104 protein-coding genes and 3 pseudogenes are annotated in these 97,530 nt (G+C 70.0%); 49 read left to right on the forward strand and 58 right to left on the reverse strand.

Features of this window, described 5'->3' with window-relative positions; genetic code table 11:
* The 10 genes from ACF1FZ_RS03590 to ACF1FZ_RS03635 all read right to left on the reverse strand — a co-directional run.
* Positions 1-1,311: tyrosine-type recombinase/integrase (locus ACF1FZ_RS03590; RefSeq protein WP_391771688.1), on the reverse strand; the 1,311-nt coding region annotated here is incomplete at its 3' end.
* Positions 1,311-1,511 carry an AlpA family transcriptional regulator gene (locus tag ACF1FZ_RS03595; RefSeq protein WP_030636111.1) on the reverse strand — a complete coding sequence of 67 codons (201 nt, stop codon included), beginning with the start codon at positions 1,509-1,511 and terminating at the stop codon, positions 1,311-1,313. The genes ACF1FZ_RS03595 and ACF1FZ_RS03590, both read right to left, overlap by 1 nt.
* Before the next feature lie 2 nt (positions 1,512-1,513).
* Positions 1,514-2,887: a replication initiator protein RepSA gene (gene repSA, locus ACF1FZ_RS03600; protein WP_391771689.1), complete on the reverse strand. Its 1,374-nt coding sequence runs from the start codon at positions 2,885-2,887 to the stop codon at positions 1,514-1,516.
* A gap of 128 nt (positions 2,888-3,015) precedes the next feature.
* Positions 3,016-3,318, reverse strand: a complete 303-nt coding sequence (locus tag ACF1FZ_RS03605; RefSeq protein WP_391771690.1) for a SpdD-like protein — start codon at positions 3,316-3,318, stop codon at positions 3,016-3,018.
* Positions 3,319-3,341: 23 nt separating this feature from the next.
* Complete coding sequence (locus ACF1FZ_RS03610) at positions 3,342-3,497, reverse strand: hypothetical protein (protein ID WP_106972203.1); 156 nt, start codon at positions 3,495-3,497, stop codon at positions 3,342-3,344.
* 12 nt (positions 3,498-3,509) lie between these two features.
* Positions 3,510-3,701: a mobile element transfer protein gene (locus ACF1FZ_RS03615; protein ID WP_014047488.1), complete on the reverse strand. Its 192-nt coding sequence runs from the start codon at positions 3,699-3,701 to the stop codon at positions 3,510-3,512.
* 18 nt (positions 3,702-3,719) lie between these two features.
* Positions 3,720-4,385 (reverse strand): DUF2637 domain-containing protein, encoded by a 666-nt coding sequence (locus ACF1FZ_RS03620; protein WP_391771691.1) that lies wholly within the window; start codon positions 4,383-4,385, stop codon positions 3,720-3,722.
* A 75-nt stretch (positions 4,386-4,460) separates the two neighbouring features.
* Positions 4,461-5,735: an FtsK/SpoIIIE domain-containing protein gene (locus tag ACF1FZ_RS03625; RefSeq protein ID WP_391771811.1), complete on the reverse strand. Its 1,275-nt coding sequence runs from the start codon at positions 5,733-5,735 to the stop codon at positions 4,461-4,463.
* 83 nt (positions 5,736-5,818) lie between these two features.
* The gene (locus ACF1FZ_RS03630; RefSeq protein WP_030636120.1) at positions 5,819-6,175 is read right to left on the reverse strand and encodes a hypothetical protein; all 357 of its coding nucleotides are present in this window, start codon (positions 6,173-6,175) and stop codon (positions 5,819-5,821) included.
* A 139-nt stretch (positions 6,176-6,314) separates the two neighbouring features.
* Positions 6,315-7,094 carry a GntR family transcriptional regulator gene (locus ACF1FZ_RS03635; protein WP_103511814.1) on the reverse strand — a complete coding sequence of 260 codons (780 nt, stop codon included), beginning with the start codon at positions 7,092-7,094 and terminating at the stop codon, positions 6,315-6,317.
* 18 nt (positions 7,095-7,112) lie between these two features.
* Between ACF1FZ_RS03635 and ACF1FZ_RS03640 the strand changes: the two genes are divergently transcribed.
* From ACF1FZ_RS03640 to ACF1FZ_RS03655, 4 genes are all read left to right on the forward strand, one after another.
* Positions 7,113-7,580, forward strand: coding sequence for an NUDIX hydrolase (locus ACF1FZ_RS03640; RefSeq protein ID WP_391771692.1), 468 nt, complete (start codon positions 7,113-7,115; stop codon positions 7,578-7,580).
* A 404-nt stretch (positions 7,581-7,984) separates the two neighbouring features.
* On the forward strand, positions 7,985-9,343 hold the full coding sequence (locus ACF1FZ_RS03645; RefSeq protein ID WP_391771693.1) for a hypothetical protein: 1,359 nt from the start codon (positions 7,985-7,987) through the stop codon (positions 9,341-9,343).
* On the forward strand, positions 9,343-10,233 hold the full coding sequence (locus ACF1FZ_RS03650; RefSeq protein WP_391771694.1) for a DNA adenine methylase: 891 nt from the start codon (positions 9,343-9,345) through the stop codon (positions 10,231-10,233). Before ACF1FZ_RS03645 ends, ACF1FZ_RS03650 begins: the two co-directional genes overlap by 1 nt.
* A complete protein-coding gene (locus ACF1FZ_RS03655; protein WP_391771695.1) occupies positions 10,230-11,072 on the forward strand; it encodes a hypothetical protein in 843 nt (280 codons plus the stop codon). Before ACF1FZ_RS03650 ends, ACF1FZ_RS03655 begins: the two co-directional genes overlap by 4 nt.
* Before the next feature lie 410 nt (positions 11,073-11,482).
* Here the strand turns inward: ACF1FZ_RS03655 and ACF1FZ_RS03660 are convergent, their stop codons facing one another.
* From ACF1FZ_RS03660 to ACF1FZ_RS03675, 4 genes are all read right to left on the reverse strand, one after another.
* Positions 11,483-11,791: a hypothetical protein gene (locus tag ACF1FZ_RS03660; RefSeq protein WP_391771696.1), complete on the reverse strand. Its 309-nt coding sequence runs from the start codon at positions 11,789-11,791 to the stop codon at positions 11,483-11,485.
* On the reverse strand, positions 11,788-12,519 hold the full coding sequence (locus ACF1FZ_RS03665) for a GntR family transcriptional regulator (RefSeq protein ID WP_391771812.1): 732 nt from the start codon (positions 12,517-12,519) through the stop codon (positions 11,788-11,790). Before ACF1FZ_RS03665 ends, ACF1FZ_RS03660 begins: the two co-directional genes overlap by 4 nt.
* Positions 12,520-12,527: 8 nt before the next feature.
* The gene (locus tag ACF1FZ_RS03670) at positions 12,528-12,752 is read right to left on the reverse strand and encodes a hypothetical protein (protein WP_391771697.1); all 225 of its coding nucleotides are present in this window, start codon (positions 12,750-12,752) and stop codon (positions 12,528-12,530) included.
* Between the two features lie 529 nt (positions 12,753-13,281).
* The gene (locus ACF1FZ_RS03675; protein WP_391771698.1) at positions 13,282-13,560 is read right to left on the reverse strand and encodes a hypothetical protein; all 279 of its coding nucleotides are present in this window, start codon (positions 13,558-13,560) and stop codon (positions 13,282-13,284) included.
* A 78-nt stretch (positions 13,561-13,638) separates the two neighbouring features.
* Here ACF1FZ_RS03675 and ACF1FZ_RS03680 point away from each other — a divergent pair.
* Positions 13,639-14,398 (forward strand): annotated as a pseudogene (locus tag ACF1FZ_RS03680) (GntR family transcriptional regulator).
* 247 nt (positions 14,399-14,645) lie between these two features.
* Here ACF1FZ_RS03680 and ACF1FZ_RS03685 read toward each other — a convergent pair.
* On the reverse strand, positions 14,646-15,041 hold the full coding sequence (locus ACF1FZ_RS03685; protein WP_391771699.1) for a hypothetical protein: 396 nt from the start codon (positions 15,039-15,041) through the stop codon (positions 14,646-14,648).
* A gap of 137 nt (positions 15,042-15,178) precedes the next feature.
* Here ACF1FZ_RS03685 and ACF1FZ_RS03690 point away from each other — a divergent pair, with 137 nt between their 5' ends.
* The 4 genes from ACF1FZ_RS03690 (at position 15,179) to ACF1FZ_RS03705 (ending at position 17,706) form a co-directional block, all read left to right on the forward strand.
* On the forward strand, positions 15,179-15,613 hold the full coding sequence (locus tag ACF1FZ_RS03690) for a VOC family protein (protein ID WP_391771700.1): 435 nt from the start codon (positions 15,179-15,181) through the stop codon (positions 15,611-15,613).
* A gap of 298 nt (positions 15,614-15,911) precedes the next feature.
* Positions 15,912-16,160 carry a hypothetical protein gene (locus ACF1FZ_RS03695; protein WP_391771701.1) on the forward strand — a complete coding sequence of 83 codons (249 nt, stop codon included), beginning with the start codon at positions 15,912-15,914 and terminating at the stop codon, positions 16,158-16,160.
* A complete protein-coding gene (locus ACF1FZ_RS03700; protein ID WP_391771702.1) occupies positions 16,157-16,399 on the forward strand; it encodes a hypothetical protein in 243 nt (80 codons plus the stop codon). The genes ACF1FZ_RS03695 and ACF1FZ_RS03700 overlap by 4 nt, the downstream gene beginning before the upstream one ends.
* Before the next feature lie 287 nt (positions 16,400-16,686).
* Entirely contained in the window at positions 16,687-17,706 is a 1,020-nt protein-coding gene (locus ACF1FZ_RS03705) for a phosphotransferase family protein (RefSeq protein ID WP_391771703.1), read from the forward strand.
* Here the strand turns inward: ACF1FZ_RS03705 and ACF1FZ_RS03710 are convergent.
* Entirely contained in the window at positions 17,678-18,184 is a 507-nt protein-coding gene (locus ACF1FZ_RS03710; RefSeq protein WP_391771704.1) for a YbjN domain-containing protein, read from the reverse strand. The genes ACF1FZ_RS03705 and ACF1FZ_RS03710 overlap by 29 nt on opposite strands.
* A gap of 59 nt (positions 18,185-18,243) precedes the next feature.
* Positions 18,244-19,593: a D-inositol-3-phosphate glycosyltransferase gene (gene mshA / locus ACF1FZ_RS03715; protein WP_391771705.1), complete on the reverse strand. Its 1,350-nt coding sequence runs from the start codon at positions 19,591-19,593 to the stop codon at positions 18,244-18,246.
* A gap of 190 nt (positions 19,594-19,783) precedes the next feature.
* On the opposite strand from mshA, the gene ACF1FZ_RS03720 reads away from it, so the two are divergent.
* From ACF1FZ_RS03720 to ACF1FZ_RS03730, 3 genes are all read left to right on the forward strand, one after another.
* Positions 19,784-20,572 carry a class I SAM-dependent methyltransferase gene (locus ACF1FZ_RS03720; RefSeq protein WP_391771706.1) on the forward strand — a complete coding sequence of 263 codons (789 nt, stop codon included), beginning with the start codon at positions 19,784-19,786 and terminating at the stop codon, positions 20,570-20,572.
* A gap of 248 nt (positions 20,573-20,820) precedes the next feature.
* Positions 20,821-21,888: an NlpC/P60 family protein gene (locus ACF1FZ_RS03725; RefSeq protein WP_391771707.1), complete on the forward strand. Its 1,068-nt coding sequence runs from the start codon at positions 20,821-20,823 to the stop codon at positions 21,886-21,888.
* 312 nt (positions 21,889-22,200) lie between these two features.
* Positions 22,201-23,550, forward strand: coding sequence for a PP2C family protein-serine/threonine phosphatase (locus ACF1FZ_RS03730; protein WP_391771708.1), 1,350 nt, complete (start codon positions 22,201-22,203; stop codon positions 23,548-23,550).
* Here the strand turns inward: ACF1FZ_RS03730 and ACF1FZ_RS03735 are convergent.
* The 3 genes from ACF1FZ_RS03735 to ACF1FZ_RS03745 form a co-directional block, all read right to left on the reverse strand.
* A complete protein-coding gene (locus ACF1FZ_RS03735) occupies positions 23,532-23,864 on the reverse strand; it encodes a DUF2516 family protein (RefSeq protein ID WP_391771709.1) in 333 nt (110 codons plus the stop codon). The genes ACF1FZ_RS03730 and ACF1FZ_RS03735 overlap by 19 nt on opposite strands.
* 117 nt (positions 23,865-23,981) lie before the next feature.
* Positions 23,982-24,641, reverse strand: a complete 660-nt coding sequence (locus ACF1FZ_RS03740; protein ID WP_391771710.1) for a hypothetical protein — start codon at positions 24,639-24,641, stop codon at positions 23,982-23,984.
* 28 nt (positions 24,642-24,669) lie between these two features.
* The gene (locus ACF1FZ_RS03745) at positions 24,670-25,167 is read right to left on the reverse strand and encodes a helix-turn-helix domain-containing protein (protein ID WP_391771711.1); all 498 of its coding nucleotides are present in this window, start codon (positions 25,165-25,167) and stop codon (positions 24,670-24,672) included.
* 147 nt (positions 25,168-25,314) lie between these two features.
* Here ACF1FZ_RS03745 and ACF1FZ_RS03750 point away from each other — a divergent pair.
* The 3 genes and pseudogenes from ACF1FZ_RS03750 to ACF1FZ_RS03760 form a co-directional block, all read left to right on the forward strand.
* Positions 25,315-25,755, forward strand: a pseudogene (locus ACF1FZ_RS03750) (ATP-binding protein); the annotation flags it as partial.
* A 156-nt stretch (positions 25,756-25,911) separates the two neighbouring features.
* Entirely contained in the window at positions 25,912-26,505 is a 594-nt protein-coding gene (locus ACF1FZ_RS03755; protein ID WP_391771813.1) for a DinB family protein, read from the forward strand.
* A 413-nt stretch (positions 26,506-26,918) separates the two neighbouring features.
* The gene (locus ACF1FZ_RS03760; protein WP_391771712.1) at positions 26,919-27,851 is read left to right on the forward strand and encodes a GNAT family N-acetyltransferase; all 933 of its coding nucleotides are present in this window, start codon (positions 26,919-26,921) and stop codon (positions 27,849-27,851) included.
* A 348-nt stretch (positions 27,852-28,199) separates the two neighbouring features.
* On the opposite strand, the gene ACF1FZ_RS03765 is transcribed toward ACF1FZ_RS03760, so the two are convergent.
* Both ACF1FZ_RS03765 and ACF1FZ_RS03770 read right to left on the reverse strand, forming a co-directional pair.
* A complete protein-coding gene (locus ACF1FZ_RS03765; protein ID WP_391771713.1) occupies positions 28,200-28,832 on the reverse strand; it encodes a TetR/AcrR family transcriptional regulator in 633 nt (210 codons plus the stop codon).
* Positions 28,829-29,602 (reverse strand): TetR/AcrR family transcriptional regulator, encoded by a 774-nt coding sequence (locus ACF1FZ_RS03770; RefSeq protein WP_391771714.1) that lies wholly within the window; start codon positions 29,600-29,602, stop codon positions 28,829-28,831. The genes ACF1FZ_RS03765 and ACF1FZ_RS03770 overlap by 4 nt, the downstream gene beginning before the upstream one ends.
* A gap of 96 nt (positions 29,603-29,698) precedes the next feature.
* Here ACF1FZ_RS03770 and ACF1FZ_RS03775 point away from each other — a divergent pair, with 96 nt between their 5' ends.
* Both ACF1FZ_RS03775 and ACF1FZ_RS03780 read left to right on the forward strand, forming a co-directional pair.
* The gene (locus tag ACF1FZ_RS03775) at positions 29,699-30,661 is read left to right on the forward strand and encodes an ATP-binding cassette domain-containing protein (RefSeq protein ID WP_391771715.1); all 963 of its coding nucleotides are present in this window, start codon (positions 29,699-29,701) and stop codon (positions 30,659-30,661) included.
* Entirely contained in the window at positions 30,654-31,427 is a 774-nt protein-coding gene (locus ACF1FZ_RS03780) for an ABC transporter permease (protein WP_391771716.1), read from the forward strand. The genes ACF1FZ_RS03775 and ACF1FZ_RS03780 overlap by 8 nt, the downstream gene beginning before the upstream one ends.
* Positions 31,428-31,431: 4 nt before the next feature.
* Here ACF1FZ_RS03780 and ACF1FZ_RS03785 read toward each other — a convergent pair whose 3' ends face one another.
* The 3 genes from ACF1FZ_RS03785 to ACF1FZ_RS03795 all read right to left on the reverse strand — a co-directional run bounded on the left by ACF1FZ_RS03785 (position 31,432) and on the right by ACF1FZ_RS03795 (position 34,470).
* Entirely contained in the window at positions 31,432-32,688 is a 1,257-nt protein-coding gene (locus tag ACF1FZ_RS03785) for a GNAT family N-acetyltransferase (protein WP_391771717.1), read from the reverse strand.
* 82 nt (positions 32,689-32,770) lie between these two features.
* Entirely contained in the window at positions 32,771-33,742 is a 972-nt protein-coding gene (locus tag ACF1FZ_RS03790) for an asparaginase (protein ID WP_391771718.1), read from the reverse strand.
* Between the two features lie 53 nt (positions 33,743-33,795).
* Positions 33,796-34,470, reverse strand: coding sequence for an ABC transporter substrate-binding protein (locus ACF1FZ_RS03795; RefSeq protein ID WP_391771719.1), 675 nt, complete (start codon positions 34,468-34,470; stop codon positions 33,796-33,798).
* A gap of 115 nt (positions 34,471-34,585) precedes the next feature.
* On the opposite strand from ACF1FZ_RS03795, the gene dtd reads away from it, so the two are divergent.
* Positions 34,586-35,035 (forward strand): D-aminoacyl-tRNA deacylase, encoded by a 450-nt coding sequence (gene dtd, locus ACF1FZ_RS03800; RefSeq protein WP_391771720.1) that lies wholly within the window; start codon positions 34,586-34,588, stop codon positions 35,033-35,035.
* Positions 35,036-35,063: 28 nt separating this feature from the next.
* Here dtd and ACF1FZ_RS03805 read toward each other — a convergent pair whose 3' ends face one another.
* The 4 genes from ACF1FZ_RS03805 to ACF1FZ_RS03820 are packed head-to-tail and all read right to left on the reverse strand — an operon-like array spanning position 35,064 to position 37,387.
* On the reverse strand, positions 35,064-36,029 hold the full coding sequence (locus ACF1FZ_RS03805) for a YgfZ/GcvT domain-containing protein (RefSeq protein WP_391771721.1): 966 nt from the start codon (positions 36,027-36,029) through the stop codon (positions 35,064-35,066).
* 30 nt (positions 36,030-36,059) lie between these two features.
* Positions 36,060-36,530 carry a Fur family transcriptional regulator gene (locus tag ACF1FZ_RS03810; RefSeq protein WP_391771722.1) on the reverse strand — a complete coding sequence of 157 codons (471 nt, stop codon included), beginning with the start codon at positions 36,528-36,530 and terminating at the stop codon, positions 36,060-36,062.
* A gap of 27 nt (positions 36,531-36,557) precedes the next feature.
* Entirely contained in the window at positions 36,558-36,782 is a 225-nt protein-coding gene (locus tag ACF1FZ_RS03815) for a hypothetical protein (protein ID WP_391771723.1), read from the reverse strand.
* A 32-nt stretch (positions 36,783-36,814) separates the two neighbouring features.
* Positions 36,815-37,387, reverse strand: coding sequence for an FABP family protein (locus ACF1FZ_RS03820; RefSeq protein WP_391771724.1), 573 nt, complete (start codon positions 37,385-37,387; stop codon positions 36,815-36,817).
* Positions 37,388-37,721: 334 nt separating this feature from the next.
* On the opposite strand from ACF1FZ_RS03820, the gene ACF1FZ_RS03825 reads away from it, so the two are divergent.
* Positions 37,722-38,084 (forward strand): DsrE family protein, encoded by a 363-nt coding sequence (locus tag ACF1FZ_RS03825; RefSeq protein ID WP_391771725.1) that lies wholly within the window; start codon positions 37,722-37,724, stop codon positions 38,082-38,084.
* A gap of 20 nt (positions 38,085-38,104) precedes the next feature.
* On the opposite strand, the gene ACF1FZ_RS03830 is transcribed toward ACF1FZ_RS03825, so the two are convergent.
* From ACF1FZ_RS03830 to ACF1FZ_RS03865, 8 genes are all read right to left on the reverse strand, one after another.
* Positions 38,105-38,434: a DUF3099 domain-containing protein gene (locus ACF1FZ_RS03830; RefSeq protein ID WP_391771726.1), complete on the reverse strand. Its 330-nt coding sequence runs from the start codon at positions 38,432-38,434 to the stop codon at positions 38,105-38,107.
* A 144-nt stretch (positions 38,435-38,578) separates the two neighbouring features.
* The gene (locus ACF1FZ_RS03835; protein WP_014154938.1) at positions 38,579-38,866 is read right to left on the reverse strand and encodes a DUF1416 domain-containing protein; all 288 of its coding nucleotides are present in this window, start codon (positions 38,864-38,866) and stop codon (positions 38,579-38,581) included.
* Between the two features lie 48 nt (positions 38,867-38,914).
* Complete coding sequence (locus tag ACF1FZ_RS03840; protein ID WP_391771727.1) at positions 38,915-39,754, reverse strand: sulfurtransferase; 840 nt, start codon at positions 39,752-39,754, stop codon at positions 38,915-38,917.
* 150 nt (positions 39,755-39,904) lie between these two features.
* Entirely contained in the window at positions 39,905-39,985 is an 81-nt protein-coding gene (locus ACF1FZ_RS03845; protein ID WP_350751515.1) for an Ms5788A family Cys-rich leader peptide, read from the reverse strand.
* A gap of 277 nt (positions 39,986-40,262) precedes the next feature.
* Entirely contained in the window at positions 40,263-40,958 is a 696-nt protein-coding gene (locus ACF1FZ_RS03850; protein WP_391771728.1) for a DUF2993 domain-containing protein, read from the reverse strand.
* Positions 40,959-41,109: 151 nt separating this feature from the next.
* Positions 41,110-42,408 (reverse strand): hypothetical protein, encoded by a 1,299-nt coding sequence (locus ACF1FZ_RS03855; RefSeq protein ID WP_391771729.1) that lies wholly within the window; start codon positions 42,406-42,408, stop codon positions 41,110-41,112.
* 10 nt (positions 42,409-42,418) lie between these two features.
* Positions 42,419-42,673: a MoaD/ThiS family protein gene (locus tag ACF1FZ_RS03860; RefSeq protein WP_391771814.1), complete on the reverse strand. Its 255-nt coding sequence runs from the start codon at positions 42,671-42,673 to the stop codon at positions 42,419-42,421.
* Between the two features lie 41 nt (positions 42,674-42,714).
* Entirely contained in the window at positions 42,715-43,677 is a 963-nt protein-coding gene (locus ACF1FZ_RS03865; RefSeq protein ID WP_391771730.1) for an alpha/beta hydrolase, read from the reverse strand.
* Between the two features lie 297 nt (positions 43,678-43,974).
* Here ACF1FZ_RS03865 and ACF1FZ_RS03870 point away from each other — a divergent pair, with 297 nt between their 5' ends.
* From ACF1FZ_RS03870 to ACF1FZ_RS03890, 5 genes are all read left to right on the forward strand, one after another.
* Positions 43,975-44,778: a winged-helix domain-containing protein gene (locus ACF1FZ_RS03870; protein ID WP_391771731.1), complete on the forward strand. Its 804-nt coding sequence runs from the start codon at positions 43,975-43,977 to the stop codon at positions 44,776-44,778.
* Positions 44,779-44,802: 24 nt separating this feature from the next.
* A complete protein-coding gene (locus ACF1FZ_RS03875) occupies positions 44,803-45,846 on the forward strand; it encodes a LacI family DNA-binding transcriptional regulator (protein ID WP_391771732.1) in 1,044 nt (347 codons plus the stop codon).
* Between the two features lie 94 nt (positions 45,847-45,940).
* Positions 45,941-47,098 carry a S1C family serine protease gene (locus tag ACF1FZ_RS03880; RefSeq protein WP_391771733.1) on the forward strand — a complete coding sequence of 386 codons (1,158 nt, stop codon included), beginning with the start codon at positions 45,941-45,943 and terminating at the stop codon, positions 47,096-47,098.
* Between the two features lie 179 nt (positions 47,099-47,277).
* A complete protein-coding gene (locus ACF1FZ_RS03885; RefSeq protein ID WP_391771734.1) occupies positions 47,278-48,009 on the forward strand; it encodes a response regulator transcription factor in 732 nt (243 codons plus the stop codon).
* A complete protein-coding gene (locus ACF1FZ_RS03890; protein WP_391771735.1) occupies positions 48,006-49,433 on the forward strand; it encodes a sensor histidine kinase in 1,428 nt (475 codons plus the stop codon). The genes ACF1FZ_RS03885 and ACF1FZ_RS03890 overlap by 4 nt, the downstream gene beginning before the upstream one ends.
* A 31-nt stretch (positions 49,434-49,464) precedes the next feature.
* Here ACF1FZ_RS03890 and ACF1FZ_RS03895 read toward each other — a convergent pair whose 3' ends face one another.
* On the reverse strand, positions 49,465-49,836 hold the full coding sequence (locus tag ACF1FZ_RS03895; RefSeq protein WP_391771736.1) for a winged helix-turn-helix transcriptional regulator: 372 nt from the start codon (positions 49,834-49,836) through the stop codon (positions 49,465-49,467).
* Positions 49,837-49,927: 91 nt separating this feature from the next.
* On the opposite strand from ACF1FZ_RS03895, the gene ACF1FZ_RS03900 reads away from it, so the two are divergent.
* A complete protein-coding gene (locus tag ACF1FZ_RS03900) occupies positions 49,928-50,767 on the forward strand; it encodes an SDR family oxidoreductase (protein WP_391771737.1) in 840 nt (279 codons plus the stop codon).
* A 248-nt stretch (positions 50,768-51,015) separates the two neighbouring features.
* Here ACF1FZ_RS03900 and ACF1FZ_RS03905 read toward each other — a convergent pair whose 3' ends face one another.
* The 6 genes from ACF1FZ_RS03905 to ACF1FZ_RS03930 form a co-directional block, all read right to left on the reverse strand.
* The gene (locus ACF1FZ_RS03905; RefSeq protein ID WP_391771738.1) at positions 51,016-51,948 is read right to left on the reverse strand and encodes a phosphatidylinositol-specific phospholipase C; all 933 of its coding nucleotides are present in this window, start codon (positions 51,946-51,948) and stop codon (positions 51,016-51,018) included.
* A gap of 75 nt (positions 51,949-52,023) precedes the next feature.
* Positions 52,024-52,950: an ABC transporter permease gene (locus tag ACF1FZ_RS03910; RefSeq protein ID WP_391771739.1), complete on the reverse strand. Its 927-nt coding sequence runs from the start codon at positions 52,948-52,950 to the stop codon at positions 52,024-52,026.
* Between the two features lie 11 nt (positions 52,951-52,961).
* A complete protein-coding gene (locus ACF1FZ_RS03915) occupies positions 52,962-53,903 on the reverse strand; it encodes an ABC transporter ATP-binding protein (RefSeq protein ID WP_391771740.1) in 942 nt (313 codons plus the stop codon).
* On the reverse strand, positions 53,900-54,271 hold the full coding sequence (locus ACF1FZ_RS03920) for a transcriptional regulator (protein ID WP_391771741.1): 372 nt from the start codon (positions 54,269-54,271) through the stop codon (positions 53,900-53,902). The genes ACF1FZ_RS03915 and ACF1FZ_RS03920 overlap by 4 nt, the downstream gene beginning before the upstream one ends.
* A complete protein-coding gene (locus tag ACF1FZ_RS03925; RefSeq protein WP_391771742.1) occupies positions 54,268-54,756 on the reverse strand; it encodes a hypothetical protein in 489 nt (162 codons plus the stop codon). The genes ACF1FZ_RS03920 and ACF1FZ_RS03925 overlap by 4 nt, the downstream gene beginning before the upstream one ends.
* Positions 54,757-55,023: 267 nt before the next feature.
* Positions 55,024-56,835 carry a bifunctional metallophosphatase/5'-nucleotidase gene (locus ACF1FZ_RS03930; protein ID WP_391771743.1) on the reverse strand — a complete coding sequence of 604 codons (1,812 nt, stop codon included), beginning with the start codon at positions 56,833-56,835 and terminating at the stop codon, positions 55,024-55,026.
* A gap of 211 nt (positions 56,836-57,046) precedes the next feature.
* Between ACF1FZ_RS03930 and ACF1FZ_RS03935 the strand changes: the two are divergent.
* The 13 genes and pseudogenes from ACF1FZ_RS03935 to pstB form a co-directional block, all read left to right on the forward strand.
* A pseudogene (locus tag ACF1FZ_RS03935) lies at positions 57,047-57,391 on the forward strand (PDDEXK nuclease domain-containing protein); the annotation flags it as partial.
* 113 nt (positions 57,392-57,504) lie between these two features.
* Entirely contained in the window at positions 57,505-57,726 is a 222-nt protein-coding gene (locus ACF1FZ_RS03940) for a PDDEXK nuclease domain-containing protein (RefSeq protein ID WP_391771744.1), read from the forward strand.
* Between the two features lie 92 nt (positions 57,727-57,818).
* Positions 57,819-58,742 carry a mycothiol synthase gene (gene mshD, locus ACF1FZ_RS03945; protein WP_391771745.1) on the forward strand — a complete coding sequence of 308 codons (924 nt, stop codon included), beginning with the start codon at positions 57,819-57,821 and terminating at the stop codon, positions 58,740-58,742.
* Between the two features lie 92 nt (positions 58,743-58,834).
* Complete coding sequence (locus ACF1FZ_RS03950) at positions 58,835-59,242, forward strand: GntR family transcriptional regulator (protein WP_391771746.1); 408 nt, start codon at positions 58,835-58,837, stop codon at positions 59,240-59,242.
* The gene (locus ACF1FZ_RS03955) at positions 59,242-60,135 is read left to right on the forward strand and encodes an ABC transporter ATP-binding protein (protein ID WP_391771747.1); all 894 of its coding nucleotides are present in this window, start codon (positions 59,242-59,244) and stop codon (positions 60,133-60,135) included. The genes ACF1FZ_RS03950 and ACF1FZ_RS03955 overlap by 1 nt, the downstream gene beginning before the upstream one ends.
* Complete coding sequence (locus ACF1FZ_RS03960) at positions 60,132-61,115, forward strand: hypothetical protein (RefSeq protein ID WP_391771748.1); 984 nt, start codon at positions 60,132-60,134, stop codon at positions 61,113-61,115. The genes ACF1FZ_RS03955 and ACF1FZ_RS03960 overlap by 4 nt, the downstream gene beginning before the upstream one ends.
* 283 nt (positions 61,116-61,398) lie before the next feature.
* Positions 61,399-63,645 carry an RNA degradosome polyphosphate kinase gene (locus ACF1FZ_RS03965; protein WP_391771749.1) on the forward strand — a complete coding sequence of 749 codons (2,247 nt, stop codon included), beginning with the start codon at positions 61,399-61,401 and terminating at the stop codon, positions 63,643-63,645.
* A complete protein-coding gene (locus tag ACF1FZ_RS03970) occupies positions 63,632-64,624 on the forward strand; it encodes a CHAD domain-containing protein (protein WP_391771750.1) in 993 nt (330 codons plus the stop codon). The genes ACF1FZ_RS03965 and ACF1FZ_RS03970 overlap by 14 nt, the downstream gene beginning before the upstream one ends.
* On the forward strand, positions 64,621-65,064 hold the full coding sequence (locus tag ACF1FZ_RS03975) for an NUDIX hydrolase (RefSeq protein WP_391771751.1): 444 nt from the start codon (positions 64,621-64,623) through the stop codon (positions 65,062-65,064). Before ACF1FZ_RS03970 ends, ACF1FZ_RS03975 begins: the two co-directional genes overlap by 4 nt.
* 304 nt (positions 65,065-65,368) lie before the next feature.
* Positions 65,369-66,502 carry a phosphate ABC transporter substrate-binding protein PstS gene (gene pstS / locus ACF1FZ_RS03980; protein WP_391771752.1) on the forward strand — a complete coding sequence of 378 codons (1,134 nt, stop codon included), beginning with the start codon at positions 65,369-65,371 and terminating at the stop codon, positions 66,500-66,502.
* A 133-nt stretch (positions 66,503-66,635) separates the two neighbouring features.
* Positions 66,636-67,628: a phosphate ABC transporter permease subunit PstC gene (gene pstC / locus ACF1FZ_RS03985; protein ID WP_391771753.1), complete on the forward strand. Its 993-nt coding sequence runs from the start codon at positions 66,636-66,638 to the stop codon at positions 67,626-67,628.
* Positions 67,625-68,713 carry a phosphate ABC transporter permease PstA gene (gene pstA, locus ACF1FZ_RS03990; RefSeq protein ID WP_391771754.1) on the forward strand — a complete coding sequence of 363 codons (1,089 nt, stop codon included), beginning with the start codon at positions 67,625-67,627 and terminating at the stop codon, positions 68,711-68,713. Before pstC ends, pstA begins: the two co-directional genes overlap by 4 nt.
* Before the next feature lie 26 nt (positions 68,714-68,739).
* The gene (gene pstB, locus ACF1FZ_RS03995; protein WP_391771755.1) at positions 68,740-69,516 is read left to right on the forward strand and encodes a phosphate ABC transporter ATP-binding protein PstB; all 777 of its coding nucleotides are present in this window, start codon (positions 68,740-68,742) and stop codon (positions 69,514-69,516) included.
* Positions 69,517-69,636: 120 nt separating this feature from the next.
* On the opposite strand, the gene ACF1FZ_RS04000 is transcribed toward pstB, so the two are convergent.
* Together ACF1FZ_RS04000 and ACF1FZ_RS04005 are read right to left on the reverse strand one after the other, a co-directional pair.
* Positions 69,637-70,635 (reverse strand): anion permease, encoded by a 999-nt coding sequence (locus ACF1FZ_RS04000; protein ID WP_391771756.1) that lies wholly within the window; start codon positions 70,633-70,635, stop codon positions 69,637-69,639.
* 5 nt (positions 70,636-70,640) lie between these two features.
* Positions 70,641-71,261 (reverse strand): DUF47 domain-containing protein, encoded by a 621-nt coding sequence (locus ACF1FZ_RS04005; RefSeq protein WP_391771757.1) that lies wholly within the window; start codon positions 71,259-71,261, stop codon positions 70,641-70,643.
* A gap of 221 nt (positions 71,262-71,482) precedes the next feature.
* Here ACF1FZ_RS04005 and ACF1FZ_RS04010 point away from each other — a divergent pair, with 221 nt between their 5' ends.
* Positions 71,483-71,839 carry a metal-sensitive transcriptional regulator gene (locus ACF1FZ_RS04010; RefSeq protein ID WP_391771758.1) on the forward strand — a complete coding sequence of 119 codons (357 nt, stop codon included), beginning with the start codon at positions 71,483-71,485 and terminating at the stop codon, positions 71,837-71,839.
* Positions 71,840-71,860: 21 nt separating this feature from the next.
* Here the strand turns inward: ACF1FZ_RS04010 and ACF1FZ_RS04015 are convergent, their stop codons facing one another.
* Both ACF1FZ_RS04015 and ACF1FZ_RS04020 read right to left on the reverse strand, forming a co-directional pair.
* Positions 71,861-72,070: a hypothetical protein gene (locus ACF1FZ_RS04015; protein WP_391771759.1), complete on the reverse strand. Its 210-nt coding sequence runs from the start codon at positions 72,068-72,070 to the stop codon at positions 71,861-71,863.
* Between the two features lie 99 nt (positions 72,071-72,169).
* Positions 72,170-73,009, reverse strand: a complete 840-nt coding sequence (locus tag ACF1FZ_RS04020) for a hypothetical protein (RefSeq protein WP_391771760.1) — start codon at positions 73,007-73,009, stop codon at positions 72,170-72,172.
* Between the two features lie 195 nt (positions 73,010-73,204).
* Here ACF1FZ_RS04020 and ACF1FZ_RS04025 point away from each other — a divergent pair, with 195 nt between their 5' ends.
* Positions 73,205-73,435: a hypothetical protein gene (locus tag ACF1FZ_RS04025; protein ID WP_391771761.1), complete on the forward strand. Its 231-nt coding sequence runs from the start codon at positions 73,205-73,207 to the stop codon at positions 73,433-73,435.
* A 149-nt stretch (positions 73,436-73,584) separates the two neighbouring features.
* Here ACF1FZ_RS04025 and ACF1FZ_RS04030 read toward each other — a convergent pair whose 3' ends face one another.
* From ACF1FZ_RS04030 to ACF1FZ_RS04050, 5 genes are all read right to left on the reverse strand, one after another.
* Positions 73,585-74,316, reverse strand: a complete 732-nt coding sequence (locus tag ACF1FZ_RS04030; RefSeq protein ID WP_391771762.1) for a phosphatase PAP2 family protein — start codon at positions 74,314-74,316, stop codon at positions 73,585-73,587.
* A 301-nt stretch (positions 74,317-74,617) separates the two neighbouring features.
* Positions 74,618-75,607, reverse strand: coding sequence for an NlpC/P60 family protein (locus tag ACF1FZ_RS04035; RefSeq protein ID WP_391771815.1), 990 nt, complete (start codon positions 75,605-75,607; stop codon positions 74,618-74,620).
* A gap of 115 nt (positions 75,608-75,722) precedes the next feature.
* A complete protein-coding gene (locus ACF1FZ_RS04040; protein ID WP_391771763.1) occupies positions 75,723-76,178 on the reverse strand; it encodes a hypothetical protein in 456 nt (151 codons plus the stop codon).
* 101 nt (positions 76,179-76,279) lie between these two features.
* Entirely contained in the window at positions 76,280-78,064 is a 1,785-nt protein-coding gene (locus ACF1FZ_RS04045; protein WP_391771816.1) for an alpha/beta hydrolase, read from the reverse strand.
* A gap of 5 nt (positions 78,065-78,069) precedes the next feature.
* Entirely contained in the window at positions 78,070-78,471 is a 402-nt protein-coding gene (locus ACF1FZ_RS04050) for a hypothetical protein (RefSeq protein ID WP_391771764.1), read from the reverse strand.
* A gap of 186 nt (positions 78,472-78,657) precedes the next feature.
* Here ACF1FZ_RS04050 and ACF1FZ_RS04055 point away from each other — a divergent pair, with 186 nt between their 5' ends.
* On the forward strand, positions 78,658-79,290 hold the full coding sequence (locus tag ACF1FZ_RS04055; RefSeq protein ID WP_391771765.1) for a histidine phosphatase family protein: 633 nt from the start codon (positions 78,658-78,660) through the stop codon (positions 79,288-79,290).
* A gap of 656 nt (positions 79,291-79,946) precedes the next feature.
* Here ACF1FZ_RS04055 and ACF1FZ_RS04060 read toward each other — a convergent pair.
* The 3 genes from ACF1FZ_RS04060 to ACF1FZ_RS04070 all read right to left on the reverse strand — a co-directional run bounded on the left by ACF1FZ_RS04060 (position 79,947) and on the right by ACF1FZ_RS04070 (position 83,457).
* The gene (locus ACF1FZ_RS04060; RefSeq protein WP_391771766.1) at positions 79,947-80,504 is read right to left on the reverse strand and encodes an RNA polymerase sigma factor; all 558 of its coding nucleotides are present in this window, start codon (positions 80,502-80,504) and stop codon (positions 79,947-79,949) included.
* 585 nt (positions 80,505-81,089) lie between these two features.
* Positions 81,090-81,623, reverse strand: a complete 534-nt coding sequence (locus ACF1FZ_RS04065; protein ID WP_391771767.1) for a DUF1648 domain-containing protein — start codon at positions 81,621-81,623, stop codon at positions 81,090-81,092.
* 1,474 nt (positions 81,624-83,097) lie between these two features.
* The gene (locus ACF1FZ_RS04070; protein ID WP_391771768.1) at positions 83,098-83,457 is read right to left on the reverse strand and encodes a hypothetical protein; all 360 of its coding nucleotides are present in this window, start codon (positions 83,455-83,457) and stop codon (positions 83,098-83,100) included.
* Between the two features lie 288 nt (positions 83,458-83,745).
* Between ACF1FZ_RS04070 and ACF1FZ_RS04075 the strand changes: the two genes are divergently transcribed.
* The 7 genes from ACF1FZ_RS04075 to ACF1FZ_RS04105 all read left to right on the forward strand — a co-directional run bounded on the left by ACF1FZ_RS04075 (position 83,746) and on the right by ACF1FZ_RS04105 (position 94,270).
* Positions 83,746-86,322 carry a polysaccharide lyase family 8 super-sandwich domain-containing protein gene (locus ACF1FZ_RS04075; protein ID WP_391771769.1) on the forward strand — a complete coding sequence of 859 codons (2,577 nt, stop codon included), beginning with the start codon at positions 83,746-83,748 and terminating at the stop codon, positions 86,320-86,322.
* A gap of 680 nt (positions 86,323-87,002) precedes the next feature.
* The gene (locus ACF1FZ_RS04080) at positions 87,003-87,311 is read left to right on the forward strand and encodes a hypothetical protein (protein ID WP_015610155.1); all 309 of its coding nucleotides are present in this window, start codon (positions 87,003-87,005) and stop codon (positions 87,309-87,311) included.
* Between the two features lie 195 nt (positions 87,312-87,506).
* Complete coding sequence (locus tag ACF1FZ_RS04085) at positions 87,507-88,376, forward strand: hypothetical protein (protein WP_391771770.1); 870 nt, start codon at positions 87,507-87,509, stop codon at positions 88,374-88,376.
* Positions 88,366-89,688 carry a hypothetical protein gene (locus ACF1FZ_RS04090; RefSeq protein ID WP_391771771.1) on the forward strand — a complete coding sequence of 441 codons (1,323 nt, stop codon included), beginning with the start codon at positions 88,366-88,368 and terminating at the stop codon, positions 89,686-89,688. The genes ACF1FZ_RS04085 and ACF1FZ_RS04090 overlap by 11 nt, the downstream gene beginning before the upstream one ends.
* A complete protein-coding gene (locus tag ACF1FZ_RS04095) occupies positions 89,685-91,235 on the forward strand; it encodes an SCO6880 family protein (RefSeq protein WP_391771772.1) in 1,551 nt (516 codons plus the stop codon). Before ACF1FZ_RS04090 ends, ACF1FZ_RS04095 begins: the two co-directional genes overlap by 4 nt.
* 19 nt (positions 91,236-91,254) lie before the next feature.
* Positions 91,255-92,673 (forward strand): ATP-binding protein, encoded by a 1,419-nt coding sequence (locus tag ACF1FZ_RS04100; RefSeq protein WP_391771773.1) that lies wholly within the window; start codon positions 91,255-91,257, stop codon positions 92,671-92,673.
* A 1-nt stretch (position 92,674) separates the two neighbouring features.
* The gene (locus tag ACF1FZ_RS04105; protein WP_391771774.1) at positions 92,675-94,270 is read left to right on the forward strand and encodes a type VI secretion protein; all 1,596 of its coding nucleotides are present in this window, start codon (positions 92,675-92,677) and stop codon (positions 94,268-94,270) included.
* A 4-nt stretch (positions 94,271-94,274) separates the two neighbouring features.
* On the opposite strand, the gene ACF1FZ_RS04110 is transcribed toward ACF1FZ_RS04105, so the two are convergent.
* Positions 94,275-94,832, reverse strand: coding sequence for a GNAT family N-acetyltransferase (locus ACF1FZ_RS04110; RefSeq protein WP_391771775.1), 558 nt, complete (start codon positions 94,830-94,832; stop codon positions 94,275-94,277).
* Positions 94,833-95,128: 296 nt separating this feature from the next.
* Between ACF1FZ_RS04110 and ACF1FZ_RS04115 the strand changes: the two genes are divergently transcribed.
* Positions 95,129-95,971 (forward strand): IS5 family transposase, encoded by an 843-nt coding sequence (locus tag ACF1FZ_RS04115; RefSeq protein ID WP_391771776.1) that lies wholly within the window; start codon positions 95,129-95,131, stop codon positions 95,969-95,971.
* A gap of 361 nt (positions 95,972-96,332) precedes the next feature.
* Here ACF1FZ_RS04115 and ACF1FZ_RS04120 read toward each other — a convergent pair.
* The coding region (locus tag ACF1FZ_RS04120; RefSeq protein WP_391771777.1) for an endo-1,4-beta-xylanase at positions 96,333-97,530 on the reverse strand (1,198 nt) is incomplete at its 5' end.

Consider the following 97,530-nt stretch of genomic DNA (forward strand, 5'->3'; position numbering starts at 1 on the left):
TTTTCGTGTCGGATTTTCTGGTTCGGCGACACTTTCACAGTTGGCGATTCCACTCTGCAGCCCGTTCTTTCGTGTCAGGCCAGCCGCCTGAAGGGCAAAAACAGAGGTCACAGCGTTACGCGTGCGCTCCTGACTCGACGGCATCAGGTGCGCATACACCCGGAGCGTCAGGCCAGGGTCCGAGTGCCCGAGGTACTCGGCGAGCGCCTTGATGTTCTCCCCAGCGTCCAGCAGCACCGATGCGTAGAAGTGCCGCATCGCGTGCATACCGTTCTCGCGCGACTCGGCGTGCGGAGCGCCGGCCGCCGGGGTTGGGATGACTCCAGCCGAGGCCAGGGCCGGTTTCCACGCTTCCTCGTTCAACGAGGTTCGCCAGACATGACCACCGCGCGGTCCCATGAAGACGAGCCGCTTGGTCACCAGCGGTCCGCCCGCAACCTTCCACGGCAACGTGATCTCGACCGGCGGGAATTGCTTCATGTGGGCCCGAAGTGCCTCAGCGACCGGGCCGGGGAGTGGCACGTCCCGCAGCTTGCCGCCCTTGGGCGGAGCGAAGACGGGCTTGCTGCGGCTCAGCTTGAGCTGTTGGACGACGTGCAACGTGTCCGACCGGAAGTCGATCGCATCCACCGCGACACCCAGGATCTCGCCCTGCCGCAGACCGCAGCCGCCGCCCAGGTCGACCATCGCCTGATACCGCTCCGGCATGCCCGCTCGCACAGCGAAAAGCCGTTGCGCCGTCCACGGCGTGACGCGCTTCGTGTCCACGGTCGGCGGCCGTACCGAACGCGCAGCGCAAGGGTTCCGCGGAAGGTGCCCGTCATCCACGGCCGCGCTGAGAGCCGCCCGCACGTTGGAGTAGATCGTCCGGGCGTACGAGCCGCGGACACCGTTCGCCTGGAGCTGCTGCACCCAGTCGCGGATGTGCGCCGGCTGGAACGATCCGAGCGGACGCGTGCCGAGGTACGGGAACGCGTGCAGCCGGAGCTGCGACTCCATCGAGGCTTGCGTGTTGGGGTCCGCCCCTTGGGTGGACACCCAGCCCTCCGCGTACTGCTGGAAGGTGGTCCGCGCCGCGCGGGGATCGATGTACTGTCCCCGCGCCATGTCCGCTTCGGTATGGGCTAGCCACTGATCAGCGAGCCGCTTCTGTCGGTCCGGGAAGCTCTTCGACTTCTCCGTGCCGTCCGGCCCGACGTAGCGCGCGCGGTAGCGGGACCCCACTCCGTAGCGATCCGACTTCACCTTGCGTGGCTTACCGTCAGGACCGGTCACGGTCACGAACCAGCGGTCTTGAATGTGTCCGGCCATCAGGCAGCCGCCTCGCTCCGGCGGGAGTCGACCCAGGCCCGTACGTCGTCGGGGTCGAATCGGAGGTGCCGGCCGACACGGAAGCCGCGGGGTCCGGTCCGCTTCCGGCGCCACTGGTAGACCGTCTCGACGCTTGGCAGCTCGAACATCTCAACCAGGTCGTCGGGCGTCAGATAGCGACTCGGCAGAGGGAGCGCCATGGTCACCACTCCCCCTCGTCGACCAGCTCCGCCATGGCTTCACGGGCGGTTTCGCGGTTGAGCTGGAGACCACGGGCGATGGTCGCGGCGAGGACGGATTCGCCGGGCGAGTGACCGTGGCCGGCGTACTGCCAGTCGGCCAAGACGAGCACGGTGTCCGGGACGCGGTCCTCCAGGCCGAGGGACTGACGTTCCTGCGCGGCACGGAAGTCGGCGCGGGCCTGGCGGAGCTCGCCGAGGGTGGTCGAGTAGCGGCGGGACTTCGAGGAGAAGTGCCCGCGGAACCCGAGCATGTGCGCCCAGGCACGCAGCCGACGTTCGGGGTAGAGCGGATCAAGGAGGTGGCATGCAGCGATGAGACGGCGGGCATGGTCGGGAACGCCGTGGCGATCGAGCTCGGAGAGTTCACCGATGCGGCGGTCCAGAGTGCCGGTGTTCTCCGCCGCCTTGGTGGCGTACTTCGCGACGTAGGACGCCACAGCCTGTTCGGTGACATCGGAGCCGTCGCCGAAGGCAACGACCGGGCGGACGTCGAGTTGTGTGCCCCAGCGGAAGGTACGAGCCGGCTGATCATCGGCGGCGGGAGCGGACACCGAGGTGTAGTTGTGCCGAGCGGCTGCGTGTATTGCATCGGTGAGCAGGTCGACGGTGGCCCAGGACGGAGGTGGCGTGCCGGGCCCGTCCGGTCCGTCGATCCGCATCACGGCGTGGAAGTGAATCGCGCCGCGCTTCTGGAACTCCGCGACTTTGCCGTACGAGAGCCGAGCCGATTCCTTCAGCTCCACCTGCGTGAGTCCGGCGCGGGCCGCGATCTCCCGTCGGAGGCGAGTGGTGAACCGCATCCAGAGGTCGCCGGCGTGGTTGTTGAACAGGACCGATCCGGCGTAGTCATACGTCTCAGGGTCCAGGGCGGTACCGAGCTCGGGTGCGTCTGCCGAGTGCCGACTACCGCAACGGCAAGTACCACGTTCGGGACGGTTGTGGACCGGGCCAAAGGAAGGGGCGGTAAGCGTGGCGAAGACCCGGGGGTGATCCCGCACGCTGGCGGGGACGTCGCGGCGGTCGTCGCCAGCCAGGCCCGCGCGGATCAGGTGGTAGGTGTCTCCGGCGTACGTCCAGGCGCAGGAGGGGCAGCGGGAAGCGCGGCGATTTCCGCAGGCGAGGCGGAGACGTCCGCCGGGCTCGGTCTCGGTCGAGTAGTGGTGAAGGGTCTCGCCGGTGGTCTTGTCCTTGGTGAGGGTCCAACCGGTCAGGTGGATCGGGTCGGAGCAGCCACCGGTGCGGCGGATCTGGTCCTCCCAGCGGTGGAACTCGGAGGCCGAGGCCACCCTCAGCAGGTCGCCGAGGGTGAGCCGGTCGAGCTGCGATTCAGGCATGTGCACTCCCCCGGCGGCGGGCGGTGCGGTCGGTCATGATGGTGCTTCCTTCCGGATCTGTGGTTCGGGCAGGAGCACGGCTTCCGGGTGGCGGATGCTTGGCGGTATCGAGGCCGCCCGGAAGCCGGTCAGCGATGGTTCTGCGACGCCACGAGCGACCGAATGACCAGGGCGCTGATGGCGAGCGACGCGGCGGTGACGGCGACCGCGAGAAGCATGGAGACCAGGACCGCGCCGACGACCAGCACCACGGCCGTGCCGCCACCGATGACGGCGACGATGGCACCGGGCGTGAGCTGAACCGTGGGACGTGCGGGAGCCGTAGGGGCCGGGGCCGGGGTCTGGTGGGGCACGGCGGGGACGTCGCTCCGGGCGGTTCCGGTGACGATTACGGTCGGCAACGGGTTGGTGGGGATCTTCGGGCGGAGCATGGCGGTTCTCCCTTCGGTGGGGGTTACTTGACGGCGGTGTCGATCACGGGGGTCAGGAGGCTGTCGGCGAGGAGATAGCCGCCGAGCAGCAGCACGAGCACGAGCCACCAGGGCGGGCGGATCAGCTTCACGCCGAGCCAGCCGACGACGATCAGGGCGAGCCAGAGCGGTACGTCCATGGCGGGTCTCCTTCAGCGGACCTTGCAGCGGTGGGTGCGGGCGGCGAGCTGGGCGGCGGACCGGCTGCTGAAGTCGGACGACCAACCGCAGCGATCGGCGGTGCACACGGCGGCGTGCTGGGTGCGGCCGTGCCGGTCGCGGTGGGTACCGATCTGCACCGGTCCGATCCGCATCACGGAGTGGAAGTGGTCGCGGGCGGGCATGGTGGGTCTCCTCTCGGGTCAGGCGAGCTGAGCGGCGATCGCGGCGGCGAGTCGGGGCGGAACTCCGAGGCGGGCCCGGAGCGTGTCGGTGTCGATCGGTGAACCGGTACGGGCGCGGTGGTCGTCGGCGACCTTCCGGGCGTGGTCGACGAGCGCGGCCGGCACGGGCGGAGACGCGTCGGCGGGAGGCAGGACCGGAGACTTCTCAGCGGCAGGAATCGGCGCTGGTTCCAGCTCCGGGGCCTGTTCCTCGGTGACGAGCTCCGGCGCCGAGGGATCAGCCGTAGGCACCGCCGGAACGGGCGTGCGGTCCTCGACCGGAGTCTCGGTGTGGGCGAGGAGCGTCCCGCCGAGAAAAGCAAGCGCGGGCCATCCAGCAATGCCGAAGCGCAACCAGGCCGGAGGGTGCGCAAGATCGAGGAATCCGGCGGTGGCGACGTTGGCACCGAGCGAGGCGACGAGCGCGATCAGGAACCAGCACCAGGCAAGCCGGGACGGGCCGTCCTTTCGTAGCCGCCGCCATGCAGCGACCAGGAGCAGATCAACGCTGATCGGGTAGGCCCATGCCTTCCAGCCGTCCTGACCCGCGGCGGCGGCGAGGTCGTGGAGGTGGGCGAAGGAGAGCGCGCCAGCGATCACGGCTTGGATCAGTACGGCGTCCACGCGCACAGAGGGACGGGCCATCGGACTTCTCCTTTTCGGCATGGGACGGGTAGGGACTTGGCGCGGGAATGGTCACGCCGACCGGTGAGCGGAAGGTCAGGCGGTGGTGGGCGCGGCTTTGGTGAGCGGCGCGGTGGCCGAGGCCAGGGGTGCGACGGCGGGCCGGAAGGCCGCGAGGGCGGGCACATCCGGAGTGCGGTCGGCGTGCCGGTTGCAGATGTTCACGGCTTGGCGCAGTGAGGTGTGTGGTGCCCGGATGCGGGTCCATCCACCGGTCGAGTCACCCGAGACCGCGATGCCGGGGACGTCGGTGGGAATCTGGATCGCGGCAAGGACGGCGTCCGGAGCAATGTCTCCGAAGGCCATGTTGGCGCTGGACTCGTCATTGACGCGGTGGGCGGTCCGACCCGTGAGTTGGGCACGGAGCATCGTGATGCCCTTGCCGAGTTCGGAGCCGAAGCGCTGGCCACAGATCTCCAGGTAGATCCCAGCGGCACGGCCGAGCTGGGCGAGGCGGACCAGAGCAGTGACGATCCTGTCGCGGCGCTTCTCCTCGTCCTTGGTGGCGAACAGCGCCAGCTCGGCAACCTCGTCGACCAGGACCACGACCGGAGTCGGGCGTATGTCGGCCGGCAGGTCCCAGATATCGGCAGCTATGTCGGCGTCCGGAACATCGACGCTGATGCGCTGAGCGGAGCGGATGAGCTGATAGACGTCCTCCATGTGCTGCACGAGTGCTTCGAGGAGTTCGAGGGCGGTGTCCGGGTTGTCGGCGAGAGCGGAGAAGCGCCGGGCGAGCGGGAAGAGCTCGACGCCCTGCTTGCAGTCGATCCCGACGAGTGCGACGTCATGCGCCGCGAGGCCGGCGACCAGGTTGCGCTGGTAGACGGACTTCCCCGACTCGGTCGCGCCGAGCGTCAGCCCGTGGGGCACGGCCCGGTAGTCGCGGTAGTGGACGGATCCGTCCTCGCGCAGTGCGACGGGGATACGCATCGGCGCGGGGCCGGTTTCGGCGGGCATCTGCACCCGCCGGAGGACGTCGTATCCCGTCATCCGTAACTCGACGATTCCCGAGCGAAGTTCGCGGGAGGTGACTCCGTACATCCCGAAGGAGTGCCGGAGGCGGTCGGTGGCCGAAGCGACGTCGAAGGCATCCTGACCGGGACGGAGCTTGATCCGCAGGACCAGCCCGGTACGAGTAGGCCGAAGCCGGAGAATGCGCGGGGCCCTCGACTCAGGAACGGGGCGGTTCGTCATCCGGGCGAGGGAGAGACGCCAACGCGTGGGCGGAACGGTGAGCCCGCAGGCGTCCATGACCGATGCGTATCGGACCGTGACCCGCAGCGCGGCGAGGGTGACCCCGAAGGTCATCCAGTACCAGGCGGGACGCCGCCACCGCAGGATCAGTGCGGTGACGACGACCAGCAGCAGCGTGACCAGGCACCCGGTCACGATCAGGCCGCCTTGGGCTTCTCGGCGGCGGCGACGAGCGAGGTGACAGCCACAGCACGGAAGGCAATGCCGTGTCGCTTCTGCCCGTTGAACTCATTCTCCCACGGCCGAGCGATCAGTCCGGTGACGGCGACGGGCGTGCCCATCATCAGCTCACCGGAGATGCCCGGCTCGGGGACGGTGACCGAGAGGATCTCCACCTCCTCGTTCGCCGCGAACATCACGTCCACGGTCATGAGCTTCGCGCCGCTCTCGACGTCCACGGCGATCTCACCGGTCCGGCGGTCCTTGACCTTGATCTGCGGGGGCTTGGCGACCATCACGGACGCGGCGGAGGTGTCGACGGGGATCGTACGCACAGTAGATCACTCCTATAGATGTGCTCGACTCAGCCACTCATGTACATGAGTACCATAAAGAAGAGTGCATCACTCCTATACATGAGTCAACCCGCCGAGACGAAGAAGTCGCGGCGGGCTGCGTTGAGTTGAACGTGCGTCAGTCGGAGGCGGGGATCCGGTAGCTGAAGACGAACTGGTCAGCGGCCATGAGCGTGTCGCACACCTCTACGACGCGATCCTCCGTCGTTCGTGCCTCACGGATCAGGTGAACCACTGAAGCGCCGGGGCTCAGGGCCAGTTCGGAGGCCTCAGCCTTGGTCGCCAGCCGGGCTTGCAGCGTCTCGACGAACTCCGCGAACTCGTGCCCGTGGTCTTCGAGGCGGGCATAGATGCCACCGCCGCCGGGGTTCTTGGCGAACAGCTCGGGGATGTCCTTCGCAACATCCCACGGGAGGTACGACGTGGCCGTCTCCACGGGGGTCTCGTTGCGGAAGTAGAGGCGACGCCGGGCGAGCACCTGAGTGCCGGCGGGGACGCCGAGTCGCTCCGCGATGTCGTTCGGTGCATCCGTCGGGCCGATGTAGAGAACGCTGACGCCCGCCTTCGCTCCGGACTGCTCGGACTCGGCGAGATACGCGGCCTTGCCGCCCTGCCGATGGGAGCGCTTGAAGCGGTCCGAGGATCGGTGCCGCACCGGGGGCCGGGCCTTCACCATGGACCCCTTGCCCTGGCGGGTCTCCACGAGGTCACTCGCGCGGACCTCCACCATGGCCTTGCGGATGGTGCCGCCGGAGACGCCGTAACGCTCCACGAGCTCCGATTCGCTGGGCACCATGTCACCGGGCTTGAGGATTCCTGCGCGGATCTGCTGAACAATCTCCTCGGCGATCTGCACGTACCGAGGTACGGACTTCCCACCTCCTACCGCTGTTTCCATAGTCCTTCTCTTCCTCTTATGCTCCTGTACATGAGTAACAGTGCACAGGAGAGGACGTCAACGCCGCTCCACTCCGTGTCCGTAGCCGGAGTGGTCGTGCGCGAGGACGGGCGGCTCCTGGCGATCCGCCGCGCCGACAACGGCACTTGGGAGCTCCCTGGCGGCGTACTCGAACTCGACGAGGCCCCGGAAGCGGGCGTTCGACGCGAGGTCCTGGAGGAGACGGGCATCCACGTCGAGGTGGACGAGCTCACAGGGGTCTACAAGAACACCACGCGAGGCATCGTTGCCCTGGTCTTCCGATGCAAGCCCGCCGGCGGAAGCGAGCGGACGTCCAGCGAATCGACCGCGGTCGGCTGGCTCACGCCGGACGAGGTCACCAAGTGGATGTCTGAGGTCTACGCGGTCCGTCTTCTGGATGCACTCGATGGGAACGGGCCCCACGTGCGGAGCCATGACGGCAAGCGCCTGACGCCAGCGCGATAGAACTTTCTCTACTTCATCAAGGCCCGCGCACGGCGCGGCGCGCGCCGCCTCAGCGGCGCGGCCTGCCTCTGTCTTCGCCCCGGCTGGCCGCGCCAGGCGGCGCGCTGCGGGCTGCGGGCGGAAGGTGGAAACATCGTCTGTGGCTAGGGCGGTCGGCTCCACGGCTTTAGCCACCTCCCCGGTTCGGGTCCCGCGTCGAGCAAGACCAGGGGGCCACTCGTTCAAAGTCCGGGCAGGATCACAGCCTGCCCGAGTTGCCGGCCAGCGTACGGCCCCCTGATCATGCTCGACCCCAAACCGGGCAGGACACCGGCCAAACCCGCTCCACCTCAGTCGGGCCACTGGTCAGTCAACTTTGCTAGATCGCTACCGGAGTTGGCGAACCAAATGAGAACATCATCACCATGGAGCAGATTGACTTCGCGGTCACGGACCTGAGCCTCGACAGGCAGAACCCTCGGCACGACGTACCTACACCAACGACGCGCGAGGCCATCACAGCCCTCGTGTCCGCGGACTCTGAAAAGTGGGTGAACCTGGCTCAAGACATCGCTGCAGAAGGGCTGAACCCGACCGAGCTGACCATCGTCGTAGAGGAAGAAGGCGACATGGTGGTCATCGAGGGGAATCGAAGAGTTTCAGCTCTCAAGGCGTTACTAGATCCGGGCCTCGTCGAAGATCCCGGGATTCGGCAGCAGATAGGAATTGTCGCGCGCCGACACCGAAATAAGATCCCGCGCACAGTACGCTGCGTAGTTTCACCCAGTAGAGAAGCAGCGCGTCATTGGATCGTTTTGCGCCACACAGGTGAAAACCAAGGCGTAGGCGTTGTCCGGTGGAATCATGAACAAGTAACTCGCTACGCCAAGAAGAAGAATCCATCTGAGCGAGCACTCCGCTTCATACACCAAGTAACTGCCTGGTATGGGGACGATCAAGAATTCCTTGCGAACGTCGAGAAGGTACGCTCAAGTCGCCTCACCACGTTAGCCCGAGTACTCAGTGACCCAAAAATTCGCCACTCCCTCGGGATCGAATTCACCGAGGATGGCATCCTTGCAGACTATACGCCAGAGGTAATGCGGAGCTCAATTCGTAAGATTTTTTCCGATCTTGCGTCTCACCTTTCAGTGTCCCTAATTAAGAGCAAAGAACAGCGGCGCGAGTACATTGGCGCCATAAAAGAGCATCTGCCTCAGAACTCCGATCGCCTCGCACAGCCCCACTTGGCAGCAGCGGCCGAGGAAAACAAAACTACTCCGCAGCGTCCTACCAAGACAATCACATCGGCGGAACCTACGCCGCCGAAACAGCCTGCTGCTGAACGGCCGAGCGAGGACAAGCGGGTATTTCAGAACGTCGTGCTGCGAAATGTCAGCTCACGAACCGCAAAGGTTCTCAACGAGGCCAAAAGGGTTACCATAGCGGAATCCCCAAACGTAGCGGCAATCATGATTCGTGCGGTGATTGACATTACCGTGACGGAAGCGGCCGAGAGGCAAGGGTGGCGACGAAGGCAAGACAAATTGCGCGACCGAATCCGTGTGGCGCTATCACACATTGACCCCGAGAGTAGTGATCGGGAACTGGATGAGGCTCGTCGTATGTCCCAGAATGATGGAGCACTCTCGGTTAAAAACCTTCACGCTTTCATGCATCAGTGGGCCGTAGAGCCCATGATTATCGACGTGACTAGATTGAGCGCCGTCTATACGCCAATGTTGGTGAAAATTGACGCTTTCCTGGGAGAGAACCAGAAGTGATGAGATACATCAGCCCACTTCGCTACCCCGGCGGAAAAGCTCGATTGGCTGGATACATTGACCGTCTCATCGGCGCCCAGAATCCGCGACCAAGGCACTATGCGGAGCCATTCTGCGGCGGGGCTGGTGCTGCGTTAAAACTCCTTGTGGATGGCGCAGTAGATCGAATTCATTTGAATGACGCAGATCCTGGAATCGCCGCCTTCTGGCGCTGCGTATTTGAGATGAGCAACGAGTTCGCCTCTATGATTCGCAACGCCGATGTCACCATCGAAGCTTGGCGACGGGAATCCGCCATATATTCAACCCCACTAGGGAAAAATGACCTGGAGCTCGGATTCGCAACCTTCTTCCTCAACAGATGTAACCGGTCTGGCATCCTGCGCGCTCGGCCAATTGGGGGATTTGAGCAGGCAGGGAAATGGAAGATCGATGCCCGTTTCAATCGTGAGGCCCTTGCGCAGCGCATAGAGTTTCTGGGAAAGTACAGAGACAAGGTTTCTTTGACACAACAGGATGGGCGAGATCACATTCGCGGTCTCGCCGAACTTGGGCATGACGTAATTGCCTACGTAGATCCTCCCTACCTCGTACAAGGGGATCGTTTGTATATGGATTCCCTGAGCTCTTCAGATCATCAAGAACTTTCCTCAGTATTGGGCGAGACTCCGATCAAGTGGTTTCTTACCTACGATGCCGAAGCCCGCATTACAGAGGACCTTTACTCTAAGCATCGCTGCATGCAATTTGAAATTGCTCACAGCGCCCAGGTGCGCCACTTGGGCGTGGAGTATGCAGTCTTTAGTGACTCCCTCAGCGTCCCGAAGTTCGACGGAGTTATCGGAACAGGGGACTACCTGTGGCTGAATGAATCCCGGGAGGCGATGTGAGCGTCGTTCATTTTCCTGAATACCGCGCATATGAAAACGACAGAATTCATGCCAGTGACGCGATAATGGCACTATTGGCGGGATCTCGCCTAGCTGAAAATATGTTGCGCCTAACCGCGGGGAGCACGCGCCTCTTGCCAGAGATTTTTCCAGCAGTGCCCCACATCAAGCGCATGAACCTTTCCACGGCCAGCGCTCAGTCTCTGCTGGCCGAGGCTGAGAAGCACCTCAGTGCAATGGCGGTTCCGTATGCTTTGGCGATTCACGAAGACTTCGTGCAGACCTGTTTCGGTCTCCTCATTCGCTCAGGGCAGATGACTCAGAGCGAGGCCGACGGAGCAAAGGCATATTCGATGCACGGCGTTTTCGAGAAGAAGGTGGGGCAGAAACTTCCCCAGGACTCTATGGAGCAATTTCATCTGATCCGAAAAATGAGAAACGCAGTCATCCACGCTGGCGGAATGCCTCAGCCAAGCCTAATTAAGTCTGCCACGAAGCTCGGGCCGAGCGCTCTTGGTCAATGGATCAAACTCACCGGGGAGCACCCACAGCTTCGCATTAGCGCCGGCGTTCCAGTGAGCTTCTCACACGGCGAGTTGATTCTTGCCCTGGCCGTCACCAAGCGCATTTCGCAGGAAATGAACTATCTACTCAGAGATAAGGTTGCTCGCACAACATGGGCAGACATAGCATTGGAAGATTTTGATGTCGAGCATGCGGCGCTCAAACATATTTCCCAGAAGAAGAGAAAACTTCCCGGGTTTCTGAACACGAACTACCGCCCGCTCAATCTGTCCCAAGCCGAGTTGAACTCGGCAATGCAGAGAGCAGGCTGGTGAAGTGGAAAAGAGGACGCTCTACCGGTTAAGCTACCAGCCGGGACTCGAACCCGGACCTTCCTCTTCTGTGGATGCCTACGGTCATGAGCCGAAACGGGCCTCTTCGGCCTCGCATCCCTACCTAACATTGACGGTATCAGGCTCCTGAAGGTAGTCGCGCGACGATCTGGTGGATGTGACGTACGCCACTTATAACGAGTCACGTCAAAGGGCGATTCCGAGGCTGACTGGGAGATCGGTGGGCTGGCTCCAATCAGGTGGCGACAGCAGCCAAGGGTGGTCCGGCAACACGACTGCACCGTGTCCTTAGGCAGCCCATCGAAGTCGACAGCCGACGCCAGGAGTCCACGGCTCGGATCTGGTCAGAGCCGCGGACTTCTTGGTGCTGTACAGATCAGCAGGGGCGTCGATCAGTAGGCGGGCTCACGCTGTTCGCTCACCGCCAAGAGATGTCCGCGGCTGGTTGCAACGCGGAGAACATTCCGCAGAGCCTCCGTCAGCTCCTTGGCCAGGCGCTGCTTATCCTCGAGGGTCGCATCCTGCTCGTCGAGGATTCCGTGAGCCTGCTCCAGCAGCTCGGCCGCCGAGCAGAGTTGAACCGCTTCGATGTTGTCCGCTAGACGGGACATGTAGCCGCCCCGGCCGTCGGTACTCAGGTAGCAGGACTTGCCGTCCGGGCCCGACCACGGGAGAAGCCGCAGTTCGTTCGGCGCTGTCATCCTTGGGTCTGCCTCTCGTCGAGCTCATGGTGGGTGTTGAAGACGGCATCTACGCGATCTCCGGGGAACGCTAGGAGCGTGGCTTCGACAACTCGGCCGGTGGAGTCGGTCGCAATGCGAGTGATAGAGAGGACGACCGACGCGTAGCCGATCCGAAGGGCCGATGCCTCATCCGGCGTCGGGGGGCGAGCGCACACCGTCTCTCGAAGAGCGGCCGACGGCGGGCCGAGGACTGCGAATCTTGTGACTGCACCTCGGCACGCGGAGTCGTCATCGAGCATTCCGGCCGGCACCAGGTCGCGCGGCATGTAGATGCGAGCCAGGCCGTACGGCGACTCATCCCCATGGCTGAGGCAGGTGGTCTCCACGATGGGGCTGCCCGTGGGCACCTGAAGTAGTACCGCAGGGTGCGCTTGGGCCTGAACGGTGGTGCTGCGGACAGTGACGCGCAATGCCGGCTCGGCGGCGGTCCATGGGTCCAGCGTGCCCCAGCCGCCGATATACAAGATCTTACGGTGAGGGAAACGGACGAAGTTGCCTTTGCCATGGATCTTCTCCAGGAGGCCTTCGCCCTGGAGTACGGCGAGGGCTTTCCGCAGGGTCACCGTGCTGACCTTGTATCGGTCGGCAAGGCCAGCTTCGGACAGAAGGCGTTCGCCGGGTTGCATACTGCCTGCGGTGATCTGCTGCCGGAGATCGTCGGCGATGTCGTGGTGACGTGAGCGCATCGAGCCGGTCACCGCCTTCTCAGCATGCGCACGGCGACGAACCGGGTACGCGCGTGCATGGTCAGCAGCTCGCCCGACTCGAAGACCAATCGCTTCGCTCCCCGAGGAAGCTGGAAGAGGTCTCCTACTTGGCAGGCATGGCCGCCGAGTTGGATGACGTCGCCGCGTTGGACGGTGGCCGCGGTGATCTCGATGCTGGATGCCAGCGCGCCGCCGGGGACCCAAGCGCTCACTGCGTCACCTCCGTGTGCAGGGGCGAGCCGGCGGACGAGTGGCACGGGCAGACACACGCTTCACAGATCACCGGAAGGTCGGCTGGTATAAGGACCGGGGAGGATTCCGTGCAGGAGGAATGTGTCCCGATCCTGCAAGCGGTCGAGCGGTAGGGGGCGGCCGAGGTATCCGAGACGTGCAGTTGTCGACGAGTCGGCATCAGTGGCCCCCAGCCAAAATCGACCAGGCAACCGATGGCAGGTGAGGCGCAATGACCATCGAACGTGCGCGGGCACGTCTTTCTGACGCCAGCACGTACGGGCGGACTAGTGCGACGTCCTCCCCCGAGAGCGGGTTTCGGTGGGTCGCTGCACCGGAGGCTGCTCGGCCAAGGAAGAGAGTCGGCACGCCTACGGAGCCTTGGGAGACGGGAGGGGACCCCGGAGGGCAGGAGGGCCTTAACGCACGACGGTGCCTACCTCTTGAGGAGTACCGCGCCCTGGTGAGAGGGAAGGCACGGCGGATACGGTTGAGCACGCTGTTCAGCTCCTATCGCTGATAGCTCGGTCCCCCGGCTTCGCCCGCCGTGGGGACCGCTTTGCGTACGACCACCCATAAGGTGCGGCCGGTCAAGCTGGTGGCGAGGAGCCCGAATCGATCGGCCTCAGCCACCACGTCCAGGACCTCCCGCCACGACTCAGTGGAGAGCGCATCGGGCACCTCCGCTTCCACCGTCGTGAATCGGGGGTGTTCCTCCGTTCGCGTAGGCAGCCCGAGGGCCGACAGCCGGGCGGCGATGGCCGCCGCGCTAACTCCCGAAGCGGGCACAGAGCAGCCTCCGTCACCAGTATTCACTTTCAGTGAAGCTAGTTAACTAGATTAGAGCTAGTGGACTAGATTTTCCATATGTCTGAGCAGCCGCCTTATCTCCGCGTCGCCGATGTCCTCCGGCAGCGGATCGTGGAGCACGTCTGGGAGCCGGGAGACCGCCTGCCCTCCCGCGCCCAGATCGGCGAGGAATGCGGCGTGGGCGAGAATGTGGTCCGCCGGGCGCAGGAGTTGCTGATCTCCCAAGGTGTGCTGGAGGGCCGTGCCGGGTCGGGCACCTACGTCGCCGAGCCCCGACCGCGCGTGCGAGTGGTGCGATCGTCGGCACGCGAGCAACCGACCGGGTCACCCTTCCGGGCTGACATGAAGGCCGTGGGCAGGCAAAGCGATTGGGAGAGTCGGACCGATGCCAAGGTGCCGGCCCCCCGCAGACATCGCGTCGCGCCTTGGTGTCGCCGAAGGCGACCTCTGCGTCCGCACCGTGTACGAGTTCCTCGCCGACGGCAGGCCCGTGCAGCTGTCGACAAGCTGGGAGCCGTACGACCTCACCGCCGGAACCCTTGTCGTCCTCCCGGAAGGCGGGCCGCATGCCGGGCAAGGTGTGGTCAACCGTATGGCCGAGATCGGCATCACGGTCAGCCACGCCGTCGAGCAGCCGGAGCCGCGGTTGGCGACCGCCGAGGAAGCTTCGCTCCTGGGGATCCAGAAATCCGCTCTCGTGACGCACATCAAGCGGACCTACTACAGCGATCAGGGGCGGCCGGTGGAGACGGCCGACATCGTCCTTCCCGCAGCGCTGTGCGAGATCGTTTACGAGGTTCCCATCGGTCGTCAGTGACCATCGCGGCGAGCGGTGACCGGGCCGTTCCTGGGCCGTCTCTGGGCCGTCCGAGGTTGCTCAAGGGCACCCGATGACGACCAATGACGACCACTCACCCGGAGTCGATCAGCGTCCCCACCTGCGAAAACCCTGGTCGGCGAGATCTACCACAAGACCCAGGGCAAGAAGAAGTAACAGCTCACCGGCGATCCCCCTGCCGGCGGTGGCACCGCCGGCAGGGGGATCGCCGCTGTCGGCCCCGTCCTCAGGGCGCCGGACCGTCGGGCATGACGACGACCTGGTACGCGTCCTCGTAGATCACCCGTCCGGGGTTCGTCGACTCCAGGCGGCGGCAGTCGATGCCGTGCGCGGCGAGGATCTCCAGGTATCCGTACACCCGCCCGATGAGGTCCCGGGAGGAGGACTTGAACCAGGCCGTGGCACCCGGGTGGATCCCGCGGTCGTAGACCTGGGGGTCGACGTCGGTGGGATTCGGGTAGTTGGCGTCGTACCAGTCGTTGTTCGCGCGCCAGAAACGGTGTTGCTCCTCGGTCAGCCTGCCCTGACGTGCCAGCTCGTTGGTCAGCACGAAGACCCCGGGGTAATGGCCACGCGGGTGTCGCTCCGTTCCCTGGAAACGGACGTACGGCGCAGCGGGCATGTGCACACCTCCGTGTCTGCTCTCTCCCACCACCGCACATGTTCCTACCGGACCACCTGTCGCCGCCGCCGCGGACCGCCGGAAAACGCCTGCGTCTCCTCCCCGCCTCCGGCCACGGCCCACGGCACAGTGGGGACATGGACACGGACACGGACGACAGAAGCCTTCTGGCCGGGGCGCGCAGCGCCGCTACCCGGCTGCCCGCCCAGGACCTGGAGCGGGCTCGGCGCTTCTACGCCGAGAAGCTCGGCCTGGAACCCGTCGACGAACGGCCGGGCGGACTGCTGTACCGGTGCGGGCACTCGGAGTTCGCCGTGTTCCGGTCGGCGGGGGTCTCGCCCGGCACCTTCACCCAGATGGGGTGGCAGGTCGACGACATCGAGGCGGTCGTGGCGGAACTCCAGGGGCGTGGCGTGGTGTTCGAGAGCATCGACCTGCCGGGGTTCCGCACGCGCGGCGGTATCGCCGAGATCGAGGGCAACTACCCGAGCAAGGGAGCCAGTGGTGAGCGCGGGGCCTGGTTCCGTGACAGCGAGGGGAACATGCTGGGCATCGGGCAGCCGGTGACGTGAGCCGGCCCGTGCGGCAGGCCGCGCCCGCCGAGCTCGTACGGCCCGCCGCCGGGGTGCCGGGCCCGGTGAGCGCTGCGGTGCAGCGGTGCGCGGGTCCGTCCGGGAGAGCGGGCAGGGCCCGGAGGACCGCCGAGGGGCGTCCGTCGTGCGGGGTTCGTGCCTGCGCCGGAGCAACGGCTTCTCACCCGCCCCGGCGGCACCCGCTAACGTGACCCCCACACCTGCCTGTCACCCAGGTACACGCCCCGGCGATACGGCACGCAGGGCGCGGACAGCGAGGAGATCGGGGAGAGCGGTCATGGGCGAGTCTCTGAAGACCTTCGTCGGCGGCACCGAGGTCGAGGTGCCCAACAGCATTCCGGCGATCCGTGCCGCGCTGCCCGAGGAGAGACGCGAGGAGTTCGACCTCGCGATCAACGAGGCAGGGGTCCACGAGATCCAGGCCGTCATGCGCCACTGGATGCTCGAATCCGTGCCCGATCCCGAGGCCGAACAGATCCTGGACCGGCTGGCGCAGGACGAGGCCGAGAGGCGGAACGTCGCTTGAGTTTCCGCATCTCCTACGCACCGCCCGCCGACGACACCCTGGCCAAGATGCGCGACGGCCACCTGTTCCGGGAAGAGATGGCGCGCACCCTGGGCCTGGATCCGTACGGACACGCCTCCACCGCCGTGAAGCGGGAACGCGACCGGCGCGAGGCGACGGTGTACGGGGCCATCGTCCTCTACTACGTCTCCGGGTCCGTGCTGACGGTCACCGTGGTCAGACTCGTACCGCTGCCGTGATCCGGAAAGGCGGTGGCAGGACGCCGCCGTCCGCCTCGGGGGCCGGGCCGCCGCAGGAGGCGGCGCGCATGGCTCGCTCCTCTCGTCCGAAGGGCCGACGGCCCCGCACCGGAACAAGGGCCGGGCTCACACGGGAGGGCTGCGGCAGTGCGGCACCCTCTACGATCGGGCATCTGTCCGATGATCGCCTCGAACGGTCACGGGACGTGATCACGATCCCCTCGCGGTCGCCCCGTGATGCTCCTGTGCGGCGGTCGGCCCGCAGCTGAACCGTGGAGGGACCGTCCATGCCGATCGGCACGACAGCGGCCGTGCTGGAAGCCGTCGGGGCCGGTGAGCCCGCTACCGTCGAGCCGCTCGCCGGGGGCACGTACAACACCGTGACCCGCGTGACCTTCAGGGACGGCAGGGACTGGGTGGTGAAGATCCCTCCGGCGCACACCGACGGCCTGAGCCACGAACAGCGCCTGCTCGTCAACGAGGTCACCTTCTACCGCGCCGCCGCCGCGGCGGGTGCCGCGGTGCCCCAGGTCGTGCACAGCGAGCTCCGCCCCGGGGGGCCGGCCGGTGCGTACGTCGTCATGACCACGTGCCCGGGGCAGCCCTGGAGCACCCTCGCCGGCGACCTGACGGCCGGTGAGACACGTTCCCTGCGTGCCGAGTTCGGCAGTGCCGTCGGCCGGCTGCACGGCGTCACCGGCCCCGCCGGTTTCGGTTACCCGGCCGAGTCCCTGGGCCCGCTCTCCCCCACCTGGCGCCAGGCGTTCACCGCGATGACCGACGCCGTCCTCGCCGACGCCGAGAGGTACGGGGCAAGGCTGCCGCTCCCGGCCGACCGGATCCGTGAGGTGCTCGCCGGGGCGTCGGGCGTGCTGGACGAGGTGACCCGGCCCGCCCTGGTCCACTTCGACCTGTGGCAGGGAAACCTCCTGGTGGCCGGGGAGCCCGGCGCCCGGCGCATCGGCGGGATCATCGACGGCGAACGGATGTTCTGGGGCGACCCGGTCGCCGATCTCGTCTCCACGAGCCTGTTCGGCGACCCGGAGACGGACCTGGACTTCCTCGCCGGTTACACGGCCGCGACGGGCGCACCGGTCGTGTTCACTCCGTCCGTACGACGCCGGATCGACCTCTGCCGCAGCTACCTCTACCTGATCATGCTCACCGAGACGGTGCCCAGGGACGCGGGGCCCGAGGCGCTGGCCTGGACCTGGAAGGAGGTGGCCCCGCGGCTCCTGGCGGCGCTGGAGGGTGCGGCCCCGCCCGCTGCCCGCGGCCTCAGGAGGGGCGCTGCGTCAGATGTGTGAAGGCGTCCAGGTTGCGGGTCGATTCGCCGCGCTCCACCCGCCAGGCGTACTCCTTGCGGATCGCGCTCGCGAAGCCCAGCTCGAGCAGTGGGTTGAACGCACCGTCCGCCGCCTCAAGGACCGCGCCCAGCAGCCGGTCGATCTCCTCGGGCGTGACGACCGAGAGCGGGAGCCTGCCGACGAGATAGATGTCACCGAGCTGGTCGATGGCGTAACTCACCCCGAAGAGGCGGAGGTTGTGCTCCAGGAGCCATCGGTGCACGGCGGCGTCGTTCTCGTCGGGGTGACGGATGACGAACGCGTTGAGGGAGAGGGAGTGCTGTCCGACGAGCAGGGAGCAGGTCGTGGACAGCTTGCGTGTGCCGGGCAGTTTCACGACGTAGTTGCCGGGTTCGGGGCTCTCCCATTCGAGCTCCGCGTCGTTCAGCGCCGTCTCGATGACCTGCGCCGCTGCTGCTTCGTCGGATACGTCAGCCATGCTGCGAGCGTACGACAACGCGCCCGGGCGCTCAGCCCGGGCGGGGCCGGGTGCGCCCCTCAGCCGTGGTGGGAGCGGGCGCGGCGCCGGTGGTCGTGCATCGCCGCCGTGTACACATCGGCGGTGGCCGACGCCGCCGTGTCCCAGCCGAACGACTGGGCGTGCGCGGCCGCGGCCTCGCCCATCCGGGCGGCCAGCTCCGGGTTGTCCGCGAACCGGCCCAGCGCCTCCGCGTACGCCTCCGGTGCGTGGCCCGGGATCAGGAAGCCGCTGACGCCGTCCCGTACCGCGACCGGAAGACCGCCCACCGCCGCCGCGACCACCGGTGTGCCGGCCGCCTGGGCCTCTATGGCGACGAGCCCGAACGACTCGCTGTACGACGGCATGACCAGCACGGACGCCGCCCGGAACCAGTCGGCGAGCTGATCCTGGCCGACCGGCGGGTGGAACTGGACGGCGTCGGTTATGCCCAGGCGCGCGGCGAGCTTCTGCAGGCCCTCCGGCTTGGCGAGTCCGCTGCCGCTGGGGCCGCCGACGACGGGTACGACGATGCGTGAGCGCAGCGAGGGGTCGCGCTCCAGGAGCACCGCGACGGCGCGCAACAGCACGTCCGGGGCCTTCAGCGGCTGGATACGGCCCGCGAAGAGCGGGATCAGGGCGTCCTGCGGCAGGCCGAGGCGGGCGCGCGCGGCGGCGCGGCCGTCACCGGGCCGGAAACGCTGCAGGTTGACTCCGGGGTGCACGACGGCGACTGCCGCCGGGTCCGCGTCGTAGAAGCGGACGAGTTCGTCGGCCTCCCCGGCGGTGTTGGCGATGAGCCGGTCGGAGGCGTGCACGATCTGGGTCTCGCCGATGACGCGGGCGGCGGGCTCGGGGGTGTCGCCCTCGGCGAGCGCGGCGTTCTTGACCTTCGCCATGGTGTGCATGGCGTGGACGAGGGGGACGCCCCAGCGCTGGGCGGCGAGCCAGCCGACCTGCCCGGAGAGCCAGTAGTGGGAGTGGACCAGGTCGTAGTAGCCGGGGCGCTGGCCTGCCCAGGCCTGCATCACGCCGTGGGTGAAGGCACAGAGCTGAGCGGGAAGCTCCTCCTTGGCGAGGCCCTCGTACGGCCCCGCGTCGACGTGCCGGACCAGGACTCCGGGCGTCAGCTCGACCACCGGGGGCAGCCCGCCCGTGGTGGCCCGGGTGAAGATCTCGACCTCGATGCCGATCGCGGCGAGGCGCTTGGCCAGCTCCACGATGTAGACGTTCATGCCGCCCGCGTCACCGGTGCCGGGCTGGTGCAGGGGAGAGGTGTGCACGGAGAGCATCGCGACACGGCGTGGCCTGCGGTGCCCGGCGAAGCCGCCCGGGAAGCGGATACGGGGTGCCGCACGGCTGCTGCCGAGCCGGGAGACGTACTGGCTCACGGGTCCGCTCCTCCTCGCTCAGGGCATGACACGTACGGGGCAGACGCACCCCTCGGAGTGCGGGAACAGCGGAATCTCGCCTTTCATTTCCGTTTTGCCAAATTATTACGATCCCTCCGGCGCGCCGGGGCCGCCCCGCCGCTCCCGCCGCCCGGGTGGGCCCACCGTCGGTTCGCATACGCTCCCTTTCATGCACCAGCGCCCCATCGGCACCGCCACCCGCGGGACCACCCACCCCAACCGCCTGCGCCGCATGGACCGCTGGATCGCCGCCACCCACGGCCCCGCCCTGCGCCGCAGCGACTCACCCGTGGCGGTGGACCTCGGTTACGGCGCGGCGCCCTGGACCGCCGTCGAACTGCTGGGGCGGCTGCGCACCGCCGAGCCCCGCACGGCCGTCGTCGGGGTCGAGATCGACCCCGCGCGGGTCGCGGCGGCCCAGCCGTACGAGCGCGAGGGCCTCACCTTCGTGCACGGCGGTTTCGAGATCCCCACGGCCGGACGGCCGGTCCTCATCCGGGCCGCGAACGTGCTGCGCCAGTACGACGAGGGCGAGGTCGCCGCGGTCTGGCAGCGGCTGTGCGCCCGGCTCGCGCCCGGTGGCCTGCTGGTCGAGGGCACCTGCGACGAGATCGGCCGTCGGCACGTGTGGGTCGCGCTCGGTCCGGAGGGCCCGAGCACCGTCACCTTCGCGACCCGGCTCGCCTCGCTGGAGCGCCCCTCGGACCTCGCCGAGCGCCTGCCGAAGGCCCTGATCCACCGCAATGTCCCGGGCGAACCGGTGCACGCCTTCCTGCGGGACCTCGACCGGGCCTGGGCGGTGGCCTCCCCGTACGCGTCACTGGGCGCGCGGCAGCGCTGGATCGCGGCGGTCCGGGCGGTCTCGGCCGACTGGCCCGTGACGGACGGCGTACGGCGGTGGCGGCAGGGCGAGATCACGGTGCGCTGGTCCGCCCTGAGAGGGCGGTTCGCGAGCTGACGTCCGGGGCCGGGCCGGGAACCGGCCGGCGGTGAGCGGAGCCGGGCACATCGACCGGGGGAACGTCGCCGGTTCCGGGAACACCGCCCGATCACCGTTCGTCCCCCTGTGTGGCGGGGTGGGTGGCGCGGACCTCTGTTGCTTTACCGGACACCGTGGCACGATCGCGTCGTCACCTGAACGTTACTGACGGTAAGTCAGATGTGAGCGATACGGCTTTCGTTGCCTTTCGCCCGGAGGGGGAGCTCGTGAACCGACGCCACTGCGCCACTGCCGCGATCACTCTGGTCTGCGCGCTGTCCCTGCTGACCGCGCCGGTCCAGGCCATGGCTGCCCCGGTACCCGAGCCCGGGCCGGCAGCCACCGCTTCCGCGGCCGCGAAGAAAAGCCTCGAGGAAGTGCGCGAGGAGATCGACACCCTTTACCGCAAGGCCGGGGCGGCCACTGACGCGTACAACCTCGCCGAGGAGCAGGCCGAGAAGCAGTCCGGCGAGATCGCCCGGCTGACCAAGGCGATCGCCGACGGACGGGCGAAGATCGCCGAGCTGAAGGACAGGGCGGGTGCCCAGGCCCGCGAGCAGTACCGCAACGGCGGGCTCCCCCGGGGCGCGCATCTGGTACTGAGCGGCGATCCGGACCTCTTCCTGGCCGGCGTCAACCAGGCCAGGACGAGCCAGCAGGCCACCAAGGGCATGCTGACCGAACTCAAGCAGTCCCAGGAGGACCTGGAGACGTACACCAAGGACGCGAGTCTCAACTGGAAGAAGATCGAGACCAACCGCGTCAAGCAGGCCAAGGCCAGGAAGAGCATCAACGCGCAGATCGCGGCGGCCGAGAAGCTGGAATCGCAGCTCGCGAAGGAGGAGCAGGCCGGACTCCTCGAGCTGGAACGGAACGCCGCGTCCACGGCGCAGGCCGCCTGGCTCTCCTCCGGCGCGCTCAAGGACATCAACCGCGAGGCGAGCCCCGCCGGCAAGCAGGCCCTGGCCTTCGCGACCGCCCAGATGGGCAAGCCGTACGTATGGGGGGCCGAGGGTCCCGGCTCGTACGACTGCTCGGGGCTGACCTCACAGGCCTGGGCGGCGGCGAAGCAGCCGATCCCCCGGACCTCGCAGGAGCAGTGGCGGCAGCTGCCCCGCGTCCCCCTCCAGGACATGCGTCCCGGCGATCTGATCATTTACCACGGTGACGCCAGCCATGTGGGGATGTACGTCGGGGGCGGCTCGATCGTGCACGCCCCCCGGCCCGGCCGGGACGTCACGCTGGCGGGCGCGGGCACCATGCAGATCCTGGGTGTGGTCCGGCCCGACAAGTAGGCACCGGGGGCACGGCGGCCGGCAGGGGGCGGGCGGCACGTGACGCACGCCGCTCCCCGCGCCCGCGGACGCCTCGGCCCATGTGCGCGGTGCGTGTCCGGCGCGTGATGTTCGTCATGGCCTCATGTCCGTTTCGTGCGTGCTCATGGCGCCGGATCCATGGCGGGAAGCGGCTTATGGCCGTGCCCGTGACGGAAGATGACCGCCGGGCACCGTTCCGTTCCCCTGCCGCGGCCCGCTATCGTCCCCGTCGGCGGATCGTCGATCGTCGGTCCGCCGCGCCCTCGGGGGGAGGGAAGGAAACCCGAACCGATGCCCGTACCCGTACCGCAGCAACGTGCCGTTCCCGCTGCGGAGACCACTCATGGCGCCGACCTCACACTCCTGGTGATCGAGGACGATCCTGCGGGCACCTTCGCCGTCCCCGAGCTGTCGTCCACCCCGGGGGCACGGGTCCGCGTCCGTACCGCCCGCAACCTCACCGAGGCCGGCCGGCTGCTCACCGACGGCGTCGACTGCATCCTGCTCGACCTCGACCTGGAGGCGGCCGCACTGCCCACCGCGGCGCGCACCGACGGCCGCGAGGACGGGACCGGCCGGCCGGACGAGCTCGCCGCCCTCAAGTACATCCTGCGCATCGCGCCGCGCCACGCCGTCCTCGCGCTCACCGCGGGGGACGACGCCGAGCGGGCCGCCGAGGCCGTACGGGTGGGGGCCCAGGACTATCTCTTCCGCGACGAGCTCGACGGACGCCTCCTCAGCCGCGCCATCCGGTACGCCGTGGAGCGCAAGCGTGCGGACATCGCCCAGCACCAGCTGACCGAGTCCCGGCTGCGCGCCCAGGAGAACGCCCGGCTGGAGCGCGGGCTGCTGCCCACGCCGCTCCTCGACGGTTCCGACCTCGCCTTCGCCGCCCACTACCGGCCGGGGCGCAGCCGCGCCCTGCTCGGCGGGGACTTCTACGACACGGTCCGCACGCCCGACGGCACGGTCCACGCGATGATCGGCGACGTCTGCGGGCACGGCCCGGACGAGGCGGCGCTCGGCGTCGAGCTGCGTATCGCCTGGCGGGCGCTCACGCTCGCCGGGCTCTGCGGCGACGCTCTGCTCTCCACGCTGCAGCAGGTCCTGGAGCACGAACGGCAGAGCGAGGAGATCTTCGCGACGCTCTGCACCGTCGACATCGCCCCCGACGGCCGCCGCGCGGGCCTGTGCATCGCGGGTCACCCCGCGCCGCTGATCGCCCGCCAGGGGCGGGCGGCACACCTGCTCCCGTACGAGGACGGCGGCCCGGCCCTCGGCCTGCTGCCGCACGCCCGCTGGCCGCGGCGACAGGTCGAGCTGGGTGGCTCCTGGAGCCTGATGATGTACACCGACGGGCTGATCGAGGGACGCGTCGGGCAGACGGGGAACCAGCGGCTGGGGCAGGACGGCATGGTCGCGATGGTCAACGGCCGGCTGGACCAGGGGCTCGGCGGCGAGGCCCTGCTGGAGGCCGCGGTCACCCAGGTGCAGGAGCTGAACGGCGGCGAACTGACCGACGACGTGGCGGTCCTGCTGCTGGAGCGCGACGAGGCCCGGACACGCCGGAGGGGCGGGAGCGCCTCGCGCTCCCGCCCCGGGGCCGTCCCGTCGGCGGGCGCTCAGCGCCCGCCGTTGTAGGGGCCGTACGGTCCGTCGCTGCTGGAGCCTCCGCGACGGCCGCCGCCCGATACGGCCTTGATCGCCGGCCGGACGTCCACCATGAAGACGATGGACGCGATGACGCCCGCGATCTGCAGGAACAGGATCGGGATGACGAGGTTCACGAAGACGGTGGCGCCGAGGATGATCAGCCAGAAGGACTTCTTCTGCTTGTCCGCGGCCCGGTAGGCGTCCTCGCGCGCCGTCACGGCGAACACCAGCGCGACCACGGCCAGGACGAGCATGGCCAGGTACAGCAGCTGGAGGAACGAGCCGAATGCTTCGAGCAACACGGTGAGCACCGCCTAGTCAGTGGATGAGCGCCTCGCGGCCAAGGTACCGGGACAACGACCCGGGCACCCTCAAAGGTGCCCGGCCCGTTCTTCCGGTACTCCTGGAACCGCTTCCGCCTACTTCGCGGAGGGCGGGGGGGTCTTCTTCGCCGCGGGCTTGCGCACGGGCGCCGTCTTCTTCGGCGCCGCGGCGGGTGCGGCCTTGGACTCGGCGGCCTTCGGCGCGGGCTTCTTCGCGGCGGGGGACACCGGCTTCGCGGAGGTCGCCGGCTCGGCGGGGGCCGCCGATGCCGCCTCGGACTTCTGCTTCGGCACGGACTTCGGCTCCGCCTCGATGACGGCGGCGATCTCGACGATCTCGTCGGCCGTCTCCCCACGCCACGTCCGCACGGTCTGCTCTCCGCGCTCGGCGACCTTCTCATAGGTCTCCCGGGCCCGGACGGCGTACTCGGCGGCCACACCCACGCTCCGCAGGGCCAGGTCCTGGGCGGTCTCGCCCCACTTCTTCAGGTCGGTGTCCAGCGCCCCGAAGACCTCGGTCACCTTCGCCTGCACGGTGGCCTGGGCCTCCCTGGCCTGCGTGGCGACCCGCTCCTGCACGGCCTTCGGGTCGGTGTTGCGCACCGCCTCGAGCCGCTCGGGCGTCTCGGCCCGCAGCTGCTCGATCAGAGCCGGGACCTTGCGTGCCTGCTCCACGGCGAGGTCGGCCGTGCCGGCGGCGAAGTAGAGGGGGGTGGGGTCGGTGAGGGTCTTGCGCAGGTCATCGGTGATGGCCATGACTGTGGTCCTCCCGGATCATCAGAAGTCAGTTCGCTGGTGGGTCTGCATCACTGCCGCCGGCGGTGCGGGGGCCGCGGGCACCGCTCGCGTCATCGGTGCCGCTTTCCGTCCCGGCATCGATTCCGCTCTCCGCACCGGCGGCACCGTGGGCCTCGGCGCCGGTGTCGGGCGCGACATCGGATCCGTTCTCCCGGCGGAAGGAGTCGTAGATCTGCAGCAGCACGCTCTTCTGCCGCTCGTTGATCGACGGGTCGGCCAGTATGACCGCCCGCGTCTCCAGCTCCTCCCGCTCCCGCTCGTCGAGGATCCCGGCCCGCACGTAGAGCGTCTCGGCCGAGATCCGCAGGGCCTTGGCGACCTGCTGCAGCACCTCGGCACTCGGCTTGCGCAGGCCGCGCTCGATCTGGCTGAGATACGGATTGGACACCCCCGCGGCGTCGGCGAGCTGCCGCAGGGAGAGCTGCGCGGTACGCCGCTGCTCGCGCAGGTACTCGCCGAGATTGCCGACGTTGAGTGATGCCATGCCTTGATACTGCACCCGCCTCGCTAACTATTGCAAGCGCATGCTTGCAAAAGTGTTCCGTGTCATGTCACCACGCCGTACCGGGCCCCCGCTGCGCCCGCCGCCCACGGCCCGCGTGGCGCCGGCAGGACGACGACCGGCGCGCTCGTGCGGCGGCTGATCCCGGATACGCGGGTGTTCGACGCCGAAAAGGCCGGCGAGACGCTCATGGACATCACGCCGGCGCCGCCCTGGGCGGGCGGCTTCCAGGACCGGCCGCCGTGGCGGCCCCTCGTGGTCGAGACCCCCCCACGTGCCCGACCACACCGGCGGCACCCTGGTGATGCCCATGACCGTCCTGGTCGGGCGGTACTGGCACGAGATCGGCGCGGGCCTCGCCCGGCACGGGATCCCGGTGCGGCACTTCGTCCTCCACGCCGACCAGGACACCCTCCGCGGCCGCATCGAAGGGGACCTCGTCCTCGGCCCTCCGCGTTCCGCCTCCAGTACCTCGAGCCCTACGCCGAGGCGGCGCGCACCTGGCTGCACGACGCGGCCGAGGTGATCGACACGACGAACCTCACCCCGGCCCGAGCCGCAGAGGGCATCGTGATCTCCACCGCGGGCCGACCCCCGGCCGGCGGGACGCCGAGGACACCCGAACCGGGCAAAGGCCACGACCGGCGTCCGTGGCCTCCCCGCGGCCCCGGGCAGGTCCCGCGACGGACTTCCGTGGGGCGGCACCGGCGGGGCAGGGTGGGCGGCATGACCGCACCTGACGCCAAGGCCGACCTCCACTTCTCCCTGCAGTCGGCCCGCGACGCACTGCTCTGGAAGCTCGAAGGACTCTCCGAGTACGACGCACGACGCCCCCTGACACCGACCGGCACCAACCTCCTGGGCCTGGTCAAGCACGTAGCGAGTGTGGAACTGGGCTACCTCGGCGACACGTTCGGGCGGCCGTCCGGCGAACCGCTGCCGTGGATCGAGGACGGGGCCGAGCCCAACGCGGACATGTGGGCCACCGCCGACGAGTCCCGCGAGCAGGTCGTGGCGCTCTACCACCGGGCCTGGGCCCACGCGGACGCGACGCTCGACGCGCTGCCGCTGGACACGGTCGGCACGGTGCCGTGGTGGCCGAGCCACCGGGCGGAGGTGACCCTGCACCATGCCGTGGTGCGCGTGATCGGCGACACGCACCGGCACGCCGGGCACGCCGACATCGTCCGGGAACTCATCGACGGTGCCGCGGGGATGAGCAAGGGCAACGACAGCGTCCCGCCGGGTGACGCCGCGTGGTGGGCGGACCACCGGAACCGGCTGGAGCGTGTCGCCCGCGAGGCGGACCGGGACGCGTGATGCCGGCACGCCTGCGGCCGCCCCGGAGAACGGTCCCGCGGACGCCGCGGGCCTGCCGGAGTACACGAACACCGTGTGCGGCGTGCTGCGCGGGCCTCCGCGCGCGCCGGCCCCGGCCGAGCACTTCCCGGCAGGCAGGCCGGTCGTCCCGTTCGTCCTCCTGGTACGGATACGAGGCCGGGACCGGCCGGCGCCAGGCCGGACCCGAACCGGCCGAGCGGGCCGGCCCCCCGCTCGACGGCCCGGCCGGTCCGGCCGGGCCCGGTGCCCTCGCCCTGCTGCCCGCACGGCCCGTCGTCGTACCTCTCCATGGAGAGGTACGACGACGGGCCGCCGCTCCGGGAATTCCGGCCGAAGTGAGCACACGGCCGGTCCCGGTCCACGAAGGTCCGTCCTCTGACTAAGGTCAGAGGATGGACGACATCCGCCGGGTGCGGCAGTTCAACCGCATCGTCACCGAACGCGTGGGCGTGCTCCACGACCAGTACCTGGGCAGCGGGCGGCCCGTGGGCGAGGCACGGCTGCTCTGGGAGACCGGGGAGCAGGGCCAGGACGTACGCGTACTGCGTGAGCGCCTCGGTCTCGACTCCGGCTACGTCAGCCGTCTGCTGCGCGTCCTGGAGGCCGACGGCCTCGTCACCGTCGAACCGCATCCCGCGGACGGAAGGGTGCGCACCGTGCGCCTCACCGACGCCGGTCGCACGGAGCGCCGTGCCCTCGACAGCCGCAGCGACGCACTGGCCCGTTCCCTGCTGGAGCCGCTCGACGCGGACCGGCGGGCCCGGCTGCTCGCCTCCATGACCGAGGTCTCCCGCCTGCTGACGGCCTCGGCTGTCACGCTGGAAGCCGTCGACCCGGATCACCCCGACGCCCAGCACTGCCTGCACGGCTACTTCACCGAACTGCAGGACCGCTTCGACACGGGTTTCGACCCCGCCCGCAGTCTCCTCCCCGACGCGGGCGGACTCCGCCCCCCACGGGGTGTGTTCCTGGTGGCCCGGCTGCACGGGGAGCCGGCCGGCTGCGCGGGGCTGAAGCTGCCGGCCGATGCCCCGGCCGAGATCAAACGCATGTGGGTCGCCCCCCACGCCAGAGGCCTCGGCCTCGCCCGCCGTTTCCTGTCCGAACTGGAGACCCGGGCGGCCGCACTCGGCCGGGACGTACTGCGTCTGGACACCAACAGGGCGCTCGACGCCGCGATCGGGTTGTACCGTTCCACCGGCTTCCAGGAGGTGCCCGCCTTCAACGACGAGCCGTACGCGCACCACTGGTTCGAGAAGCGGATCGGCAAAGAGCCCCCGCCCCTCCCGCACGAGGCCACCGGCCCCGGGGCGCCGGCCCCGTGAGTGGCCCCCTGCCGCTTCTCGTGCCCGCGGGCGCCCTCGCCGACCGGGGCGCGAGGAGAGGGGCCGGGAGCCGGGCGGAGCGCTCGCGACGGCGCCGTTCCGCGCGGACGAGGCCGTGGCCGTCCTGGGGCTCACGGATCTCGCCGGCCACGTGGCCGGCGGCGCCGTCGGAGGAGTCGCCGAGCCGGATCCCGCCCCCCTACCGGATCGCAGCCGCACGGGCCGGGGTGCCGACGGACCGGTGCCTCTTCGTGGACGGCAGCCTGGAGAACGCCGAGGCGGCCGTCGCCCTCGGCATGACCGGCGTGCATGTCCGCCAACCGGCCGGACTGCACGGGCCGTTCGGCCTCATCCGGGCAGAGGCATGGGCAGCCCGTTCTCCAGCTGCACGAAGGCGAGGCCGGCCGCGGCCACCGCGTCCCCGTACACCTGGCCGGCGCTCTCCCCCGCGTCGATCCGCCGCCAGTTCTCCTCGGCCAGGACGCGCAGTACGGCGATGATCTGGCCCGCAGCGAGCCGCACCGCCACCGGGGCACCGGGGTCGAGGGCGCGCGCGAGGGCGGCTTCCGAACGGCCCTGGTAGGCGTACAGGCGGGCGACGAGCGACGGGGTGCCGTAGAGCAGCCGGTGGAAGGCCAGCACCTGCGGGTTGTCGCAGAGCCCGGTCACCGGGTCGCGGCGGTCCAGCCCGTCCAGGAAGTGGTGGCGCAGCGCGTCCAGGGGCGAGGTGCCGTCCGGCCGGCCGGAGACGACACGGGCCGCCTCGTCCTCGTGGTCGGCGAACCGGTGCAGGACCAGGTCCTCCTTGGCCGGGAAGTACCGGAACAGTGTCGGCTTCGAGATGCCGGCGGCCGCCGCCACCTCGGCCACCGAGACCTTGTCGAAGCCCCGTTCGAGGAACATCGAGATCGCGGCCTCGGAGACCGCCTCGTAGGTCAGCTGCTTCTTGCGCTCACGCAGGCTGATCCTCCCGGCACTCATGACGGCGTGCCCTTCCTGATGAGCGCCTCGACCCCGTCGAGCACCCGCTCGAGACCGAACACGAACTCGTAGTCGGCCTCGTCCGGCTCGTTCATGACGCCGGAGGCCAGCAGCCTGGACAGCGCCGGGTGGCGGACGGGATCGACGAGCCGCGTCACCGTCCGCTCCCACTGCGCCATCACCTCCTGGGGCGAGAGGCCCTTCGCCTCGACGGCGGCGGCGAGATCGCTCATGAGCAGGGCCTCGTTCCGTACGAACCCCCCGACGAAGAGGATGACGGAGATCTTGTCGCCCTCGCCCAGACCGCTGTCCTCCAGCGCCTGGAGGCCCTGCTCCCACCAGGCGACCGAATGAGGACTGGCCGGCGGACCCGAGATCGGGATGCGCAGGGACCACAGGTTGCGGTGGAACACCCGTCGCTGGGCCCACGCCCACTGACTCAGCGCCTCCCGCCAGCCGGCCCCCTCCTCCAGCGCCGGCAGGGGCTCAGGGGCACCCATGGCCGCCTCCTGCATGAGGACGTACAGCTCCTCCTTGGCCGAGACATAGCGGTAGAGCGACATCGTGGAGACGCCGAGTTCCTTGGCGACCCGCCCCATCGAGACGGCCGAGAGCCCTTCCGACGCGGCCACCGACACGGCCGCGGCCACGATGCGGTCCAGCGTCAGACCGGGCTTCGGTCCCTTGACCGGGCGGTCGCGAAGCCCCCACGCGGCCTCGATGCTGGCCGGCAGGCCCGTCCCACCCGACGCGCTGCTGTTCTCCGTCACCCGAAGCCGCCTTCCCCAGTACTGGCTTGCCACCATCCTAGGTTTGCGTAATGCTTACGCAGTAACGCGTATGACATACGCAGAAGGGGGACCGCCATGACCACGTCCGTGAACGACGTCATGATCGAGGCGCACGGCCTCACCAAGTCCTACGGAAAACCGGCGGTCCGGGTCCTGGACGGCGTCGGCCTCCAGGTCGCCCGCGCCGGGATCCACGCCCTGCTCGGCCCCAACGGCGCGGGCAAGACCACGACCGTGCGGATCCTCGCCACTCTGACCACCGCCGACTCCGGCACGGCACGCGTCGCCGGGCACGACGTCGTCACCGCCCGGCGCCAGGTCCGCCGCGCCATCAGCCTGACCGGGCAGTTCGCCGCTGTCGACGAGACCCTGACCGGCGAGGAGAACCTGCGGATGATGGCGCGGCTGTCCGGCCTGACCCGCGACCGGGCCCGGCACCGCGCCGGGGAACTCCTCGACCGCTTCGGCCTCACCGACGCGGCCCGCCGCCAGGTCCGTACGTACTCCGGGGGGATGCGGCGCCGCCTGGACCTGGCGGCGGGCCTGGTCGGCTCGCCCGAGCCCGGCGTCCTCTTCCTCGACGAGCCCACCACGGGCCTCGACCCGCGCAGCCGCCGCGAGCTCTGGCAGGTGGTCCGCGACCTCGCCGGCCGGGGCGCCGCGGTGCTGCTCACCACGCAGTACCTGGAGGAGGCCGATCAGCTCGCCGACCGTGTCAGCGTCCTCGCCAAGGGCCGCATCGTCGCCGAGGGGACCCCTCAGGCCCTGAAATCACGCGTCTCCGGACACCGCCTGGACCTCGTCCTCAGCAGCCGCGAGGCATACCTCCGGCTCGCCACCCGCGCCGTCCACCACTCCCCCGAGACCCTCACCCTGGGCATCCCCACGGACGGCACCGCCGTCCACGCCCGCGCACTGCTCGACGAGATCGACCCGCACCGCACCGACGTCGAACGCCTCTCCGTGCACAGCGCGACCCTCGACGACGTGTTCCTCGCCCTCACCGCCGAGAAGACGGAGACACCGGCCCATGTCTGACACATCCCGAGCCCTGACCCACGCCACGGTCATGACCGGCCGCAGCCTGCTCATCAGCCGCCGCAACATCGACGCCGTCATCACGGCGATGATGCTGCCGATCATGCTGATGCTGATCTTCGTCTACTTCTTCGGCGGCGCGATCGACACGGGAACCGCCTACGACTCCTACGTCATGTACGTGGTCCCCGGCGTCCTGTTCCTGTGCGCCGGCTTCGGATCGGCCACCACAGCGGTGGCGGTGAGCGAGGACATGAAGGGCGGCATCATCGACCGCTTCCGCTCCCTGGACATCGGCGCGATGCCGATCCTGGCCGGCCATGTCGCGGCGAGCACGGTGCGCAATCTGGTCTCCACCACGCTGGTGTTCGCCGTCGCCCTGCTCATCGGATTCCGCCCCGCCGCCACCCCCGCCGGCTGGCTCACCCTCGCCGCCGTACTGCTCGCCTACATCGTGGCCCTGTCCTGGATCTCGGCGGCGATGGGCCTGCTCGCCCGGACGCCGGAGGCAGCCGGGGGATTCACCTTCTTCATGTCGTTCCTGCCCTACCCGAGCAGCGCGTTCGTCCCGGTCGACAGCATGCCCGGCTGGCTCCAGGGTTTCGCCGACCACCAGCCGGTCACCCCGGCCATCGAGTCCCTGCGCGGTCTCCTCCTGGACCAGCCGGTGGGCAACGCCCCGTGGACCGCGCTCGCCTGGGCGGCCGGGATCCTGCTGGTGGCCGCGGCCCTGTCGGGTGTGCTCTTCAGGACCCGGACGCGGTGACGCCTCAGAACACGTCCGGGCACCACGCCCGCCGTGGCGTCCGGAACATCAGGTCCGCCCGCGCAACCGCGCCCGCCCGGTGCTCGTCGAGCCGGCCCAGCGCGGCCAGCCGCACCGGCGACTCGTCACCGAGATGGAGCGTGCTCAGTTCCGCCACGCCCAGTGTGAGGTCGGCGTCCCGGGTCGTGGGGACGCAGGAGGCACCGGACGGTGAGACCTCCAGCAGGAAACGGCCGCCCGCCAGGCCCGCGGTGTCCCGGACGTCCAGGACCAGCGCGCCCTCGGTCGCGTACGTCCGTGCCTCCAGGGCCCGGGGGACGTCCAGGAGGCGGAGCCACAGCCAGTCCGCCTGGGTCACGACGCGGGCGGCACGCGGGTCCGGGAGGAGGAGCGGGAGCACGTCGTCGGGCGCGCGGTAGCCCGAGCGGACCGTGGTGATCCAGTCGACGGAGCAGACGAACCGCCACAGCGCGCGTTCCGCCGCCGGGGTCACGGCGGTCATGCCGGCCACCGTCGCCTTGTTGAGCGGCTGCTTCCCGTCACCCCAGTGGTCGTCGGCGCGGTAGGTGATCAGCCCGTCCGTCTCCCCGGCCGACGACCGGTACACCGCGTGGAACGGCTCCGTCCACGTCTCGGACGCCGGGACGTCCACCCCGGTGCTGCGCTGCCACCAGCGCTCGCTCCGGGAGACCACGCCGTGCTGCCGGGCCGCGAGACGGCTGTGGAGCTCCGGACCCAGCTTGCGCACATCCGCTCCGTCCACCAGTTCGATCCGGCCGCCGTCCGCCTCGGAGGGCACCGGGGCGCGCGGGTCCAGGCCGGCCCGGGGGACGTCGATCTCCCACTCCACGGTCCAGGTCGCCGGTCCGAAGCCGTACCGCCCGTAGATCGGGTACTCCGCGGCGATCAGCGAGGCGACCACGTCGCCCCGCTCCTTCGCCGCCGCCAGATCCCTGGCCATCATCCTGCTGAGGAGCCCGCGACGGCGGTGCGTGGGTGACACCGTCACGGCGGTGACCGCGTCGGCCGGCACCGTGGCTCCCCCGACGACGGTCAGGTCCTGCGCGAACGACCGGAAGGTGGCCACACAGCGCCCGGCGTCGAACACCCCCTGGACACGGGTGGGATCGATATGAGCCAGGCGCACCGCGATCTCTTCCTCCGGCGGTGGTGAGGCCGACGCCCGGAGGAACCCGGTCTCCGCGGCGCGCAGCCAGTCGGGGTATTCGGCCGAGCAGACGGTACGCGGATCCAGACTCATACCCCCACGCTAGGCACGGGGCTCAGGAACTGTCGCGCGGTTTTCCAGCCGCACCGGCACGGGCCCGGCGGCCCGCCGTCGCTCAGAACGCCGCCCGGACCTCACCCACCACCGCGTCGCCGCCCGTCAGCGGCGCGCGCCCGATGCGGGACACCACCGGAGCGTCGACGCCCAGCAGTTCGAGGGAGCGGGCCAGCACCGGGCCCAGGGCGCGGGTGGCACCGTCGTCGATCTTGAAGGCCAGGGCCCTGCCGTCCGGGAGGGCCACCGCCTGGACCGCCTCCGCGCCCATCTTGGAGAGCACCCCCGGCACCTCCCGCATCAGCCAGGTGTCCGGCCGGCGCGTGCCCGCGACGTACTCCGGGTGCGCCCGCATCGCGTCCGCGACCCGGCGTTCCGCCGTGCCCGGCTCCGCGAGCACGAACGCCCGGAACGCGCGGGCCAGGCCCACCAGCCCGACAGCCATCAACGGGGCCCCGCAGCCGTCCGTGCCGAGCGCCGCGACGGGCTCGCCCGCCGCCTCCGCGACGACCTCGCCCACCAGCCGCTGGAGGGGGTGGGCCGGGTCGAGGTAGGACGCCGTGTCCCATCCGTTGCGTACGCAGACGGCGAGCATCGCCGCGTGCTTGCCGGAGCAGTTCATGGTGAGCGGCTCCCGCACGCCTCCGGCCGCGAGGTACGCCTCCGCCTCGACCGGGTCCAGCGGAAGGTCGGGCGGCGTCTGCAGATCGGCGGGCTTCAGCCCGTGCTCGGCGAGCATCGTGCGGACCAGGGCGAGGTGGAAGTCCTCACCCGAGTGGCTCGCCGCGGCCAGTGCCAGCCGCTCCCCCGAGAGGTCCAGCCCGGCCCGCAGGATCGCGGCGGCCTGCATGGGCTTGTTGGACGAGCGCGGGAAGACCGGGGCCGCCGGGTCTCCGAGCGCGCGCTCGACGCTCCCGTCCGCGGCCAGGACGACCAGCGACCCCCTGTGGTGGCCCTCGGTGAAGCCGGAGCGTACGACCTCGGCCAGGACCGGGGGAACGGACGGTGAGGACGGGGCTATGGAGGACGTCATGCTGGCGGATGGCCTTCCGGGGGCGGGGGTGACCCGCCCCCGGAAGGGTCGCTTCAGGCGAGCAGGTCCTCTACTTGTGCTTCCCCGTCACGGTACCTGCGGGCGATCTCCGCGCTGCAATCGTCCACGGTCCGCTGGAGCCGGTGACGGCGCCTGGACACCTGCTGCTCGTAGCGGACGAGCCGCCCCATCGCGGTGAGGAGCTCCTGGTCCGTCCGGGCGTCGAGGTCCGAGAGCTCGACCTCCGCGAACGTGTCGGCCGCGAGCTGCCGGTACTCGTCGCTGCGCGGCGTGGTGAGGGTGACGTGCCGCGCCGAGGAACGGTGGACGGACGGGGTGTCGGCGAGGATCTCCGAGAGCCGGTCCACCACGGGCGACTCGGGGCCCGCCCGGCGGGCGAGCTCGGCCCGCAGGATGTCGATCCGGCCCTGGACGAGACGGCGTACGTAACTGAGGTCCGCCTCGTCGCGCTGGGCGTCACGGCGCAGGGTGCGGAGCTCCGGCAGCCGCAGCCCGCCGAATTCGGGCAGGGGGCGTACGGACGCCAGGCCTTCGACCGCACCGCCCCCGGCCTGTCCGGGCACGGACACCGCTCCGGGCAGATGTACGGGCGGGGTGGGCGGCTGACCGGGCGCAGCGACGGCCCGCTGCAGCGGAGGCCGCAGGTCGGCGGTCGTGCGCGTCCCTGGTACGGCCCTGGGTGATGGCCCGGTTCCGTGCGTCGTCATGATGTTCCGTCCCCTCGACCGGTGCGTCGGCACACCGACATCGTGCATGGTGCCACTACGCACGGTGCCGATGCAGGTGCTCTGTACCCGTTCGGCCCAAGATAGGTTGGTCTGTATGCGTGCAGTGATACAGAGAGTGGACGGCGCGAGCGTCACCGTGGCGGGCGCCACGGACGACGCGCCGGGGACCGGTACGGTCGGCGAGATCGTCGGCGAGGGGCTGTGTGTGCTGGTGGGGGTCACTCACGGCGACACCGCGGAGAAGGCGGCGCAGCTCGCCCGCAAGCTGTGGACCCTGCGCGTCCTCGAGGGCGAGAAGTCCTGCTCGGACGTGAACGCCCCGCTGCTGGTCATCTCGCAATTTACTCTTTACGGGGACGCCAGGAAGGGCCGCAGGCCCACGTGGAACGCCGCCGCGCCGGGCGAGGTCGCCGAGCCGCTGGTCGACGAGGTGGTGGCACAGCTGCGCGCGCTCGGCGCCCAGGTGGAGACGGGCCGGTTCGGAGCGGACATGCGGGTCTCGCTCACGAACCACGGCCCGTTCACCGTACTGGTCGAGGTGTAGCGACGCCGCCTCCCGTGCACCGGTCGTCCTACGGCTCGACGATCGTCTCCTGGGCCGCCGCGGTGTCACCCGCGAGCAGTTCCGCGTCCACGGCGACGTTCCGCTTCACCAGCGCCAGGGCGATGGGGCCCAGCTCGTGGTGGCGGGCCGAGGTGGTGACGAAACCGAGCTGCCGGCCCTCCGCCCCGTCGGCGGCGAGCCGGACCGGCGTCCCGTGGCCGGGCAGATGGACCTCGCTGCCGTCCAGGTGCAGGAAGACGAGCCGGCGCGGCGGCTTCCCCAGGTTGTGGACACGGGCGACCGTCTCCTGTCCCCGGTAGCAGCCCTTCTGGAGGTGCACGGCGCTGCCGATCCAGCCCAGCTCGTGCGGGATGGTGCGGTGGTCGGTCTCGAAGCCCAGGCGCGGGCGGTGCGCCTCGACGCGCAGCGCCTCGTACGCCAGGATCCCGGCCACCGGGCCGTGCGCGGCGGCGTACGCCTCCAGGCCGGCCCGGGGCAGGAAGAGGTCACGGCCGTGCGCCGTCTCCCGGACGGCGACACCGTCCGGGACCGGGGCGATGGAACCTGCCGGCAGGTGCACGACGGCGAAGTCCTCGGTGCGGTCGGCGACCTCGACCCGGTAGAAGAACTTCATCGACTCCAGATACGCGACCAGCTCGGCCCGGGTCTCCGGCTCGGCGTGCATCCACACCGTCGCGCCGTCGTCGACCAGGTAGAGGGCGTGTTCGATGTGCCCGTTGGCGGAGAGGATCAGCGCCTCGGTCGCCCGGTTCGGTGCGAGGTCGCTGACGTGCTGGGTGAGCAGCAGGTGCAGCCAGGTCAGCCGGTCGTCGCCGGAGACCGTGACGACCCCGCGGTGCGAGAGGTCGACGAGGCCGCTGCCGTCGGCGAGGGCGCGTTGCTCACGGAACAGGTCGCCGTAGTGCGCGGCGACGCCTTCGTCGCGCCCCTCGGCGGGGACGGCGCCGGGCAGGGACAGCAGGGGGCTCTTCATGCGACCAGCGTACGGCCCGCGGGGCCCGGCCTACCGGGCGCCGCCCGGCCCCTCCGGCGGTCCTGCCTCCGCCGCCTCCGCCTTCTTCGCCGTGCAGTCGGCGCAGCGTCCGAAGATCGCGAAGTGCTTCATGTCGGTCTCGAAGCCGAACGTGCCCCGCAGTTTCGCCGTGAAGTCCGCGACGACGTCGACATCGGCCTCGATGACCTCCGTGCAGTCCCGGCAGACGAGGTGGATGTGGTGGTGGCGGTCCGCCAGGTGGTACGTCGGGGCGCCGTGCCCGAGGTGGGCATGACTGACCAGCCCGAGCTCCTCCAGGAGCTCCAGGGTCCGGTAGACGGTGGAGATGTTCACACCCGACGCCGTCTTCCGCACCTCACAGAGGATGTCGTCGGGCGTCGCGTGCTCCAGCGTGTCGACGGCCTCCAGGACGAGCTGACGCTGAGGCGTCAGCCGGTAGCCACGCTGCCGAAGATCGGTCTTCCAGTCGGTGCTCACCACAGCCCCCAGTGTAGGGCGGAGCCGGGCTCACTCCGGGGACACCGGCAGCTGCCCGCTCATCAACAGGCCGGCGACGGACTCGCGGAGCAGCCCGGTCGTGCGCGCGATCTCCTCGTGCACCCGGATCTTCTCGTCCAACGCGCCGACGGTGACCGACCGGATGGCGCTTCCGGCGGAGTGGCCCTTCATCCAGGCCACGGCGCCGGGGCCGGCGAGGAAGGCGGTCAGGTAGGGGTGCGAAAGCCCCGGCACCGGGACGGGTGCCGGGGCTGGGGCCGGGCGGGCTACTTGAAGAACGCGATGCCGTCGTCGGGCATGTCCCCGAGGCTCTTCGCCATCGCGGCGACCTCTTCCGGGGTGACGACCTTCTTCAGGTGCGCCGACATGTACGGCCGCAGCTCCACGTCGGGGGTGGCCTTCTCGCCGACCCACATCAGGTCGCTGTTCACGTAGCCGTAGAGGCGCTTGCCACCGCTGTACGGGCCGGAGGCGGCGGTGCGGGCCACCGCGTCGGTGACGATGTCGATCTGCGGCTTCTGCTTGGCCAGTTCGCCGTACCAGACCTCGACGATGCCCTGGTCTCGGACCATGACGATCTCGACCTTGCGGTCCTTGTCGATGCGCCAGTAGCCGGACTCGGACTCCAGCGGCTTGACCTGCTTGCCGTCGGCGTCCAGCACCCAGGAGTGCGAGACGTACTCGAGGAAGTCGCGGCCGTCGTGGCTGAAGGTCACTTCCTGGCCGAAGTTGCACTTCTCGGCGCCGGGGAAGTCGGAGACGCCCGCACCCGCCCAGTTGCCGAGGAGGAAGGCCAGCGGCACGAGGTCCGGGTGGAGGTCGGACGGAATCTCGATCATGAGCGGCTCAGACGATCTGTGAGGGTGTACGGGAGGTGTTCGGCGAGGGTCAGCGCTGGCCCTGGTACAGCTTCTTCACGGTCACGGCGGCGAAGGCGAGCACGCCGACGCAGACCAGGACCAGCAGGGCGGAGAAGAAAGCCTCAAGCACGGGAGCTCCTCGGGACGAACGAATGACGGCAGCAGACGGCCGGGCCCCCAGCCTAATGGGTGGGGGCCCGGCGCGGCGGCCCGGGGCTTCCCCGGGTGCGGCCGGTCCGGCCCGGAGGACGGTCCGCAGGATGACGGTCCGGTGATCCGGAGGGTCGTCCGGCCGGGGATTACAGTTCGGTCCATGCCGAAGAAGCTCGTGATCAAGGTGACCGCCGGAGCCGATGCCCCCGAGCGCTGCTCGCAGGCGTTCACCGTGGCGGCCGTGGCCGTCGCCAGCGGGGTCGAGGTCTCGCTGTGGCTGACCGGCGAGTCCGCCTGGTTCGCCCTGCCGGGACGCGCCGCCGAATTCGACCTGCCGCACGCGGCGCCGCTGCCCGATCTGATCGACTCGATCCTGGCGGGTGGCGGGATCACGCTCTGCACCCAGTGCGCGGCGCGTCGCGACATCACGGAGAAGGACGTCCTGGCGGGCGTGCGGATCGCCGGCGCCCAGGTGTTCGTGCAGGAGGCCATGGCGGACGGCGCCCAGGCCCTCGTCTACTGATCCGGAGACCCGGGCGAGAGCTACCGACGGCGGTTCCTGCCGTCGAGCTCGTCCCACCACGCGTCCGACGTCGGGTCGCCCGTGGGCTTCTCCCAGGGTGAGCCGGACCGGGGGGCCCGGGGCCGGGGACCGCCGCGCCGGTCGCCCGGGGGGCCCTCGTCCCACCAGCGGTCCTCAGGCCCCCGGCGGTTGGCGACGACCGCCGCGACGGGCGGTATGACCATGGCGGCCACGCACATCGCCACGGCCGCCGGGACGGACCACAGACGCACGAAGGCCCAGGCCGAGACGAAGAGGAAGAGGCATCCGCCCATCATCAGGAAATAGGCGCGCCTGCGCCGGGCGTACATGAGTCCAGCGTAGGACCCGCCGGGGCGGAAGCGCATGCGGACGGCACGAGGAGCCGCGCGGAACGGCACGGAGGGCCGCACCCCTGTCCAGGTGGCGGTCCAACCCCCTGGGGTGCGGCCCTCCGGCCGGTCCGTGTGCGTGACCTACACGGCGATGGCGACCTCGGCGAGACCGCCGGTCTGCGCCACGACCGTACGGTCGGCGGTGCCGCCCGGAACCAGGGCGCGGAGCGTCCAGGTGCCCTCGGCCGCGTAGAAGCGGAACTGTCCGGTCGCCGAGGTCGGTACCTCGGCGGTGAACTCACCGGTCGAGTCCAGCAGCCGGACGTAGCCGGTGACGGGCTCGCCGTCGCGGGTCACGCTGCCCTGGATGGTCGTCTCGCCCGGCTTGATCGTCGAAGCGTCGGGGCCGCCGGCCTGTGCTCCACACATGGTGTTCTGTCCTTCGGGTCGGGGTCCTGCTGATCGGGTCCTGCGGAATTACTTGTTGGCGCCGAGCTCGATCGGCACGCCCACGAGGGAGCCGTACTCGGTCCACGAACCGTCGTAGTTCTTGACGTTCTCCTGGCCGAGCAGCTCGTGCAGCACGAACCAGGTGAGCGCGGAGCGCTCACCGATGCGGCAGTACGCAATGGTGTCCTTGGACAGGTCCACCTGCTCGGCCTCGTAGAGCGCCTTGAGCTCGTCGTCCGACTTGAACGTGCCGTCGTCGTTGGCGTTCTTCGACCACGGGATGTTGCGGGCGCTCGGCACGTGGCCGGGGCGCTGCGACTGCTCCTGCGGGAGGTGCGCCGGGGCGAGCAGCTTGCCGCTGAACTCGTCGGGCGAACGCACGTCGACGAGGTTCTGGGAACCGATGGCGGCCACGACGTCGTCGCGGTAGGCGCGGATCGACTCGTCCTGGGCCTTGGCCTTGTACTGGGTGGCCGGGCGCGTCGGGACGGCGTCGGTCAGGTCGCGGGAGTCGAGCTCCCACTTCTTGCGGCCGCCGTCGAGCAGCTTCACGTTCTCGTGGCCGTACAGCTTGAAGTACCAGTAGGCGTACGAGGCGAACCAGTTGTTGTTGCCGCCGTAGAGGACGACCAGCGTGTCGTTGCCGATGCCCTTCTCGGACAGGAGCTTCTCGAAGCCGGCCTGGTCGACGAAGTCACGGCGGACCGGGTCCTGGAGGTCCTTGGTCCAGTCGATCCGGATCGCGTTCCTGATGTGGTTCTTCTCGTACGCCGAGGTGTCCTCGTCGACCTCGACGATGGCGACCTGCGGGTCGTCGATGTGGGCCTCGACCCAGTCGGCGTCGACCAGAACGTCTGCGCGGCTCATGTGTTTCTCCTCCGGGGCAGTCTGCGGCGGGGTGGTGCGATGTGCTGGGTGCGGGACGTACGCGCAGGTGCTCGGCGCGGAACGCGTACGGAAGGCACGGGTTCGGCCCTGATCTCGTCGAAGGGCCGGGGAAACGGGAGGGGGTCCCGCTCAGAAGGGGCGACAGAGCATGGCGGCGACGCGGCACAGGTCTACTGCCCGCCGCTTCGTGAGGTCCGCCTGTCGCTTCATGCAACCGATCGTAGGGAAGTGCGGGCGGAGATGTCACCGTCGTGTCGAATGATGAGACAGGATCGTCTGCCATGCGAGACGGACGAACGGTCACGGCCCCCGTCACGCGGGAGGCGGAAGCCTTCGCCACGCGGTCATCTGCGGAGCGGACGCGCCCGTCTCATTATGTGGATCGACCGCCGGTCGGCCTCCGGGAGCGCCTGCCCGGCCTTCCGGGGGTCATCCGTGGCCACCCGGCCGGCCTTCCGGGGTCATCCGTGGCCACCCGGCCGTGCCGTCATCCCGCCAGCCGGATGTCGGCGCCCCTCATCGATATCTCCAGGCCGCCCGGCGCCACCTCGATCTTCTCGAGCTCCAGGCCCTCGGGCAGCCCGCCGATCGCACGCTCGAAGTCGGTCTTCTTCCTGACCAGGTCCTCCAGGCCGGGAATGCCCTCGCCCGGGACCTCGTCGGCGCGCACCCTGACGGTGTCCCCGTCCACCAGGGTGACGGTGGAGAGCACGCTGCGCGTGACGGTCTGTTCCAGCAACGGGATCCGGACGGATCCGGTGACCTTGACCTTGCCGTCGCCGCCGTAGGCGACCGTGACGCCCTCGTCGGCGGCCTCGGTGAGAGCCGCGTACGAGATGACGGCCGTCCCGGTGGCCCGGGAGGCCGTCGCACTGGTGTAGCCGGCGCCCAGCGTCACCTGCCGCAGCTGGGCCTGGATCTCGCTGATCCGGATGGCCCGCCCGGCCGCGCTGGCGCGGATGTCCTTGACCGTGACGTCGACCCGGTCGAACTCCGACCCGGCGACCTGTGTCAGGAAGGGGAAACCCTTGATCGAGACCTCGGTCGACGCGGATTCGGCGCCGCCGAAAGTGACCCGCTCCTCGGCCTCCGACTCCGCGAAATACACGGCGGCGCGGTCCACGGCGACGAAGACGCCGCCCAGCACCACGGCGATGATCAGCAGAATTCGCAGTGCTCGCATGCCTGTTGTTCCCCCACTCGGACCGGCCGGACCCTGACGCGTGAGCCTACTGCCGCTGCGCGGTACGCCCGGAGTGATCGACGAGCGGAAGGCCCGGCAGGTTCCCCGGAGCCGGGGGACGGGTGGGGGAAGGTCAGGGACGCCCGTGATCTCAGGCGATCACACGGCCGATCAGGTAGACGGCCGGAGCCGCGGCCGTGAGGGGCAGTGCCACCCCCGCCGTCATGTGCACGAAGCGGGACGGGTAGTCGTAGCTCGCGACCCGCAGTCCGATCAGCGCGCAGCCGCCGGCCGCGAATCCGAGGAACGGGGCCTGCATGTCGAGGCTGCCGAAGCCGACGAACCCTCCGGCGGCCAGACCCGCGCCCGTCGACGCCAGCAGCGCCACGACCGCCGAGACCGGCCCGGGCAGCGGCAGGGCCCTCACGAGCGTGGCCACGGCGACCGCGATGCCGCCCACCGTCACCGCGTCCGGGACGGCCGCCAGGTGCCCGGCGGCCAGCACCGCGAGCGCGGCCGATGCGACGGTGGCCGTCAGGCCGTACATCCGTTCGTCGGCTCCGGCACGGCTGCGCAGTTGGAGGACGAGGGTGAGCAGCACCCAGACGCCGAGCGTGCCGAGGATGGCAGCCGGGGCGTTGCCCCGGCCCACCGCGAGCAGCACGGCGTCGGCCGCGACACCGCCGGCGAACGCGAGCGCGATGCCCTGCCTGGCCGGCCACATGCCGTTGAGCCGGAACCACCCGGCGGCCGTCACGGCCTGGAGCAGCACCAGAGGCACGAGCAAGGCGTAGGGCCCGGCCGCCGCACCGAGGGCGAGGAGCAGTCCGAGTCCCGCGGTGATCGCGGCGGGCTGCATCCCCGGCGCGATGATCGGCGAACGCCCCTCGGCGCGGGCTCGCTGGGCGTCGGTGATCCGGCTGTTGCCCAGGGTGGTGGGCGCGCTGTATTCGGGACCGGCGGAGGCAGCCGGCGGCCCCGCCGGGGCCACGACCGGATCCGGGCCCACGGCCGGGACCTCGGGCGGCAGCGGGCGGGCACCCGGGGCACCGCCCTGCCCGGAGGCGGGCACGGCACGGTGCTGCGGCTGGATCGTGGGCTGGTACCGGGTGTCCCAGGTCTGCCCCTGCCACGTCTGGGCCTCCCCCTGGCCACCGGGGACCTGGGACCCGCCCTGCTCCGGGTACACGGCGGGCTCCGGGTACACGGCGGGCGGCTGCTGCTGCCCGTACGACGGCGGCTGCCCGTACGACGGCGGCTGGACCTGCTGGTCCTGCTGACCGAACGCCGGGCCGTACGGCTGCTGCTGCCCGTACGCCGACGGCTGCTGATCCCGTTGCTGCCCGTGCCCGTACGCCGACTGCTCGTCCTGCTGCGGCCCGTACGCCGGGTCGTAGGCCCGCTGCCCGTGTCCCGGGTCGTACGGATACTGCTGATCACTGTTGCTCATGGTCTGCGGTTCATCCTCCTGCGAACGGCGGGAGCACCTCGACCGTGCCGCCCTCGGCAAGCCGTACGGTCTCATGACCACGGGTCCCCACAGGATTCCCGTCGATCAGGAACGAGCATCGGAGCAGTACGCGCGCCAGCTCACCGGGGTGCCGTTCACGCACCCCGTCGAGCGCCTCGGCGAGTGTCTCCGCCGAGTACGGCTCCTCCGCGGTCCCCGCTGCGGCCTTGGCCGCGGCCCAGTAGCGGATCGTCCCCGCTGCCATGGCGGCACCCCTTTCGTCGTACGTCAGCTGTCCATCATGGATCACGCCGTCTCCGCCCAGTCGGCGATACGGGCCAGCAGCCCCTCGTCCGCCGCGTTCTCCGCGTGGCCCATGCCCTGTTCCAGCCAGAGCTCAGCTCCGTCCGGCGCGGCTCCTGCCAGCATCCGCGGGTGGTCGACGGGGAAGTACGGGTCACGGTCGCCGTGCACGATCAGCAGGGGCACGGTGATCAGCGGCACGGCCTCCACCGGCGAGAGCGGCACGGGGTCCCAGTCCTCACGGTGGATCCGGGTGCGGAAGCCGTAGCGGCCGACGAGCCGGCCCGCGGGGCGGGTGACGACCCAGTGGAGGCGGCGCATCGGGGCCGTGCCCCGGTAGTACCAGCGGGCCGGCGCGCTCACGGAGACGACCGCGTCCGCCCAGGCCTCCACCCGCGCTTCCACCTGCCCTCCTGAACGCGCCCCCGCACATTCCGTGCGCCCCTCGTGCGCCTCAATGCGCCGCACAACCCGTTCGGCCCCCGCCGCCCCGGATTTCCCGGCCGGGGGCCTCCCGGCTTCCGGCGCCGCATACAGAGCGGCGTGCCGGAGCACCACGGAACCGCCCATCGAGAAGCCGGCCGTGACGACCCGCCGGTGTCCCAGCGACCGCGCCCAGGCGACCGCGGCCGCCAGGTCCAGCACCTCGCGGTCGCCCACGGTGGAGCGTCCACCGGACCTTCCGTGCCCCCGGAAGGAGAACGTGATCACGGCCGCACGCCGGGCGAACACCCCAGCGGCCCGCAGCAGCGCCGGCCGGTCGGCCGCGCCGGTGAACCCGTGCGCGAGGACCACGGCGGTCTCCCCGGGCGCACCGGCTCCGGCGGTCCCGGCACCCGCCGTACACGGGGTGTACACCGCCTCGATACGGACCCCGTCACCGGTCAGCAACGTGGTGCGACGGGGCACGGGCGTGATCGAGGGAACAGAAGAACTCGGGAAACAGCCCTCGGACACAGAACTCATGTGGGCTATTCTGCTGCGAAGAGGATCCGGGCAAAGCAGCCCCCGGGTCCTTTTGTGCTTTCCGAGCGTTGTTACGGCGACGTTTCCACAAGCTCAGCGGTCCCCGGGCGCGGGGCCGCACAGTGAGAACCGTATGACGGCCGTCGCGGTTGACGGTCGTACGGGAGTACGAAGCAGTGCCGCATACTCCCCCGGGCCCGACCCGGGAGTGCCCCTCTCGCAGGGAACGAGGAGGACCGACGTAATGGGCGAGCTGACCGTGCACGATCGACCGACGACCCGGACAGGTGGGCGGCGATGAGTTCACTGCTGCTTCTGACGAATGCCCTTCAACCGTCGACGGAGGTGCTCCCCGCCCTCGGCCTCCTGCTGCACAGCGTGCGGGTCGCTCCCGCCGAGGGTCCCGCGCTCGTCGACACCCCTGGGGCCGACGTCATTCTCGTCGACGGCCGTCGCGACCTCCCCCAGGTGCGCTCGCTCTGCCAGCTGCTGCGGTCCACCGGCCCCGGCTGTCCGCTGGTCCTCGTCGTCACGGAGGGCGGTCTCGCGGCCGTCACCGCCGACTGGGGCATCGACGACGTCCTGCTGGACACCGCCGGCCCCGCCGAGGTCGAGGCCCGGCTGCGGCTGGCCACCGGCCGCCAGCAGATCAGCGCCGACGACTCCCCCATGGAGATCCGCAACGGCGACCTGTCGGTCGACGAGGCGACGTACAGCGCCAAGCTCAAGGGCCGGGTCCTCGACCTGACCTTCAAGGAATTCGAACTGCTCAAGTACCTCGCGCAGCACCCGGGCCGGGTCTTCACCCGCGCCCAGCTGCTCCAGGAGGTCTGGGGCTACGACTACTTCGGCGGCACCCGCACGGTCGACGTCCACGTACGGCGGCTGCGGGCCAAGCTCGGCCCCGAGCACGAGTCGCTGATCGGCACCGTGCGCAACGTCGGTTACCGCTTCGTCACCCCCGAGAAGACGGACCGGGCGTCGGAGGAGGCCAAGGCCAAGGCGGTGTCGAAGCCCGCGGGTGACGCGCTCACCCGTTCGGAGCAGTCCACGGATTCCGGGACCACGGAAGAAGCCCCGGTCCGGCCTGCCGAACGGTAGGTCGATCCGCGTAGACTGCCGCGCGTGGCCAAGGTGACGCGGGACGATGTGGCGAGACTGGCGGGGACCTCGACAGCGGTCGTCAGCTACGTCATCAACAACGGACCCAGGCCGGTCGCCCCGGCCACGCGCGAACGGGTGCTCGCCGCCATCAAGGAGCTGGGCTACCGGCCCGACCGGGTCGCCCAGGCCATGGCCTCGCGGCGCACCGACCTCATAGGAATGATCGTTCCGGACGCCCGGCAGCCGTTCTTCGCCGAGATGGCGCACGCGGTCGAACAGGCCGCGGCCGAGCGCGGAAAAATGGTGCTCGTCGGCAACTCCGACTACCGCGACGAGCGCGAGGTCCACTACCTGCGGGCCTTCCTCGGCATGCGGGTCTCCGGGCTGATCCTGGTCAGCCAGGGCCCGAGTGAACGCGCGGCGGCGGAGATAGAGGCGTGGGACGCCCGCGTCGTCCTGCTGCACGAACGCCCCGAGGCCATCGACGACGTCGCCGTCGTCACCGACGACGTCGGTGGCGCCCAGCTCGCCACCCGCCACCTCCTGGAGCACGGCAACGCCTACGTGGCGTGTCTCGGCGGCACGGAGTCGACCCCGGTGGTCGGTGACCCGGTCGCGGACCACATCGAGGGCTGGCGCCGGGCGATGCAGGAGGCCGGGCTGCCGACGGAGGACCGCCTCTTCCACGCCCCGTACAACCGCTACGACGCCTACCAGGTGGCCCTGAAGCTGCTCTCCGGCCCCGACAGGCCCCCGGCGATCTTCTGCTCGACCGACGACCAGGCCATCGGGGTGCTCCGGGCCGCGCGCGAGCTGCGGATCGACGTACCGGGTGAGCTGGCGGTCGCGGGTTTCGACGACGTCAAGGAGGCGGGACTGACCGATCCTCCCCTCACGACGGTCTTCTCGGACCGCCCCGCGATGGCCCGGGCAGCCGTGGACCTGGTGCTCGACGACTCACTGCGGGTCTCGGGCTCGCGGCGCGAACGGCTGAAGCAGTTCCCGTCCGCGCTGGTGGTACGGCGGTCGTGCGGCTGCGGCGAACCGACGGTGACCGCGCCCTAGCGGGGCGCTCCCTTGTTTCGGGCATACGAGGTTCTGCCGGGCTTCTCAGGACGCACTCAGGCTGCTCTCATGTTCACCGGCCACTCTCGTGGACATGACCGACAGCCACCGCCCGAGCGGCGAGTCCCCGATGACCCCCTCGCACGACAACGGTTCGTACGACGACGGCGCCTACGGCACGGGGCCGTACGACAGCGCTTCGCACGGCACCGGTCCGTACAGCGGTGGCGAGCGGGCCTACCCGCCGCCGCCGGCCTACGGGCCCGAGCGGGGGACCGCCGGGACGCCCGCCGCCGCATACGCCTGGCCGGCCCCGGCGCCCCAGCCTCTTCCGGCCGCCGACGCCCCGAGGTCCGAGCGCCGGGTCAAGCGGCCGCTCGCCCTGCTCGCCGCCGTGGCGATCGCCGCCGCGGCGGTCGGCGGCGGCACCGCCACCCTCATCGGCGAACTCGCGGGCGGCGGCCCCAGCGACTCCGTCACCAGCGGTGTCGTCAGCGGCACCACCGTCTCGCAGAGCAGCGCCGGCACGGTGTCCGGTGTGGCGGCGGCCGTGTCGCCGGCCATCGTCGAGATCAGCGCGACGTCCTCGTCGGGCGAGGCCACCGGTTCCGGTGTCGTCATCACGGCGGACGGGGAGATCGTCACCAACAACCACGTCATCTCCGGCGCCTCCAAGATCGAGGTGGCCCTCAGCACGGGCAAGACGTACACGGCCGACGTCGTCGGCACGGACCCCGGCAAGGACCTGGCGCTCATCGAGCTCCAGGGCGCGAGCGGACTGAAGACGGCCTCGCTCGGCGACTCCTCCTCGGTGGAGGTCGGCGACCAGGTCGTGGCGATCGGCTCCCCCGAGGGCCTGACCGGCACGGTGACCAGCGGCATCGTCTCGGCACTGGACCGCGACGTGACGGTCGCCAAGGACGAGGACCAGGGCCAGGGCCAGGGCCAGCAACAGGGCGGTCAGAACTGGCCGTTCGAGTTCGGCGGACAGCAGTTCAACGGTGACACCGGCTCGTCCAGGACGACGTACAAGGCCATCCAGACCGACGCCTCACTCAACCCCGGCAACTCCGGCGGCGCGCTGATCAACATGAACGGTGAGATCATCGGCATCAACTCCGCGATGTACTCCCCCAGTTCGTCCAGCACCTCGGGCAGCTCGGCGGCGGGCAGCGTGGGCCTCGGCTTCGCCATCCCGGTCAACACCCTCAAGGCCGACCTGGACGCCCTGCGCGCCGGCGACGGTTCCTGACGGGGACGTCCCCCTGCACCCCGGCACCCGTCCCGTGGCCGCCGGCCCCGCTCCCGCCGGCCCGGTATCCGCAGCGGTGCCGGTCCGTGGGCGACGTGCCGCACGACGCCGTGCGGTGGCCGTGCGAGGCTGAGAGCCCGGCAGACAGCACCGGCACGAAGGAAGAGGACGAAGAAGCGATGAGCCCCGCCGAAGACGATCCGCAGCGCGTCCTGATCGTCGACGACGAGCCCGCCGTGCGCGAGGCACTGCAGCGCAGCCTCGCGTTCGAGGGCTACGGCACGGAGGTGGCCGTGGACGGCTACGACGCCCTGGCCAAGGCCGAGTCGTACGCCCCCGACCTGATCGTCCTGGACATCCAGATGCCCCGCATGGACGGCCTCACCGCCGCCCGGCGCATCCGGTCCACCGGGTCGACCACACCCATCCTGATGCTCACCGCCCGCGACACCGTCGGTGACCGGGTCACCGGCCTGGACGCCGGGGCCGACGACTACCTCGTCAAGCCCTTCGAACTGGACGAGCTCTTCGCCCGCATCCGCGCCCTGTTGCGCCGCAGCTCGTACGCCGTCGCCGCGGGCGGCCCCCTCCCCGACGACGACGTGCTGTCCTTCGCGGACCTCCGCATGGACCTGAACACCCGCGAGGTGACCCGGGGCACCCGCCGGGTCGAGCTCACCCGCACCGAGTTCACCCTCCTGGAGATGTTCCTGGCCCATCCCCGGCAGGTGCTGACCCGGGAACAGATCCTCAAGGCGGTCTGGGGCTTCGACTTCGAGCCGAGCTCCAACTCCCTGGACGTGTACGTGATGTACCTGCGCCGCAAGACGGAGGCGGGCGGCGAGCCACGCCTCGTCCACACGGTGCGGGGGGTCGGGTACGCCCTGCGCTCCGGCGACGGTGACGGATGAGCGGCCTGCCCCGCCGGCTCCGCGCCCTGCCCCTCCGCTCACGGCTGGCCCTGCTGGTCGCGGCGGCGGTGGCGGTCGCGGTCGCCGCGGTGGCCACCGCCTGCTGGTTCGTGACGCGGGAGCAGCTGGAGCACCAGCTGGACCAGTCGCTCCGCAACTCGACCGCGATCGACGAGACGTACGTCCAGGACCTGCTCAACGCCTGCGCGGGCGCCGCGGCCCGCCAGCGCCCCGCACCCGGCTCGTACAGCGTGCAGATCGTCGCCACCACCGGTGAGCCCTGTGCCGCACCGCCGCGACGCGCACCGTTCCCGACGACGGACGAGGACCTCTCCGTCGCGGGTGGGGGCCGGGACAACGTGCTGCACACCGTCACGGACACCGATGGCGCCGGACTGCGCGTCTACACCTACCAGATCAGGCTGGACCGTCCCGGTCCCGGCGCGGTCACCACCCTCGCCGTGTCCGTCGCGCGCCCGATGAGCGATGTCACCGACCCGCTCTCCACGCTCGCCTGGGTCCTGTTCATGGTGGCCGGCATCGGTGTCGTCGGCGCGGGCGCCGCCGGTCTGTGGGTCGCCCGCACCGGTCTGCGACCCGTCGACGACCTCGCCCACGCCGTGGAGCACGTCGCCGAGACCGAGGATCTGACCATCCGGATCCCCGCGGAGGGTGAGGACGAGATCGCCCGGCTCTCCCGCTCCTTCAACTCCATGACCAGCTCCCTGGCCACCTCCCGCGACCGCCAGTCGCAACTCATCGCGGACGCCGGACACGAGCTGCGCACCCCGCTCACCTCGCTCCGTACGAACATCGAACTGCTCGCCCGCAGCGACGACACGGGCCGTGCCATCCCGCCCGACGACCGCAAGGCCCTCATGTCGTCGGTCAAGGCCCAGATGACCGAGCTGGCCGCCCTCATCGGAGACCTCCAGGAGCTCTCCCGCCCCGACGCCGCCCAGCCCGGCCCCCTCCAGGTGGTCGCGCTGCACGAGATCACCCGTAACGCCCTGCGGCGCGCCCGGCTGCGCGGCCCGGATCTGACCATCACCGCCGAACTGGCCCCCTGGTACGTACGCGCCGAACCGGCGGCCCTGGAACGGGCGGTCGTCAACGTCCTGGACAACGCGGTGAAGTTCAGCCCGGCGCGCGGGACGGTCGAGGTCGTCCTGCACCGCGGCGAGCTGACCGTACGCGACCACGGCCCCGGCATTCCCGCCGAGGAGCTCCCGCACGTCTTCGACCGCTTCTGGCGTTCCCCCTCGGCCCGCCAGCTCCCCGGCTCCGGGCTCGGCCTGTCCATCGTGGCCCGCACGGTGCAGCACGCCGGCGGCGAGGTCGCCCTGAGCCCGGCGGAGGGCGGAGCCGGCACGGTGGCGTCGATCCGGCTCCCGGGGGCACCGACACCGCCGCCGGAGAGGTGAGCCGGGGGCCCGCAGCCGTCGGAGGGGCCCGCTATCCCGCACCACGCGGTGACAGCCTCCGCGTGATCCGGTCGAACAGCTCCGTCAGCGGCTCGCCGACGTCCCGGCCGAACTCGGTCAGCCCGTAGGTGACCTGCGGCGGCGTCGTCGGCTCGACCTTCCGCCAGATCAGGCCGTCCTCGACCAGCGCGCGCAAGGTCTGGGAGAGCATCTTCTCGCTGATGCCCTGGATGCTCTCGCGCAGCTCGTAGAACCGGAGGTTGTTGCTCCGCAAGGAGATCAGTACCCAGACACCCCACCTGCTGGTCACGTGGTCGACCATCTCGCGCGCGGGACAGTCGGTGTGAAACACGTCATACCGCTCCCCCGCCTCGACCTGCTTGCGCTGCACGCCTTCCCTCATGTCATGAACTTACCTTGAGGTACGTCCTTACCAAAAGTAAGCCCCTCTCCTAGCGTGCAGGCCACTGAGGACTTCCGACCAGGAGCTGAAGATGATCGTGGTAACCGGGGCCACCGGCAATATCGGCCGGCCGCTGACGCAGACCCTCGCCGAGGCGGGCCGGCCGGTGATCGCCGTGTCACGGCACGCGGCAGCGGTGCCTGACGGCGTCCGCCACGTGGCGGCCGACCTGTCCGAACCGGGCAGCCTCAAGCCCGCGCTGGCCGGTGCGAAGGCGCTTTTCCTGCTGCTGTCCGGCGACCTGCACGCCACGGGCGCGAGCCCTGTCGACATCATCGGCGAAGCCGTGGCCGGCGGGGTCCGCCGGATCGTCCTGCTCTCCACGCTGGGCGTGGCGACCAGGCCTTTCGGCCCCACGCGGATCGCGATGCGCGCACTGGAGGACACGCTGCGGGATTCCGGCCTGGAGTGGACCGTCCTGCGGCCGGGTGGCTTCGGCTCCAACGCCCTGTGGTGGGCCGAGTCCGTCCGCACACGACGGGTCGTCGCCGCGCCCTTCGGCGACACCGGGGTGCCCATCATTGACCCGGCGGACATCGCCGCGGTGGCAGCGGCCTGCCTGCTGGACGACCGGCACACCGGCGGCGTGTACGAACTGACCGGCCCAAAGGTGATCACTCCGCGCCAGCAGACGGAGGCCATCGCCGCCGCGCTGGGCTCGCCGGTGAGGTTTCACGAGCTCACCCGCGACGAGGCCAAGGCCGCCATGACCCGGAGCATGCCGGCGGAGCTCGCCGACGACACCCTGGACATACTCGGCTCCCCGCACCCGTCCGAGCTCCGCGTCAGCCCGGACGTCCAGCAGGTCCTCGGCCGCGCCCCGCGCCCCTTCGCCGACTGGGCCGCCCGCAATGCCGCCGCGTTCCGCTGAGACCGTCCGGCACTTCCGGAACCGCCCCTCGTGCTCGGCGCTCCCCTGCTGAGGCCCGAGGAACTCACCGTGCGGCCGGCCCCGGTCGGCCGCACGGGCCCGGACACCCTCCGCACGAGTCCTGGCCACCGCACGGTTCAGGCCAGGTCGTCGAACTCGCCTTCCTCGGCCCCACCGGGGAAGGCCCGGAGCCTGACGCGAGACGTACGCACGATCACGTCGGGCCGCCCACGCGGCGTGGTGACCTCTCAGCCGGCCGGGTTGTGCCGGATCAGCGACTCCACCAGCCCCGAACGGGTCGCGGGGTAGTCCAACGGAACGATCCCGAGCCCGGTCCAGCCCGCCGCCTCCGCCCCGTCGAGGAACGCGTGCACCTGCGGATTGAGCCGGTCGGAGTTCCAGCGCGGCGGCAGCAGGGCGGCGGTGCTCACGTAGTTCATGAACAGCTTGCCGGGCTGCTGTGCCGCCTTACGGAACTGGGCTTCGATCTTGGGGTACTTGGCGAACGGCTCCGCCATGTAGTCGTCCTGGATGTCGAAGAGCGCGGAGTCGGCGTACCGCACGCCGGGGAGACCGCCGTTGTCGGCGAGCAGCACGACCTTGCCGCGTGCCCCGCCCAGGTCCGGAAGTGTGGAGTCGAGGCGGAGGAGCGACCGCCAGCCCTTTCCGTCGAGGTAGAGGTCGAAGATCCGCCGGAACGCGGCGTCGCTCTCCTCGGAGTACTCCTGCTTGACGCGCATCAGCACCGTCTCGGACGGACGGGCGGCCAGGAAGTCCCGGCAGGCGGTCAGGACGTCGTCGAAGTTCAGGTGCTGGTACGACGCTCCGTGGTGGATCGCGAAGGCGTCGCCGCTGACCCGGCAGCGGACGTCGAGGAAGCGGATGCCGCTGTCGAGCTGCTGGGCGAGCGTCGTGTTCTGGCACGCCGTCCAGAGGCCGCCGTGACGCGCACCCGAGTTGTGCGTCCCCGGGATCGTGAGGCGTCGCAGCGGGGTGGAGTCGGCCAGGGCACCCATCCAGTCCTGGGTGCCGCGTACCGCGCGCGACGCGGCGCGCGCCGTGCCCGGTACGGCGCTCAGCAGAGCACCCGCGGTGAGACCCGCCGCTCCTGTCAGGAAGCGCCGACGGTCGATGCCGCGGCTGCCGTGTTCACTTCTCTCCGTCGCGCCCAGGGTCACCATGAACGGGATTATGGCGCGTACAGAACAAGCAGGGGAATGGGGCGTCGTGCGGGCACGCCCTTCACGGGAGACGGCCTACGCGGCCTTCGCCCCGCCTTGTTCCGCCTTGCGCAGGCGTGCGGTCATCCGGGAGCCGGACTCGCGGCGGGCGGCCCGGCGCAGGAGGGGGACCGCGAGGAGGAAGCCGAGCACCGCCCAGGCGGTCAGCACCAGGGCGACCACGGGAAGCTCCCAGGAGCCGGCCGGCTCAGCGGCCCGCGCGGAGTCCGGGAGCAGCGAGGAGCGCAGTCCCTGTGCCATCCACTTCAGCGGGAAGACGGAGGCCACCTGCTGCACCGGGGCGGGCAGCACGGTGATGGGGAACACCGCTCCGGAGGTGACGAGCAGCCCCATCGTGGGCAGCATGATCAACGCCAGCGCCTCGCGCGGGTTGGGCAGCACGGCACCGATGGCCGCCCCCAGCGGCACGACGGCGAGCAGCCCGAGGGCGGTGACCCACGCCAGCGTCAGCCAGTCACCCGGCCCGCGCGGCAGCGGTCCGTCCGCCACCAGCGCGGTCGCCGCCAGGAGCAGGGCCAGCGAGCCGACCGCCGTGACGACCACCAGCAGGCACTTGGCGATGAGGTAGGCAGGGATCCCGCCGGGCGTGGCGCGCAGTCGCAGCAGGGCCCCCTCCTCCCGCTCGGTCACGAGTATCTGCGGAAGAGTGATCAGCCCGACCTGGAACAGCAGGTAGGCGGCGAAACCCGCGATCACCAGATGGGACATCGGCGTCCGGGTGCCGGGCACGTCGTCGTTGATGTAGACGGCGACCAGCAACGCGACGACGACGTTGGTCAGATGCCCCGACAGCTCCTTGGGGTTGCGGAGCAGGTGCCGCAGCTCGATGCCGCCGCGGAGGAACCCGGCCCGCCAGTAGGCACGGGCGGGGCGGGACCTCTTCGTCCCGCCCGGTGCGCCGCTCACGTCCGCCACGGCCGCCTCGTCCGTCTTCCCGGTCACGCTCGTCCCCTTCATACGGTCTGCGCCTCCCCTTCCACGGCCTCGACCGCGTCGACGTCCTCCCGGTGCACCATGTGCAGATAGGTGTCCTCCAGCGTCGGCCGGCGGACCTCCAGGCCGGCGATCGGGCCGTCCGCTTCCTGGTGGAGTTCCCAGACCAGCCGTGAAGGGTCCTCGGTGCGTTCCCGGTGAGCCGTCCCGTCGTCGGCCGTCCAGCGGACCTCGGCCTGCGCGGCGGCCCGCCGGGCCAGGTCCGACGGGGTACCGCAGGCCCGGATGCGGCCACCGACCAGCATGGCGATCCGGTCGGCGAGCCGCTCGGCCTCCACCAGGTCGTGCGTGGTGAGCAGGACGGTGACGCCTTCGTCGCGGGCCAGCCGTTCGACCAGGAGATGGAACTCGTGCCGCGCCTCCGGGTCGAAACCGGTCGTCGGCTCGTCCAGGAAGAGGAGTTCGGGGCGGCCGACGATGCCGAGCGCGACGTCCAGCCGCCGGCGCTGGCCGCCTGACAGCCGGTCCACCTGCTGGCCGGCCTGGCCGGTGAGGCCGACCAGGCCGAGCAGTCCGGCCGGGTCACGCGGGTGGGGGTAGTACGTCGCGAAGTGCGTCAGCAGTTCGGCCACCCGCCACCGGCGGTGGTCCCGCCAGGACTGCAGGACCAGTCCGATCCGGGCACGCCAGGCGTCGTCGCCCCGCTCCGGGTCCGCGCCGAGGACGCTGACCTCGCCGTCGGAACGCCGCCGGAAGCCCTCCAGGATCTCGACGGTGGTGGTCTTCCCCGCACCGTTGGGACCGAGCAGCGCGAAGACCTCACCGCGGTGGATGTCCAGGTCGATGCCGTGGAGCACGTCGACGCCGCCGTACGACATGCGCACATCGCGTGCCCGGATGACGGACCGGGTGGCCGTGGTGGGCGGTGCGGGTCGTACGGGTGTGCTCTTGGCCGTCGTCATCGTCCCGCCTCCGCGTGCTGCTGCCGTGGTTCCGCCCCTGGACCGCCGCCCTCCGCCTGGCCGGCCTGCGCCGCCGTGGCGCCGTCGACGATGGCCCGGAGCGCCGCCACATGCCCGTCGAAGGCGGCGCGCCCGCGGTCCGTCAGCCGTACCTTCGTGCGCCGCCTGCGGCCGCCGCCCTCCTTGTGGATCTCCAGGTACCCCGCCTCCTCCAGCGTGTGCAGCTGCTTGGAGAGCGCGGAGTCACTGAGCGAGAGGCTGTCGCGGACGAACGCGAACTCCGCCCATTCGGTGGCGGCGAGCAGCGCGACCACCGACAGCCGGGTAGCGGGATGGATCAGCTCGTCGAAGCCGGCGGGGATGCTCATCGGCCCGCCCGTCCGCCGACACGCACCGAGTCGGCCACCCAGCGGCGTGCCGGACCGACGAACAGCAGGAACGCGGCTGTCGAAGCCGTGGCCTGGACCAGCCCGGCGGCCATCGGCTCCAGTCCGCCGGCCAGGTGCCCGGACAGCAGACTCGTCCCGCCGGTCACCACCGCCCCCGCGGCGAACGTGGCCGACATCCGCCGGTTGCAGCGGGAGTGGTGCAGCCGCATCCGGCTCCTGCGGCCGTAGATCACGGCCACCGCGCCCAGCAGCGCCACGTACACGGCGAGGGACAGCAGGACACCCCACAAAGGCGGGTCCAGACCCTGGCCGGCCAGGAAGACCCACATGATCGCGGCCGTGGCGTACGCCGCACCGGCACCGCCGGACGCGCTCCGCTCGATCTCGTCGCACACCCGCTCCTGCGGCACCCGGATGCGCTGGAGGTCGTTCCATGCCTGTTCGGCATCCACCGGTGTGCTCACGGCCGTCGCCTCCCCTGACGTTCCGAGACGGTCGGGGCACGTCACCCCGCTCGGCTTTCCTACTGGGAAAGTTACCTTTGACTTTCCTGAGAGGCAAGCTTTCCCGACAGGCAAGTCGAAGACCTGCCCGTCGGCTGCCGCAGCGGTGCGCCCCCGCCCCGGACGCACGACGGCCCCGAACCCTTGGGGGCCCGGGGCCGTGGAGAGACGCGTGCCGATGCCGTCGGACGGCGGGCGGTGACGGCTGCGCCGTGCGCCCCCGGCCGGCTACTGCACGATCGTGATCCGGTCCGTGGCCGGCGGGGCCAGCGGGGCGGAAGCCGTGGAGTGCGCCGCCAGGTAGGCGTTGAACAGATCCAGGTCGGACGGGCCGACCAGCTTGTTCGTGCCCTGGCCGAGGGCCGCGAAGCCGTCGCCGCCACCCGCGAGGAATTCGTTCATCGCGACGCGGTACGTCTTCGCCGGGTCGATCGCCTCACCGTTCAGCAGGATCGAGGAGGCGACCACCCGGTCGGCGCCCGCCTTCGTCATGTCCAGCGTGTAGGTGAGGCCCTTCGAGACCTGAAGGATCTTCGGAGACGCCGCGTTGGAGCCGCTGACCTGCTGCTGGAGCGCGGTGACCAGCTGAGCGCCGGTCAGGTCGACGACGTTCGTCATGTTGGTGAACGGCTGGACGGTGAACGCCTCGCCGTACGTCACGACCCCGTCGCCCTCACTGCCGGACGCCTTGAACACCAGGTCGGAACGGATACCGCCCGGGTTCATGAACGCGACGACCGCACCGCCCTTGTCCGCGGGGGCCAGGCCCTCCAGCTGGGCGTCGGCGATCAGGTTGCCGAGCGGCTTCTCGGGGGCCGTGGAGCCACGGCCGTCGATGTCGGCCGAGATGAAGCCCTGCGGGCGGCCCGCGATCGGGGCGGCGAGCGCGTTCCAGCGGGTGATCAGCGCGGTCATGTCGGCGGCCTTGGCCTGGTCGCGGCTGACGACGTGGTTGGCCGACTCCACCGACGTACGCACGATGTCCTTGGTGCGGCGGTCGTAGGTGAGGGTCGTGTCCGTGTAGACCTTCCCGAACGACGAGGCCGAGGTCACCATGCGCGGCTTGCCCGCAGGGTCCGGGACCGTGCACACGTACGCCTGGTGGGTGTGGCCCGTGACCAGCGCGTCGACCTTCGGCGTGATGCCCTTGGCGATGTCGACGATCGGCCCGGAGATGCCGTCACCGGCACCCGGACTGTCGCAGTCGTAGTTGTACGACGAGGAGGCCGGGGCCCCGCCCTCGTGGATCAGGGCCACGACGGACTTGACGCCCTGCCGGTCGAGTTCCTCGGCGTACTTGTTGACCGTCTCGATCTCGTCGTGGAACTTCAGCCCCTTGACGCCGTTGGCCGTGACGATGTCCGGCGTGCCCTCCAGGGTCACCCCGATGAAGCCGATCCTGACGCCGTTCTTCTTCCAGACCGTGTACGGCTCGAGGACCGGCTTGCCGGTCTTCTCGTTCGTCACGTTGGCCGCGAGGTAGGGGAAGTCCGCGCCCTTGAACTTCTTGCCCTTCTCGTAGCAGCCCTCGACCGGGTGGCAGCCGCCGTTCTGGAGACGGGCGAGCTCGGTGGCTCCCTCGTCGAACTCGTGGTTGCCCACGGCCGTCACGTCGAGATCGAGCCCGTTGAGCGCCTCGATGGTGGGCTCGTCGTGGAAGAGCCCCGACAGCAGCGGGCTCGCGCCCACCATGTCGCCGCCGGCCGCGGTGACGGAGTACGGGTTCCCCTTGCGCGCGGTGCGCAGCGACGTGGCGAGGTACTCGACTCCCCCGGCCGGGACGGACTTCACCGTGCCGTCGGCCTGCGTCTCACCGACCGTCCCGGCGGAACCGGCGGGCGGCTCCAGGTTGCCGTGCAGGTCGTTGAAGGAGAGCAGCTGCACGTCGACGGTGCGGGACGGGTGACCGTGACCATGACCGTTCCCCCGGTCGTGGGCACCGGCCGGCATCGCGGCGACGAGCGCGCCGGCGGTGACCAGACCTGCCGCGGCGGCGAGCATCCGCCGGGGCGCACGGTTCTTGTGTGGAGTCGCTGACATCGGTCCCCTTCGAGTCTCTGGATCCTGCGTGCCGCAGCCTAGGGTCAACGCGCGTAGCGCGACAGATATCCGGGGTTACGAAGTGGTTGCCTCGCACTCGGAAAGGCGTCGATCACCCGTAAGGCGCACATATGCGCACAGAAACGTCACCACAGGCATACGTACCGGAAGCCTGTGCCCCCTGGACCACGGACTCACGACCGAGGCGGCGGTGCCGGCTCAGGACCGGGTCGAACTGCCCTCAGGCTTCTACGCTCAGCACGCCGTCCACCACGGCTGGTCCCGTGACCGCCTCACCACGCACATCCGCAGCGGACTCCGTCTGGCCCAAGGCGCGGCCGCCGACAACTTCGACGTCACCATCCCGGAGCAGTCCGAAGCCGCGACGCAGATCTTCAAGGATCCGTACCGCCTGGAGTTCACCCAGCTGTCGGACACCGCCGCCGGGCGTGAACTCGAGGACGCGCTCACGGGCAGGATCATCCGGTTCCTCACCGAGCCCGGCTTCGGGTCCGCCTTCGCCGGCCGGCAGTACCCGATCACCGTGGGAGACACGGAGTTCCGTATCGACCTGCCCTTCCGCCACTTCAGGCTGCACCGCTTCGTGGGGGTCGAGCCACCGAGGCCCAGCCCTCCCACCTCGGGCAGCCCGGCTTCTACGTCACCGCCGTGGACCGCCTCCTCCGCGACCCGGATCGGGACGACCGGACACTCGGCATCCTCATCGCGGAGAGCCAGGACGAGACGACCGTCGAATTCGCCCTGCAGTCGCAGAACCAGCCTCTCGCGGTCAGCGCGTACGCGGCCCTTCCCTCACGCGTACGGGAGCTGATGCCCACCTCCGAGGACCTCTCCCGTATCGCCCGTGAAGTCCTGCACCGCGAGGGCTGACAGGACGGACGTGCGTCCGAAAGCACTGCGCACCGGCTCGTTGCGCACTCGCCGCCCACGCCGCCCCACCCCCGCCCCGTACGCTCGTACCCATGACGACTGACGCACCCCTCCCCTCCCCCGGGCGCGAGATCGAGACCCTCGACGCGCTCACCCCCGAGCAGGCCGACGCCGTCCTCGCCCTCCTCGTGGAGGCCACCGGGACCGATGGCCGAGAGGCCGTCTCCGAGCAGGGGCGGCTGCAGCTGAGGGGCGGGCACCGTGAGGGCGTCCGGCATTTCCTGCTCACCGTCAACGGCGAACTGGCCGGATACGCACAGCTGGAGGACACCGACCCCGTCGAGGCCCCGGCCGCCGAGCTGGTCGTGGCGCCCGCCCACCGGGGCCGCGGGCACGGCCGGGCCCTCGGTGCCGCACTCCTCGCGGCGACCGGGAAGCGGCTGCGGGTCTGGGCGCACGGCGGCAAGGCGGCCGCCCGGCACCTCGCGCAGGTGCTCGGCCTCTCCCTCTTCCGGGAACTGCGTCAGCTCCGCCGCCCCCTGACCGACCTCGACATCGCCGAGCCGGCCCTCCCCCCGGGTGTCACCGTCCGCACCTTCGTACCGGGCCAGGACGACACGGCCTGGCTCACCGTCAACAGCGCCGCGTTCGCCCACCACCCCGAGCAGGGCTCCCTCACCCAACGGGACCTGGACGACCGCAAGGCCGAACCCTGGTTCGACCCGAAGGGCTTCTTCCTGGCCGAGCGGGACGGCGAGATCATCGGCTTCCACTGGACGAAGGTGCACGCCGAGGACGGACTCGGCGAGGTCTACGTCGTCGGCATCCGGCCCGATGCCCAAGGTGGCGGCCTCGGCAAGGCGCTCACCGCGATCGGACTGCGGCACCTGGCCTCCCAGGGCCTGCCCACGGCGATGCTCTACGTGGACGCCGACAACCCGGCGGCCCTGTCGGTGTACGAGCGGATGGGCTTCGCGACGCACGAGCTCGACCTGATGTACCGCACGGAGTCCTGAGCACTCCCCACCCGACCCGGGGCGGTGTCACTTGACGCCGCCCCTTCCTTTCGACACCCTTTCACTACTCAATTAGTGAAAGGGTGGTGCACATGGCAGAGTCCGCAGCGGTCGAGTTCCGCATCGACCGGCGCAGCGGCGTCGCCACCTACCTCCAGATCGTGCAGCAGACCAAGCAGGCGCTCCGCCTGGGTGTGCTGGAGCCGGGCGACCGGCTGCCCACGGCCCGTGAGGTCGTCGAGGCCACGGCGATCAATCCGAACACCGTGCTCAAGGCCTACCGCGAGCTGGAACGCGAAGGCCTCGTCGAGGCCCGTCGCGGCCTCGGCACCTTCGTCCGCCGGACCCTCGGCAGCGCGGCGGTGACGACCGACCCGCCCCTGCGCGCCGAACTGTCCGAGTGGACCCGCAGGGCACGCGCCGCCGGACTCGACAGGGACGACGTGCACGCGCTCTTCACCGACGTACTGGACAGCACATACAAGGGGGACCAGCACTGATGACAGGCGCCGCGATCGAGGCGAACGGCCTCGGCATGACCTACGGACGTAAGCGCGGGTGGGCGCTGCGCGACTGCTCGTTCCGGCTGCCCGCCGGACGGATCTGCGCACTCGTCGGACCCAACGGAGCCGGGAAGTCGACGCTCCTCTCCCTGGCGGCCGGCTTGCTGCGGCCCGCCGAGGGCTCGGTACGGGTGCTCGGCTCCACGCCCGCCGAGGCCCGGCCCCGTATCGCGTACGTCTCCCAGGACAAGCCGCTGTACCCCCAGCTCACCGTGGCGGACACCCTGTGGGCGGGGGCCGAGCTCAATCCCGCCACCTGGGACCGTGAGGCCGCCGCCCGGGTCGCCGGAGCACTCCCGCAGGACGCGAGGGCCCGGGCGCTCTCCGGCGGACAGCGCACCCGCCTCGCCCTCGCGCTCGCGCTGGGCAAACGGCCCGAACTGATGCTGCTGGACGAGCCGATGGCCGACCTCGACCCGCTCGCCCGCCACGAGCTGATGGGCCTCCTGATGGTCGAGGCCGCGGAGCACGGCACCACCATCGTGATGTCCTCGCACATCCTCACCGAGCTGGAAGGCTCCTGCGACTACCTCCTGTTCGTCGACGGCGGCCGGGTGCGGCTCGGCGGTGAGAGCGACGACATCGTCGCGGCGCACTCCCTGGTCACCGGTCAGGCCCGTGACCTCGCCCCGCACACCGTCGTCGAGTCCCGCACGACGGGGCGTCAGCTCACCGCGCTCGTACGGAGGGAAGGCCCGTTGGACGACACCGCCTGGGACGTCACGGAACCCTCCCTGGAGGAGCTGCTGCTGGCCCACCTCCGCTCCCCCGAGGCCCCGCCGCTGCTCACCCCGAGCGCGCACGCCCACCAGGAGGTGGCCGCGATATGAGCACCCTCACCACGCTGCGCGGGCCCGCCCGCGTCGTCGTGCGCCAGCACCGCAGCACCCTGCGCGTCGCGGGGCTCCTCGCCCTGGCGGGAGCCGTCGCCGTCATCGGCTTCACGCTGTGGGCGTCCCACGTCATCGACAGCTTCGAGGCCGGTTCCTGCGAGGCCTCGGGCCTCTCGGGCCCCGCGTGCGACCAGCGGATCGTGGACTTCAGCGGGTCGATGTCCTTGTTCCAGCGCGAGCTCACGTGGGCCGGGCTGGTGCTGACGGTTCTGCCTGGGCTCGTGAGCGCGTTCGTCGCCGGTCCCCTGATCGCCCGGGAGCTGGAGAGCGGCACCTACAGAGTGGCCTGGACCCAGTCCGTCACGCCCACCCGCTGGCTGGTGGCCAAGCTCTCCGTGCCCACCGTGTTCCTCGTCGCCGGCGTGACCGTGCTGTCCACCGTCCTCGCCTGGGCACAGACACGGACGGCCACCGACTACACGGTCGACTGGTTCGACGCCCCGGTCTTCGGCGCGACCGCCCCCGTGGTCATCGGCTACACCCTGCTCGGCATCGCCGTCGGCGCGCTCACGGGCCTGCTGGTGCACCGCACCGTGGCCGCGACGGCGGTGGCCGTCGTCGTCACCGGTGCGGTGATGGCCGCGCTCGTGTCCCTGCGAAGCAGCCTCTGGCCCCTGCGGACCACGAGCGGCACGACCGACGGACGCCTGGACGTCCCCATCGAATCCTGGGTGCTCGACGTCGGCCGCGTCACCGCGAGCGGCGACCGGCTGCCCACGGACGTGTGCTGGCGGGGCGCGAACGAGGCGCAGGAAGCCCGCTGCATGGCCGACCGCGACATCACCGGCTGGTTCGTCGACCACCACCCGCCCTCCCATCTCTGGCCCCTCCAGCTCGTCGAGACCGGCATCCTGCTCGTCCTCGCCACCCTGGCCCTCGCCCTCGCCTTCCGCGTCCTGCGCCGCCGCACCGCCTGAGAGCCGCCCCCCCTGTCCGGGCCCCGGGGGAGTCCGGACAGGGGGGGTCACCTACGGTGAGGACGAGGAGCAGGGGGACACCCCCCGCACCCACACCGCTTCCTGTACGTCATGTCGCCGTTACCGGCCATTCAGACAGGCTTGCGACCCTCACGGGATGCAGCCAGCTGTGCCCGCCCCCCGCAACGGGAACGGCCCCGGACCAGGGACCGTTTCCGCTTCTTCCGCGATCTTTATGGGCTCCGACGCGCCTGAGGAGCCGAACGCGCGGAAGAATAGGTCCATGAGCCAGCAGCCCAGCTCCGACGTCCCGCTCCAGCCCGCGCAGCCGTCGGTCGGCTCCCTCGCCGCCCACCGGCCGCACGCCGTCGCGGGCTCGGTGCCCGCAGCTCTGTCCACAGCCGCCGATCTGGACCCCGACCTGGACAACGACCCGGATGCGTACGAGCCCGAGGCGGACGGCGACGAGCTGCCGCAGGGCCGTTTCCTCGACCGGGAGCGCAGTTGGCTCGCGTTCAACGAACGCGTCCTGGAACTCGCCGAGGACCCCGCCACACCGCTACTCGAACGGGCTAACTTCCTCGCGATCTTCGCTTCGAACCTGGACGAGTTCTTCATGGTCCGGGTGGCCGGCCTCAAGCGCCGTATCGCAACCGGTGTCGCCACCCGGTCCGCGTCCGGACTGCAGCCCCGCGAGGTCCTCGACCTCATCTGGACCCGTTCCCGCGAGCTCATGGCCCGCCATGCCGCCTGTTACCAGCAGGACATCGCGCCCGCCCTGTCCGACGAGGGCATCCAGCTCGTCCGCTGGCCCGAGCTGACCGAGAAGGAACAGGCCCGCCTGTTCACCTTCTTCCGGCAGCGGGTCTTCCCCGTGCTGACCCCGCTGGCCGTCGACCCCGCACACCCGTTCCCGTACATCTCCGGGCTCTCGCTGAACCTCGCCGTCGTGGTGCGCAACCCCGTCAGCGGCCACCGGCACTTCGCCCGCGTCAAGGTGCCGCCGCTGCTCACCCGCTTCCTGGAGGCGTCCCCGCAGCGCTATGTCCCGATAGAGGACATCATCGCGGCCCACCTGGAAGAGCTCTTCCCTGGCATGGAGGTCCTCGCCCACCACATGTTCCGGGTCACCAGGAACGAGGACCTGGAGGTCGAGGAGGACGACACCGAGAACCTTCTCCAGGCCCTGGAGAAGGAGCTCATGCGGCGCCGCTTCGGCCCGCCGGTCCGCCTGGAGGTCGAGGAGTCCATCGACCCGTACGTCCTGGACCTGCTCGTGCGCGAGCTGAAGATCTCCGAGACCGAGCTCTACCCGCTGCCGGGCCCGCTCGACCTCACCGGGCTGTTCGGCATCGCGTCGCTGGACCGGCCCGAGCTGAAGTACCCCAAGTTCATCGCCGGCACCCACCGCGACCTCGCCGAGGTCGAGTCCGCCTCCGCGCCCGACATATTCGCCGCCCTGCGCGAACGCGACGTGCTGCTGCACCACCCGTACGACTCCTTCTCCACCTCCGTCCAGGCCTTCCTGGAACAGGCGGCGGGTGATCCGGACGTACTCGCGATCAAGCAGACCCTGTACCGGACCTCGGGCGACTCACCGATAGTGGACGCCCTGATCGACGCCGCCGAAGCCGGCAAGCAGGTCCTCGTCCTCGTCGAGATCAAGGCCCGCTTCGACGAGCAGGCCAACATCAAGTGGGCCCGGAAGCTGGAGGAGTCGGGCTGCCACGTCGTCTACGGCCTCGTCGGCCTGAAGACCCACTGCAAGCTGTCCCTCGTCGTCCGCCAGGAGGGCGACACACTGCGCCGCTACTCCCACGTCGGCACCGGCAACTACCACCCCAAGACGGCGAGGCTCTACGAGGACCTCGGCCTGCTGACCGCCGACCCGCAGGTCGGGGCGGACCTCTCCGACCTCTTCAACCGGCTCTCCGGCTACTCCCGCCGCGAGACCTACCGCCGGCTGCTGGTCGCCCCGAAGTCCCTGCGCGACGGGCTGATCGCCCGCATCAACAAGGAGATCACCCACCAGCGCGCGGGCCGCTCCGCCTACGTACGCATCAAGGTCAACTCGATGGTCGACGAAGCGGTCATCGACGCCTGCTACCGGGCGGGACAGGCCGGTGTGCCGGTCGACATCTGGGTGCGCGGCATCTGCGCGATCCGCCCCGGAGTCAGCGGCCTCTCCGAGAACGTCCGGGTCCGCTCGATACTGGGCCGCTTCCTCGAACACTCCCGGCTCTTCGCCTTCGGCAACGGCGGCGAACCCGAGGTGTGGTTCGGCAGCGCCGACATGATGCACCGCAACCTCGACCGCCGGATCGAAGCACTGGTCCGCGTCACCGACCCCGCGCATCGCGCCGCCCTCAGCAGGCTCCTGGAAACAGGCATGTCCGACACCACGTCCTCCTGGCACCTGGGCCCCGACGGAAACTGGACCCGGCACTCCACGGACGCGGACGGACAGCCGCTGAGGCACGTACAAGAGATGCTCATTGACGCCCGGAGGCGCCGGCGTGCGACGCCCTGACCACCAGACGACGACCGCTTCCGCGGAAGCGGTCCTCGCGCCCTACCTGCGCGAACAGGCCGCCTGCTTCCTGCGGGGCCTGCGGCTGCACCACGAGCACGGCTCCCCGGCGGACGCCGGCACGCGGCGCGCCGACGAGGCCGCCCGCGCGCTGCGCCACGCGGCACGCCGGATCAGCGGCACGCTCCACACCTTCCGGGACGCGCTCGAACCGGCCTGGGCCGATCAGCTCCGCGCGGAACTGGCCTGGCTCTCCGGCACCCTGGCCCGCGAACACGCGTACGCCACCCGGCTCGGCCGGCTGCTGGAGGCCCTGCACCAGCTCTCCGGCACCTCGCTCCCCGCGGCCCGGCCCTCCACCGGGGACGGCCCGGGCGGGAACGCCGAGGAGCGGGCGGCGCTCGGCGTCGGCGCGGCACGGGCGGGCGCGCTCCTGGAACGCCGGCTGACACTCGCCCGGACCCGCGCCCACTCGGCGGCGCTCCAGGCACTTGGCTCCTCCCGCTTCCACGCCGTCGCCGACGCGGTCGCGCTGCTCGCCTCGGAGGTCCCCCTGTCGCCCTCGGCCTCGGAACCGGCTACCGCGGTCCTGCACACCCCGGCCGAGCTCGCCGAGCAGCGGATGCTGGACGCGGTGGCCGCGCTCCCGCCCGACGAGGCGGTGGAGCCGTACAACGAGGCGCACGACGCCCTGTGGCAGCAGGCCCGCCTCCTGCTGCGGCTGCACCGGTACGCCCACGAGGTGCTGCGGGGCGCCCCCGATCCGGCCCTGGCCGGGCCGGGGCACGCCCTGGACCTGCACCGGGACGCGGCGGAGGCCGCGGCGGCCGCCGCGGCCGCGGCGCGCACCCCGCGCATCGCCCCGGCGACGGCGTACGCCCTGGGGGTGCTGCACGCCGACCAGCGGCACGACGTGGAGGCGGCGCGCGCCGTGTTCCGGGAGACCTGGCCGTACGCGACGGCCGTGACCGTGCCATGAGCGGTCCCGTCCTGGCGGCGGGCTGCGTGCTCTGGCGCCGCGCCCCGGACGGCGGCCCGGAGATCTGCCTGGTCCACCGACCGCGTTATGACGACTGGTCCTTCCCCAAGGGCAAGCTGAAGCGGGGCGAGACGGCGCTGGAGGCCGCCCTGCGCGAGGTCCTGGAGGAGACGGGCCACCACTGCGTGCCGGGTCCCGCACTGCCGACGGCCCGTTACACGGCGAACGGACGCCCCAAGGAGGTCAGCTACTGGGCGGCGGAGGCGACGGACGGCGCGTTCACACCCAACGACGAGGTCGACCGGCTGGCATGGCTCGCTCCCGGCACCGCCCGAGCCCGCCTGAGCCGTCCCGGCGACCGCATCCAGCTGGACGCCTTCCTGCGCGCCGGACCGGCGGAATCACGCCCTTCCGCGCAGCCGGGCCCGCCCGGCGTCTGAGAGCTGTCCCACGCCCCCGCCCGTCGGCCCGCACCGGCCGGCCGGGCCGGGCTCCCCGGCCACGTCACGCCCGCCCGGCCGCACAGGACGGGCCCCGGTGTGCCCCTCGCCGCGCCCCCGCCCCGCAGAACCAGCCCGCCCAGCACGGTTCACCTGCCGTTCACTCTGCCCCGTAGGGCGCTTCACCTGTTCTGCCTAATTTCGGACGTACCCGGTGCACGGCGCCAAGCCGACGCACCATTCCTCATCGCACGCCGCCTCGACCCCACCAGCCGCGGCGGCTCCTGGAAGGAACACCCCGAAAGTGAAGCTTCAGCGCAAGAACCGGCTTCGTGCCACCGCGCTCGGTGCCCTCGCCGTCTCCGGCGCCCTGGTCCTCACGGCGTGCGGTTCGGACGACAACACCGGTACCGACGCGGAGGGCGGCAAGACGAGTGCCGCCGCGTCGAACATCAAGTGCGACGGTGCCGAGGGCCAGCTGCGCGCCTCCGGGTCCAGCGCCCAGAAGAACGCCATGGACCTCTGGGTCAAGAACTACATGGCCGCCTGCTCCGGTGTGGAGATCAACTACAGCTCCTCCTCCTCCGGCGAGGGCATCGTCGCGTTCAACCAGGGCACCGTCGGCTTCGCCGGATCGGACTCGGCCCTGAAGCCCGAAGAGGTCGCCGAGTCGAAGAAGATCTGCAAGACCGGCCAGGGGATCAACCTCCCGATGGTCGGCGGCCCGATCGCGGTCGGCTTCCACCTGGAGGGTGTCGACAGCCTCACGCTGGACGCCCCCACCCTCGCCAAGATCTTCGACTCCAAGATCAAGAAGTGGAACGACCCGGCGATCGCCAAGCTCAACGAGGGCGTCAAGCTTCCGGACAAGGCCATCCAGGCCTTCCACCGCTCCGAGGACTCCGGCACCACGCAGAACCTCGGCAAGTACCTGAACGCCGCGGCCCCGAGCGACTGGAAGTACGAGGCCGAGAAGAAGTGGCCCGCCCCCGGTGGCCAGGCGGCGTCCGGCTCCTCCGGTGTCGCCAGCCAGGTGAAGGCCGTCGACGGATCCATCGGTTACTTCGAGCTGTCCTACGCCAAGTCGCAGGACATCCCGACCGTCGACATCAACACCGGTGGCGCCGCCCCGGTCGAGGCCACCTCGGAGAACGCCTCCAAGGCCATCGCCGCCGCCAAGGTCAAGGGCACCGGCAAGGACCTGGCGCTCGACCTGGACTACACCACCAAGGCCGAGGGCGCCTACCCGCTGGTCCTGGTGACGTACGAGGTCGTCTGCGACAGCGGCAACAAGCCCGAGACCCTCGACACGGTCAAGTCCTTCCTGACCTACACCGCCTCCGCGGACGGCCAGAAGGTCCTGACCGACGCCGGTTACGCCCCGATCCCCGAGACGATCAACGCCAAGGTCCGCGAGACGGTCGCCGGCCTCAAGTAGCCGTACCCCGCACGACACGCGCGCACAGGCGGCCGGTCCGGCACACCCCTCCGGACCGGCCCCTGCCGCCCGACCCATCCGGTGCACCGCCGCCAGGGGAGCCAGCCGCTCCCCCACACAGACCGGAAAGACCATGGCTTCCACAACACCGCTCGACATCCCACCGGCGCCGCCGGAAACAAGCAGCCGCCCCAGGTCCACCGGGCGTGCGGGCGACAAGATCTTCTCGGGCCTCTCACGCGGCTCGGGCATTCTGCTGCTCGTGGTCATGGCGTCGATCGCCGTGTTCCTCAGCTACCGCGCCTACATCGCCGTCTCGAAGGACGAGGGCAACTTCCTCACCACCTTCGACTGGAACCCGGCCGGTGACCCGCCGGTCTTCGGCATCGCGGTCCTGCTCTTCGGCACGGTCGTCAGCTCGATCATCGCGATGGTCATCGCGGTTCCGATCGCTGTCGGCATCGCCCTGTTCATCTCGCACTACGCGCCGCGCAAGCTGGCCGCCCCCCTCGCCTACGTGATCGACCTGCTCGCCGCGGTGCCCAGCATCGTCTACGGCATCTGGGGCGCTCTCGTCCTCGTCCCGTACCTGGAGGGCCTGAACCTCTGGCTCGACCAGTTCTTCGGCTGGACGTACATCTTCGACAAGACCGAGATCGGCGTCCCCCGCTCGCTCTTCACCGTCGGCATCCTGCTCGCGATCATGATCCTGCCGATCGTGACCAGCGTCAGCCGCGAGGTGTTCCTCCAGGTCCCGAAGATGAACGAGGAAGCGGCCCTCGCCCTCGGGGCCACCCGCTGGGAGGTCATCCGCCTCTCGGTGCTGCCGTTCGGCCGCTCCGGCATCATCTCGGCCTCGATGCTCGGCCTCGGCCGTGCGCTCGGCGAGACGATGGCCGTCGCCACGGTCCTGTCGCCGAGCTTCCTCATCTCGCTGCACGTGCTCAACCACGGCGGCGGAACCTTCGCCCAGAACATCGCGGCCAAGTTCGGTGAGGCCGACGAATTCGGACGCGACGCCCTGATCGCCTCGGGCCTCGTCCTCTTCGTCCTCACCCTGCTGGTCAACGGCGCGGCCCGGCTCATCATCGCCCGCCGCAAGGAGTACTCGGGGGCCAACGCATGACCCACGCCACCACCACCGACGTCCAGGACGACCGTCCGCGGACCTCACCGGAACCCCGTAAGGCCGGCCTCAGCAGCCGCAGCCTCCCCCGCTGGTCCCCGCTCGGCTTCGCCGTCGTGGCGATCGCGCTCGGCGTGGGCGTCTCCCTGGCGGCCGGCTGGCACAGCCGCGTCCAGTGGGGCCTGATCTCCGCCCTGCTCTTCATGGCCGTCTCGTACGTCGCGACGACCGTGGTCGAGAACCAGCGCCAGGCCAAGGACCGCCTCGCCACCAGCATCGTCTGGGTCTGCTTCCTCGTCGCCGTCGTCCCGCTCGCCTCCCTGCTCTGGACCACGGTCAGCCGCGGCGCCGAGCGCCTCGACGGCTACTTCCTCACCCACTCGATGGCCGGGGTCCTCGGCCCCGAGGCCAGCGGCGGCGTCTACCACGCGCTGATCGGCACCCTGGAGCAGGTCGGTATCGCCACGGTGATCTCCGCCCCGCTGGGCCTGCTGACCGCGGTCTACCTCGTGGAGTACGGCAAGGGCTCCCTCGCCCGCGCCGTCACCTTCTTCGTCGACGTGATGACGGGCATCCCGTCCATCGTCGCCGGTCTGTTCATCCTGTCGATCATGCTGATCGCGGATCTGGAGCCCTCCGGCCTCATGGGCGCGCTCGCCCTGACCATCCTGATGGTCCCCGTCGTGGTCCGCTCCACCGAGGAGATGCTCAAGCTCGTCCCCAACGAGCTCCGCGAGGCGTCCCTCGCGCTGGGTATCCCGAAGTGGCGCACCATCCTGAAGGTGGTCCTGCCCACCGCGATCGGCGGCATCACGACGGGCGTCATGCTCGCCATCGCCCGTATCGCCGGCGAGACCGCGCCGATCATGCTGCTGGTCTTCGGCAGCCAGCTGATCAACAGCAACCCCTTCGAAGGCGCCCAGTCCTCGCTGCCGTTCTACATCTACGAGCAGTACAGGGTCGGCGAGGCCGCGTCCTACGACCGCGCCTGGGCCGCGGCACTGGTGCTGATCGCCTTCGTCATGATCCTCAATCTGGTGGCCCGCGGCATCGCCCGCTGGAAGGCCCCGAAGACCGGCCGCTGAGGCCACGCAGAAAGCAGTTGATTCCCATGGCCAAGCGCATCGACATCGGCGGCCTCACCGCCTACTACGGCTCCCACAAGGCCATCGAGGACATCTCGATGACTGTCGAGCCCCGCTCCGTGACCGCCTTCATCGGCCCGTCCGGCTGCGGCAAGTCCACCTTCCTGCGCACCCTGAACCGCATGCACGAGGTCACCCCCGGCGGCCGCGTCGAGGGCAAGGTGCTGCTGGACGACGAGAACCTGTACGGCCCCGGCGTCGACCCCGTCACCGTGCGCCGCACGGTCGGCATGGTCTTCCAGCGCCCGAACCCCTTCCCGACCATGTCGATCTTCGACAACGTCGCGGCGGGCCTGCGGCTGAACGGCTCGTACCGCAAGAACGAGCTGTCGGACATCGTCGAGAAGTCCCTCAGGGGCGCCAACCTCTGGAACGAGGTCAAGGACCGCCTGAACAAGCCGGGCTCCGGCCTCTCCGGCGGTCAGCAGCAGCGCCTGTGCATCGCCCGCGCGATCGCGGTCGAGCCGGACGTACTGCTGATGGACGAGCCGTGCTCGGCGCTCGACCCGATCTCGACCCTCGCCATCGAGGACCTGATCGGCGAGCTGAAGGAACGCTTCACGATCGTCATCGTGACGCACAACATGCAGCAGGCGGCACGCGTCTCGGACCGTACGGCCTTCTTCAACCTCTCGGCGGTGGGCAAGCCCGGCCGGCTGATCGAGATCGACGAGACGGAACGGATCTTCTCCAACCCGTCCGTGCAGGCGACCGAGGACTACATCTCGGGCCGCTTCGGATAACCACAGACGGCCTTGAGGTGCTGCATGGCGGTGCCACCACAAGGCGCAAGGGTCCGCCCCCGCTCTTCACGAGAGAGCGGGGGCGGACCCGTTTCCGGTGCCGGGCGGGCCCGGACGAGGTCACCCGAAGAGCAGCAGGACGATCCCGTAGCTGAGCGCGGCCACCAGCGCCGCGGCCGGCATCGTGATGAACCAGCCCAGAATGATGTTCTTGGCGACACCCCAGCGGACCGCGTTCACCCGCTTCGTGGCGCCGACACCCATGATCGCCGAGGTGATCACGTGAGTCGTGGAGATCGGTGCGTGGAAGAGGAACGCCGAGCCGAACATGATCGACGCGCCGGTCGTCTCGGCGGCGAAACCCTGCGGCGGGTCCAGCTCGATGATCTTGCGGCCCAGCGTCCGCATGATGCGCCAGCCGCCCGCGTACGTCCCGAGGGACAGCATCGTCGCGCAGGCGATCTTCACCCAGACCGGAATCTCGTCGTTCGGGCCCTCGACGTCAGCGATGACCAGGGCCATCACCACGATGCCCATCGTCTTCTGGGCGTCCTGCAGACCGTGGCCGAGCGCCATACCCGCCGCGGAGACCGTCTGCGCGATACGGAAACCACGCTTGGCCTTGTGCGGGTTGGCCTTCCTGAATATCCACATGATGACGACCATCACCAGGTAACCCGCCACCAGGCCTATGACCGGCGACAGGAACATCGGGATGATGATCTTGGACAGCACGCCGTCCCAGTGCACCATCGTCCCGCCGGCCAGCGCCGCGCCGACCATGCCGCCGAACAGGGCGTGCGAGGACGACGACGGAAGGCCGTAGTACCAGGTGATGAGGTTCCAGATGATCGCGCCGACCAGCGCCGCGAAGAGGATGCCCATCCCCTTCTGGCCCTCGGGCGTGGCGATCAGCCCTTCGCTGACGGTCTTGGCGACCCCCTGGCCCAGGAAGGCGCCTGCGAGGTTCATCACGGCGGCCATCGCCAGAGCCGCACGCGGGGTCAGCGCCCGGGTGGAGACCGAGGTGGCGATGGCGTTCGCCGAGTCGTGGAAGCCGTTCGTATACGTGAAGCCGAGCGCGACACCGATGGTCACGATCAGCGCAAAGGTGTCCACGAGGTTCAGGACTCCTTGACCGCGATGGTCTCCACGGTGTTGGCGACGTGCTCGAACGCGTCAGCCGCCTCTTCCAGTACGTCCACGATCTGCTTGAGCTTCAGCACGTCCATGGCGTCGTACTTGCCGTTGAACAGGTGGGCCAGCAGCTTGCGGTGGATCTGGTCGGCCTGGTTCTCCAGGCGGTTGACCTCGATCCAGTACTCGGTGAGGTTCTCCATGGTCCGCAGACTCGGCATGGCCTCGGCGGTCAGCTCCGCCGCCCTGGCCAGGACCTCGATCTGCTGCTCGACACCCTTCGGGAGTTCCTCGATCTGGTACAGCACGACCAGGTCGACGGCCTCCTCCATGAAGTCCATGATGTCGTCGAGCTGCGAGGCCAGGTTGTAGATGTCCTCGCGGTCGAACGGCGTGATGAAGGAGGAGTTCAGCTGGTGGAAGATCGCGTGGGTGGCATCGTCCCCCGCGTGCTCCGCTGCCCGCATACGCTCCGCGATCTCGACTCGGGAGGCAGCATCCGCCCCGAGCAGTTCCATCAGGAGTTTCGAGCCCGTGACGATGTTGTCCGCGGAGGCGGAAAACATGTCGTAGAAGCTCGTCTCCCTGGGGGTCAGACGAAAGCGCACGTGGGGTCCTCGGGGTGCTTTGGATTCGGTCAGGCTGATGCTAGGCGCATCATCCGGCCACGGCTAACCGGCGTTCTTCAGTGTCGCGCATCAGGCACAGTGATCAGCACGGCCCCCCGGTCACGTTTCGGCTGGATTCGTTACGATATACCCGGCAGGGGTATACAGACGGTGCGGAACGGCATGATCAGCGCAGGCCACGAGGACAACGGGAGGACCCCATGACCAGCACCGAGACCACCGCGAGCACCGGTACGGCCGGCACGGAAGCGGTCGTCACCGACCACGACCGGGGCATCCACGGTTACCACCACCAGAAGGAGGAGCACCTCAAGCGGCTGCGCCGCATCGAGGGTCAGATCCGCGGCCTCCAGCGGATGGTGGACGAGGACGTCTACTGCATCGACATACTCACCCAGGTCTCCGCCTCCACGAAGGCCCTGCAGTCCTTCGCACTCCAGCTGCTGGAGGAGCATCTGCGCCACTGCGTCGCGGACGCCGCGCTCAAGGGCGGTGAGGAGATCGACGCGAAGGTCGAGGAGGCCACCAAGGCCATCGCCCGTCTCCTGCGCACCTGACAAGCCCGGGGAAACGCCAGGTCACCCCCGGCGGCGGCACTGCCGGGGAATCATCGGCGCCTGCTCGGCCGCGTACACCCCGACGCTGAGCACCTCGTCGATACGGTCGGGACTGAGCCGGTCCTCACGTGCGTCCGCCGCCGCGATCATGAGCTCGCCGCACAGTTCGATCTCGGCGAGGGCCACACAGTCCTGAGCGGTCGGAGCGCTGAGCGTCACCACCTGCGTCACCTTTCTCTGCTGTCGCCGACTCCTGGCGCACCGGCTCCCCAGCCTAGGGAGCGCGGCACGCACCGCGCATGGCACGGACGGACCATTTCGGCCCCCTCCCTACGGCGCTTCCGGGCCACTCGGCCCCTGCTGGACCCGCCCCGTGTAGATGTCCTCCTCCGGAGGAAGCCCCACCGGGACCGGCGCCCCGAAGCCGTACAGCAGCATCGTCGACATCACCGCCACCGTCCGCCCCCCGGCCGCGAAGGAGAAGCGGTGGCGCACCTTGCGCAGCAGGCCCTCGTCGTCCAGGTAGACGTCGAAGGGCACCGCATCCGTGCTGAACCCTCTCGCTGCGGCGGCCAGCGCCCCACGCGAGGACGGCGAGGCCGTCCGCGCCGCCCGCCCGATGTCCGCGGTCCCCCGGTAGTGCCGGACCGCCACTCCGGCCAGCTCCGTCCGTCCGACGTACGTCACCTTGCCCGCGCCGCGCAGCAGCTCGGCGGAGGCTGTCGGATCCGTCACACCGCCGGTGACCAGATTCCCGTCCTCCAGCGCCGTCGTGTCGATACGCACCCATTTGCCCTCGGGCACCCCGGCACCACGGTCCTTCATGTACAGCGTCCCCGGCGCCAGCAGTTCCGTGATCGGCCGGCGCCCCTCCGCCCCGGCGGCGTCCTTCGGCAGCACGACCTTGAACCGGCCGAACTGCCTGCGGAAGTCGTACGCCCCCTCGCCCCTGATCGTCACCCGGGTCCCGCCGGCCGCGGTCTCCATCGACGTACGCGTCTCGGCGCTCCCCGCACCGGCCAGTTCCTCGGCCGCCCGCCGCACCACGGCCGCCGGATCGCCGGCCGGGCCGCCCCGGGCGACGGCGGGCCCACCGGAACCGCCCTCGGCGCCCGCACCGGAACATCCGCTGCCCGTCGTCATCACACCGGCGAGGGCCAGGGCGCACACAGCCAGTGCCCCGCCTCCGCATCTGTGCCGTTGCACCACCATCGCCCGCCAACCCCCAACGACGTACACCGGACCGGGTTCCCGCCCGCCCCGCCTAACGACGGCCGGGGCGCCTCGTCACGCCACGGAGCCCCGCGCGGCAGCCGACCGGGCCCACCGGTTCACGGCAGCGGACCACCGCAGTACCGTGGATCCGTGTACGAGGACCCCCCAGCCCACGCTCCGGCCCAGGCGCTCGCTCCGGCCTCCACATCCCCCGCCGCCCTTGCCCCTCCGCACAGCACCACCACGCTCGAACGAGGCTCGTTCTGCCTGGCACGCTGCACCTGCGGCTGGTCCGGACCGGCCCGGCGTTCGCGCGACCGGGCCCGCACGGACGCGGAAGAACACCGCTCGTTCCCGGACGGGGCCCGCCAGGGCGCCTAGAGGCGGAGAACCCCGCCGGGGAACGGCACGACCGCACGAGCTGCCGCATGCACCGCCGGCATGCAGGAGACGTGCAACCGCGTGCAATCCGCATGCGAGAGGGGGCGTCCCGCACGGGACGCCCCCTCTCGAACCGTCGTGCCTCCCGCCTACGCGGCGAGGTCCCTGTCACCGGGTCCGCCGGCACGCCCGGCGCCCGGGCTCGGCTCGGGGATCGCACGCGACTCGTCCCGTCCGTCCGGCGCACCGGCCGGTCCGCCCGAGCGGACGAGCCGGCCGACCGTACCGGTACGGGCCACGGCCCCCACGAGGGGCGTCAGCAGCATCATCGCGAGCGGAGCGAGCAGCAGGGCCACCGCGGTACCGAGCGCGAAGCCGCCGATCACGTCGGTCGGGTAGTGCACGCCCATGTAGACGCGGCAGAGGCCCTCCAGGAGCGCCAGCGCGATCGCCACCAGGCCGAATTTCCTGTTGGCCACGAAGAGCCCCACCGCGATCGCCATCGCCATCGTCGCGTGGTCGCTCACGAAGGAGAAGTCCGTCTTGCCCTTCACCAGGACTTCGAGCCCCTTGTGGTCGAAGAACGGGCGGGGCCTCTCCACGAATCCCCGGATCGGGATGTTGATGAGCAACGCGATCCCGGCGGCCAGTGGCGCCCACACGAGTCCGGCGACCGCCGTCACCGAGTCCTCGGTCGTCCCGCGTCGGCGCACACTCCACCAGCACCACAGGACCACCAGGACCATGGCGAGCATGATCCCGAATTCACCGACGAACTCCATGACCCGGTCGAACCAGGTCGGAGCGGCCTTCGCCAGCCCATTGATGTCGTAGAGCAGGCTGACATCGGGGTTCGACCCATCGAGTGCGAGTCCAGCCATCTGCCGCGGCCCCTTGCCTTGTCTGCTGCTGCGACGCACAACGGCGTGCGTCGCCTTGGTCTGACCCCCGTGGTCGGTGCGGATTCAGTGCCGCGCCACGCCATGATGCCGTCACGCCCGACTGGTCCGGGCAGCCGCGCACGGTCATGTGCGCATGCCGTCCCAGTCCAGGGAACGGCCTGTCAGCCGCGTACGTTCCGCTCTCCACCGAATGATCACCAGGACGTTATCGAAGAGTGACTCATCGTCGCAGCTCAGGGCCCTGGCTTGACGGAGAGTTCCAGCCACGTCCGACTGGAAGTCAGCCCTCCGGGAGCGCGGTGGGAAGCGCGGCGGCACCGTCCTTCGTGACCCTGGTGGCACCGAAGTAATCGGGGGTGTCGATCTTGTCGAACCGGATGACCGCGCCGGTGTACGGAGCGTTGATCATGTAACCGCCACCAACGTAGAGGCCTACGTGCCGGATGGCGCGCGAGTTGTTCAGATCGTCCGAAAAGAACACCAGGTCACCGGGAAGGAGTTCGTCCCGGGAGGGGTGCGGCCCGGCGTTGTACTGGTCGTTGGCCACCCGGGGAAGCTCGATGCCGACCGTCCGGTACGCGGCCTGGGTCAGCCCGGAACAGTCGAACCGGCCTCCCTGGTCGGCGGTGCCGTTGCCACCCCAGAGGTAGGGGGTACCGAGCTTCTCCTGCGCGAAGTAGATCGCCCCGGCAGCCTGCTGCGAGGGCCGCACCCGGCCGACCGGCTTGGCGAAGCTCTTCTCCAGGGAACGAATGATCTTGACGTAATTCTGCGTCTCACTGATCGAGGGCACTCCACCGGACCGGATCACCCGGTAGGCACCCGCGTTGTACGCGGCGAGCATGTTGTCGGTCGGGTCGCCCGGCACCTTCTCGACGTAACCCGCGAGCTCGCAGTCGTAGGACGCGGCGGACGGAATCGCGTCGGCCGGATCCCAGACGTCCCGGTCCCCGTCCTTGTCCCCGTCGATACCGTGCGAGGCCCAGGTGCCGGGGATGAACTGCGCGATGCCTTGCGCGGCGGCGTGGCTCTGGGCACGCGGATTCCAGCCACTCTCCTGGTACAACTGCGCGGCCAGGAGGGCCGGGTTGATGGCAGGGCAGAGATTGCCCCACTTCTCCACGAGCGGCTGATAACGCGCCGGCACCGCCCCTTTGACCAGCCCGACGGCCCCGCTCGCCCCGGCGATCCCGGCTGCGGCGGAGTACGTACCGACGACGAGCAGGGCGATGAAGCACAGGCCCAGCCCGATCCCACCACCGACGAACACCCAATATTTCCGCACACCCCAACCATCCCCCATTCGGGCGCGGTTCACGACGCGATTCGCTGGTGTGTACGGGTGAGCGGGTGCATGAGGGGGCGTCAGGGGCGGCTACGGGGGGTCAGGGGGAGCCGGCGGACCAGAAGGGTGAGCGGATGTGGGGGCGGGGGATGTGCTCCATGCCCTCGTAGGTGGGCGCGGTCGCCGGGGTGGTGGACTCGGCAACCTCCGACTCCTCCACGCAGGGGGTGTCGACTTCGAAGAACACCTGCCCCTCGCCTCCGACGATCAGACTGACGCCGAATCCGTCGTCCGTCCGGGCGAAGATCGCCGGGACATCCGGGTCATTGTTGATCGACTTCATCCGGTACCCGCTGTTGCGCCAGGCGCGATCCACAACGCCCAGGAAGTTACCTCTGCGCTCCGCGGACACGATGGTCATGACTGCGCGCCTTCTGGTTACGTCGCAACTTCCGAGGCTGGTTGTGTCATGGGTCCACTTCACTTCCGGCTTGATCTCCCTGAAAAGAGCATCAAGGATGTCATCCGCCCGCCGTGCAGCCTGCTGCATATTCATATCAGGCCTTTCACTCCCACCTAAAGATTCAATGCCACTTGCGCAACCTGCAAGTGACGCCACGACAACCAGAGCGACGACCGATACAGAAATTCCACACTTCACCGGTACTCCTGGCTATTAATTTTTTCCGAACGCCCCGTAGAAATCAGCGAGATATTGTGGGCCGATGCCGCATCCCTCTTCGGATCAAAATACTGGGAGTGGGCATCAATAGAAAACCCACTGGCGCTGACAAGGCCAGGCCCGTCGTCGACACGAAACCGATTAGCGCCGAATTCCTCACTCGCCGGATCCTTGCCAAACCAGAGATCGTCGTCACCCTGGTCTGCAGCATCGCCCACGACATAGATGAACGGGCCGGAAAGAGCCGCCATGGCACCAGCGGCTACTTGCTGCTTCGAAGGCATTTTTGTCACGACGTCGTTCTCTGCGGCTCCGACGAACACATGCTCCTTACCCACCCCGAGGTCCTCAGCGCGATCGACACCTACCCCCGGGCTACCCACAAAGACGATGTCGTCAATTCCTGGCAACCCGTCACCTTCCTGAGTTGCCGCACCCACGGTTCGGGACCCATACGAGTGCCCAATAGCCGTCAAGTGCGGATCTCCATTCTCGTTCGTCGCGACCAATCCTGCCGTGAAGTCGTTCAAGCGCCTACCGCCCTCCTCCGCCCTCCCCTCGCCGGCTACAGCCAAACTGTTAAATCCGTCAATAGCCTGTGGCGCGTCGTATCCTAGCCAGGCGATTGCTGCACTCGAAGGATCGTGATAGCGGGCACCTTTAACTGTATCCAAAGCACGCTTAAGGTCATTCTTCGCAAAATCTTCATCCAGCGACGTATTCAGCCCCGGCACATATGTCGATACATGGCGTGCCGTATCAGGGTTGCCGTACGAGACGATCGCCCGTCCGTTCCCCTCGTCGCTGATGCCCAACAGGAACATCGGCGGCTCCCCCGGCCTGGCTCCCGCCCCCAACTGCCGGTCGATCTCCCGCAGACCCGCCAGCTGCGTGACCGACTTCTCGTCGTCCCGCCCCTCCAGCTTTCCGATCAGCAGTGACAGGTTGTCCCGGTTGGCCGCGTCGCGTACCAGTGCCGGGATTCCGTCCAGGTTCCCGATCTGGTCCGGGTACACCGCGAGGTACTCCTCGCGCTGTTCCTGGGTCAGCCCCGCCCACCAGTCCCGCCGCTCCGCCGGAGACGCATCCCGCGGGATGGCGTCCTTGAGGTACGCCCCCGCCGCGTCACGGACCTCCGCCGCGTCGCCCGCCGCGTCCTTCCACGTGGAGTCCGGGACCTTCAGGCCCTCCTCCGCCTTCAGCCGGCGCAGGATCCCCGCGTACCGCCAGTCGATCTCGGCCGCCGCCCGCGCCGCCCCGGCCACCCGGTCCGCGATGTCCTGGGCCTTGGCCGCATTGGGATTCGGCGCCACCAGGCCCGAGGGCGGCACCAGCCCCGGGGACCCGGCCGACGCCGCCGTGCCACCCCGCAGGGGCGCACCGTCGATGAGCCCCTCGCCCGCCGCCGGATACGTCACCGACCCGTCCGCGTGCACCGTGAATTCCAGCGCGGCCGCATCGTCCAGTGCCTCCCTCAGCGCCCGCTGCTGGGTCTTCATCTCGTGGGAGAGGGAGTTCAGCGTCGTACGGAGGAGCCCGCACTCGGTGTACACGTACTGGAAGTTCCGCCCCAGCTGCCGCAGCCGTGCGACCGCCGCCTGCGCCGCCTCGCCCTCCTGCGTGTCGCGGAGCCCGGTGAGCAGCTGCTGCTCGATGCGGTCCCGCGCCGTGTCGGCCCGGTTGCTCGACCTGCCCCAACCGTCGGCCGCGCCCTCCAGCTCGGCGCAGTTCAGGTCCCGTAACTGCGCCCAGGTCAGCATCGACGTCACCGCTCGTCTCCCCCACACGGCGTCATTTCAGCGAAGGAGGACCTGACGGTCTCGTCCGTGGCCCCCTGTGTCCGTGCGACGGCCCGCAGCTTGGCCGCCAGGCTTCCGCACTCCCCCTGCGCGGCCTGGATCCGCCTCTCCCAGGACTCCCGCACGGCCGCCAGCTCCGCGAGGGCGGTCAACCGTCCCGCCCCTGCCAGCAGGCCCTCATGAGCCGTGGCCAGTTCATGGCGCACGGGCCCCAGATGTGCCACCAGCCCTTCCGCGCCCCCGGCGGCCCGCAGCCACGGCCCGACACTGTGTTTCAGCCTCTGCCCGCAGGCACCCCCGCCCGGCGGTACCGCCGGGTCGCTCTGCCCGTGCACCACGGTCACAGCCCTCACCCCGTTCTCGATCACGGAGCGGCACTGTGCCAAACGCGGCGCACCCGACACGCCGGGCGCACAGGCGGACGTGGGCCGGGCCCCCGTCCCCGCAAGGAACCGTCCGCACCGACATCACCCGAACGCGCGACCCGGAACCAGCCGGAGAGAGACGTCGTCCATTCCCGCACCCACCGGACCTACCGAAGGAACCCCGCGACCGTGACCTCCAGCGAGACCTCGACCCGCTTTCTCTACATCGCCCGGCACGCCGAGGCGTCCCCGGACGAGACCGAACTGACGGAGCGGGGCCGGCGCCAGGCGGCCCTGCTCGGCGAACGGCTCCGGGACGTACCGCTCGCCGCCGTCCACCACGGCCCGCTCCCCCGGGCCGCGCAGACGGCCCGGCTGGTCCACGAGAGGCTCGGGCGGGGCATCCCCCTCCAGGTCTCGGAGCCGGCCGGGGACTACGTCCCCCACGTCCCGCGGCGGGAGGAGCTCCCCGCGCAATCGGCGGACCGGCTTCTCTCTTTCGTGGAGCGGTTCCCGGAGTCCGAACGCAACCGGGGTCCGGAGCTGGCAGGCGCTGCGCTGGCACGGTTCACCGGAGCTGCGGACGGCGACGAACCCCGTCACGAACTCGTCGTCACCCACGCCTTCCTGGCCGCCTGGCTGGTCCGGGACGCCCTCGACGCTCCCGCTTGGCGCTGGCTGGGCCTCAACCACGCCAACGCCGCGCTGACCGTCATCCGTTACACCCCCGGCAGACCCGCGGCCCTGCTCATGGTCAACGACATGGGCCACCTCCCGGCAGCCCTCCGCTGGACCGGCTTCCCACCGGAGCTCCGTGCCTGAGCCCGGGCAGGCAGATCGCCCGGATCCCCTGGACGGGTGGTTCACGGAGCACTGCTCACGCGGACCGGAGTGGCGCGACTCCCTTCTCGTGATCACGCAAGGCGTACCGCCGGGGCGCCCGCACCTGCGGACTCGACCACCCGGATCTCAAGGACCTGGCCTGGACATCCCTTGGAACACGGCTGCCTGTGGGGCGCCCCGCCCCCGGACGCCAGGACTCCCGCCAGAGCCAGGAATGCCAGGTCCTGGAGTCGGCGCGATGTGCGCCTTCGCGCCCTGCCCGGGCACATGGCTGCTCGACGACCGCGCCTCGACGGTGACCGGTGCCATTTCGCCGGATGCCGCTCCGGTGGTGCCGTCTGCGCGTATGTCCGTTGCTGCCGGTGCCGTGACACCCGGGGTCAGCCGGCAGCTGCCATCCGCACAGGACCGTTCCAGACGTCCGCGTGAAATCGTCTGTCCCAGCCCGATCGCCCAGCAGGTGGGACAGCCGCGCAGCACCACGACGCCCAGGGGTGCGAGCAGCAAGCTGAGCGGACCGAAGACGGGCAGCAACATGACCGATCCGGCGAACAGCCCGAACCCGATGACTCCCCGCGCCAGGTGAAGGGGGACGGAGCTGCTGGCGAACGACCTCTCGTCCGGCACGCCTGCTTTCACCGCGGTGCGCTCCCGTCCGGGACGTCCAGTTCGGTGCGCACGGCGACGCGGGCACGGTGCAGCCGGGACTTCATCGCAGCTGTGCTGAGCCCGAGGGACTTGGCCACAGCATTGCCCGGCAGGCCCTGGACGTCACGCATGATCAGCACACGGCGCTGGTCCGCGGGCAACGACGCGATGGCCGAGGCCACGCGCTCGCTCTCCAGTCTGCCCAGCACATCGTCCTCGGCCGACGGAGTGACCGCCGCGGCTCTCGGCTCGTGCCTGCGCGACATGGCCCGCGCGCGCCGCAGACATTCGTGGCGCACGATCTGGAACATCCATGAAGCGAGCGCACCTGCCGCACGGAGTGTCCCGATCTCGCGGAACAGAACGATCATGGCTTCCTGTGCCGCGTCCTCCGCGTCCTGGCTGCTCGCACAGAGCGAGAACGCGAAACGCCGCACATGCGGATGCGTTCCTGAGACCAAGGCGGCTATCGCCGCCTCGTCCCCGCTCCGGGCCGCGGCGACGAGTTGCCCTCCCGGCCACGCGGACCTCGTGGGGCTAGCCATGTGAACGCGCCCTCCTCCACAGGAACAGCACGCAGCTGCACACCAGCACGGCCGTGACCACCACGGCGACTACGACTACGGTCATGAGGACCTCCTTCGACGCGCCGGCCCCACGGCCCGCACCTCCATAAGAGGAACCGGCCGGGAAAAGGATTCGAGGCCGCCGGCCGGCCCGCACGATGTCTCACCCGTCCGATCCGTTTCCGCACACCGCGGTACGGCCGTCCGGCGGTCCGGACCGGGAGCATCACCGGCCCGGGACCGCAGGAGGAGGCGGCGGCAGCGGCGGAAAGGGTGGCGGGGCGGAGAGGGCGGCGGGGGCGGAGGCGGCTCTCCATCACCGGCAGCAGCGGCCCGCCCGCAGCCCGGCCGTGCTCGGCTCATCGCGGCGGCGTGCGGGCGGGTGCGTCATCGCGTGCGAAGACGAGCCGGACGGCCCCGCCGACGAGTGCGTGGACCGTCAGCAGCCGGCAGCGGACACGGGTGATCCTGGCCGTGAACCCGTCTGCCAGGAGCTTCTTCGCGTGGCGTATCAGCCGGCGTCAACCGTGACGCCGTCAGATCGGGAGGGCTCGGTGAACGGGCTCACCGCTTTCGGCCACTCACGGCCGCAGCGACCGTCACCGCACTGCCGGCAAGGAGTGGCAGAGTCATCGCCGCGAAAAGCCACGCGGGCACGTCCGGGTCCGGCGTGGAACGCCAGAGCATTCCGCAGCCCGCGAGGAACGAGATGCCGATACAGGTGTTGAACAGCAGCAGCGCACGTGCGGTCCGGCGTGCCGAGGCACGACTGCCGGGCCTGTTGATCAGGGACGACGCCGCCTGCGCAGCGGCGAACGGTGCAGCGCCGGCGCTCGGCATCTCATCGCGCGGTGTCACTCGCAACGTCAGTTCCGCGCAACCAGCCATCAGTACCGTCACCCCCGCATACACGAAGACCAGCACGAACGCGCTGCCGATCGACCTGTCGGTCCAGGCGTCCACTCCGTCGACCCCGATGTGCTTCGGTATCCGACCCGGTAGGTGCGGATAGCGGAGCGTTCCCCACGTCGCCAACCCGACGAGCAGGGCGGCGTTCGGGAGCAACCACGGCCGGACAGGACAGGAGAAGGACGCCATGGAACCGATCATCCAATGAGAGCCCGAGGCTGAAAAGGGGTCACTGCACCCCCGGCGTCGTACCGCAGCTCGGCAGCGTCGACCTGGATCAGTCACATCGTCCTGTTTCCCCGGAGGCGGAAGCCCGGGTACAGAAGTACCGCGTGCTGTTGCGCCGCGCCGCGGCCACCGCACCGTCACGCGACTCCGTACACTCCATCGCCCGGAATCCGCGAGAGGTTCAAGAGGTCCACACCCGCTCGGCAGGAGCCGTCCTGCTGCGCACAAGGCGAAACCTGTGTCCACGGTGCCGCCGTTCAGAGCTTTGTCGCGCTCACCGGGAGCAGCGCCGCCGGCGGTGCGACACTCCGGACGAGCCCGTCCGCCTGAGCCGCTCCCATCCGCGCCGCCAAGGAGACGCACGGCCGTGGACGACCTCCCCACCGAGTTCACCTGGCCCCCTGCCACCCCCGAGGGCGCCGAGGGCGCGGGGCCCTGGGTCGACATCACCGTTCGGCCTCGGAGATCTCGCACCTCTCCGCGAGACCGGTGACCCGGGTGCGGTGGTGACCACCACCGCGCAGAAGGGGGAGGCATGCGCGAAGGGCATCGGGGCGGGCGGGTCCGACCCCTTCGCCGAACCCGGGGGCCCCCACAGGGATGCCCCCGGCAACAGCTGAGGCTCCCGAGGCGGCGTCCACACTCATCCGCACCTGCACGCCGGGGTCGCCCCACAGTGAGCGAGGCCGATTACCTCTGCGACTCGCGCACGGAAATCTATCCCGACGAGAGTAGACATTCAGTAGCTGCGTAGCTATGGTTTCTTCCGTAGCCGAGATCGAGAAGGGCCCGGCAGAGACGAACTGCCGGGCAGCAGTACACGCAGTCGCAGAGCGGTGCGGTGGTGGAGTTCCGAAGCCAGGGTGGTTGCAGGACGGCGACGGGACTGACGACCGGACCGGGGGGCCCGCAGTCATCAGGGGCCGCCACGAGCAGTACCGCAGTTCACGCAACATCGATCGGCACACGCAGTACCCGCAGTACGCAGTTGGGAAAGCAGTTCAACACGAGGGAAGAACGGAGGAGCCCAGCGCCATCGGGATCGCCCGGGCGGGTTCATGAGCCCGGGTACCGCAGGACATCGATAGTGAGGTGGTCTCCGGTCGAGCAACCGCGATCCCCGCACCCCGGCAGCCTGTAGGCCGGGTCAGCGGAAACAGATGGTCGGCGCAGTATGAGGGCCGGCAGATGGTGTAGCAGTTCCTTCGGGGCCCTGGTGCCGGTACGGCGCCAGGGCCCCTCCACGCATTCCCCGGAGAGGTGCGAGGACGGCGGAGGACAGCAGATGTCCTGTCCGGCCGTCTCGCTGACGACGTCCCGCACCCCGTCCGCGCCGCGGGCCGGGCCGCCGGGCGTCTGAGGGGCGCGTAGAAGCCCGCCGGGTACCCCCGGACATCAGGCGGTACCGACGGGTTCCTCGGTGTCTGCGGTGGAGTCAGTGGTCGGAGTAGCTGAAGTCACCCATGGTCCAGGCACTGACGTCGTCGATCGCCACGCGGTACATCCCGCCGGTCTCCGGAATCCCCACCGTGCCCTGCAGGATCCGCGCCACGTGGAAGTGCAGGTGTGTCGGCGGCTTGTCCTCGCGCTTCGGGGCGGTGAAGACGGCGGAGAAATCGCTCAGGCGGGCCGAGTCCGCCAGAACCTCCGACACCCGCTGCCGCCAGACTGCTTCAGGAGCCAGCCGGCCGGTGATGACAGCACCGCCGGCGACCACGGTCAGAGACATCTGATTGCTGTGCCCGGACTCCACCAGCGTGGCGACATCAACGAGCAGTTCGTCAGGCTTCGACATGGGAGCAGATTCTAATCACCGTCGGCCCGGCCGGCTCGGGCGGTGCTGCCCCGGCGCCGAGCGCGGGACCGAACAGCGCGGACGAGGGTGACGCGCCCGGCCCCATCGCCCCCCGCGGCGCTCGGATCGTGCGGCACGCCGGCAGGAGCCGCCGCAGGAGCAGGAGCTGTCATACGAGCCGCCGTGAACAACGCCCCGCCCGTTGACACGGATGAGGAACCATTGCTTGTGTGGAGACCACGGCACCACGGGAACAAGCGCTTACAGACCGGACTTCGGAGCGTGCTGGTGGAGCTCTCGCGTCGTTCTGCACTGTCCGTGATCCCCGCCGCCACGCTCTGGGCGCTGTCCCAGACGCTGCGGGCGGAGGCGACACCCCCTGCCGCTCCGCACTCCGCGGGCTCCGCGAAATCCGTGGACCAGGGCCGGGCGGCCATCCTCCGTAACACCGTCGCGGTCTTCGCCGGCACCGACGCGTCCAACGCCCGTCCCGAGGTCGCTCCGAAACTCGCCTCCCTGCGGGCGACGGCGCGCGCCCGGCTCGCAGCGATGGACGGCGCCGGGCAGGGCGAGCTCTTCGAGGGCGTTCCGCTCGGCACCAGTGACCCCAACCTGAGCGCCTCCTACCAGTACCTCTACGAGATCGCCCTGGCCGCCTGTCTCCCCGGCACCGGCGCCGCCGGCCTGCCTGACGGCACAACGCTGCGGCGCCGAGTCGTCGACGGCCTGGCCCGCCTCCACGACGACTGGTTCGGTGACCAGTCGAAGGGCTACTACGGAAACTGGTTCCACTGGGAGATCGGGATTCCCTCCCACGTGACCAGGACCCTGGTCCTCCTCAGGAACGAGGTCGCGGCACACCGGCCGGAGCTCACAGCGACGTATATCGCGTCCATGGACGCGTACCTCCGCAACGGCAAGGACGGCGACGTCGATCTCGACTCGCGCTTCCACACCGGCGCCAACCTCGCCGACATCACGACGAACCGGATCCTGCAAGGCGCCCTGACCGGCGACGACGCCCGCATCACCAAAGCCCTCGCCGACCAGCTGACCGTCTTTTCCACGATCGACCCCTACCAGCCGCGCCACGGGGTCACCGACGGCTTCTACGCCGACGGTTCCTTCGTGCAGCACTCCTCCGTCGCGTACACCGGCTCCTACGGCAAGGGCCTGCTCACCCGGACCGTCCAGACCATCAAGATCCTCGACGGCTCCGGTTACGTCCCCGACGACAACCTGGCCGGCGTCGTCCAGGGCTGGGTAGCCGACGGTTTCGCCCCGCTGATCTTCGAGGGCTGGATGATGGAGATCGTCAAAGGGCGTGCGGTCTCGCGGGCCGGCACGGGCTACGCGGATGTCACCGCCGTGGTGGAGGCCGTCGCCGACCTGTCCGCGTACACGGCCGGCAGCGACGCCGAGGCCCTTGCCGGTTACGTAAAATTCGTCCGGCAGACCTCGAAGGCGGGCCTCGACACCACGTCCTTCGTCTCCCCCGTCAGCATCGCCCGCTACGCCGACATCCTGGCTTCCCCCACCCCTGCCAGGGACCTCGTCCCCGCCGCATCGCACGCCGCGTTCCACGCGATGGACCGGACCGTCCACCGCCGCCCCGGCTACGCCTTCGCCCTGGCCCGCAGCTCCACGCGCATCAGCACGTACGAGTACATGAACGGCGAGAACCTGATGCCCTGGTTCCAGGGCACCGGCGCCCACTACCTCTACCTGTCCGGCACGGACCAGCGGCAGGCGTTCGGCATCGACTACTTCACCGCCGTCGAGCCCTACCGCCTCGCAGGTGTCACCGCACCCGTCGAGCCACGGCGCACCGTTCCCGAGCTCTACGGCACCCTCTGGTACGACAATCCGGAGCGCGGCTTCACGTCGTCCTCCGAACCGCAGAACACATACGTCTACTTCCCCCGTGCCACCCATGCGTTCTCCGGCGGCGCCCGCCTCGGCGCCTACGGTGCGGCCGGTCTCGTGCAGTCCGACGACGCCGCGTACGCCGCCCACCGGGCAGGCACCCTGCCCGAGGACTTCGTCGCCTACCGAGCGGCGCGTGCCACCAGGTCGTGGTTCATGTTCGACGACGAGATCCTCGTACTCTCCGCGGGCGTGGCGGGACTCGCGGGCCGCGCGGTGACCACGACGGTCGACACCCGCATCGCCGCCCCCTCCTCCCCCGTCCTCCTCACCGGCGGCCTCCGTGACGGGGCACCCTGGCGCAGGGCCGGGTCCGCCCCGCCGGCCTGGCTGCGGTACGCCGACGAAGGGCAGAGAACCGCGGTCGGGTACGTCTTCCTGTCCGGCCCGCCGCCGGTCGTGGCACTGGACACGGTCACGCGCAGCCGGCGTCTCGTGCGCCTGGCCAACGCGGACACAGCGGTCACCAAACAGGTCTTCACGCTGTCCTACGAGCAGGCTGCCGGGGGGCGTCCGGTCTCCATGGCGCACGCCCTCGTCCCGAACGCCACCGCACAGCAGCTGGCGTCCTACGCCCGCGGCCCGCTCACGGTGCTGTCCAACACCGAACGCCTGCAGGCCGCAGCACACAGCCGCCTGGGCATCACCGCCGTCAACGCCTTCACCCCGGGGACCCACCGGGCGGGGCGCCTCTCGACCGACGGCCCGGCGTCGGTCATGCTGCGGTGGACCGAGGACGGTACGTACTCCATCGCGGTGGCCGACCCCACGACGGCACGGCGCTCCGTCTCCGTCACCCTCCACGGCCGGCCCCTGCGGCGGGTCTCCGCCGATTCCGGAGTCCGCGTCCGCCGCGTCCCCGGCGGCACCCGCCTCGACGTCACGACCCACCACGCCTACGGCCGCAGCTTCACGGCGGCGCTGCGCGAGAGTCCCTGAGAGAACCGGCGACGGCCACCGGCGGCCCGGCCCTCCTCGTACGATGACCGCGCACGGATGCGCGAGCGGGCACGGATGCGCGAGCGGGCACGGCCGACGATGGAAGAACGAGCGGTCGTACGTCCAGAAGGCCCGGCACCCCGCCCCCGGGGCCCACAGGAAGCGGTGGTGATCCGCGCCGAGGGGGCGGGGCCCGTCCCACCGAATCGAAAGCGTTCCCGTCCGGCCACTCCTGACGCGGCTTCACACCACCACCCCACTGGACGCCCCCGCCCCGGGGCCGGGCCCCTTGTACGCACAGCGCTGCGGCCGCGGAGTCCGCGACGCTTTCCCCGCAAGCCCCCTGATGACGCGTCGGCCCGAAGCCACCGGCGCGCACACGGCTCTCGAACAGCGCGTACGAAACCCTCGCGTCCTGTGAACGCATCAACCGCACCCGGGACCACTGGCCACCGTTGTTGCTAGCCGTCACAGCCCGTGATACACAGAGTAACCATGCATATGCGAGCCGGATCCGGGACGAGCCGCAGGTCAGGGTGCCCCCTCCGGTCAAACGTGCGAGATTCGGGTAAAGAGACCCGAGAAGACGTCGTGCGATACCGGTTTCATCAGCGAAGATAGAGACCGACCCGTGTCGCACGGCACGGGCTGCGAACTACCCAACAGGGGCGGTGACTTACATGATCCTGGCAGCAGAAAAGGGCGACATCACCACCATCATCGGCGGAATCGCCCCGAACTGGGGGCCGTTCGGAACCCTGGGCAACGAAGCACGCATCATGATCGAAGTGGTGATGGCGATCGCCATCCTGCTCTGCCTCGGCATCGCGATCTGGGGGGCGGCGAAGCAGCGCATCGGCGCGACGGCGTTGCGCGACACCTTCAGCGCGGAACAGGGCAAGGGCCTGATCGTGGCAGGGCTGACCGGCGTCTTCATCATCGGATCGCTGGGCACGCTGTTCACCATCGTGTACGGGATGGCTGTCTGACCCGGCGCCACCCGGCCACCCCGCCCTCCCTGTCCCCCGGGCCCACCCCCGTCCACCCACACCACCCGTCCGTCGTGCCCACCGGCAGAGGTTGCGTCCCCTGATGTCGAGTCACCACACCGCGTCCACGCGGAAACCAGCACCGCTACCGTCGTACCACGCGGAACTGCACACGGCTGAGGGGACGCACGCGTCATGAGCCAGGGCGATGAGCGCGGATACGGCGACAACGAGCCGCGGGGCCACACGGACGACGCGTACAGCACCATCGGCGGAACGCGCCAGACGCGCACGCGCCTGCCCGGCGGCGCCGACGACGGCGACGGCTACGGCCGCCGGCCCGCGCGGAGCTCCCGCTCGCTGATCATGGTGGTGGGTGTGGTGGTGCTGCTGATCGCAGCGATCGCGTTCGCGAACCAGGGCGGGGGCGGGACCCCGGGCACCGGCAGCGAGAAGAAACCGGACGCGGCGGGAGCAGGCTCCACGGCCGCGACGGGTACGGAACCGGTCCAGGGCAAGAACGGCACGATCGCCTCGGGTTTCGCGCACGACGAGCAGGGGGCGCAGAGCGCGGCGGCGAATTACGCGGTGGCGCTGGGGTCGGCGGAGATGTTCGACAAGACGAAGCGTGACGGCATCCTGAACGCGGTCATTGCTCCAGCTTCCATCGACAAGTTCCGGACCACACTCGATGAGGCCTACTCGACCGACTTCTTCAGGAACCTCGGCCTCAACGACGACGGCACCGCCCCTGCCGGCTTCACCTTCATCTCACGCACGGTTCCCATCGGCACAAAGACGACCGAGTCCTCCACCGACCAGGCAACCGTCGAAGTCTGGTGCTCCGGCCTGATCGGCTTGGCAGGTGAAGGGTCGACGAAACCGGTTACGGACGGCTGGTTCACCATCACCATGGAACTCGAGTGGCTCGACGGTGACTGGAAGGCCATCACCCACTCCCAGAAGGACGGCCCTGCCCCCGTGGGTGGCGACAACAGGGCATCGAGCGCCGACGAGATCGCCGGCGCGGTCAACGGGTTCGGAGGCTTCACCTATGCCCGGTAAGCCCTGGCGTCGTCCTGGGTCCGTCGTTGCCCTACTGGCCGCCCTGCAGGCCTCGCTCATCGTGTTCGCAACAAGAGCTGCGGCCGACCCGACACCCACGCCCAGCCCAAGCCCCAGCAACAACTCCTGCGACCTCATCTACGGCGCAGCCCGCGACTACTGCGAGGACGGCGACGCCGCCCCCCGCACCACACCCCCCACCGACGACGCCCTCGACCCCCTCTCCTCCCTCGCCCGGGGCTGCGCCGACGCCGCCGCCTACCTCGTCGGCAAGCTCAGCGAAGCCGTGGAGAGCACGGCGACCGTCGACTTCACCAACCCCACCTTCCGCACCCAGTACGCCGTCGTCTTCGCCGCGTCCACCATCCTGACCCTGGTCCTGTGGCTCTTCGCCGTGGCCAAGCGCGCCATAAGGGGCGTGCCGTTCACCACCGCGGTCTCCGAAGCCATCGGATTCCTCTGGCTCACGGTCCTGGCCTCGGCCTTCACCCCGCTCATCCTCTACGTGGTCGTCTCGGCCACCGACGGCGTGACCGAGGTGATCTCCGCCGCGACCGGCGGGCAGACCGACGTCTTCTTCGGGTCGTTCGCCGAGGCGCTCAAGAAGGGCACCGACATCGGCGGCGGACCGATCATGCTGATCGTCGTCTCGCTCGTGTCGATCCTCGCGGCCGGCATCCTGTGGCTGGAGCTCGTGATCCGGGCCGCCCTGCTCTACGTGGGCGCCCTGCTGGGAGTCGTGGTGTACTCCGGGCTGGTCGACAAGAACATGTGGGGCCACGTCCGCCGCTGGGCAGGCATCATGATCGCCGTGATCATGGTGAAGCCCGTCATCGTGATCGTGCTCGGGCTGGCCGGGGCACTCTCCGCGGACGACGGGCCCAACGCCTTCTCGGCCGTCGTCTCCGGCCTCGCCATCATCCTGCTGGCCATCTTCGCCTCCGCCATGATCTACCGCTTCGTCCCCGGCTTCGGCGACGAGATCCAGGGCGCCCGCACCAACCGCAAGCAGGCCACCGACGGCTCCCAGGCCGCCGCGATGATCAGCTCGCCCGCCGCTCTGGTCTCCCAGGGCATCAAGACCCACAGCGGCCGCAGCGGCGGCGGTGAAGGCGGGGGCGGAGGCGGCGCCCGGCCCGCCAACCCGGTCAGCGGCGGTGTCGCGGCCCACAGCTCCCGGAACACGGGCGGTGCCGCGCCCTCGCCCCGCAGCGGGGCCGGACCCACCGCCGGCACCCCCCACGGCAGCCGCTCCCCACGAGGCGGTTCAGGCAGCACAGGTAACACGAGCACAGGAGGGGGAGGGCGTTGACGACCCAGTCCCACACGATCGCGCCCCGCCGTACGTACCTCATCGGCCGCGCCCGGCCGAACGCGATCATCGGCAAGAACCGCGAGACGGGCGAGATCGCGCTGATCATCGCCGGGGCGTTCCTCGGCATGATGAGCGGGCTCCTCGTCCCGGTCCTCTCCCTGCGGATCGTGGCGCTCGTGGGCTTCCCCATGCTGGCCCTCGCCGTCGTGTACTTCCCCTACAAGGGCCGCACCTTCTACAAATGGTTCGAGATCAACCGCAGCTTCAAACGCACCCTGCGCCGCGGCACGGCCTACCGCTCCGCCGCCATGGAGGCCGGGGTCAGCGCCGACGGGCGCGAGGTGGAGATCGGGCCGCCGCCCGGCATCGGCCGGATCAGCTGGCTCGCCGCCCCGTTCGGCCCCGACGAGATCGCCGTACTGCTGCACGCCGACCGGCGTACGGTCACCGCCGCCATCGAGATCGAGGGCCCGGGCGTCGGTCTGCGCGACAGCGAGGACCAGGAGGCCCTGGTCGACCGCTTCGGCACCCTGCTCAAGCACGTGGCCAACGGTGACGGCTTCGTGACGCGCCTTCAGATGCTCGCCCGCACCCTGCCCGCCGATCCCGACGCGCACGCCAAGGACGTCGCCCAGCGCGGTGACAGGTCGGCACCCGGCTGGATCCAGGAGTCCTACGACCAGCTCCAGTCGATGGTCTCCACCTCCAGCGAGCAACACCGCGCCTACCTCGTCGCGTGCATGCACTACAGCCGTGACCTGGCGGCCGAGGCCAACGCCATGGCCCGTGCCATCCGCCCCCAGGGCGGCCGCAGGATCGACCGCGACGCGGGGCTCGCCGTCGTCATGGCACGCGAACTGACCGACATCTGCGCCCGGCTCGCCGAGGCCGACATCCGGGTCCGCCAGCCGCTCGGCCAGAGTCGGCTCGCCTCCCTCGTGCACTCGATGTACGACCCGGACCACCCCATCGACCACATCCAGGCGATGACGAAGCGCAACGCCTGGCCTGCCGAGCTGGACGCGGTCGAGCCGACGTTCCTGCAGGCCAAGACCCGCGAGTCGACGACGCGCGCTCCCTGGTGCCACTCCACGGCCTGGGTGAAGGAATGGCCGATGACACCCGTCGGCGTCAACTTCCTGGCGCCCCTCCTCGTGCACACGCCCGACGTGATCCGTACGGTCGCGGTCTGCATGGACCTCGAACCCACCGAGATCGCCATCGAGCGGATGCTGACGGAGAAGACCAACGACGACGCCGAGGCCAGTCGCCAGGCCAAGATGAACCGCACGGTCGACCCGCGCGACATCGCCGCGCACGGCAGGCTCGACCAGCGGGGTGAAGATCTCGCGAGCGGTGCGGCCGGGGTGAACCTGGTGGGGTACATCACCGTGTCGTCCCGGTCCCCCGAGGCCCTCGCCCGGGACAAGCGCACGATCCGGGCCTCGGCAGGCAAGTCGTACCTGAAGCTGGAGTGGTGCGACCGGGAGCACCACCGCGCCTTTGTGAACACCCTGCCGTTCGCCACCGGCATCCGTCGCTGAACGAAAGGACAGTCACGCCATGCGAGATCCGCTGTCCGCGTTGTCGGATGCCTTCACCGCCTTCCTCTTCGGCAACGTGGAGACGACCCGGCTGCCGGTGCGCACGTCCACGGGCCAGGCCCAGGCCGTCTACCTGCCCACCGCCGCGCCCGGCCTCGGCGACTCCGGCGTGATCATCGGGCGTGAGGTGTATTCGGGCAAGGGCTACATCTACGACCCGTTCCAGCTGTACGGGCAGCAGCTGCCCGCCCCGCACTGGCTGGTGCTCGGTGAGTCCGGCAACGGCAAGTCGGCGCTGGAGAAGACGTACGTGCTGCGCCAGCTCCGCTTCCGCGACCGCCAGGTCGTCGTCCTGGACGCCCAGGGCGAGGACGGCGTCGGCGAGTGGAACCTCATCGCCCAGGAGCTGGGCATCACGCCCATCCGGCTCGACCCGGCCGCCGCGCTGAACGACGGCATCCGGCTCAACCCCCTCGACCCGTCGATCACCACGACCGGACAGCTCGCCCTGCTCCGCACGATCATCGAGGTCGCCATGGGCCATGGCCTCGACGAACGGTCCGGCTTCGCACTCAAGGTCGCTCACGCCTACGTCAGCGCCACCATCACCGAACGCCAGCCGGTCCTGATGGACATCGTGGAGCAGCTGCGTCATCCGAAGCCCGAGTCGGCCGAGGCGATGAACGTGGACATAGACGACGTACGGGCCTGGGGCCTGGACGTCGCCCTCGTCCTGGACCGGCTCGTCGACGGTGACCTGCGCGGCATGTTCGACGGCCCGACCACGATCGGCATCGACCTCGACGCACCGCTGATCGTCTTCGACCTCTCGCACATCGACCGGAACTCCATCGCGATGCCCATCCTCATGGCGATCGTCGGCGTGTGGCTGGAGCACACCTGGATCAGGCCCGACCGGAAGAAACGCATCTTCCTCGTCGAAGAGGCCTGGCACATCATCAACTCGCCGTTCGTGGCCCAGCTCTTCCAGCGCCTGCTGAAGTTCGGGCGACGCCTCGGGCTGTCCTTCGTCGCGGTCGTCCACCACCTCAGCGACGTCGTCGACGGAGCCGCGGCGAAGGAAGCGGCGGCCATCCTGAAGATGGCCTCCACCCGCACGATCTACGCCCAGAAGGCGGACGAGGCCAGAGCGACGGGCAAGGTCATCGGTCTGCCCAGATGGGCGGTCGAGATCATCCCGACGCTCACCCCCGGCATCGCCGTGTGGGACGTCAACGGCAACGTGCAGGTCGTCAAGCACCTGATCACCGAGGCGGAGCGCCCCCTGGTCTTCACCGACCGCGCGATGACCGAGGGCTCCACCATGGACCTGCTCCCCGAGGACGTACGCGCGGCGGAGCTGGAGGCGGAGCAGCGGGCGGCGAGGATCGAGAACCAGCAACGGCTGAACGAGTCGTCCGAATCAACGGTGGCATGACATGGCACGCCAGGCACCGTCCGGTCCGGGACGCGGCGGCGAGGGCCAGGGCGGCGGCATCCCGGACGGCCTGCTGATCGGCCTCCTGGTCTGTCTCTTCGGGCTCATGGTGCTGGCCTGGACGGCCACGGGCCTGGCCGGGCTGTTCGCCCACGGGGGGTGGCCGGACGGAGTCACGTTCATGCGGACGCCGCTGGCCCTGCGCGCCCTGGCCGTCGAGCCGTCGGACCTGCCGGGTGCCTGGCCGGACACCCCGCCGGGCGAGCTCTCCGGGTACGGACTGTTCTGGGGCCTGTTCATCGGTGAGGTGATGGTGCTCCTGGTGCTGACGGTGTTCGTGGCCGGTGCGGTGGCGCGCTGGCGGCTGGTCCGGAAGCGGAAGGGCACGGTCCCCGCACCGTACGCACCCGAAGGGGAACCCGTACGCACCCGTCCGGCGGCCCAGGAGTCCCTGCGGGAAGCGACGCCCGCCCAAGCACCCCCGGCGCCCGTCGCGACCACCCCCGCCCCGGCGCCCGTCGAGAGGGACCCGGCCCCCACGGCCTCCGCGTACGCCCAGGAGACCGCGCCCCTCGCCGCGTACACGCAGCAGACCGCACCCGCCGGACCCGAACCCCTCACCGCGTACGCGCGGGAGGTCTCCCCGCCGGTCCCCGCACCGCGCACCCCCCACGTCCTCTACGGCCCCTCCGCCGCCCGCCGCCCCAGCGTCGTCCGGGCCGTCCGGGACGCCGCCGGCTCCGCCCTCGTCGTGACCTCGGACCCCACCGTCTGGGCCGAGACGAAGGACGCCCGCAGCAAGCTGGGCCCGGTCCTCGTCTACGACCCCGGCCACCTCTGCGACACCCCGGCCCGCCTCCACTGGTCGCCCACCGCCGGCTGCGAGGACCCCGCCACCGCGGCCTCCCGGGCTGCCGCGCTCCTCACCCCGGTCCGCCCCCTGGCCAGGACCGACGCGGCCGTCGCCGACACCGCCCGGACGCTGCTCCAGTGCTGGCTGCACGCCGCCGCCGTGGACGGCCGCCCCTTCCGCCAGGTCCACCGCTGGGCCTCCGGCTCCGGCGGCCACGAGCCGGTCCGCCTGCTCCGCACCCATCCCAAGGCCGCCTCCGGACTCGCCGGGCTCCTCGAGTCCGCGCTCACCGCCTACCCCGAACGCCGGGAGGCGGCCCAGGAACTGACCGTACGGGCCTTCTCGGCGCTCTCCTCGGTCCACGTCCGTGAGACGTGCACACCCAACCGATCCGATGCGCTCGTGCTGGATTCTTTTGCACGTGAGGGGGGAACGCTCTATGTGGTCGGTGAACCCATCGAGGATCCCCGCCGCCACCCCGGTGCGATGCCCCTGCTCACCGCACTCACCTCGCACGTGGTCGAGCACGGCCGCCGCATGGCCGCACGGTCAACCGACGGTCGGCTCGACCCACCAATGACGCTCGTCCTCGACGACGTCGCGGCGGTGGCTCCGCTTCCCCAGCTTCCGGAGCTGCTGTCGGCCGGCCGGGACCAGGGACTGCCCGCACTGGTCCTTCTCCGCTCCGAGGAACAGGCCCGTGCCCGGTGGCAAGAACGCCTGCCGGCACCCGGTCCGGGCTGATCCCCTACCGCTTCCGACGGCGGATCTCGAACTCCAGCTCCAGGGCCGTGGGATCACCCTCCATGGGCAGTGTCCGCCCGGTCGGTGCGAAGCCGATCCGGCGGTAGGAGGCTTCGGCCCGCGCGTTGGCCTCGTGGACGTAGAGACGCACCCGCTCCAGCGGCGGCCCGGACAACGACCAGGACCACTCGATCGCCTCGAGGAACAGTGCGTCCACCAGCCCGCGCCCCCGGTGCCCCGGCCTGACGAACACCCCCACCAGGTGGGCCTGATCGACCTCGGCCGCCTCCCCGAAACCAGGCTCGCCCGCCGGCCGCTCGACGAGTGCCGAGACGGTCCCCGCCCACAGCCCGTCGGGCGCCTCGGCGATGAACTGACGGCTGTGCTCCCCCACGGCAGCGCCCGCCGTCCGCTCCTGCCAGAACACATCGGGCTTGGCCAGCGCCTGCTCGTACGTCTCCAGGAACGCGATCGGGGCAGCCGGATCCCGCAGAGCCGCCAGCCGGAGCTCCTTGGCCCGCCGCCACTCCTCGGCCCGCACCGCACGCACCACGTATTCCATCCGCCGATCGTGCCCTTCCGCCCCCACCACGGCAAACGAGATACACCGGCCCGGTCGTCCCTCCGGCGACAGAGCGTTCTCAAAGAGCGTTTCTCCACCAGGAGCGTTTGTCCGCAGTTTGGGTGGCGGGCCGCTTCGGGACAGCCGAGGGAGCGGATATCGATTGTGGTAGGCGCGGTAGGTGACGGCTTTGGAGAGCTCTATTCGCCTCCTTCGCCCCTGTCTGATCCCAACATGCCCCAGTCACCCCTGTTTGCGCCCTACGGAGAGACGACGCGCATCAGCACTACTGAGACGTGTCTCGCCGGCAGCGGCCTTATCCGAGTGACTTGTCCGACGCCCGTTGGGAACTTCTTGAGCCCGCTCTGACAGCCTGGCGTACCGAACGCAGAGGGAAAGGCCTAGACACAGGCCGGCCGCCCGAGCACGACCTGCGCCGGATCATGGACGCGATCCTCTACGTCGACCGGACCGGAATTCCCTGGCGTTGTCTGCCCCACGGCTTCGCTCCGCGGGAGACCGCCTACGGGTGCTTCGCCGCCTGGCAGAAGGACGCGGTCTTCGACCATCTCAACGGCCTGCTCCGACGCCTCGTCCGCGAAGCCGAAGGCCGTGACGCCGAGCCGAGCGCCTGCGTGCTCGACGCCCAGAGCATCAAGACCTCGGCCAACGTGCCTGCGGCAGGTCAGGGCATCGACGCAGGCAAGAAGATCGCAGGCCGCAAACGCCGCATCGGCGTCGACACACTCGGCCTCCTCCTGGCCGTGCTGGTCACGGCCGCCAGCGTCTCCGACAATGCCGGTGGCATTCATGTGCTTTCGAGCATCGCCGCCGACCACCCGCGCATCACCCAAGCGCGGGTCGACAACGGCTACCGGACCGAAGTCATCGGCCGTGGTGCCCGCCTCGGCATTGATGTGGAAGTCACCCGCCGCGATCCCGCCCAGAAGGGCTTCAAGGTGATTCCGCGGCATGGGGTTGCCGAGCGGACCTTCGGCTGGCTCATGCATCACCGCCGCCTGGCCCGCGACCACGAGGCCCTCCCTCACCGCTCCGAAGCCATGGTCCACCTCGCCATGATCGGCCTCATGAGCCGTAGGCTCACTCGCGGATCGACCCCGAGCTGGCGCCACGCGTGACCACGGCGTAAAGCACTGCCATGAGCTCGCCGGCCTATGCCGCAATACGCTGAATCGCTGGCCCACTACATCGACGCAATCATGCAGATATGGCGTCGGAAGGCCCGCATGCTCACGCATCAGGGCAATGGCCTGCACGTTTCGACCGGCCGAAACGAGGCTGTCCACCTCCCGGCGGACCTCCGCGGACAGCCGGTCCCACAAGGCGTTCTCCATATCTGCATCGAATCCCACGTGCCACCCTCTCGAGCGACCGTGACCTACTCGACTTCGCCGCCTCATCAAACGCCCCTGGCGGAACAAGACACTCTTTGACTCTCACTGTCATCGACACCGAACCGAGAGAGCGCACCTTGGTTCCTCACGCCTCGTCAAAGGCCTCGAGCAGGCGCTCGTACGCCAGCTTCGGCCGCAGGGCCGCGTCCCACGGCAGGGAATCGGCCGTGCGCGGAGGATAGATCCTGGTGTCGGCGGTGGAACCGTACCGGTCGGTGAATCCCCATGTGGAGAACGACGTGCAGTTCGGCTCCTCCAGGCAGACCCGCAGCTTGCCCGCCATCTCATCAGCCTGGGTCTGCCGCCCGTCCTCCTCGTCCTCACCTATGGGGACGTCCATCTCCGACACCCGCGCCTGAACCCCGAGCTCCGCCAGATCCCGCACATGGCTGCGGAAGGTCTCCGGGTCGATGCGGTCGCCGGGTGCGTACTCATGGTTCTGGAAACCCACGCCGTCGATCGGTACGCCGCGTTCCTTGAGCCGCTTGACCAGATCGTAAAGGGCGTCCCACCGCTCGCCTTCCTCCTCGACCCCGTACTCGTTGAGAAACAGCCGTGCCTTCGGATCGGCCCGGTGGGCGGCCCTGAACGCCTCGTCGATGTACTCCTCGCCCATGGCCTCGAACCACGGGCTCTGCTCGGAGCGCAGACCGAGATCCCCGTTGGTGTAGCTCTTCTCGTCGTCGGACATGGGTTCGTTGACCACATCCCATTCCGCGACTTTTCCCTTGAAGTGCCCGGCGACCATGGCGATGTGCCGGAGCATGGTCCGGCGCACCTCCTCGGGGTCGTCGTTCTCCCGCATCCAGTTGGGCAGAGCCTCGTGCCAGACGAGGGTGTGCGCGTGCACCTTCATGTCGTTTGCGCGGGCGAAGCGTACGAGTAGGTCCGCGTCGCGGAAGTCGTAGACGCCCCGGCGTGGGTGGAGGAACTGTGGCTTGAACGCGTTCTCCGGAGTGAGCATGGAGAACTGGCTCCCCGCGAGCGCCCGGTAGCGTGAGTCGGTGAGCAGCGGGTTCTCGGCCAGGGCGGCGCCGACGTCGAACGGCCGCCCCACGTCTGCGGCCCGCGCACGCAGCGAGTCGTCGGACTGCTCCTGGCGTAGCTGCGGCGCCTTGATCACGCGGAGCGAGTCACCGCTCTCTGCCCGCGCGATCAGCTGTGTCAGACGCCATCCCTCGCGGCGCCCGTCTTCGCCCGCGTCCGCCTCCAGACCGAACCAGACAGTGCCCTCGGCGAACACCCCCGGGTCCTGCACGGTTCCCAGGCGCCGCCCGTCGGCT

The sequence above is a fragment of the Streptomyces sp. NPDC014623 genome, assembly GCF_043088245.1.
Taxonomy (GTDB): domain Bacteria; phylum Actinomycetota; class Actinomycetes; order Streptomycetales; family Streptomycetaceae; genus Streptomyces.

Bases quoted from the DNA above. Each gene is read 5' to 3' on its own strand.
- ACF1FZ_RS03595 (WP_030636111.1), bottom strand. From the start codon at position 1,511: ATGGCGCTCCCTCTGCCGAGTCGCTATCTGACGCCCGACGACCTGGTT.
- repSA (WP_391771689.1), bottom strand. From the start codon at position 2,887: ATGCCTGAATCGCAGCTCGACCGGCTCACCCTCGGCGACCTGCTGAGG.
- ACF1FZ_RS03605 (WP_391771690.1), bottom strand. From the start codon at position 3,318: ATGCTCCGCCCGAAGATCCCCACCAACCCGTTGCCGACCGTAATCGTC.
- ACF1FZ_RS03610 (WP_106972203.1), bottom strand. From the start codon at position 3,497: ATGGACGTACCGCTCTGGCTCGCCCTGATCGTCGTCGGCTGGCTCGGC.
- ACF1FZ_RS03615 (WP_014047488.1), bottom strand. From the start codon at position 3,701: ATGCCCGCCCGCGACCACTTCCACTCCGTGATGCGGATCGGACCGGTG.
- ACF1FZ_RS03620 (WP_391771691.1), bottom strand. From the start codon at position 4,385: ATGGCCCGTCCCTCTGTGCGCGTGGACGCCGTACTGATCCAAGCCGTG.
- ACF1FZ_RS03625 (WP_391771811.1), bottom strand. From the start codon at position 5,735: ATGACCTTCGGGGTCACCCTCGCCGCGCTGCGGGTCACGGTCCGATAC.
- ACF1FZ_RS03635 (WP_103511814.1), bottom strand. From the start codon at position 7,094: ATGGAAACAGCGGTAGGAGGTGGGAAGTCCGTACCTCGGTACGTGCAG.
- ACF1FZ_RS03640 (WP_391771692.1), top strand. From the start codon at position 7,113: ATGCTCCTGTACATGAGTAACAGTGCACAGGAGAGGACGTCAACGCCG.
- ACF1FZ_RS03645 (WP_391771693.1), top strand. From the start codon at position 7,985: ATGGAGCAGATTGACTTCGCGGTCACGGACCTGAGCCTCGACAGGCAG.
- ACF1FZ_RS03650 (WP_391771694.1), top strand. From the start codon at position 9,343: ATGAGATACATCAGCCCACTTCGCTACCCCGGCGGAAAAGCTCGATTG.
- ACF1FZ_RS03660 (WP_391771696.1), bottom strand. From the start codon at position 11,791: ATGACAGCGCCGAACGAACTGCGGCTTCTCCCGTGGTCGGGCCCGGAC.
- ACF1FZ_RS03665 (WP_391771812.1), bottom strand. From the start codon at position 12,519: ATGCGCTCACGTCACCACGACATCGCCGACGATCTCCGGCAGCAGATC.
- ACF1FZ_RS03685 (WP_391771699.1), bottom strand. From the start codon at position 15,041: ATGCCCGCTGCGCCGTACGTCCGTTTCCAGGGAACGGAGCGACACCCG.
- ACF1FZ_RS03690 (WP_391771700.1), top strand. From the start codon at position 15,179: ATGGACACGGACACGGACGACAGAAGCCTTCTGGCCGGGGCGCGCAGC.
- ACF1FZ_RS03695 (WP_391771701.1), top strand. From the start codon at position 15,912: ATGGGCGAGTCTCTGAAGACCTTCGTCGGCGGCACCGAGGTCGAGGTG.
- ACF1FZ_RS03705 (WP_391771703.1), top strand. From the start codon at position 16,687: ATGCCGATCGGCACGACAGCGGCCGTGCTGGAAGCCGTCGGGGCCGGT.
- ACF1FZ_RS03710 (WP_391771704.1), bottom strand. From the start codon at position 18,184: ATGGCTGACGTATCCGACGAAGCAGCAGCGGCGCAGGTCATCGAGACG.
- ACF1FZ_RS03720 (WP_391771706.1), top strand. From the start codon at position 19,784: ATGCACCAGCGCCCCATCGGCACCGCCACCCGCGGGACCACCCACCCC.
- ACF1FZ_RS03730 (WP_391771708.1), top strand. From the start codon at position 22,201: ATGCCCGTACCCGTACCGCAGCAACGTGCCGTTCCCGCTGCGGAGACC.
- ACF1FZ_RS03740 (WP_391771710.1), bottom strand. From the start codon at position 24,641: ATGGCCATCACCGATGACCTGCGCAAGACCCTCACCGACCCCACCCCC.
- ACF1FZ_RS03745 (WP_391771711.1), bottom strand. From the start codon at position 25,167: ATGGCATCACTCAACGTCGGCAATCTCGGCGAGTACCTGCGCGAGCAG.
- ACF1FZ_RS03755 (WP_391771813.1), top strand. From the start codon at position 25,912: ATGACCGCACCTGACGCCAAGGCCGACCTCCACTTCTCCCTGCAGTCG.
- ACF1FZ_RS03760 (WP_391771712.1), top strand. From the start codon at position 26,919: ATGGACGACATCCGCCGGGTGCGGCAGTTCAACCGCATCGTCACCGAA.
- ACF1FZ_RS03765 (WP_391771713.1), bottom strand. From the start codon at position 28,832: ATGAGTGCCGGGAGGATCAGCCTGCGTGAGCGCAAGAAGCAGCTGACC.
- ACF1FZ_RS03775 (WP_391771715.1), top strand. From the start codon at position 29,699: ATGACCACGTCCGTGAACGACGTCATGATCGAGGCGCACGGCCTCACC.
- ACF1FZ_RS03780 (WP_391771716.1), top strand. From the start codon at position 30,654: ATGTCTGACACATCCCGAGCCCTGACCCACGCCACGGTCATGACCGGC.
- ACF1FZ_RS03785 (WP_391771717.1), bottom strand. From the start codon at position 32,688: ATGAGTCTGGATCCGCGTACCGTCTGCTCGGCCGAATACCCCGACTGG.
- ACF1FZ_RS03790 (WP_391771718.1), bottom strand. From the start codon at position 33,742: ATGACGTCCTCCATAGCCCCGTCCTCACCGTCCGTTCCCCCGGTCCTG.
- ACF1FZ_RS03795 (WP_391771719.1), bottom strand. From the start codon at position 34,470: ATGACGACGCACGGAACCGGGCCATCACCCAGGGCCGTACCAGGGACG.
- dtd (WP_391771720.1), top strand. From the start codon at position 34,586: ATGCGTGCAGTGATACAGAGAGTGGACGGCGCGAGCGTCACCGTGGCG.
- ACF1FZ_RS03805 (WP_391771721.1), bottom strand. From the start codon at position 36,029: ATGAAGAGCCCCCTGCTGTCCCTGCCCGGCGCCGTCCCCGCCGAGGGG.
- ACF1FZ_RS03820 (WP_391771724.1), bottom strand. From the start codon at position 37,387: ATGATCGAGATTCCGTCCGACCTCCACCCGGACCTCGTGCCGCTGGCC.
- ACF1FZ_RS03825 (WP_391771725.1), top strand. From the start codon at position 37,722: ATGCCGAAGAAGCTCGTGATCAAGGTGACCGCCGGAGCCGATGCCCCC.
- ACF1FZ_RS03830 (WP_391771726.1), bottom strand. From the start codon at position 38,434: ATGTACGCCCGGCGCAGGCGCGCCTATTTCCTGATGATGGGCGGATGC.
- ACF1FZ_RS03835 (WP_014154938.1), bottom strand. From the start codon at position 38,866: ATGTGTGGAGCACAGGCCGGCGGCCCCGACGCTTCGACGATCAAGCCG.
- ACF1FZ_RS03840 (WP_391771727.1), bottom strand. From the start codon at position 39,754: ATGAGCCGCGCAGACGTTCTGGTCGACGCCGACTGGGTCGAGGCCCAC.
- ACF1FZ_RS03845 (WP_350751515.1), bottom strand. From the start codon at position 39,985: ATGAAGCGACAGGCGGACCTCACGAAGCGGCGGGCAGTAGACCTGTGC.
- ACF1FZ_RS03850 (WP_391771728.1), bottom strand. From the start codon at position 40,958: ATGCGAGCACTGCGAATTCTGCTGATCATCGCCGTGGTGCTGGGCGGC.
- ACF1FZ_RS03855 (WP_391771729.1), bottom strand. From the start codon at position 42,408: ATGAGCAACAGTGATCAGCAGTATCCGTACGACCCGGGACACGGGCAG.
- ACF1FZ_RS03860 (WP_391771814.1), bottom strand. From the start codon at position 42,673: ATGGCAGCGGGGACGATCCGCTACTGGGCCGCGGCCAAGGCCGCAGCG.
- ACF1FZ_RS03865 (WP_391771730.1), bottom strand. From the start codon at position 43,677: ATGAGTTCTGTGTCCGAGGGCTGTTTCCCGAGTTCTTCTGTTCCCTCG.
- ACF1FZ_RS03870 (WP_391771731.1), top strand. From the start codon at position 43,975: ATGAGTTCACTGCTGCTTCTGACGAATGCCCTTCAACCGTCGACGGAG.
- ACF1FZ_RS03880 (WP_391771733.1), top strand. From the start codon at position 45,941: ATGACCGACAGCCACCGCCCGAGCGGCGAGTCCCCGATGACCCCCTCG.
- ACF1FZ_RS03885 (WP_391771734.1), top strand. From the start codon at position 47,278: ATGAGCCCCGCCGAAGACGATCCGCAGCGCGTCCTGATCGTCGACGAC.
- ACF1FZ_RS03890 (WP_391771735.1), top strand. From the start codon at position 48,006: ATGAGCGGCCTGCCCCGCCGGCTCCGCGCCCTGCCCCTCCGCTCACGG.
- ACF1FZ_RS03895 (WP_391771736.1), bottom strand. From the start codon at position 49,836: ATGAGGGAAGGCGTGCAGCGCAAGCAGGTCGAGGCGGGGGAGCGGTAT.
- ACF1FZ_RS03900 (WP_391771737.1), top strand. From the start codon at position 49,928: ATGATCGTGGTAACCGGGGCCACCGGCAATATCGGCCGGCCGCTGACG.
- ACF1FZ_RS03905 (WP_391771738.1), bottom strand. From the start codon at position 51,948: ATGGTGACCCTGGGCGCGACGGAGAGAAGTGAACACGGCAGCCGCGGC.
- ACF1FZ_RS03915 (WP_391771740.1), bottom strand. From the start codon at position 53,903: ATGACGACGGCCAAGAGCACACCCGTACGACCCGCACCGCCCACCACG.
- ACF1FZ_RS03920 (WP_391771741.1), bottom strand. From the start codon at position 54,271: ATGAGCATCCCCGCCGGCTTCGACGAGCTGATCCATCCCGCTACCCGG.
- ACF1FZ_RS03930 (WP_391771743.1), bottom strand. From the start codon at position 56,835: ATGTCAGCGACTCCACACAAGAACCGTGCGCCCCGGCGGATGCTCGCC.
- mshD (WP_391771745.1), top strand. From the start codon at position 57,819: ATGACGACTGACGCACCCCTCCCCTCCCCCGGGCGCGAGATCGAGACC.
- ACF1FZ_RS03950 (WP_391771746.1), top strand. From the start codon at position 58,835: ATGGCAGAGTCCGCAGCGGTCGAGTTCCGCATCGACCGGCGCAGCGGC.
- ACF1FZ_RS03955 (WP_391771747.1), top strand. From the start codon at position 59,242: ATGACAGGCGCCGCGATCGAGGCGAACGGCCTCGGCATGACCTACGGA.
- ACF1FZ_RS03960 (WP_391771748.1), top strand. From the start codon at position 60,132: ATGAGCACCCTCACCACGCTGCGCGGGCCCGCCCGCGTCGTCGTGCGC.
- ACF1FZ_RS03965 (WP_391771749.1), top strand. From the start codon at position 61,399: ATGAGCCAGCAGCCCAGCTCCGACGTCCCGCTCCAGCCCGCGCAGCCG.
- ACF1FZ_RS03975 (WP_391771751.1), top strand. From the start codon at position 64,621: ATGAGCGGTCCCGTCCTGGCGGCGGGCTGCGTGCTCTGGCGCCGCGCC.
- pstC (WP_391771753.1), top strand. From the start codon at position 66,636: ATGGCTTCCACAACACCGCTCGACATCCCACCGGCGCCGCCGGAAACA.
- pstA (WP_391771754.1), top strand. From the start codon at position 67,625: ATGACCCACGCCACCACCACCGACGTCCAGGACGACCGTCCGCGGACC.
- pstB (WP_391771755.1), top strand. From the start codon at position 68,740: ATGGCCAAGCGCATCGACATCGGCGGCCTCACCGCCTACTACGGCTCC.
- ACF1FZ_RS04010 (WP_391771758.1), top strand. From the start codon at position 71,483: ATGACCAGCACCGAGACCACCGCGAGCACCGGTACGGCCGGCACGGAA.
- ACF1FZ_RS04030 (WP_391771762.1), bottom strand. From the start codon at position 74,316: ATGGCTGGACTCGCACTCGATGGGTCGAACCCCGATGTCAGCCTGCTC.
- ACF1FZ_RS04040 (WP_391771763.1), bottom strand. From the start codon at position 76,178: ATGAATATGCAGCAGGCTGCACGGCGGGCGGATGACATCCTTGATGCT.
- ACF1FZ_RS04045 (WP_391771816.1), bottom strand. From the start codon at position 78,064: ATGCTGACCTGGGCGCAGTTACGGGACCTGAACTGCGCCGAGCTGGAG.
- ACF1FZ_RS04060 (WP_391771766.1), bottom strand. From the start codon at position 80,504: ATGGCTAGCCCCACGAGGTCCGCGTGGCCGGGAGGGCAACTCGTCGCC.
- ACF1FZ_RS04065 (WP_391771767.1), bottom strand. From the start codon at position 81,623: ATGGCGTCCTTCTCCTGTCCTGTCCGGCCGTGGTTGCTCCCGAACGCC.
- ACF1FZ_RS04070 (WP_391771768.1), bottom strand. From the start codon at position 83,457: ATGTCGAAGCCTGACGAACTGCTCGTTGATGTCGCCACGCTGGTGGAG.
- ACF1FZ_RS04080 (WP_015610155.1), top strand. From the start codon at position 87,003: ATGATCCTGGCAGCAGAAAAGGGCGACATCACCACCATCATCGGCGGA.
- ACF1FZ_RS04085 (WP_391771770.1), top strand. From the start codon at position 87,507: ATGAGCCAGGGCGATGAGCGCGGATACGGCGACAACGAGCCGCGGGGC.
- ACF1FZ_RS04090 (WP_391771771.1), top strand. From the start codon at position 88,366: ATGCCCGGTAAGCCCTGGCGTCGTCCTGGGTCCGTCGTTGCCCTACTG.
- ACF1FZ_RS04100 (WP_391771773.1), top strand. From the start codon at position 91,255: ATGCGAGATCCGCTGTCCGCGTTGTCGGATGCCTTCACCGCCTTCCTC.
- ACF1FZ_RS04105 (WP_391771774.1), top strand. From the start codon at position 92,675: ATGGCACGCCAGGCACCGTCCGGTCCGGGACGCGGCGGCGAGGGCCAG.
- ACF1FZ_RS04110 (WP_391771775.1), bottom strand. From the start codon at position 94,832: ATGGAATACGTGGTGCGTGCGGTGCGGGCCGAGGAGTGGCGGCGGGCC.